Source organism: Stenotrophomonas sp. LMG 10879 (genome assembly GCF_002750935.1).
Taxonomy (GTDB): domain Bacteria; phylum Pseudomonadota; class Gammaproteobacteria; order Xanthomonadales; family Xanthomonadaceae; genus Stenotrophomonas; species Stenotrophomonas lactitubi_B.
In genome coordinates this window covers 57,672-173,014 of the sequence record NZ_PEJT01000003.1, presented here as the reverse complement: position 1 = coordinate 173,014, position 115,343 = coordinate 57,672, and the positions used below count along the sequence as shown (strand labels likewise).

General features: G+C 66.0%; 95 protein-coding genes, 12 tRNA genes, 1 other RNA gene and 1 pseudogene (2 of these 109 cut by a window edge). 36 read left to right on the top strand and 73 right to left on the bottom strand.

From position 1 onward, the window contains the following. The 3 genes from CR919_RS05785 to CR919_RS05775 form a co-directional block, all read right to left on the bottom strand. Nucleotides 1-332 carry the beginning of a beta-ketoacyl-ACP synthase III gene (locus tag CR919_RS05785; protein WP_099819200.1) on the bottom strand. The gene continues 646 nt to the left of window position 1, outside the view, so the window shows 332 of its 978 coding nt (coding positions 1-332); its start codon is at nucleotides 330-332; its stop codon lies beyond the left edge, outside the window. A gap of 91 nt (nucleotides 333-423) precedes the next feature. Further along, on the bottom strand, nucleotides 424-618 hold the full coding sequence (rpmF, locus tag CR919_RS05780; protein WP_025879386.1) for a 50S ribosomal protein L32: 195 nt from the start codon (nucleotides 616-618) through the stop codon (nucleotides 424-426). 107 nt (nucleotides 619-725) lie between these two features. Beyond that, nucleotides 726-1,235, bottom strand: coding sequence for a YceD family protein (locus CR919_RS05775; protein ID WP_099819199.1), 510 nt, complete (start codon nucleotides 1,233-1,235; stop codon nucleotides 726-728). A gap of 114 nt (nucleotides 1,236-1,349) precedes the next feature. Between CR919_RS05775 and CR919_RS05770 the strand changes: the two genes are divergently transcribed. Then, nucleotides 1,350-1,922, top strand: a complete 573-nt coding sequence (locus CR919_RS05770; RefSeq protein ID WP_099819386.1) for a Maf family nucleotide pyrophosphatase — start codon at nucleotides 1,350-1,352, stop codon at nucleotides 1,920-1,922. Nucleotides 1,923-1,951: 29 nt separating this feature from the next. Here CR919_RS05770 and CR919_RS05765 read toward each other — a convergent pair whose 3' ends face one another. Then, complete coding sequence (locus tag CR919_RS05765) at nucleotides 1,952-3,793, bottom strand: glycosyltransferase family 39 protein (RefSeq protein WP_099819198.1); 1,842 nt, start codon at nucleotides 3,791-3,793, stop codon at nucleotides 1,952-1,954. A 44-nt stretch (nucleotides 3,794-3,837) separates the two neighbouring features. Between CR919_RS05765 and CR919_RS05760 the strand changes: the two genes are divergently transcribed. The 4 genes from CR919_RS05760 to CR919_RS05745 are packed head-to-tail and all read left to right on the top strand — an operon-like array spanning nucleotide 3,838 to nucleotide 8,204. Beyond that, nucleotides 3,838-4,791: a MoxR family ATPase gene (locus tag CR919_RS05760; RefSeq protein ID WP_099819197.1), complete on the top strand. Its 954-nt coding sequence runs from the start codon at nucleotides 3,838-3,840 to the stop codon at nucleotides 4,789-4,791. A gap of 2 nt (nucleotides 4,792-4,793) precedes the next feature. Then, on the top strand, nucleotides 4,794-5,738 hold the full coding sequence (locus CR919_RS05755; protein ID WP_099819196.1) for a DUF58 domain-containing protein: 945 nt from the start codon (nucleotides 4,794-4,796) through the stop codon (nucleotides 5,736-5,738). Continuing rightward, on the top strand, nucleotides 5,731-7,680 hold the full coding sequence (locus tag CR919_RS05750; protein WP_099819195.1) for a DUF3488 and transglutaminase-like domain-containing protein: 1,950 nt from the start codon (nucleotides 5,731-5,733) through the stop codon (nucleotides 7,678-7,680). The genes CR919_RS05755 and CR919_RS05750 overlap by 8 nt, the downstream gene beginning before the upstream one ends. Next, nucleotides 7,677-8,204: a Slp family lipoprotein gene (locus tag CR919_RS05745; protein ID WP_089239146.1), complete on the top strand. Its 528-nt coding sequence runs from the start codon at nucleotides 7,677-7,679 to the stop codon at nucleotides 8,202-8,204. Before CR919_RS05750 ends, CR919_RS05745 begins: the two co-directional genes overlap by 4 nt. Nucleotides 8,205-8,363: 159 nt before the next feature. Here CR919_RS05745 and CR919_RS05740 read toward each other — a convergent pair whose 3' ends face one another. From CR919_RS05740 to dnaX, 4 genes are all read right to left on the bottom strand, one after another. Continuing rightward, nucleotides 8,364-8,723 (bottom strand): histidine triad nucleotide-binding protein, encoded by a 360-nt coding sequence (locus CR919_RS05740; RefSeq protein ID WP_089239144.1) that lies wholly within the window; start codon nucleotides 8,721-8,723, stop codon nucleotides 8,364-8,366. A 66-nt stretch (nucleotides 8,724-8,789) separates the two neighbouring features. Further along, the gene (gene recR / locus CR919_RS05735) at nucleotides 8,790-9,389 is read right to left on the bottom strand and encodes a recombination mediator RecR (protein ID WP_089239142.1); all 600 of its coding nucleotides are present in this window, start codon (nucleotides 9,387-9,389) and stop codon (nucleotides 8,790-8,792) included. 111 nt (nucleotides 9,390-9,500) lie between these two features. Beyond that, on the bottom strand, nucleotides 9,501-9,821 hold the full coding sequence (locus CR919_RS05730; protein WP_025879376.1) for a YbaB/EbfC family nucleoid-associated protein: 321 nt from the start codon (nucleotides 9,819-9,821) through the stop codon (nucleotides 9,501-9,503). Nucleotides 9,822-9,827: 6 nt separating this feature from the next. Continuing rightward, a complete protein-coding gene (gene dnaX / locus CR919_RS05725; protein WP_099819194.1) occupies nucleotides 9,828-11,921 on the bottom strand; it encodes a DNA polymerase III subunit gamma/tau in 2,094 nt (697 codons plus the stop codon). Between the two features lie 122 nt (nucleotides 11,922-12,043). Between dnaX and CR919_RS05720 the strand changes: the two genes are divergently transcribed. Next, nucleotides 12,044-12,136: transfer RNA gene (locus CR919_RS05720), tRNA-Ser, on the top strand. 277 nt (nucleotides 12,137-12,413) lie between these two features. On the opposite strand, the gene CR919_RS05710 is transcribed toward CR919_RS05720, so the two are convergent. Beyond that, nucleotides 12,414-13,268 (bottom strand): isocitrate lyase/phosphoenolpyruvate mutase family protein, encoded by an 855-nt coding sequence (locus CR919_RS05710; protein ID WP_099819192.1) that lies wholly within the window; start codon nucleotides 13,266-13,268, stop codon nucleotides 12,414-12,416. Between the two features lie 63 nt (nucleotides 13,269-13,331). Between CR919_RS05710 and CR919_RS05705 the strand changes: the two genes are divergently transcribed. Continuing rightward, on the top strand, nucleotides 13,332-13,775 hold the full coding sequence (locus CR919_RS05705) for a GNAT family N-acetyltransferase (protein WP_099819191.1): 444 nt from the start codon (nucleotides 13,332-13,334) through the stop codon (nucleotides 13,773-13,775). Between the two features lie 57 nt (nucleotides 13,776-13,832). On the opposite strand, the gene CR919_RS05700 is transcribed toward CR919_RS05705, so the two are convergent. Together CR919_RS05700 and sugE are read right to left on the bottom strand one after the other, a co-directional pair. Next, nucleotides 13,833-23,069 carry an autotransporter-associated beta strand repeat-containing protein gene (locus CR919_RS05700; protein WP_099819190.1) on the bottom strand — a complete coding sequence of 3,079 codons (9,237 nt, stop codon included), beginning with the start codon at nucleotides 23,067-23,069 and terminating at the stop codon, nucleotides 13,833-13,835. A 368-nt stretch (nucleotides 23,070-23,437) separates the two neighbouring features. Then, the gene (sugE, locus tag CR919_RS05695) at nucleotides 23,438-23,755 is read right to left on the bottom strand and encodes a quaternary ammonium compound efflux SMR transporter SugE (protein WP_099819189.1); all 318 of its coding nucleotides are present in this window, start codon (nucleotides 23,753-23,755) and stop codon (nucleotides 23,438-23,440) included. A gap of 299 nt (nucleotides 23,756-24,054) precedes the next feature. On the opposite strand from sugE, the gene ffs reads away from it, so the two are divergent. Next, an RNA gene (gene ffs / locus CR919_RS05690) (signal recognition particle sRNA small type) lies at nucleotides 24,055-24,151 on the top strand. Between the two features lie 76 nt (nucleotides 24,152-24,227). On the opposite strand, the gene CR919_RS05685 is transcribed toward ffs, so the two are convergent. The 3 genes from CR919_RS05685 to CR919_RS05675 are packed head-to-tail and all read right to left on the bottom strand — an operon-like array spanning nucleotide 24,228 to nucleotide 26,130. Continuing rightward, nucleotides 24,228-24,617, bottom strand: a complete 390-nt coding sequence (locus tag CR919_RS05685) for a DUF4440 domain-containing protein (protein WP_099819188.1) — start codon at nucleotides 24,615-24,617, stop codon at nucleotides 24,228-24,230. After that, nucleotides 24,614-25,381, bottom strand: a complete 768-nt coding sequence (locus CR919_RS05680) for an MBL fold metallo-hydrolase (RefSeq protein ID WP_099819187.1) — start codon at nucleotides 25,379-25,381, stop codon at nucleotides 24,614-24,616. The genes CR919_RS05685 and CR919_RS05680 overlap by 4 nt, the downstream gene beginning before the upstream one ends. After that, the gene (locus CR919_RS05675) at nucleotides 25,381-26,130 is read right to left on the bottom strand and encodes a 3-deoxy-D-manno-octulosonic acid kinase (RefSeq protein ID WP_099819186.1); all 750 of its coding nucleotides are present in this window, start codon (nucleotides 26,128-26,130) and stop codon (nucleotides 25,381-25,383) included. Before CR919_RS05675 ends, CR919_RS05680 begins: the two co-directional genes overlap by 1 nt. Before the next feature lie 20 nt (nucleotides 26,131-26,150). Between CR919_RS05675 and CR919_RS05670 the strand changes: the two genes are divergently transcribed. Continuing rightward, nucleotides 26,151-27,197 carry a glycosyltransferase family 9 protein gene (locus CR919_RS05670; protein WP_099819185.1) on the top strand — a complete coding sequence of 349 codons (1,047 nt, stop codon included), beginning with the start codon at nucleotides 26,151-26,153 and terminating at the stop codon, nucleotides 27,195-27,197. Between the two features lie 117 nt (nucleotides 27,198-27,314). Here CR919_RS05670 and CR919_RS05665 read toward each other — a convergent pair whose 3' ends face one another. Beyond that, complete coding sequence (locus CR919_RS05665; RefSeq protein WP_032977378.1) at nucleotides 27,315-27,719, bottom strand: DUF6165 family protein; 405 nt, start codon at nucleotides 27,717-27,719, stop codon at nucleotides 27,315-27,317. Nucleotides 27,720-28,113: 394 nt separating this feature from the next. After that, nucleotides 28,114-28,204, bottom strand: a tRNA-Ser gene (locus tag CR919_RS05660). A 168-nt stretch (nucleotides 28,205-28,372) separates the two neighbouring features. Here CR919_RS05660 and CR919_RS05655 point away from each other — a divergent pair. After that, nucleotides 28,373-29,077: a protein phosphatase 2C domain-containing protein gene (locus tag CR919_RS05655; RefSeq protein ID WP_099819184.1), complete on the top strand. Its 705-nt coding sequence runs from the start codon at nucleotides 28,373-28,375 to the stop codon at nucleotides 29,075-29,077. A gap of 270 nt (nucleotides 29,078-29,347) precedes the next feature. On the opposite strand, the gene dnaQ is transcribed toward CR919_RS05655, so the two are convergent. Genes dnaQ through CR919_RS05640 form a run of 3 tightly spaced genes read right to left on the bottom strand, consistent with a single transcriptional unit; the run spans nucleotide 29,348 to nucleotide 31,190 of the window. Continuing rightward, the gene (gene dnaQ / locus CR919_RS05650; protein WP_025878156.1) at nucleotides 29,348-30,076 is read right to left on the bottom strand and encodes a DNA polymerase III subunit epsilon; all 729 of its coding nucleotides are present in this window, start codon (nucleotides 30,074-30,076) and stop codon (nucleotides 29,348-29,350) included. A 4-nt stretch (nucleotides 30,077-30,080) separates the two neighbouring features. Next, entirely contained in the window at nucleotides 30,081-30,533 is a 453-nt protein-coding gene (gene rnhA / locus CR919_RS05645) for a ribonuclease HI (RefSeq protein ID WP_099819183.1), read from the bottom strand. A 12-nt stretch (nucleotides 30,534-30,545) separates the two neighbouring features. Further along, nucleotides 30,546-31,190 (bottom strand): methyltransferase domain-containing protein, encoded by a 645-nt coding sequence (locus tag CR919_RS05640; RefSeq protein ID WP_099819182.1) that lies wholly within the window; start codon nucleotides 31,188-31,190, stop codon nucleotides 30,546-30,548. A gap of 11 nt (nucleotides 31,191-31,201) precedes the next feature. Between CR919_RS05640 and gloB the strand changes: the two genes are divergently transcribed. Next, on the top strand, nucleotides 31,202-31,966 hold the full coding sequence (gene gloB, locus CR919_RS05635; protein ID WP_099819181.1) for a hydroxyacylglutathione hydrolase: 765 nt from the start codon (nucleotides 31,202-31,204) through the stop codon (nucleotides 31,964-31,966). Further along, complete coding sequence (locus CR919_RS05630; RefSeq protein ID WP_099819180.1) at nucleotides 31,963-33,165, top strand: lytic transglycosylase domain-containing protein; 1,203 nt, start codon at nucleotides 31,963-31,965, stop codon at nucleotides 33,163-33,165. Before gloB ends, CR919_RS05630 begins: the two co-directional genes overlap by 4 nt. A 183-nt stretch (nucleotides 33,166-33,348) precedes the next feature. Here the strand turns inward: CR919_RS05630 and CR919_RS05625 are convergent, their stop codons facing one another. From CR919_RS05625 to CR919_RS05545, 17 genes are all read right to left on the bottom strand, one after another. Then, entirely contained in the window at nucleotides 33,349-35,304 is a 1,956-nt protein-coding gene (locus tag CR919_RS05625) for a peptidyl-prolyl cis-trans isomerase (protein WP_099819179.1), read from the bottom strand. Between the two features lie 184 nt (nucleotides 35,305-35,488). Then, nucleotides 35,489-35,565: transfer RNA gene (locus CR919_RS05620), tRNA-Asp, on the bottom strand. A 107-nt stretch (nucleotides 35,566-35,672) separates the two neighbouring features. Further along, a tRNA-Asp gene (locus CR919_RS05615) sits at nucleotides 35,673-35,749 on the bottom strand. Between the two features lie 89 nt (nucleotides 35,750-35,838). Further along, nucleotides 35,839-35,915 (bottom strand) — tRNA-Asp (locus CR919_RS05610). 25 nt (nucleotides 35,916-35,940) lie between these two features. Next, nucleotides 35,941-36,015, bottom strand: a tRNA-Val gene (locus CR919_RS05605). Between the two features lie 11 nt (nucleotides 36,016-36,026). Beyond that, a complete protein-coding gene (locus CR919_RS05600) occupies nucleotides 36,027-36,299 on the bottom strand; it encodes an HU family DNA-binding protein (protein ID WP_004146343.1) in 273 nt (90 codons plus the stop codon). 218 nt (nucleotides 36,300-36,517) lie between these two features. Then, nucleotides 36,518-38,971 (bottom strand): endopeptidase La, encoded by a 2,454-nt coding sequence (gene lon / locus CR919_RS05595; RefSeq protein WP_099819178.1) that lies wholly within the window; start codon nucleotides 38,969-38,971, stop codon nucleotides 36,518-36,520. A 142-nt stretch (nucleotides 38,972-39,113) separates the two neighbouring features. Continuing rightward, entirely contained in the window at nucleotides 39,114-40,403 is a 1,290-nt protein-coding gene (gene clpX, locus CR919_RS05590) for an ATP-dependent Clp protease ATP-binding subunit ClpX (RefSeq protein WP_099819177.1), read from the bottom strand. Between the two features lie 126 nt (nucleotides 40,404-40,529). After that, the gene (clpP, locus tag CR919_RS05585) at nucleotides 40,530-41,156 is read right to left on the bottom strand and encodes an ATP-dependent Clp endopeptidase proteolytic subunit ClpP (RefSeq protein WP_025878142.1); all 627 of its coding nucleotides are present in this window, start codon (nucleotides 41,154-41,156) and stop codon (nucleotides 40,530-40,532) included. A 77-nt stretch (nucleotides 41,157-41,233) separates the two neighbouring features. Further along, the gene (tig, locus tag CR919_RS05580) at nucleotides 41,234-42,529 is read right to left on the bottom strand and encodes a trigger factor (RefSeq protein ID WP_099819176.1); all 1,296 of its coding nucleotides are present in this window, start codon (nucleotides 42,527-42,529) and stop codon (nucleotides 41,234-41,236) included. A 191-nt stretch (nucleotides 42,530-42,720) separates the two neighbouring features. After that, nucleotides 42,721-42,805, bottom strand: a tRNA-Leu gene (locus tag CR919_RS05575). Nucleotides 42,806-42,928: 123 nt separating this feature from the next. Continuing rightward, the gene (locus CR919_RS05570) at nucleotides 42,929-43,231 is read right to left on the bottom strand and encodes a hypothetical protein (RefSeq protein WP_133119589.1); all 303 of its coding nucleotides are present in this window, start codon (nucleotides 43,229-43,231) and stop codon (nucleotides 42,929-42,931) included. 500 nt (nucleotides 43,232-43,731) lie between these two features. Next, nucleotides 43,732-43,807 (bottom strand) — tRNA-Lys (locus CR919_RS05565). A gap of 149 nt (nucleotides 43,808-43,956) precedes the next feature. Then, a tRNA-Lys gene (locus CR919_RS05560) sits at nucleotides 43,957-44,032 on the bottom strand. Nucleotides 44,033-44,111: 79 nt separating this feature from the next. After that, nucleotides 44,112-44,188 (bottom strand) — tRNA-His (locus tag CR919_RS05555). A 177-nt stretch (nucleotides 44,189-44,365) separates the two neighbouring features. Next, nucleotides 44,366-44,442 (bottom strand) — tRNA-Arg (locus CR919_RS05550). Between the two features lie 38 nt (nucleotides 44,443-44,480). Beyond that, a tRNA-Pro gene (locus CR919_RS05545) sits at nucleotides 44,481-44,557 on the bottom strand. Between the two features lie 181 nt (nucleotides 44,558-44,738). Here CR919_RS05545 and CR919_RS05540 point away from each other — a divergent pair. Further along, on the top strand, nucleotides 44,739-45,497 hold the full coding sequence (locus CR919_RS05540; protein WP_099819174.1) for a Bax inhibitor-1/YccA family protein: 759 nt from the start codon (nucleotides 44,739-44,741) through the stop codon (nucleotides 45,495-45,497). A gap of 96 nt (nucleotides 45,498-45,593) precedes the next feature. Continuing rightward, the gene (locus CR919_RS05535) at nucleotides 45,594-46,226 is read left to right on the top strand and encodes a flavin reductase family protein (RefSeq protein ID WP_099819173.1); all 633 of its coding nucleotides are present in this window, start codon (nucleotides 45,594-45,596) and stop codon (nucleotides 46,224-46,226) included. A 4-nt stretch (nucleotides 46,227-46,230) separates the two neighbouring features. Here the strand turns inward: CR919_RS05535 and CR919_RS05530 are convergent. The 6 genes and pseudogenes from CR919_RS05530 to grxC all read right to left on the bottom strand — a co-directional run bounded on the left by CR919_RS05530 (nucleotide 46,231) and on the right by grxC (nucleotide 50,906). Next, nucleotides 46,231-46,991, bottom strand: a pseudogene (locus tag CR919_RS05530) (sulfite exporter TauE/SafE family protein). A gap of 26 nt (nucleotides 46,992-47,017) precedes the next feature. Further along, entirely contained in the window at nucleotides 47,018-47,926 is a 909-nt protein-coding gene (locus CR919_RS05525; RefSeq protein WP_099819172.1) for a LysR family transcriptional regulator, read from the bottom strand. A 53-nt stretch (nucleotides 47,927-47,979) separates the two neighbouring features. Further along, nucleotides 47,980-48,723 carry a cysteine hydrolase gene (locus CR919_RS05520; protein ID WP_099819171.1) on the bottom strand — a complete coding sequence of 248 codons (744 nt, stop codon included), beginning with the start codon at nucleotides 48,721-48,723 and terminating at the stop codon, nucleotides 47,980-47,982. A gap of 184 nt (nucleotides 48,724-48,907) precedes the next feature. Further along, nucleotides 48,908-49,912 carry an isocitrate dehydrogenase gene (locus CR919_RS05515; protein WP_099819170.1) on the bottom strand — a complete coding sequence of 335 codons (1,005 nt, stop codon included), beginning with the start codon at nucleotides 49,910-49,912 and terminating at the stop codon, nucleotides 48,908-48,910. A 314-nt stretch (nucleotides 49,913-50,226) separates the two neighbouring features. After that, a complete protein-coding gene (locus tag CR919_RS05510) occupies nucleotides 50,227-50,619 on the bottom strand; it encodes a carboxymuconolactone decarboxylase family protein (protein ID WP_005408260.1) in 393 nt (130 codons plus the stop codon). Continuing rightward, nucleotides 50,616-50,906, bottom strand: coding sequence for a glutaredoxin 3 (gene grxC, locus CR919_RS05505; protein WP_025878124.1), 291 nt, complete (start codon nucleotides 50,904-50,906; stop codon nucleotides 50,616-50,618). Before grxC ends, CR919_RS05510 begins: the two co-directional genes overlap by 4 nt. 92 nt (nucleotides 50,907-50,998) lie before the next feature. Between grxC and CR919_RS05500 the strand changes: the two genes are divergently transcribed. The 10 genes from CR919_RS05500 to lpxH all read left to right on the top strand — a co-directional run bounded on the left by CR919_RS05500 (nucleotide 50,999) and on the right by lpxH (nucleotide 68,216). Then, on the top strand, nucleotides 50,999-52,699 hold the full coding sequence (locus tag CR919_RS05500) for a M48 family metalloprotease (protein ID WP_207761013.1): 1,701 nt from the start codon (nucleotides 50,999-51,001) through the stop codon (nucleotides 52,697-52,699). Nucleotides 52,700-52,815: 116 nt separating this feature from the next. Then, nucleotides 52,816-53,505: a phosphate regulon transcriptional regulator PhoB gene (gene phoB / locus CR919_RS05495; protein WP_089239076.1), complete on the top strand. Its 690-nt coding sequence runs from the start codon at nucleotides 52,816-52,818 to the stop codon at nucleotides 53,503-53,505. Nucleotides 53,506-53,610: 105 nt separating this feature from the next. Continuing rightward, nucleotides 53,611-54,942: a phosphate regulon sensor histidine kinase PhoR gene (gene phoR / locus CR919_RS05490; protein ID WP_025878120.1), complete on the top strand. Its 1,332-nt coding sequence runs from the start codon at nucleotides 53,611-53,613 to the stop codon at nucleotides 54,940-54,942. 4 nt (nucleotides 54,943-54,946) lie between these two features. Then, nucleotides 54,947-57,034, top strand: a complete 2,088-nt coding sequence (gene ppk1 / locus CR919_RS05485) for a polyphosphate kinase 1 (protein ID WP_099819168.1) — start codon at nucleotides 54,947-54,949, stop codon at nucleotides 57,032-57,034. Nucleotides 57,035-57,513: 479 nt separating this feature from the next. Further along, nucleotides 57,514-59,040 carry an exopolyphosphatase gene (gene ppx, locus CR919_RS05480; protein WP_099819167.1) on the top strand — a complete coding sequence of 509 codons (1,527 nt, stop codon included), beginning with the start codon at nucleotides 57,514-57,516 and terminating at the stop codon, nucleotides 59,038-59,040. Nucleotides 59,041-59,354: 314 nt separating this feature from the next. Then, nucleotides 59,355-62,324: a TonB-dependent receptor gene (locus CR919_RS05475; protein ID WP_099819166.1), complete on the top strand. Its 2,970-nt coding sequence runs from the start codon at nucleotides 59,355-59,357 to the stop codon at nucleotides 62,322-62,324. A 330-nt stretch (nucleotides 62,325-62,654) separates the two neighbouring features. Beyond that, entirely contained in the window at nucleotides 62,655-65,579 is a 2,925-nt protein-coding gene (locus CR919_RS05470) for a TonB-dependent receptor (RefSeq protein WP_099819165.1), read from the top strand. A gap of 165 nt (nucleotides 65,580-65,744) precedes the next feature. Continuing rightward, entirely contained in the window at nucleotides 65,745-66,890 is a 1,146-nt protein-coding gene (locus tag CR919_RS05465; protein WP_099819164.1) for a glycosyltransferase family 1 protein, read from the top strand. Next, a complete protein-coding gene (locus CR919_RS05460; RefSeq protein WP_099819163.1) occupies nucleotides 66,871-67,410 on the top strand; it encodes a phosphatase PAP2 family protein in 540 nt (179 codons plus the stop codon). The genes CR919_RS05465 and CR919_RS05460 overlap by 20 nt, the downstream gene beginning before the upstream one ends. Nucleotides 67,411-67,469: 59 nt before the next feature. Next, entirely contained in the window at nucleotides 67,470-68,216 is a 747-nt protein-coding gene (lpxH, locus tag CR919_RS05455) for a UDP-2,3-diacylglucosamine diphosphatase (protein ID WP_099819162.1), read from the top strand. Between the two features lie 87 nt (nucleotides 68,217-68,303). Here the strand turns inward: lpxH and CR919_RS05450 are convergent, their stop codons facing one another. Next, nucleotides 68,304-69,557: a zinc-dependent metalloprotease gene (locus tag CR919_RS05450; RefSeq protein WP_099819161.1), complete on the bottom strand. Its 1,254-nt coding sequence runs from the start codon at nucleotides 69,555-69,557 to the stop codon at nucleotides 68,304-68,306. A gap of 220 nt (nucleotides 69,558-69,777) precedes the next feature. Here CR919_RS05450 and CR919_RS05445 point away from each other — a divergent pair, with 220 nt between their 5' ends. Then, the gene (locus CR919_RS05445) at nucleotides 69,778-71,250 is read left to right on the top strand and encodes a DUF2235 domain-containing protein (protein WP_099819160.1); all 1,473 of its coding nucleotides are present in this window, start codon (nucleotides 69,778-69,780) and stop codon (nucleotides 71,248-71,250) included. Between the two features lie 115 nt (nucleotides 71,251-71,365). On the opposite strand, the gene CR919_RS05440 is transcribed toward CR919_RS05445, so the two are convergent. The 7 genes from CR919_RS05440 to CR919_RS05410 all read right to left on the bottom strand — a co-directional run bounded on the left by CR919_RS05440 (nucleotide 71,366) and on the right by CR919_RS05410 (nucleotide 80,003). Continuing rightward, entirely contained in the window at nucleotides 71,366-72,190 is an 825-nt protein-coding gene (locus tag CR919_RS05440; RefSeq protein ID WP_099819159.1) for a ferritin-like domain-containing protein, read from the bottom strand. Nucleotides 72,191-72,200: 10 nt separating this feature from the next. Further along, nucleotides 72,201-73,667, bottom strand: a complete 1,467-nt coding sequence (gene purF / locus CR919_RS05435) for an amidophosphoribosyltransferase (RefSeq protein WP_025878104.1) — start codon at nucleotides 73,665-73,667, stop codon at nucleotides 72,201-72,203. Nucleotides 73,668-73,697: 30 nt separating this feature from the next. Then, nucleotides 73,698-74,477 carry a CvpA family protein gene (locus CR919_RS05430; RefSeq protein WP_099819158.1) on the bottom strand — a complete coding sequence of 260 codons (780 nt, stop codon included), beginning with the start codon at nucleotides 74,475-74,477 and terminating at the stop codon, nucleotides 73,698-73,700. A 46-nt stretch (nucleotides 74,478-74,523) separates the two neighbouring features. Further along, nucleotides 74,524-75,561, bottom strand: coding sequence for an SPOR domain-containing protein (locus tag CR919_RS05425; protein WP_099819157.1), 1,038 nt, complete (start codon nucleotides 75,559-75,561; stop codon nucleotides 74,524-74,526). An 81-nt stretch (nucleotides 75,562-75,642) separates the two neighbouring features. Next, complete coding sequence (gene folC / locus CR919_RS05420) at nucleotides 75,643-76,914, bottom strand: bifunctional tetrahydrofolate synthase/dihydrofolate synthase (protein ID WP_099819156.1); 1,272 nt, start codon at nucleotides 76,912-76,914, stop codon at nucleotides 75,643-75,645. Nucleotides 76,915-76,956: 42 nt separating this feature from the next. Beyond that, nucleotides 76,957-77,601 carry a histidine phosphatase family protein gene (locus tag CR919_RS05415; RefSeq protein ID WP_099819155.1) on the bottom strand — a complete coding sequence of 215 codons (645 nt, stop codon included), beginning with the start codon at nucleotides 77,599-77,601 and terminating at the stop codon, nucleotides 76,957-76,959. Nucleotides 77,602-77,840: 239 nt separating this feature from the next. Beyond that, on the bottom strand, nucleotides 77,841-80,003 hold the full coding sequence (locus tag CR919_RS05410; protein WP_099819154.1) for a S46 family peptidase: 2,163 nt from the start codon (nucleotides 80,001-80,003) through the stop codon (nucleotides 77,841-77,843). A gap of 242 nt (nucleotides 80,004-80,245) precedes the next feature. Between CR919_RS05410 and tdh the strand changes: the two genes are divergently transcribed. Then, nucleotides 80,246-81,268, top strand: a complete 1,023-nt coding sequence (gene tdh / locus CR919_RS05405; RefSeq protein WP_099819385.1) for an L-threonine 3-dehydrogenase — start codon at nucleotides 80,246-80,248, stop codon at nucleotides 81,266-81,268. Nucleotides 81,269-81,392: 124 nt separating this feature from the next. Here the strand turns inward: tdh and CR919_RS05400 are convergent, their stop codons facing one another. After that, complete coding sequence (locus CR919_RS05400; RefSeq protein ID WP_089239045.1) at nucleotides 81,393-82,085, bottom strand: TorF family putative porin; 693 nt, start codon at nucleotides 82,083-82,085, stop codon at nucleotides 81,393-81,395. A 210-nt stretch (nucleotides 82,086-82,295) separates the two neighbouring features. Between CR919_RS05400 and kbl the strand changes: the two genes are divergently transcribed. Further along, entirely contained in the window at nucleotides 82,296-83,501 is a 1,206-nt protein-coding gene (kbl, locus tag CR919_RS05395; protein WP_099819153.1) for a glycine C-acetyltransferase, read from the top strand. 89 nt (nucleotides 83,502-83,590) lie between these two features. Here the strand turns inward: kbl and CR919_RS05390 are convergent, their stop codons facing one another. From CR919_RS05390 to CR919_RS05375, 4 genes are all read right to left on the bottom strand, one after another. Next, nucleotides 83,591-83,929 carry a hypothetical protein gene (locus CR919_RS05390; protein WP_025878095.1) on the bottom strand — a complete coding sequence of 113 codons (339 nt, stop codon included), beginning with the start codon at nucleotides 83,927-83,929 and terminating at the stop codon, nucleotides 83,591-83,593. Between the two features lie 85 nt (nucleotides 83,930-84,014). After that, nucleotides 84,015-84,824: a pseudouridine synthase gene (locus CR919_RS05385; protein WP_181393101.1), complete on the bottom strand. Its 810-nt coding sequence runs from the start codon at nucleotides 84,822-84,824 to the stop codon at nucleotides 84,015-84,017. 20 nt (nucleotides 84,825-84,844) lie between these two features. Then, nucleotides 84,845-85,351: a hypothetical protein gene (locus CR919_RS05380; protein ID WP_049467667.1), complete on the bottom strand. Its 507-nt coding sequence runs from the start codon at nucleotides 85,349-85,351 to the stop codon at nucleotides 84,845-84,847. Between the two features lie 217 nt (nucleotides 85,352-85,568). Further along, entirely contained in the window at nucleotides 85,569-86,660 is a 1,092-nt protein-coding gene (locus tag CR919_RS05375; protein ID WP_099819151.1) for an OmpA family protein, read from the bottom strand. Nucleotides 86,661-87,019: 359 nt separating this feature from the next. Between CR919_RS05375 and CR919_RS05370 the strand changes: the two genes are divergently transcribed. The 5 genes from CR919_RS05370 (at nucleotide 87,020) to CR919_RS05350 (ending at nucleotide 92,372) form a co-directional block, all read left to right on the top strand. Next, nucleotides 87,020-88,039: a zinc-binding alcohol dehydrogenase family protein gene (locus CR919_RS05370; protein WP_099819150.1), complete on the top strand. Its 1,020-nt coding sequence runs from the start codon at nucleotides 87,020-87,022 to the stop codon at nucleotides 88,037-88,039. Nucleotides 88,040-88,144: 105 nt separating this feature from the next. Then, entirely contained in the window at nucleotides 88,145-88,786 is a 642-nt protein-coding gene (locus CR919_RS05365) for a hypothetical protein (RefSeq protein ID WP_089239033.1), read from the top strand. Nucleotides 88,787-88,886: 100 nt separating this feature from the next. Next, nucleotides 88,887-90,917, top strand: a complete 2,031-nt coding sequence (locus tag CR919_RS05360) for an NADPH-dependent 2,4-dienoyl-CoA reductase (protein WP_099819149.1) — start codon at nucleotides 88,887-88,889, stop codon at nucleotides 90,915-90,917. A gap of 298 nt (nucleotides 90,918-91,215) precedes the next feature. Then, the gene (locus CR919_RS05355) at nucleotides 91,216-91,674 is read left to right on the top strand and encodes a cell wall hydrolase (RefSeq protein WP_025878087.1); all 459 of its coding nucleotides are present in this window, start codon (nucleotides 91,216-91,218) and stop codon (nucleotides 91,672-91,674) included. An 86-nt stretch (nucleotides 91,675-91,760) separates the two neighbouring features. After that, a complete protein-coding gene (locus CR919_RS05350) occupies nucleotides 91,761-92,372 on the top strand; it encodes a glutathione S-transferase N-terminal domain-containing protein (protein WP_099819148.1) in 612 nt (203 codons plus the stop codon). Nucleotides 92,373-92,491: 119 nt separating this feature from the next. Here CR919_RS05350 and CR919_RS05345 read toward each other — a convergent pair whose 3' ends face one another. From CR919_RS05345 to CR919_RS05320, 6 genes are all read right to left on the bottom strand, one after another. Further along, nucleotides 92,492-93,535, bottom strand: coding sequence for a suppressor of fused domain protein (locus tag CR919_RS05345; protein ID WP_099819147.1), 1,044 nt, complete (start codon nucleotides 93,533-93,535; stop codon nucleotides 92,492-92,494). A 46-nt stretch (nucleotides 93,536-93,581) separates the two neighbouring features. Continuing rightward, nucleotides 93,582-94,085 carry a hypothetical protein gene (locus tag CR919_RS05340; RefSeq protein ID WP_099819146.1) on the bottom strand — a complete coding sequence of 168 codons (504 nt, stop codon included), beginning with the start codon at nucleotides 94,083-94,085 and terminating at the stop codon, nucleotides 93,582-93,584. A gap of 192 nt (nucleotides 94,086-94,277) precedes the next feature. Further along, nucleotides 94,278-96,158 carry a propionate--CoA ligase gene (gene prpE / locus CR919_RS05335; RefSeq protein ID WP_099819145.1) on the bottom strand — a complete coding sequence of 627 codons (1,881 nt, stop codon included), beginning with the start codon at nucleotides 96,156-96,158 and terminating at the stop codon, nucleotides 94,278-94,280. A gap of 632 nt (nucleotides 96,159-96,790) precedes the next feature. Beyond that, the gene (locus tag CR919_RS05330) at nucleotides 96,791-97,405 is read right to left on the bottom strand and encodes an RluA family pseudouridine synthase (protein ID WP_099819144.1); all 615 of its coding nucleotides are present in this window, start codon (nucleotides 97,403-97,405) and stop codon (nucleotides 96,791-96,793) included. Between the two features lie 159 nt (nucleotides 97,406-97,564). After that, nucleotides 97,565-98,551, bottom strand: a complete 987-nt coding sequence (locus CR919_RS05325; protein WP_025879435.1) for a malate dehydrogenase — start codon at nucleotides 98,549-98,551, stop codon at nucleotides 97,565-97,567. A gap of 123 nt (nucleotides 98,552-98,674) precedes the next feature. Then, nucleotides 98,675-99,166 carry a peptidylprolyl isomerase gene (locus tag CR919_RS05320; protein WP_025879436.1) on the bottom strand — a complete coding sequence of 164 codons (492 nt, stop codon included), beginning with the start codon at nucleotides 99,164-99,166 and terminating at the stop codon, nucleotides 98,675-98,677. Nucleotides 99,167-99,405: 239 nt separating this feature from the next. Between CR919_RS05320 and typA the strand changes: the two genes are divergently transcribed. Genes typA through CR919_RS05305 form a run of 3 tightly spaced genes read left to right on the top strand, consistent with a single transcriptional unit; the run spans nucleotide 99,406 to nucleotide 103,396 of the window. Continuing rightward, a complete protein-coding gene (gene typA / locus CR919_RS05315) occupies nucleotides 99,406-101,253 on the top strand; it encodes a translational GTPase TypA (RefSeq protein ID WP_025879437.1) in 1,848 nt (615 codons plus the stop codon). 11 nt (nucleotides 101,254-101,264) lie between these two features. After that, nucleotides 101,265-101,732, top strand: a complete 468-nt coding sequence (locus CR919_RS05310) for a DUF2127 domain-containing protein (RefSeq protein WP_025879438.1) — start codon at nucleotides 101,265-101,267, stop codon at nucleotides 101,730-101,732. A gap of 41 nt (nucleotides 101,733-101,773) precedes the next feature. Beyond that, entirely contained in the window at nucleotides 101,774-103,396 is a 1,623-nt protein-coding gene (locus CR919_RS05305; protein WP_099819143.1) for an amidase, read from the top strand. 72 nt (nucleotides 103,397-103,468) lie between these two features. Here the strand turns inward: CR919_RS05305 and CR919_RS05300 are convergent, their stop codons facing one another. Beyond that, nucleotides 103,469-104,611: a mechanosensitive ion channel family protein gene (locus tag CR919_RS05300; protein WP_099819384.1), complete on the bottom strand. Its 1,143-nt coding sequence runs from the start codon at nucleotides 104,609-104,611 to the stop codon at nucleotides 103,469-103,471. 587 nt (nucleotides 104,612-105,198) lie between these two features. After that, nucleotides 105,199-106,590 carry a 3-deoxy-7-phosphoheptulonate synthase class II gene (locus CR919_RS05295; RefSeq protein ID WP_025879324.1) on the bottom strand — a complete coding sequence of 464 codons (1,392 nt, stop codon included), beginning with the start codon at nucleotides 106,588-106,590 and terminating at the stop codon, nucleotides 105,199-105,201. 223 nt (nucleotides 106,591-106,813) lie between these two features. Between CR919_RS05295 and CR919_RS05290 the strand changes: the two genes are divergently transcribed. Next, a complete protein-coding gene (locus CR919_RS05290; protein ID WP_099819142.1) occupies nucleotides 106,814-108,940 on the top strand; it encodes a TonB-dependent receptor in 2,127 nt (708 codons plus the stop codon). A gap of 131 nt (nucleotides 108,941-109,071) precedes the next feature. Here CR919_RS05290 and CR919_RS05285 read toward each other — a convergent pair whose 3' ends face one another. The 10 genes from CR919_RS05285 to rpsE all read right to left on the bottom strand — a co-directional run. Then, the gene (locus tag CR919_RS05285) at nucleotides 109,072-109,578 is read right to left on the bottom strand and encodes a disulfide bond formation protein B (protein ID WP_089239011.1); all 507 of its coding nucleotides are present in this window, start codon (nucleotides 109,576-109,578) and stop codon (nucleotides 109,072-109,074) included. A 191-nt stretch (nucleotides 109,579-109,769) separates the two neighbouring features. Next, nucleotides 109,770-110,153, bottom strand: coding sequence for a 50S ribosomal protein L17 (rplQ, locus tag CR919_RS05280; protein ID WP_089239009.1), 384 nt, complete (start codon nucleotides 110,151-110,153; stop codon nucleotides 109,770-109,772). 197 nt (nucleotides 110,154-110,350) lie between these two features. Next, a complete protein-coding gene (gene rpoA, locus CR919_RS05275; RefSeq protein ID WP_025879320.1) occupies nucleotides 110,351-111,349 on the bottom strand; it encodes a DNA-directed RNA polymerase subunit alpha in 999 nt (332 codons plus the stop codon). A gap of 55 nt (nucleotides 111,350-111,404) precedes the next feature. Beyond that, entirely contained in the window at nucleotides 111,405-112,034 is a 630-nt protein-coding gene (rpsD, locus tag CR919_RS05270) for a 30S ribosomal protein S4 (protein WP_025879319.1), read from the bottom strand. A 15-nt stretch (nucleotides 112,035-112,049) separates the two neighbouring features. Continuing rightward, nucleotides 112,050-112,439 (bottom strand): 30S ribosomal protein S11, encoded by a 390-nt coding sequence (gene rpsK, locus CR919_RS05265; protein ID WP_004145443.1) that lies wholly within the window; start codon nucleotides 112,437-112,439, stop codon nucleotides 112,050-112,052. A gap of 11 nt (nucleotides 112,440-112,450) precedes the next feature. Then, entirely contained in the window at nucleotides 112,451-112,807 is a 357-nt protein-coding gene (gene rpsM, locus CR919_RS05260; protein WP_025879318.1) for a 30S ribosomal protein S13, read from the bottom strand. Nucleotides 112,808-113,153: 346 nt separating this feature from the next. Further along, nucleotides 113,154-114,521, bottom strand: coding sequence for a preprotein translocase subunit SecY (gene secY / locus CR919_RS05255; RefSeq protein ID WP_025879317.1), 1,368 nt, complete (start codon nucleotides 114,519-114,521; stop codon nucleotides 113,154-113,156). A gap of 7 nt (nucleotides 114,522-114,528) precedes the next feature. Continuing rightward, complete coding sequence (rplO, locus tag CR919_RS05250) at nucleotides 114,529-114,972, bottom strand: 50S ribosomal protein L15 (RefSeq protein ID WP_089239007.1); 444 nt, start codon at nucleotides 114,970-114,972, stop codon at nucleotides 114,529-114,531. 4 nt (nucleotides 114,973-114,976) lie between these two features. Further along, nucleotides 114,977-115,168 carry a 50S ribosomal protein L30 gene (gene rpmD, locus CR919_RS05245; RefSeq protein WP_038690275.1) on the bottom strand — a complete coding sequence of 64 codons (192 nt, stop codon included), beginning with the start codon at nucleotides 115,166-115,168 and terminating at the stop codon, nucleotides 114,977-114,979. Then, nucleotides 115,161-115,343 carry the end of a 30S ribosomal protein S5 gene (gene rpsE, locus CR919_RS05240; RefSeq protein WP_025879314.1) on the bottom strand. 360 nt of this gene lie beyond the right edge of the window, so only the last 183 of its 543 coding nucleotides appear in the window; its start codon lies off the right edge, out of view; it ends in the stop codon at nucleotides 115,161-115,163. The genes rpmD and rpsE overlap by 8 nt, the downstream gene beginning before the upstream one ends.

Genomic DNA, 115,343 nt, shown 5'->3' with positions numbered 1-115,343 from the left:
TCGAAAGCGGGGCAGCCGCTCACACCGAGCTTGGCCTGGATCAGGCACGCGGTGGAGGGGAAGATCAGATCAGGAGTGGTCGTGCCGACCACGATCATGTCGAGCTGCGACGCGTCGATACCGGCCGCTTCGATCGCACGCAGCGCGGCCTGGTAGCCGAGATCGCTGGTGGTTTCGCCTTCGGCAGCGATGTGCCGTTCACGGATACCGGTGCGCGTCTGGATCCACTCGTCCGAGGTCTCGACCATTTTTTCCAGGTCGGCGTTGGTCAGGACTTTTTCCGGCAAATAGCTACCGGTGCCCGCGATCCTCGAGTAGATCCGCTTGCTCATCATGTTTCCTGTTGCACGAGCCGCCGTTCACCGGCGTGCCCGGGAAAGAAGGCGAAGGCCGCTGCCCAGCGGGCAGCGACCTTCCGGCACATCAGTCTTCCTGGACAGCGGAAGACTTGGTCTGGATGACCTTCTTGCCGCGGTAGAAACCGTCAGCAGTGATGTGGTGACGCAGATGCACTTCGCCGGTGGTCGGGTCGGTCGACAGCTGCTTGGCGCTCAGGGCGTCATGCGAACGACGCTGGCCACGACGGGACGGGGTAACACGGGATTTCTGGACAGCCATGGGATTGCTCCAAACTCGGTTCGTTTTGCTTCGTCGTTTCGTCGCACAGGACGCCAGCGTCCAGCACACTTTTCACTTTCGCCGCAGCCGCCGACGACAACCGGCTGCTATTGTTTCTTCAATGCCGCCAACGCCGCAAACGGGTTGGCCTTTTCAATCTCTTCTTCGGTCGGTGCCCAGTCCTTGTCGACTGCCTCACCATCCGGCGACAGGGGTACCACCGGTACCGCCAGCACCAGCTCGTCCTCGACCAGGTCCAACGGACGCAGCTGGCCATCTTCCGGCACGAGCAACGCCTCGTATTCCTCCGGCAAGGACGATTCCTCGTCTTCGTCGCGGATCAGGCCAAGCCTCTGGGTCATCTTCACCGGCAGCAGGAAGCGCTGCATGCTGCGCTGACAGGTCAGCGGCAACGCGGTATCGATGCTGAGTTCCACATAGGATACCCGCAAGATCTCGTCGCGACCGAATTCGAGCGAGTAATTACACTCGCCTTCGGTATCTGCGACAAGCCCCTGCAGGCGAGTCAATTCAGCCAGGGAGACCTGACCGTCGAAGCGCCTTCGCGCCACGACCATCCGCCAGGCATCCAGCGTTTCGGGTACGTTCGCGGACATAAGCCGCCGAATATTAAGGATCGGCAGGTCGCGTGTCAAATGACTGCCATGAAAGGCTTGCTGTGGCTGGCTGTGCCGGGCCAGACTGCCGCGCCCCGCTCCCGGAATTCCCGCATGCCTGCCCTGGTCCTGGCCTCCACCTCCCGCTACCGCCGCGACCTGCTGGAACGGCTGGGGTTGCCCTTCGACTGCGCACGCCCGCAGGTGGATGAGACCCCGCAAGCCAATGAGGCCCCGCTGGCGCTGGCGGCACGCCTGGCCAGCGCCAAGGCGGCCGAGGTGGCCGTCCGCCATCCCGGCAGCTGGGTGATCGGCTCGGACCAGGTGGCGGACCTGAACGGTCAGCCGCTGGGCAAGCCGGGCAGGGTCGAGGCGGCGTGCGCGCAGCTGGCGGCCATGTCCGGGCAGACGGTGCGCTTCCACACGGCCATCAGTCTCACCCGCGACGGAGAATCCTTCACGGCAATGGACTTGACCCAGGTGCGCTTCCGCGCGCTGCAGGCGCCGGAGATCGCCCGCTACGTGGCCATCGAGCAGCCGCTGGACTGCGCCGGCAGCTTCAAGTGCGAAGGCCTGGGCATCAGCCTGTTCGAGGCCATCGACAACCGCGACCCGACGGCGCTGATCGGGCTGCCATTGATCGCATTGTGCGGATTGCTGCGCCAGGCCGGATTCTCGGTGCCGTAACCCCGGCCCGTGACACGGGGCACGCTGCCTCAGCGTTTTTCCACCACGAACGGCTGCTCCTGCCACGGCTCCACACTGCCGTCGCGACCATGCAGGCGCAGGCCCAGCCAGTGCTTTCCCGGCGCCAGCGTCGTGGTATCGAGCGTTGCATCGAAGCCGACAGCCGGATGTTGCGGATCGGTGCTGTGCGGCCAGGCATGGCGGATATCGAACACCCGCCCGTAGGTGGCATCGCCGATCGAGCGACCATCCACCAGCACTTCCACCCGCGACAGGCCGACACCTTCCTTGAACGCCCAGCCCTTGATCGCCAGCGTGCCGCTCACCACGTCGCCATTGGAAGGGGCGTCCAGCCAGGCCAGTGCGGGTGCCACGCATGGACCCTGCGCGCGCTGCACCGGCAGGCGGAACAACAGGAAACGCTGGAATCCGTGGTCGTTGCTGACCACGCGCGGTGGCGGCAGCGGCCCGACCTGTTCGCAGATCGCGTGATAGCGGGTGAGCAGATCGCGGAAACGCTGATCACTGGGCGACAGCACCAGCAGCATCGGCACGTCGCGCTCGCCCTCATGCACCAGGTTCCATTGCGCCAGCTGCGCGGTACGGCCGTGCTTGTCGTTGAGCGGATGCGGCAGCACGTCGATGTCACCGCGGCCCAGCTGGAAGCCCAGTTCGGCGCCCACCTTGAAGTTGCCGGCCAGCACGCGGCTGCCTTCAGGCATCTGCTGCAGTTCTTCGCGGACCGCAGCTGCCAGCGGCTGCCAGCCGGCGAAGTTGCGCGGGTAGTACTTGTCGCCGGCCAACTGCTCGCGCAGCGATGACGAGGACGCCATCAGGTAATAGCCGAAGGCCAGCACCATGCCCAGCCCGGCCAGCCACCAGCCGGTACGCCGCAACCAGCGCGGCCAGCCGTTGAGGATCACCGGCACCGCCACCAGCAGGGCCAGGTAGCCCGGCAGCGGCCAATGGAAGCTGATGCGCTCGACGTCGGTGAAGAAGCCCAGTGCGAAGATGCCCAGCGTCGACACACCACCGACCAGGCCGAAATAGCGCCACTGCACGCGCGCACCGCCGCCACTGCGGGTACCGGCCAGCGCCACCTTCCACATCGCGATGCACAGGATGGGCGTGACCAGCATCGGCTGGATCACCAGGAACCACAGGCCGCGCCACTCGAACGCCCACGGATGACGCTCGACCACCTGGAACTTCAGGCCGGCATCGTGATTGTCGGCATTCCAGGCCAGCAGCGGCAGCCATGCCAGTACGCCAACAGCCAGGGCCACCCAGACGCGCGGATCGGTCAGCATGCGCCGGCCCTGCGGCAGCGCCAGCAGGGCAATGAAGCCGACGCCGATCACACCGATGAAGCGATAGTGGCTGAGCGCGCCGATCAGCAGACCCAACGCCAGTTTCACCGCCGAAGACGCGTCGACGTTGCGCAGCAGGCGTGCGCCAGCATCCAGGCACAGCACGGCTGCCAGCGCCATCGGCACATCAGGTACGGCCAGCAGGCCCAGCGTTGCCGACAACGGCATCAGCAGCGTCAAGCTGCCGGCCTGCCACCCCGCAACATTGCCGAACCAGCGCGCCGCAATGCGCGATACCAGCAGCGGCAGCACTGCGCCAATGGCCAGGAACGGCAGGCGCAGCGCAAGCACATGCTGGCCGCCAAGCTCCACACCCAACCGGGTCAACCAGGCCGTCAGCCCCGGCAGATCCGAATAGGCTGCAGCCAGATGCTGGCCTTCCTGCCAGTAGAACGCCTCATCGACGAACAACGGCAGGCGTGCGGCCACGACCAGCTTGGCCGCTGTGACGAGCGTCCATAACCAGAGAAAAATCGTACGTGCGCGCTGTTCGCCCTGCATTGCTCTATGGATAGAATCGACCGGTTACCGAACTTGAGACGACCATGACAGCTTCGTCCCCCATGCCCAGCATGCTAACCGATCAACTGCGTCAGTCCCTGCGCAATGCGCAGGACCAGGTCAATGCACTGGTGCTGGGCAAGGTGCAGGAGGTTCGACTGGCGTTTGTGGCCCTGCTGTCTGGCGGTCACCTGCTGATCGAAGACCTGCCCGGCCTCGGCAAGACCACGCTGGCCCATGCCCTGGCCAGCAGCCTGGGGCTGAGCTTCCAGCGCGTGCAGTTCACCTCCGACCTGCTACCGGCCGACGTACTCGGCGTATCGGTGTATGACGCCGGCAGCCGCCAGTTCCAGTTCCATCCGGGGCCGGTCTTCACCCACGTGCTGCTGGCCGACGAGATCAACCGGGCGCCGCCGCGCACGCAGAGCGCGCTGCTGGAAGCGATGGCCGAGCAGCAGGTCACCCTCGACGGTCAAACTCATGTCCTGCCTGATCCGTTCTTCGTGATCGCCACGCAGAACCCGGTGGATCTGTCGGGCACGTTCCCACTGCCCGATTCGCAGCTGGATCGTTTCCTGCTGCGGCTGGCGATGGGCTATCCCAGCGCACAGGCGGAACGTGAGCTGCTGCGCGGCAGTGATCGCCGCGACCTGATCGCCCGCGCGCTGCCGCAGCTGGATGACACCCAGGTACGTGCACTGCGTGAGGCGGTCGGCCAGGTGCATGTCAGCGACGCGCTGGTGGACTACGTGCAGGCCCTGCTGACCCGCAGCCGCCAGCATGCCGGCGTACGCGTGGGATTGTCGCCGCGCGCCGGCCTGGCTCTGCTGCGCGCGGCCAAGGCACATGCGCTGCTGCTCGGCCGTGGCCACGTGGTACCCGAAGACGTGCAGACGCTGTTCGTAGCGGTGGCTGGCCATCGCCTGGTGGGTGAAGCCGAGTCGAGCTCGGGGCCGACGCTGGCACGCGCGATCCTGCAGACCGTCGCGGTCGATTGAAGATGGCATCGCATGTCCGGCGACTGTTGCAGCTGGCACGCCCGCGCATGCCGGAGTCGTTGCCGCAACGGCTGGACCGACGGCGCATCTACGTGCTGCCGACCCGCTTCGGCCTGTTTGTGGCCTGCCTGCTGGTGGCGATGCTGCTGGGCGCGCTGAACTACAACAACAACCCTGCGCTGTTGCTGGCGCTGCTGTTGGCAGCGGCCGCGATCGCCAGCGCCATCGCCGCGCACCTGCAGTTGTCGGGCGTGCAGATCGACGCGATCTCCGCCGAACCGCTGCCGGCCGGGCAACCGCTGCGCCTGCGCGTGGACCTGTCGCTGCGCGACCCGCGAGCGCGCCATGGGCTGCACCTGCAACTGGGCGACAGCGAGGCGTGGCTCGACCTGGCCGCACACGGCCGCGGTGAAGCCGAGCTGGAAGTGCCCAGCGAACGCCGTGGCTGGCTGGAACTGCCGCGCATCCGCCTGTCCACCACCCAACCGCTGGGCCTGGTCAGGGCGTGGTCATGGGTGTGGCCGGAAGAACCCCTGCTGGTCTACCCGCTGGCCGAAGCGAAGGCGCCGCCGTTGCCGCAGCAGGGCAGCGATCCCCTGCACACCCGCGCCCATGCCAATGGCGAGGAACTGCATCAGCTGCGTCCGTATCGCGCGGGAGATCCACCGCGCAGCATTGCCTGGAAACACTCCGCGCGCCGCGACACGCTGCTGGTACGCGAATACGAGAAGCCGATAGGCATCGAAGTGGTGCTGGACTGGCGCGCGCTGGCCCCCTTGGGCCAGGAGGCCCGCATCGCGCGGCTGGCACGCTGGGTGGACAGCGCCGAGCGCGAAGGCCGTCGCTACACGCTGCTGCTGCCGATGCAGCCGCCGATCGGCCCCGGCCAGGGCGCCAGCCACCACCATCTGTGCCTGCGCGCGCTGGCGTTGCTTCCCCATGACTGAGCCTGCCCTGCTGCTGGACCGCAACACCCGCACGTGGACGCTGGCCAGCGCCGCACTGGCCCTGTTGCCACTGCTGCTGCAGCTGCCCACCACATTGGCCGCGTTGATCGCCATGGCAGCGGTCGGCACTGCAGCACTGTCGCAGCGCGGCGTGCTGCCGATGCCGGTGCGCGTGCTGCTGGTGCTGGGCATGCTGGCCGCCATCGTCTGGCAGATGGGAGCGGTGCGCCCGGGCCGGGATACCGGCTGCGCGTTGTTGGCGGCGATGCTGGCGATCAAGTCCAGCGAGCTGCGCACCCTGCGCGATGCACGCAGCCTGCTCGGCTTTGCCCTGTTTTCACCGTTTGCGGCCTTCCTGCTCGACCAGGGGCCGCTGACCACCGTGCTCGCCATGCTCGCCGGCGTCAGCGCCCTGATTGCGCTGCAGCGGCTGGCGCAGGGTGAAGGCCGCAGTACGCCACCGCCGCTGTCCGCGCAGTTGCGTGGCGTCGGTCGCCTGCTGCTGATCGGCCTGCCGCTGGCGTTGGCCAGCTTCTGGCTGTTCCCACGATTGGCCACGCCGCTGTGGGGCATACCCGAACGCGCCGTCGGTACGCCGGGGCTGTCGGACACTATGCAGCCGGACCAGTGGCTGGATCTGATGGCCGACGACACCCCGGCTCTGCGGGCGCAGTTCTTCGGCGCGGTTCCAGCGCCGGCGCAGCGCTACTGGCGCGGGCCGGTACTGACGCAGTTCGACGGGCATGTCTGGCGACGCGACCGCCGTACCGACCGTTTGCCACCTGCCGTCGTGGAACACGGCACGGAGGGCTGGGACTACCAGATCGATTACGAGCCCACCGACCGTCGCCAGCTGGTCGCGCTGGATCTGCCCAGCGCCGCACCGGAAGGCAGCCGGCTTGATGCCGACCTGAGCCTGAGCAGCGACCGCCCGTTGTCCGCGTTGAGCCGCTGGCGCCTGCACTCGGCCCCACCGCAGCGCTTCGATGCCACGCTGTCGACGTACCAGCGCCGCGCTGCGCTGCAGCTGCCGGAAGGCTTCAACCCGCGCACGGCAACCCTGGCCCGCCAGTGGCGGCAGGACGCGGGAAGCGATGATGCAGCAGTGGTCCGTCGCGCCCTGGCGTGGATCACCGCGGATTTTTCGTACACGCTGGCGACACCGGCTCCCGGGCGTGATCCTGTCGATGCCTTCCTGTTCGACTACAAGGCCGGCTACTGCCAGCATTTCAGCTCTGCCTTCGTGGTGCTGATGCGCAATGCCGGCATTCCGGCGCGGGTGGTCACCGGGTTCGCCGGCGGCACGCGCAACCGGATCGGCGACTACTGGGTGCTGCGGCGGATGGACGCCCACGCCTGGGCCGAAGTGTGGCTGCCGCAACGCGGCTGGGTGCGCATCGACCCGACAGCGGCCGTGGCACCCGAGCGCATCCTGGACACGCTTGACGACCGCCTGCAGGCCGGCGCCGATACCGGGCTGCAGCAGCGCTGGCTGCAGCTGGGCCAGGTCGGCGACTGGATGCGCAGGGGCTGGAACGAACTGGTGCTGTCCTTCGACGCGCGCCGCCAGCAGCAGCTCCTGCAACCGTTCGGGCTGGACGACCTGCAGCCGGGACAGCTGCTGGCTGGCTTCGTGATGGCGGTGTCGCTGGCGCTGGGGTGGATGGCGTGGCTGCTGGCCCGTGGCGAACGCGAGCGCGACCCGCTGCTGCGCGCCTGGCACCGGCTGGGGCAGCGCTATGCGCGGCTGGGGCTGGGCCGCGAACCGCACGAGCCCGCCCTGCACTGGGCGCGGCGGGTCCACGCGCAGCGCCCCGACCCGGCCCTCATCACACTCAGCCAGCGTTTCGCTGATGCACGCTACGCTGGCACTTGTACCGAGCTCGCCCCATTATTGCGGGACCTGCGCAGGCATCGCCCGACTTCCGGAGCCTCCCCATGAATACCAAGTTCCTCCTCACCGCCGTGGCCGCCCTGGCCCTGTCGGCCTGCGCCACGGCCCCCAAGCCGCTGCAGGGACAATTCAGCCTGGTTTCCCCGCGCGACTCGGTTGCCACCCAGCAGGTCGGCACGCCGGTGCGCTGGGGTGGCCGGATCATCGAAACCAAGCCCGGCCAGGGCGAGACCTGCTTCCAGATCATCTCGCGCCCGCTCAACGGCAGTGGCCGCCCGAACACCACCTCCTCCGATGCCAGTGACGGCCGCTTCATCGCCTGCCGCGCCGGCTTCTACGACCCGGCCGTGTTCGAAGCCGGCCGCGACGTGACCTTCATCGGCAAGATCGACGGCTACGCCAACACCCGCATCGGTGATTACGACTACCGCCTGCCGAAGCTGGCGGCCGACGTGATCTACCTGTGGCCGGAACAGCGCCAGGTCGATGTGGTGCCCTACCCTTACGGACCGTGGGGCCCGGGTCCCTATGGCCCGTACTGGGGCGGTTACCGCGGCTGGGGCTGGTGGTAGTCCAGGCCCGCTACGCATGATGCAGAAGGCCGCCCCATGGGGCGGCCTTTTTTCATCCATGCATGGTGCGGGTCTGCTCGGGGCGATGTTGCATTGCGACGATTTTTATCCACGCATGGCGTGGATCTACTTTATCCACGCCATGCGTGGACGGCTGCGTCAACGCCCCGGTGTGCCGAAGTGACCCAGCGGCGCGCCCGCCAGCAGATGCATGTGGATATGGAACACGGTCTGCCCGGCATCTTCGCGGCAGTTCATCACGATGCGGTAGCCGTCCTGCGCGAAGCCTTCCTGCCGCGCGTACTCGGCGGCGGCCAGGGCCAGCTTGCCGATCAGGTGCGCCTGCGACGGCTGCAGGTCATCCAGGGTCGGGATGATCTCGTTCTTCGGAATGAACAGCACGTGCACCGGCGCCTGCGGCGCGATGTCCTTGAACGCCAGCACGTCCTCGTCTTCATAGACGATGGTGGCCGGGATCTCGCGACGGATGATCTTGCTGAAGAGGGTTTCGCTGCTCATGGTCGGCCTCGGCGGGGGTTTTCCCGCATTGTAGGCCGGTAACGCCGGGGCATGCCCGGCATCGACTCAATCGCGCACTTCGCTGCGGGTGCCGAACGCATGCGACAGCGTGCCGCGATCGACGTACTCCAGCTCACCGCCGAGGGGCAGGCCCTGGGCCAGTCGACTCGGCCGCACCTGGCGGGCGCGCGCCAGCTGCGCGAGGTAGTGCGCGGTGGCTTCGCCTTCGACGGTAGCGCTGGTGGCGATGATCAGCTCCTGCACTTCCGCTTCGGCCAGACGCTGTTCCAGCTGCTCCAGACCCAGCTCGCGCGGCCCGATGCCATCCAGCGGCGACAGCCGCCCCTGCAGCACGAAGTAGACGCCGCGATAGCCGGTGGCGTTCTCGATCGCCAGGCGGTCAGCCGGTGATTCCACCACGCACAACTGGCTGCGCTCGCGGCTGCCATTGGCGCAGGTCGGGCACAGCTCGGTTTCACTGAAGTCGCGGCACTGCGCACAGTGACCGATGCGTTCGACCGCCTCTGCCAGCGTCCCGGCAAGGCGTTTGCCACCTTCGCGCTCGCGTTCGAGCAGGTGGTAGGCCATGCGTTGTGCCGTCTTCTGGCCAACGCCAGGCAGCACCCGCAGTGCATCGATCAGTTGTTCAAGCAGCGGTGCGGACACGGCGGTGTGTTCTGTAGAGCCGAGCGCGCTCGACTGGAAATTGCGGACAGCCGAGCACGCTCGACGCTGCACGGTGGGTGGCACCCGGCGGTGCGGGTGCCACGCAGGACATCAGAACGGCATCTTCATGCCCGGCGGCAGCTGCATGCCGGCGGTGGCCGAACCCATCTTCGACTTCGACTCGGCGTCGATCTTGTTGGACGCATCGTTGAAGGCGGCGGCGATCAGGTCTTCCAGCATCTCCGGATCGCTGGCCAGCGACGGATCGATGCGCACCTTGCGGCACTCCTTCGCACCGGTCAGGGTGACACTGACCATGCCGCCACCGGCGCTGCCGGTCACTTCGATCTTGGCGATTTCTTCCTGGGCCTTCTGCAGGTTTTCCTGCATCTTCTGGGCCTGCTGCATCAGTTGGGCGATATTGCCGCGCATGTCGTCTTACTCGTCAAAAGAACGGATGGAATCGGAAACAACCCGGGCGCCGTGCTGCTGGATCAGCAGCTGGACTTCCGGATCGTCCATGAAAATGGCCTCGGCAGCCTGCTGCCGCTCGCCACGCTGGCGGTCGGCACGCTGGTGCAGGGTCTCGGCCGGGACCTGCTCGGTTTCCACGGTTTCGACCACGATCTTCAGCGCGTGACCGAGGGACTTTTCCAGCACCTCGCCCAGCGCTGCCAGCGCGCGCTCGGAACGCAGGTACTCAAATCCGGGCGAAAGGCCCAGTTTCAAGACCCCCTGCTGGCAACTGATGAAGGCCGCATTGGCTGCAAGCTGTCGCGATGGACCGCTCAGGCCACTGTTGGCAACCAGGTCGAGCCAGTCCTCGGCACAGGCAAGCTCGCTGATGCTGCCCGCCGCAGCGCGGTCGGAAGCGACAACCTCGACGGCCGGGGCGATCGGGATGCCTTCGGCACGGAACGGACGCTCCGGCACGGCAGCAGCCTCTGCAACCGGCTGCGGCGCCGGCACTGGCGGCTCGTGCCACGGGGCGACCATGGCCGCGTCGGGCGTCGCCATCTCGGCCGCCAGCGCTTCATCGCGCGCGCCAGCCTCGTCGGTCGCCCACGGCGGCAGGTCGTCCGCCTCGGCGGGTGCCTTGGGCGTGGCTGCCTCGGCAGCCAGCTGCGTCTTCATCGGCAGGGGTGACCCGGGTTCTTCGACCGGAACCGGTTCAGGTTCAGGGGTCGGATCCGGTTCCGGGGTCGGCTCGGGTTCCGGCTCGGGTTCGCGCTGTGGTGCCGGGGTCGGCGTCTGTGCGATGGCCTCTGCCAGCACCGGTGCCGAGGCCTGGGCGACGGCTGCGGCTTCTGGCGCCGCAGCAGCCGCCGTGGCAGCGCCTTCGTGGCTGCCAGCAACGCTGCCCCCGGTCTGGCCCGTACCGGTCGGTGCGCTGCCACCGGAGGATTCCGGAGTGCGCGGCACCGACGGCACCGCAGCCGCTGGGCGGAACGCCAGCATGCGCAGCACGGCCATTTCAAAGCCGGCGCGCGGGCTGGGCGCCAATGGCAGATCGCGACGACCGTTCAGGGCCATCTGATACCAGAGCTGGACCACTTCCGGGCGCAGGCGCTCGGCAAACACGCTGGCATCCAGTCCTTCGGCAGCGGCGGACGCGCCCGGCACCAGTTGCTGCACCTGGATGCGGTGCAGGCCCTCGGCCAGCGCATCAAGCACGCCGCTCCAGTCCGGCGAGAACTCGGCCAGCGCCGCTACCACCTGCAGCAGGCGCGGGCCATCGCCTTCGGCCAAGGCATCGAGCATGGCCGCCACCTGGGTACGGTCGACCGTGCCCAGCATGGTGCGCACCACGTCCTCGCGCAGCGCACCGCCGGCGTAGGCAATGGCCTGGTCGAGCAGCGACAGGCCGTCACGCAGGCTGCCGTCGGCGGCCTTGGCCAGCTGCACGATGGCGGTCGGGTCCGACTCGATCTCCTCGGCGGTGAGGATGCGGGTCATCTGCCCCTGGATCTGATCTTCATCCAGGCGCTTGAGGTTGAACTGCAGGCAGCGGCTGAGCACGGTGACCGGCAGCTTCTGCGGGTCGGTGGTGGCCAGCAGGAACTTCACATGCTCCGGCGGCTCTTCCAGCGTCTTCAGCAGCGCATTGAACGCGGCCTTGGACAGCATGTGCACTTCGTCGATCAGGTACACCTTGTACTTGCCACGCGAGGGCATGTACTGGGCGTTCTCGATCACCTCGCGCACATCGTCCACGCCGGTATTGGACGCGGCATCGATTTCCAGCAGGTCGATGTAGCGACCGGCGTCGATGTCCAGGCAGGCCGCACACTGGCCGCAGGGATCGGCACTGGTGCCCTGCTCGCAGTTCAGCGATTTGGCGAAGATGCGCGCGATCGTGGTCTTGCCCACGCCGCGGGTACCGGTAAACAGGAACGCATGGTGGACCCGGCCGCTGTCCAGCGCATTGCTGAGCGCACGGACCACGTGTTCCTGGCCCACCAGCTCGGCAAAACGCTTCGGACGCCACTTGCGGGCAAGGACGAGATAGGACATCAGGCCACCGTCTTCCATCGGATGTTCCATTGTGCCACGCCTGTCCAGCCCTCTCGCCCTGCAAACCAGTGCTTGTGTCCTGCCGCTGCGCCCGCTAGAATCTGCGCCCCTGCTGAGGCGTTTGCCGATGGCAGGGATCCGGAGAGGTGTCCGAGTGGTTGAAGGAGCACGCCTGGAAAGTGTGTAAGCGTCTAAACCGCGCTTCGGGGGTTCGAATCCCCCTCTCTCCGCCAGATAACTGAAAAAGGCTGCCCGAAAGGGCAGCCTTTTTCAGTTATCTGGCGCGGGACGCGAAGTGCGCTGCGCGCGCTTCGCCCCAGACGTTGCTGCGCAACGTCCGGGCCCCTCCCTTTGCCTGCCTCTCCCCGCCCCTGTCGGGGCAGCCCCTCAACAGAGGGGCTTGCTCCTCCAGATGCATCAGTAGATCCACGCCATGCGTGGATGCCTCGGCCCGGTCGAGGCGACTACCCGCCCATGCCCAGCCTCCCGCTGCCCCCGTCCCCAGCGCCCTCACCTTTCGCTGAACAGCTGGTTCAAGGCCGCATACCCCGGCGCCCCCTCCGGCATCGCCATCGCGTCGCCGAGAAAATCCGTGGTCGCCGCGGCCATCGCCGCCCATGCATGCATGAACAACGCCGGCCCTGCGCTCAGCCGCCGTACGCCGGCCTGCGACAGTGCAGCAAACGATGCCATCCCCGGCAGCCACATCAGGTTGAGAGGCAGCGGCACGGCGCCGGCAATCGCCGCCGCCTCGTCCAGCGCGCGCAGTCCCGGCACGAAGCCGCCGTCGGCACCGGCACGTGCATAGGCCTGCAGCCGATCGATGCTCATCCCGACGGCCTCCTCACCTTCGGCGAGGCCGCGCAGATAAACGTCAGTGCGCGCATTGATGAACAGTGGTCGCCCGCCCAGCGCAGAACGGATGGCGCTGATCTTGGCCACCAGCGCCGCAGGGCTGCCGGCGCCGTCTTCGATGTTGATCCCGACCACACCCGCATCGACCAGGCGCAGCACCCTCGCAGCGACCACGTCGGGCGCATCGCTGTAGCCATCCTCGATATCGACCGTGACCGGCAGCGAGGTCACACCCACAATTTCGGAAATCCGCTGCAGCAGCGCAGTATCAGGCAGCGCACCGCCATCGGCATGACCGCAGGACCACGCCATCGCAGCACTCGATGTTCCCACCGCGAGCGCCCCCTGCTGCTGGACCAGGCGGGCGCCACCGGCATCCCATACGTTGGGCAGCACGTAAAGATCGGCGCCTTGGTGGAGTTTTACGAAACTGGCATGAGCATTCGACATGGAACCTCCTGATGACGGGGACCTGCAGTCTGCGCCCGAACCGGTTTCCGGGCTCGCCATGTTCGGACATCAATGGCACGGACCTCGCGCACAATGTGCCCGCCACCACGATGACGTTTCTTCATGACACCCCGCCCCTACCACTGCAGCGACATCACCGCCTGCCTGTCGATCTTCGACAGCAACGTGCCCACCTACTTCGCCCCCCAGGAGCGAGGAGACTTCGAGCGCTTCCTGCACGAACATGCCGCACAGTGCGCATTCCAGGTGATCGAGGTCGATGGCCAGGTGGTGGCCTGTGGTGGTCTCTGGAACTGCGGCGAAGGCAGCACCAGCTTCTGCTGGGGCATGGTTGAACGAAGTCGCCACAGACAGGGGCTGGGACGCACGCTGGCAGTGGCCCGGCTGCATCAGGCTGACACAGACCCGTCGATCCAGCGCATCACGCTCAGTACCAGCCAGCACACGCAGGGCTTCTATGCCGGCCTCGGCTTCCAGGTGGTACGCGTGGTGGCCGACGGCCACGGCGCCGGGATCGACGCCGTGGAGATGGAGCGGGTGCTGTAGCTTCCCGCTCCCGACGGATCCACGCAGGGCGTGGATCTACCGTTGGCATGCGTCAGCTCAGAAGCCGACGCGCAGGTTCAACTGGCCACCAACATCGTTGCGACCGTCGCCATGCTGGCCCTGCACGAACAGCGACAACTGGCTGCTGCGTCCCAGGCCCACGGCTACGCCGACCTGGCTGACCAGCGCATTGCGCGCCATCACGGCACTGTAGGCGTCGAACGCATTGCCACCGACGGCGAAGCTCTGCCGGCTGGCTACGTCGGTGTCACCGGACGCGTGCTGCCAGCCCAGCCCGACCGTCAGCTGTGCCGGATAGCGATCGCCGCTGCCCACATCCCAGCGGCCGCGAACGCCGACGGTGCTGACATTGAGCGTGTCCTTGCCGCCCTCCAGTACCAGCGCCGCGCTACCGCCCTGCTCCACCGCCCGATCGCTGTCCACCCAGTGCTTGGTGAACTGCACGTACGGCTGCAGCTGCGTCCGGCCATGGGTCCAGGTCCAGCTGCCTTCGATCTGGGCGATGGTGACATCCGAGTCCTGGCGGCTGTGCAGGGTCTGTGCCAGCAGCGGCACTTCACGCGTGGTGCGCGTGCGGTAATCGCCGCGCGACACGCTGCCACCGACCGCAAACCCGTTGTTCCACTCGCCCTGCGCATACAGCCCATAGGTATTGCCGCGCAGGCGTGCACGCGACTGGCGATCGTACAGCCGCGTATCCAGCCGCTCGCTGCCCGCCGCCGCACCCAGCACCACATGCTCGCCGAGCTTCCAGTCGACGCCGGCCATCAGTGCATTGCGGTTGGCACGGATCTCGTCACCGTTGCCATCGCCGTCCTGCTTGAACACCTTGCCGCTACCGGCCAGCCATGCCGAAGCACGCTCGCCCCGCACCGTCGGCAGCTCGCTGCCCAGACGCTGGCGGATGCCCTCTTCCAGGTAGTTGTCGTACAGCAGCACTGCACGGCTGGCCGCATGCACTTCACCGGAGAGCTGGTTGAACGCGTTGCGCGCGGTGGCGGTGTCGTAGGCCAGCAGCGTGTTGTACAGGCCCAGCGCCGCGCCGGTCTGCGGCAGGCTGTCCAGCGCCGATGCCACGCCCAGCTGGTTGCGGGTCTGCGCCGCCGTGACGAAGGCCGCTGTCTGCTTCACATCGATCTTCAGCTGCGCGGCATTCGGTGTATACACCGGGCTCAGCGAGAGGAAGGCCGAGGTGGTGGTGGGCGGCACGAACTGCCCGCTGACACCGCCGCCTGCGTTGATGATCGTGTACTGCTGGCCTTGCTGGTAGCTGGTGTTCGGGTTGATGGCATTGACCACCACCGATGCACCGCCGATGTTCGCGCTGCCACCCACCTGCACCACGTCGCTGCCGGTAGCGCCCAGGTCGACCGACAGCGTGCTGCCCGGTGCCAGGGTCAGGTTGCCACCCACGGTGATCGTGCCCGCACCGTTGCCGCCACTGCTGCCATTGCCCGGGCCGTTGCCCGGCGACAGCACACCGCCGCTGCTTACGGTGACGCCGCCAGCGCTGCCGCCGATGGTGCCGGTACCCGACAACGTGGTGCCGCTGCCGATGGTCCATTGGCCACCGATGGTGCCGGTGACATTCAGGCCACCGCCGGTGACTTGGCCAGTACCGGTGAATCCGCCACTGTTGCCGCCCAGGTTGAGCGGGCCCGGGCCGGCCTGCACGATGCTGCCAGTGCCACTGATGCTGCCACCCAGTGTCGTGGTGCCGCCGGTGTTGACCACCAGGCCACCATTGTTGGTGATGTTGCCGGTGATCGCGCCGCTGGCGCCGCCGTTGCCGATCTGCACGGTACCGCCAGCGTTGATCGTGGTGCCGCCGGTATAGGTGTTGTTGCCGGTCAGGGTCAGCGTGCCGCTGCCGGCCTGGGTCAACCCGCCGCTGCCACTGACCACGCCGCCAAGCGTGGTGTTGCCGCCGACATTGAACACCAGGCTGCCGTTGTTGCTGACGTTGCCGGCGATCGCACCGCTGGCACCGCCATTGCCGACCTGCAGCGTAGCGCCGGTGTTGATGGTGGTACCGCCGGTGTAGGTGTTGTTGCCGGTCAAGGTCAGCGTGCCGGCACCGGCCTGGGTCAGTCCGCCGCTGCCACTGACCACACCACCCAGCGTGGTGTTGCCACCGACGTTGAACACCAGGCTGCCGTTGTTGCCGACGTCGCCGATGATCGCCCCCGTGGCGCCACCATTGCCCACCTGCAGGGTGCCACCGCTGTTGATGGTGGTGCCGCCGGTATAGGTGTTGTTGCCGGTCAGGGTCAGCGTGCCGCTGCCGGCCTGGGTCAGGCCACCGCTGCCGCTGACAGTCCCACCGAGTGTCGTGTTGGCCGACAGGTTGACCACCAGCGCGCCGTTGTTGGTCACGTCGCCGACGATTGCACCGGTCGCGCCGCCATTGCCGATCTGCAGCGTGCTGCCCCCGTTGATGGTGGTGCCACCGGTGTAGGTGTTGTTGCCGGTCAGGGTCAACGTGCCGCTGCCGGTCTGCACCAGCCCACCGCTTCCACCGATGGTGCCGCCGAAGGTCGTGTTGGCATTGCTGCCGCCGGTGGTCAGGGTGGAACCGCCCAGCACCACGTTGCCGCTGGCAACACCGGCCAGGCCACCGATGCTCTGGTTGCCGGCCGCACTGATGTCCAGCGTTCCGGCGCCGGCCAGATTCACCGTGCTGGCCGAGGACAGGCTGCCACCGGCCGCGACGGCCAGGGTGCCGCTGTTGATCGTCGTGGTACCGGTGTAGCTGCTGGCACCACCCAGGGTCACCGTCGCTGCGCCATCCTTCAGCAGGTTGCCGGCGCCGGCGATGTCGCCGTCCAGCGTCAGCGGCGTGCCGCCCAGCAGGGTCAGCGTGCCGCTTGCCAGCTGCACGTTGTTGCCCAGGGTCAGCGGCACAGTGCCGTCCAACGTGGCATCGCCGCCCACGGTCAGCGCGCCGGTACCCAAGGCACCATTGCTACCCAGCGACAGACCACCGGCATTGAGCGCCACTCCGCCACCGAAGGTGTTGCTGCCGGTCAGGCCGAGCACGCCCGCACCGTTCTTGACCAGTCCACCGCTGCCGCTGATGTCGCCGGCAAACGTGCTGTTGCCCGCTGCGTTGGTGGTCAGCGTGTTGCCGCCAAGGCTGATCGTGCTGCCGGCAACGCCGGACAGCGTACCGATGGCCTGGTTGCCACCGCTGGAGATGTCAAAACCGGTACCGGCGTTGGCCAGGTTCAACGCGCCGGTTGCGGCCAGGCTGCCACCGGCACCGATCGCCAGCGTGCCGGCGTTGATGGTGGTGCCGCCAGTGAAGGTGTTGGTGCCGGTCAATGTCTCGGTACCCGTGCCTGCCTTGATCAGGCCACCGGTGCCGCCGATCGAACCACTGAACACGCCGTTGGTGGAATCACCGATGGTCAACGTGTTCGCACCGAGGTTGACCGTACCGTTGCCGATCAGCGTGCCGAACACCTGCGTGCCACTGCCCGCTGAAAGATCGAAGGTGGCACCGGTGGCGAGATTGACGATGCCACCTGCACTGAGACTGGCACCGGCCCCCAGAGCGAGCGTGCCCGCATTGATGTTGGTCCCGCCAGTGTAGGTATTGGTGCCGTTCAAGGTGAGGGTAGCCACGCCGTCCTTGGTCAGGCTGCCGGTGCCCGACAGGTTGCCGTTGAGCGTGAGATCGTTGCTGCCCAGTACGGTCAGGCCAGCGTTGAGCACCATGTTGTTGGCCAAGGTCACCGCGCTGCTGGAATCAAGCGTGGAAGCGCCGCCGACCGTCAGCGTGCCCGTACCCAGCGCCGTGTTGTTGCCCACCACCAGGCCGCCGGCATTGAGGGTGACGCCGCCACCGAAGGTGCTGGCACCGTTGAGCGTCTGCACGCCGCTGCCATTCTTGACCAGCCCACCGCTGCCGGTCAGGGCGCCGTTGAACGTCGCGTCGGTGGTGCCTCCCAGAGTCAGGTTGTTGCCGCCCAGCGACACCGTGCTGCCGGCCACGCCCGCCAGCGAACCGATGCCCTGGTTGCCACCGGCGGAGATGTCGAACGTGCCAGTACCGGCCAGGTTCACCGCACCGGTCGGCGACAGGCTTCCGCCCGCGCCGATCGCCAGCGTGCCGCTGTTGATGACCGTACCGCCGGTGAAGGTGTTGCTGCCGGTCAGGGTCACCGTTGCCGCGCCGTTCTTGATCAGGCCACCGTCGCCGGTGACTGCCCCGCCCAACGTCAATGCATTGCTGCCGAGCAGATTGAGCGTCGCACCAGCCAGCAGGCCGATATCGTTGCCGAGAGTCGCGGCGATGCTGCTGTCCAACGACGCGTTGGCGCCCACGGTCAGCGCGCCGGTACCCAGCGCGGCATTGTTGCCGACCACCAGGCCGCCACCGTTGAGTGCAACCCCACCACCGAAGAGGTTGGCAGCGCCCAGCGTCTGGATGCCCGTGCCGTTCTTGACCAGCCCGCCGGTACCACCGATCACACCATCAAAGGTGCCGTTGTCGGTGCCGCCAAAGGTCAGCGTGTTGCTACCCAGCGCCACGGCGCTGCCGGCGACGCCGTTGAGCGCGCCGATCGCCTGGTTGCCCGCGGCCGAGATATCGAAGCCGGTGCCCGGTGCGGACAGCGTAACCGCGCCTGTTGCCGCCAGGCTGCCGCCGGCACCGATCGCCAGCGTGCCCGCATTGATCAGCGTGCCACCGGTGAAGGTGTTGGTACCGGTCAGCGTTTCAGTGCCGGTCCCCTCCTTGATCAGGCCACCGGTGCCGGCGATGGAGCCGCTGAAGACACCGTTGGTCGGTCCGCCGACGGTGATCGAGTTCGCCCCCAGGTTGACCGTGCCATTGCCGGTCAGGGTGCCGAAGGTCTGGGCACCACTGCCCGCAGAGAGATCCAGGATGGCGCCGGTGGCCAGGTTGACGATGCCGCTGGCGGCCAGGCTTGCACCTGCGCCCAGCGCGAGCGTGCCGGCATTGACGTTGGTGCCGCCGGTATAGGTGTTCACGCCGTTCAAGGTGAGCGTGGCAGCGCCGTTCTTGGTCAGGCCGCCGGTGCCGGAGATCACCCCGTTGAGCGTCAGCGCATTGCTGCCCAGCACCGTCAAGCCGGCGTTGAGCGTGATGTTGTTGACCAGCGTCGCTGCCAGGCTGGTGTCGAGCGTCGCCGCACCGCCCACGGTCAGCACACCGCTGCCCAGCGCCGCGTCATTGCCGAGCACCAGGCCACCGGCATTGAGGCTGACGCCGCCGCCGAAGGTGTTGGCAGCGGACAGGGTCTGCACGCCTGCGCCCACCTTGACCAGCCCCCCGCCTCCGCTGATCACGCCGTCGAACACCGCATTGGCTGCCGTACCGAAGGTCAGAGAATTTCCGCCCAGCGAAAGGCTGCTGCCGGTCACGCCCGCGAGCGCACCGATGGCCTGGTTGCCACCGGCACCGGAGATATCCAGACCTGCGCCGAGGCCGCCGAGCGTCACGTTGCCGCCCGCGGCAAGACTGCCCCCCGCCCCCAGTGCCAGCGTGCCCGCATTGACCAGAGTGCCGCCGGTATAGGTATTGGCACCGCTCAGAGTAAGCGTGGCCGTTCCGTTCTTGGTCAGCGCGCCGGCGCCGGACAGCAGCCCCGCCAGGGTCAGCGCGTTGCTGCCCTGTATCGCCAGCGTGGCGCCCGATGCCAACCCGATGTTGTTGCCGAGGGCGAGCGCGGCACCAGCGTCCAACGATGCATTGCCCCCCACACTCAGCGAGCCGGTACCCAGCGCCCCTGCATTGCCCAGCGTCAGGCTGCCCGCATTGAGCGCCAGTCCACCGCTGAAGGTATTGGCGCTGTTGAGCGTCAGTGTACCGGCGCCGTTCTTGACCAGACCGCCGGTACCGGACACCACGCCACCGAGCGTAAGTGCGTTGCTGCCGATCAGCGTCAGTGCCGAGCCTGCGCCCAGGTTGACCGCATTGGTCAGATCAAGCGCAACGCTGCCGTCCAGGCTGGCGTTCGCAGCAACGTTCAGCGCGCCGGTTCCCAGCGCTCCACTGTTGCCCAGCAGCAGGCCGCCGCCGGCCAGGCTCAGGCCGCCACCGAAGGTATTGGCACCATTGAGCGTCAACACCGTGGCGCCGTTCTTCACCAGGCCACCGTCGCCGGACACCACGCCGCCCAGGGTGACGTTCTGGCTGCCGGGGAGCGTAAGGATCGCACCGGTAGCCAATGCAACGTTGTTGGTCAGGTTCAGTGCGGTCGATCCGTCCAGCGACACGTTGCCACCGATGTTCAGCGCGCCGGTGCCGGCCGCTGCACTGTTGCCCAGCAGCACGCTGCCCGCATTGAGATTCAAGCCACCACTGAACCCGTTGGTACCGTTCAAGGTCAGCTGCGAGGCACCGTTCTTGGTCAGGCTGCCGACACCGGAGATGTCGCCGGTCAGGGTGATGTTGTTGCTGCCGCCCAGTGTCAGCGCGGCACCAAGATTGACCGCGTTGCCCAGATTTAGCGCGGTGGTTCCCTCCAGCGTCGCGGCACCGTTGATGCTCAGCGCACCGGTTCCCAGCGCGCCGCTGTTGCCCAGCAGCAGCCCGCCGGCATTGAGCGCGACGCCGCCGGTGAAGGTGTTTGCACCGGTCAATGTCTGTACGCCGCTGCCGTTCTTTACCAGGCCCCCGCCAACGCCACTGATCACACCGGCGAACGTCTGGTCGGTCGCACTACCAAAGCTGAGCGTGTTGGCGCCCAATGCCACGGTGGTACCTGCCACGCCGGACAGTGCGCCGATGGTCTGGTTGCCAGCCAGGGAAAGATCCAACGCCGCGCCAGCACCGGACAGGCTGACCGCGCCGGTCGCGGCCAGGCTGCCGCCACTGCCCAGCGCCACCGTGCCGGCGGCAACGTTCAAGCCGCCGGTGAAGGTATTGGCGCCGGTCAGCGTCAGCGTCGAAGTGCCGCTCTTTATCAGGCCGCCGTTGCCACCCAGCGCACCTCCCAGCGTCAGCGGCTGGCCACCCAGCACGTTGAGAGAGCCACCCGCGGCAAGATTGATGTTGTTGCCCACGTTCAACGCCGCGCTTGCATCCAGCGTGGCGGCATTGTTGATGTCCAGCAGGCCGGTACCCAGTGCCGTGTTGTTGCCCAGCAGCAGGTTGCCGCCATTGACGACGACACCGCCGCCGAATGTGTTGGCGCCATTCAACGTCAGCAGTGCGGCGCCGTTCTTGACCAGGCTGCCGTTGCCGGAAATCACACCGTTGAACACCAACGGCTGCCCGCCCTGCAGCGCCAGCGAACCCCCGGTGCCAAGCGAGACGTTGTTGCCCAGCGAAAGCGCGGTTGTGCCATCCAGAGTGACTTCAGCACCGACGCTCAACGTACCTGTACCCAGCGCGTTGCTGTTGCCCAACAGCAGCCCGCCGCCGTTGAGGGCCACGCCGCCGGTAAGCGCGTTGCTGCCCAACAGAGTCTGTATGCCGGTACCCACCTTGATCAAGCCGCCGGTGGTGCCGGTGAAGTTGCCGGCGAAGCTGGTATTACCGAGCCCGCCGAGGGTCAATGTGCGGGTGCCCAAGTTGACCGTGCCGCCGAGTCCGGCCAGCGATCCCACTGTCTGGTTGGCTGCAGCGGTGAGGTCCAGCGTCGTACCGGTGGCCAGCGTCAACGCACCGGTGGGCGACAGACTGCCACCCGCACCGAGCGCCAGCGCCCCCCCGGTGATCGAGAAACCGCCGGTCAGCAAATTCGCGCCGCCCAGGGTCAGCGTGCCCGCACCGCTTTTGATCAGGTTGCCCGCACCCGACAGTGAACCATTGAGGGTGACCGCATTGCTGCCGAGCAGATTGAGGTTGCCGCCGCTGTTGACGACGATGTTGTTGGCGAGGTTGAAGACCCCGCTGGTATCCAGCGATGCGCTGCCGCCTACCGTCAGGTTGCCGCTGCCCAGTGCACCTGCATTGCCCAGCAGCAGGCCACCGGCGTTGAGGTTGACGCCACCGGAGAACAGGTTCGCTCCGCCCAGCGTGACCACACCGGTGTTGTTGACGGTGAGGCCGTCGGCACCGGTAAGCACACCACTCAAACCAAAGGCGTTGGTGCCGCCCAGCGTCAGCCTGCCCGTGTTGAGCGCGAAGGGATTTGCAAGCGTGAGCCCGGCCGTCGATGCTGCGATGGCACCTCCATTCACGTTGAAGATGCCGGTACCGAATGACGCCGCGTTGTTGAAATTGACCAGGCCATCGTTGAGCGTGGCGCCGGTTCCGGCCCAGGCACCTTGCAGGTTCCAGGTGCCACTGTTGACGGTCAGCTTCTGGAAGTTGAGGTACTGGTTCCAGCCCAGCGTGGTCACTGCTCCCCCGGTACCGGATCCCGGGCCGGCGGCATCGTTCTGCAACACCAATGTGTTGCTGGCTGCCCCGGCGCCCACACCGGCGTTGACCGTACCGGCTGCCGCCAGCGAGACCGAGATGCCGCCCAGCACATCGATTCCCGCCGATGCCCCGACGCCGGTCGCCACACTGGACCCGGATACGGCCGTAAAAGTATTTCCCTGCGTCGAATCGCCGAGGTGAACGCTGCCGGTGATCGTGCCACTGTTGGTGACCGAATTGCCTGCCGCCGATCCAGCCAATCCGACACGCCCGGTGATTCCCCCGGTATTGCGCAGAACCGTCTGCGCGCCGCCGTAGCTTACAATGGCCGGCGCGTCGGCCGTACCAAGCCCGCCCAGCAGGAAGTTCATGTTGATGGTGCCGGCATTATTGATCGTGGTGATACCACTTGCGCCATTCTGTACGGACAGCGCGCGACCGCTTGCGCCCAGTAGTGAACCGATATCGATGAAGCCCTGCAGCGTGCCGGTGGCGGTGTTGTCGACGGTAATCGTCTGGCCACTCGCGTTGCCAAGCACCGCACCGGAGGCGGCAAAAATACCGACATTGGTACCGATCGTGCCGTTGTTGGTGAGCTGGATGCCGTTACCGCTCAACGTCATCGAGTTGCCCAGGCCAGCGGTGCTACCGACATTCGCTCCCGCTGCTACGGTCACCTGGACACCATTGGTGGCGTCCACGAAATTGTTGGTGGTCCCGGTGCAGGTAATTGCCGGGCCCGGCGTGGAGCACGCCGCGAACGCCGAACCACTGGCCAGCGTGGCAGCCAATGCAACGGCCAGCTGATGCATTCTCAATCGCGGCAACCGCACCGCGGTACCCGCATTTCCACATGGATTCTGGGCGACCTCCGAAGCCACCTGCATCACGCCAAGAGCACGATTGAAAACCAGACGGTAAATGCGGTTCATCGGTAAATCTCCATGAAATGACCGGTGGCACAGCAGGCAGGTTTTTTTGAGGTGATGTCGTCCCGCCCTGCTCCACACCGGGAACAAGACCTGCGGTATCAACCTTGGAAAACAATCACACGTTCACGTCAGAGCGCGGCAGGAACGGCGTGCCCCTGCACGTCCGTCATCGCGAAAACTCCCCGGTTTCGCTTGACGAATGGCCGCACTGTGCGACCGCCACCGCCAGCACCACGTGAATCCGGCACGTTATTTTCATGATGGCCGTCAAATAATCACGGCAGTCGTCACGACTTTGCCGAATATGCATATTCTCTTGTTTTGGCAAAACGGGAATATCCCTATTCCCGTCGTACCCGTTACCGGCCTCAGCTGCTGGAGAGTTTCATCAGCACCAGGCCGGCGACGATCAATACCGCTGCACCAATCCGCATCGGGCTGACCTGCTCGCCCAGGAATACGATGCCGACCACGAAGGCACCGACCGCGCCGATGCCGGTCCAGATCGTATAAGCGGTGCCCAGCGGCAGGCTGCGCATGGCAACGGCCAGCAGCCAGAAGCTGGCGATCATGCCGATGATGGTGATGATGCTGGGGGTGAGTTTGGTGAAGCCTTCAGACTGCTTCATCGACACGGCCCAGACGATTTCCAGCAGGCCGGCAAACAACAGATAGATCCAGGCCATGACAGCCCTCCGATGGTAGGGCCAGGCCGTCCTGGTCATTGAATCCCGATGTGGGGGAGGTCGTTCCTCCTGCGGCCGGATTCTAGCAACGGCGGCAGCCCCAGGCCGATGCCGCAGCCAACGGGTTACATCGGATTCAGCGCGTGAAGCTGGCGTCAGCACCCATGCCTGCGTTAGAATGCGCGTCTGCCATCGGTCAGCTGATGCGCAGTCCGGCTGTGGTCTCCGGCGCTCCATGCGCTGCTTCCCCTGATCCGTGAATCGGCCGCCTCCGGGCGGCCAACGTCTCTATGGTGGCCCCGTCGGCCCCTCGCGACGCTAGGTCGAAAACTCCGCCAGGGCCGGAAGGCAGCAACGGTATCGATCGACGCGGGCGCCGAGGTCAGCCGGCGGGGCCACCGCCTTTTCAGGCGATACCCCGCCCCTGATGGATGCCAACCCTGGTTGCCGCCCTTCGCGGCATGGCCCGGCGCTACCGTGCCTCGGGCGTGCCCTGATGGAACGCCACCCGCCAACCCGTTGCATGCAACCGCCACAGCGAGCTGCGCAGCACCCAGCGCTGTGGTTGGCCATCGACGTGATAGCGACTGCGGTAACGCACCTGGGCCAGGCCCGCTGCCAGCATCCACACGGCGTACTGGTCCGACTCGATCAGCACCTGCGCACGCTCCAGCGGGATCTCTTCCAGCGCGGCCTCACGGCCGTAGCACTGGCCGGAGCTGCCGATCTCGCTGAAATCCTCATCCAGCAATGCCGCCAGACGCTCATGATCTGCGCGCACCTGCGGGGAGTGCAGTGCGCGTTCCAGCCCCTCCAGCTCGGCAGCCAGCGCCGGCGTTGCGGCGCGGCCAGCACTGCTCACGGCGGATCCTGCGACAGAACGTGCGGGGCGGTCGGCGTGGCCAGCACAACGCACTGGCCCGGCTGTGCCACCCGGTGCCCACGCGCGGACAGGGCCTGGCCATCGGCCACGCTGGCGTAGTGGTACAGCATCATCCGTGCCTGCAGCTCGGCGCTGTACTCGCGCTCCAGGTCATCCACGCCGGTGTGCGAAGGATTGCCATGCAACCCGCAATCGTGGGCGATCAGCTCATTGTCATTGGCAAAGCGCGCCAGCATTTCCGGAATCGGCCGGGTATCGCCGCTCCAGGTCAGCGCGCCCTGCAGCCGCAGGCCATAGGCCGTCTCCGGCCAGTGGTGGCGCACCGGGAACACCTCCAGGCGCACGCCCTCATGCCAGAACGCATCGCCCACCACGATCAGCTGGAAGGCATCCCAGAAGTTGGCGCCGCCCTCGGCCAGCACGTTCGGGTAATCGCCGATGCGCTTGTGCAGCAGCGGCACCACCGTGGCCGGCACGTACAGGCGCACCTTGCCGCGCCGCTGCGCGCTGAAGAAGGTGTCCACGAACAGACGCTCGAAACCGGCCACGTGGTCCAGGTGTACATGGGTGACGAACAGCGCCTGCGGCATATGCCCGTAGTGCGCCTTGAAGGCAGTCAGGCCTTCACCACCACAGTCGATGGTCAGCCACGGCCGGCCATCACGCTCGATCACCGACATCGGCGAACCCAGCTCGACCGCCGACGCATTGCCGACGCCGAGGAAACGCAACGACCAGTCCATCAGGTGCCCCGGTTCCAGGCCATGTCATAGGCGCGACGCAGGCGCGCATAGTCTTTTTCCACGTCTTCCACGCTGCGCTCACCGCGCAGCTTGATCAGCGAGCGCAGCAGGCGCTTGAGATTGCGCTCGCGCCAGGCGGTGGCCGGGATGCGGATCACCCCGCGATCGAAGTCGATCAGCCAGCCATGGCCGTTGCCGTCGAACAGGATGTTGTGCGCATTGAGATCGGCATGGTCCAGCCCGGCACGGTGGAAGCGCGCGATCATCCGCCCGGTTTCCTCCCACGGCGCACCGCGCCCGGCCACCAGCGCGCGGTCGGCCAGCGAGCGCACCCCTTCAATCCGTTCCATCAGGATCGCGGCGCGGTAGCGCAGGCCTTCACGCATGTAGAAGGCGGCAATCGGCCTGGGCACCGGCAGTTTCTTCTCGCGCAGCGCGCGCATCAGCCGGAATTCGGAAAAACTGCGGGTCCGGTCCGCCCCCCGCCAGATGTACTGGTCGTGGCTGATCCGGGCCGCCAGCCCTCCGCGCAGGTAGTGCCGCAGCACGCTGGGACCGAACGGCGCATCCACGAACCAGGCACTGCCGCGGCCACCCTCACCCACCGGCCGGGCCTTGCCGGCCCAGTGCTGTGGCGAGAACAGACCGATGTCGGCTTGCCGCAGCCGCTCGCGGTCGAACAGAATGGCCCCGATGCCGCGACCCTCGCGGCATGGCGTCAGCGCTTCATTGGCGTCGAATGCGACCATTCCTTTGAGTCTAACAACACATGGCATCAGCGTCCTCCTCCTTGTGTCTTCTGCGCCTGTCCGCTCTGGGCGATGTGACCCACGTAGTGCCGCTGGTGCGCACCCTGCAGGCCGCGCGCCCGGATACGCCGATCCACTGGATCATCGACAAGGTCGGGCAGAAGCTGCTTGATGGCCTGCCGGGCGTCACCTTCCACGCCTACGACAAGAAGACCGGCATGGCCGGGGTGAAGGAACTGCGCAAGCAGCTGCCGCCCGGGCGTTTCGAGGCGCTGCTGCAGATGCAGGTGGCGTTCCGCGCCAACGTGCTGTCCGCCTTCATTCCCGCCGAGCGCCGCATCGGTTACGACCGCAGCCGCTCCAAGGACCTGCACGGCCTCTTCATCAACGAGCGCATCGCTGATCGCCCGGGCATCCATGTGCTCGATGCCATCGGCAGCTTCTGCGAGCCGCTGGGCCTGCGCCAGACCGATGTCAGCTGGGACCTGGCCGTGCCGCAGGCGGCCTATGACTGGGCCGCCGCGCAATGGCAGGACGATGGCCGCCCGGTGCTGATGATCTCGCCCTGCTCCAGCCACGTGCGCCGCAACTGGTACGCCGACCGCTATGCCGAGGTCGCCAACCATGCCGTCACGCGCGGCTGGCGGATCGTGCTGTGCGGTGGTCGCAGCGAACTGGAGCGCAGCATGGCCGACGCCATCCTGGCCCAGCTGGATGTTCCGGCGCTGGACCTGGTCGGCAAGGACACGCTCAAGCAGCTGCCGGCATTGCTGGCCCGCGCCAACCTGGTGATGACGCCGGACTCGGGCCCGATGCATATCGCCAATGCGATGGGCACCAAAGTGCTGGGCCTGCATGCGGCCAGCAACCCGAACCGCAGCGGCCCGTACTCGGACCGCCGCTACTGCGCGGACCGCTACGACGACGCAGCGCGCAAGTACCTGGGCAAGCAGGCCGCCGACCTCAAGTGGGGCACCAAGATCGAATTCGACGACGTGATGGAGCTGATCACCGTCGAGGACGGCATTGCCGCGTTCGAGCGCTACGTGGCCGACCACCTGGGGTGAGTGACGGGCCAAGCGGCTGAGCGGTGTCGGGTGGGTGCGGCCCCTGGTCCGCACCGTCCGGCAGCCCGCGGTTTCATCCACGCATGGCGTGGATCCACTGCATCGGGCTGCCCGGGATTACGCGCGCTGCGTGTAGTCCTGGTAGGACTTCTCTTCCACATAGGCCGAGCCCAGCGCCAGGTTGATCGCCTTCTTGATCCGCGCGCGCTCATCGTTGCGCAGGTACACGCTGCGCGCCAGGTCGATGAACCCCTGATCGAAGGCCTGCGCCTTGTCCTTCAGGCGGATGTCGTCCTCGATCTCCCACAGCTGCTCGTTGACCGCCTTCAGCTCGGCGCGCAGCTTGGCGATGTCCTTCACGGCCGCCGGGTGCGCCATCCACGTGGTTTCCAGCGCGGACAATTCCTTGCGCACGTTGGCCAGCTTGCCTTCGTCACTGATGCGCTCGGACTTGATCTGCAGGATCGAGATCTTGTCCAACAGCTCGCCGAATGAAACGGGGACGAGGATTTCAGCGGTCATCGAGAGAGCTCCAGCAGGTGATGGGATACATGGTAACCCGCCGCATGCGAGCGGCATCCACGCATGGCGTGGATCTACTGGAGCATCCGCGGGGAGAGGCCGGCAAAGGGAGGGGCCCGAACGTTGCATCGCAACGTTTGGGGCGACGCGCGCAGCATCGTCGCATCCCAGCGCCAGATGATCCCACTTGCCCACCGCATCCGTTGATGCAGATCCATCTGGAGGAACAAGCCCCTCTGTTGAGGGGCTGCCCCGACAGGGGCGGGGAGAGGCCGGCAAAGGGAGGGGCCCGAACGTTGCACCGCAACGTTTGGGGCGACGCGCGCAGCGTCGTCGCATCCCCAGCCAGATTAAAAAAGAAGGGCTGCCTTTCGGCAGCCCTTCTTTTTTAATCTGGCGGAGAGGGGGGGATTCGAACCCCCGAGGCGCTATAAACGCCTGCCTGATTTCGAGTCAGGTACATTCAACCGCTCTGCCACCTCTCCAGATGTTCCCCGGCGAACCGGGGACGCGCATCATACGAGGAAGCGCGGCTGACGACAAGTCATTGTGCCCAATGAAGTGAAATTTTCCTGACTGCATGGCTTGCCGGATGTCCGCTTGGCCGTGATGATGCCGTTCTCCCCGGCATTACCCCGCTCCCAGCACCCACCATGATCGAATTCGGACATCTCACCCACCCCGGCCTGCGCCGCGAGCTCAACGAGGACACCTATTACGGTGACGGCGAGCTGGCCCTGTGGCTGGTGGCCGACGGCATGGGCGGGCACGCCTGCGGCGAGGTGGCCAGCGCACTGGCGCGCGAGACCATCGTCCGCGAGATCCGCCGTGGCGCGCCGTTGGCGCAGGCGATCCGCACGGCCGACGAAGAGATCATCCGCGCCTCGCGCCGGCGCAACGACAGCCTGCCGATGGGCACCACCGTGGTCGCTGCACGGGTGCAGGGCAACCGCTACGAAGTGGCCTGGGTTGGTGACAGCCGCGCCTACCTGTGGCGCGACGGCCAGCTTGCCCAGCTCAGCCAGGATCACAGCGTTGTGCAGGAACTGGTCGCACAGGGCAACCTGACCGCCGAGCAGGCACGCGCCCATCCCCACCGCAACGTGGTCACCCAGGCACTGGGCGTCACCGACCCGGCACACCTGAACGTGGCGACCACCAGCGGCGAGCTGCGACCGGGCATGCAGTTGCTGCTGTGCAGTGATGGCCTGACCGAGGAAGTGGATGATCGCGGCATCGCCCGCACCCTCGCCTTCGACGATGCCAGCGCCCAGGAATGCGTGGACAGCCTGGTCGCCACCGCCCTCGACGGCGGCGGCTCGGACAACATCACCGTGATCCTTGTGCGCTGCCACTGAAGCCGGCCGGAGAGAAGCCCCCTGAGTCAGGGGGCGGCCGCGAAGCGGCGGGGGTATGGATGCTGGTGAGACGGGGCCCACGATCTGCAGCGCAAATTGTGGGGCGGCAGCGCGATTGCGCTGGCGCGTCATCGGACAACATCACCGTGATCCTGGTGCGCTGCCACTGAGCAACGGCATCCACGCATGGCGTGGATCTACCGTAGAGCCACGCCATGCGTGGCTGCATTTCACCCGTATCACCACGCCATGCGTGGCTGCCGCGGTCGCTTACGCGCTCGCGGCTTCTTCCACCTTCGGGCCGTCCCACAATGCGTGGCCGGCCTTCTTGCGCAGCCGCTCCAGGCGCGCCGCATGCGCTTCCTGTTCCGACGGCGTGGCCACCACGCGCGGGCGCGGCAGCAGCTTGGACGCATCGAACGCCTGCAACGCCGCAGCGCCACCGGCATCGTCATCGCCCAGCCCGAAACCGATCTCCTCCTGGCCCGAGGTGAGCGCGATGTACACATCGCCGAGGATCTGCGCATCCAGCAGACCGCCATGCAGGGCGCGGTGCGAGTTGTCCACGCCCAGCCGCTTGCACAGCGCATCGAGCGAGTTGCGTTGGCCCGGGAAACGCTCGCGCGCCAGCGCCAGGGTATCGATCACCGTGCAGCGATCGGTGATCTTGCCGTACTGCTCGCCGAGCAGGGACAGCTCGTTGTCGAGGAAGCCCAGATCGAACGCCGCGTTGTGGATGATCAGCTCGGCGCCATCGATGAAGGCCAGGAACTCCTCCACGACCTGCGCGAACTCCGGCTTGTCGGCCAGGAACTCCAGGGTCAGGCCGGTGACTTCCTGCGCGCCCTGTTCGAATTCGCAGTCGGGCTTCAGGTACTGGTGATAGGTGTTGCCGGTCGGGCGGCGCTTGAACAACTCGACGCAGCCGATTTCGACGACGCGGTTGCCCTTCTTCCATTCCAGGCCGGTGGTTTCGGTATCAAGGATGATCTGACGCATGGGCTCAGTTTACCGGGCTGCCGTCGCGGATCTGGATCGCGGCGTTGCGGGCCAGGGTATCCACGCGTTCATTGTCCGGGTCACCGGAGTGGCCTTTCACCCAGCGCCAGTCGATCCGGTGCCGCAGCGTGGCTGCCTGCAGGCGCTCCCACAGTTCACGGTTCTTCACCGGGTCACCGCCGGCGGTCTTCCAGTTCTTGCGGATCCATCCCGGCAGCCACTGGGTCAGGCCCTGCCGCACGTACTGCGAATCGGTGTAGAGAACGATCTCGCAGGGCTCGGTCAGCGACTCCAGGCCGGAAATGGCCGCCATCAGCTCCATCCGATTGTTGGTGGTATGCGCTTCACCACCGCTCAGTTCGCGCTCGTGCCCCTTGTAGCGCAGCAGCGCCGCCCAGCCGCCGGGGCCGGGATTGCCGAGGCAGGAACCGTCGGTGTGGATTTCGATGGTTTTCAATACAACTCCAGATCAGGTAGCAACGGTGCCGTGCCAGCGCACGGGCAACGGGGTCGGCCCGGGCAGGGCCAGCGTGCGTTTTTCGGCATGGAACAGGCAGGCCGCGCGCAGGGGGGCCCAGCCGCCGCGACGGCGGCTGCCGGCACCCTGCCACATCGGCCCCAGGTAACGCACGTCCTCGCATTCCAGCCCATGGCGCTCAAGCAGCTGGCGGATCCGCTGCGGCGTGCGCACCACCAGCCCGTGCTGGCGCCAGCGCGTGCGGAACGGGCTGAACGGATTGAGGCTGGTCAGCCACAGATGGCCGCCAGGCATCAACACGCGCTCGCATTCGTCCAGCAGATGGTCGGCATCACCGACGGTCACATGCTGCAGCACGATGGCGTTGACGCTCTCGTTGGGCAGCGGCAACGGCAGTGCGCATCGGGTATCGCCAGCGTAGCCAGTGCCCTGGCGATGCAGGCGCAGGCCACGCCCGCCCAGCTGCGCATCCGCCAGCCAGGCGGCGCTGGGGGCGATCCACAACCAGGGCCGGGTCGGCAGCAGCGACAGTTGTGGCAGCAGCAGTTGCCGTTCGAGCACGCGCAAGGCCTCCGCCGGTTCGCTGTCGAACCACGGGGCCTGGCTCGCTTGACGGGTGCTCTGCAGCGCGGGCATGGTCCAATTCTATGCGACTGACTGCCCTGCCCGCATTTGCGGACAATTACATCTGGATGCTGATCGCCGACGACGGTGCTGCCGTGGTCGTCGATCCCGGCGACGCTGCGCCGGTACTGGCGCTGGCCGACCAAGGCGTGCGCGTGGATACCATCCTGCTCACCCATCATCACGACGATCACATCGGTGGCGTGCCGGCGCTGCAGGCGCGTTTCCCCGGCGTGCGCGTGGTTGCACCGGTCGACGAGCGCATCCCGATGGCCACCGAGCGGGTCGGCGAAGGTGAACGTGTTCAGGCACTGGGCCGGATGTTCCACGTACTATCCGTCCCCGGGCACACCCGCAGCCACATCGCGTTTCACACCGCTGAACAGCTTTTCAGCGGCGATTCGTTGTTCAGCCTGGGCTGTGGACGCCTGTTCGAAGGTACGCCGTCCCAGCTGCTGGCATCGATGCGCAAGCTGGGTGCCCTGCCCGCGCAACTGCTGCTGTGTTGCGCTCACGAGTACACCGTGTCAAATGCCGTCTTCGCGCGGCATGTCGACCCCGCCAACGCTGCCTTGTTGCAGCGCCAAGAGGAGGCTTTGGCCATGCGCCGCGATGACCGTTCCACCCTGCCAGTATCCCTGGCCGATGAAATTGCCTGTAATCCGTTCCTGCGTACCCACACGGCGCCCATCCGCGCGGCCGTGTCGGCGCACCTGGGGCGCGAGGTCGTGGATGACGTCGACGTCATGGCCGGTCTCCGGCACTGGAAAGACGGCTTCCGCGCATGAGTCGCCGAAGTCTGCCGCTGGCCCTGGGTCTCGTCCTGGGGTTGGCCGGAACTGCCGGCGCACAATCGCTGGGCGCCGGCATCAGCCAGAACCTGACCGCCGCCTCGGCCCTGCCGCTGGATCCGTCGACGCTGCCGGCTGCATCGGTACGCAACGGCCAGGAGATCTTCTCCAGCTTCCGCGACGGCCTGGCCGAACCGACCTGCGACGCCGAGGCCACCAGCCCGCGCTGGCAGAGGCAGTTCGCCCACGCCCCCTCGCGGCTGGCCAACCAGGATGACGACGCGCTGGTGCTGTTCGGCTATGTGGTCGAAGAGCTGCGCAAAGCCAACCTGCCGACCGAATTCGCCCTGATTCCCTTCGTCGAGAGCGGCTACCGGCCCAATGCCCGCAACGGCAGCGGCCCGACCGGCCTGTGGCAGTTCATCGCCACCACCGCACGCAACCATCGCGTGCCGATGAGCAACAACTACGACGGCCGGCTGTCGGCAGTGGAGTCCACCCAGGCCGCCGTGCGCTACCTGAAGACCCTGCATGGCATGTTCGGTGGCGACTGGCGCCTGGCCACCATGGCCTACAACGCCGGCGAGTACCGCGTGCTGCAGTCCATGCGCAAGGCCGGCATGAATGCGCAGAACGCCAAGCCGGCCGGCCTGCCCGGGCTGTCGCCGGTCACCCATGCCTACGTCGAGAAGCTGCATGCCCTGGCCTGCGTGCTGGAAGACGTGGAAGACCAGCCGGGCGTAATGGCCTCGCTGGACCGCACCGTCCCGGTGCTGAAGGACCACACCCTGCCGGCAGGCACCAGCGTCCAGCAGTGGGCCGCACAGCGTGCCCTGGACCCGGCGAAGATCGCCCGCTTGAATCCGGCGCTGGCTGCCGGCAACCGCCCGTCGGGCACCGCACGCGTACTGGCCCCGGTTTCGGCGTCCAACGCGGACGTTGCCGACATCGCCAGCACGGCCGTGGCCACCGCACTGGCCAGCACCGCCAGCGCTGCGCCGAGCCCGCAGGTGGCAAAGGTGGTCGCGTCGGCTGCTGATCGCCCGCGCAACCGCCGCCACACCGTGCGCAACGGCGAATCGGCCTGGACCATCGCCCGCCGCTACGGCATGCCGGTCAAGGCGCTGTTGTCGCTGAATGGCTTGAGCGGCAGCAGCGTGCTGAAGCCAGGCGCGGTACTGCGCGTCGAAGACTGAGGGACAGGCCAAGCGCCTCCCCGTGTAGAGCCGAGCCTGTGCTCGGCTTTTTCTTGCCTGCGACCTGTCGGGGTTCATGACAAGCCGAGCATAGGCTCGGCTCTACAGTTCAATCTCCAGCAGCGCTCTCGCACAAAAAAGGCCCGGCAATGCCGGGCCTTTTCGTTCCTGCTCGTCAGAGGCTTACAGGTTCGCTTCGGTGGTCTGCACCAGGAAGCGCTTGCGCATGGCGTCGATGTACGCCTTGGCAGCAGCCATGCCGTCGATCTGGCTCAGCTGGTCCTTCAACTGCTTCTGCTGCTCGGCGGTCACTTCCTTGATGTCACCCGGGTTGACCTTGTTCACTGCGAAGACCAGTGCATGACCGTTGACGTCGACCTTGCCGTAGCTCGGCTTGCCTTCGGCAGGCAGCGGCGCACTGAAGATCGCGCGGTTGATCTCCGGGGTCGGCACCGGCTGGCTGCGCGGCAGGCCCGGCATCGGGCTCAGCTGCAGCTTCTCGCTGGCGGCCAGCGACTGCAGGGTCGCGCCCGCCTTCAGCTTGGCCAGCAGGGCATCCGCGGCCTTGTCACCGGCCTGGCGCTGGCGGTCGGCACGGATCGCGGCGATCACCTGCTCACGCGCCTTGTCCAGCGGCAGCGCCTGCTCCGGGGTATGCGCGGCAACGCGGATCACCACGCTGTGGTTGCTGCTGCCACCCAGGGCGATCGGATCGCTGGCGGTACCGTCCTGCACCAGGACGTCCGAGAAGGCGGCACGCAGCACGGCTGGATCAGCGGCAATGCCGGTGGCGGTCGTGCGCGTGATCGGGCCCAGCGTCTGCATCGACAGGCCGACCGCTTTGGCGGCTGCAGCCAGGTCGCTCGGACTCTTGTTGATGGCATCGACCAGGCGGCCGGCCAGATCGTTGAAGCCGCGCTCGCCATCAGCCTTCAGCTGCTCGGCAGCCAAGGTGTCACGCACGTCTTCGAACGACTTGCCCTCGCCGCCACGAACCGCAGCAACCTTGATGATGTGGAAGCCGAAGTCGGTCTTGACCGGGCCGATCACTTCACCGGCCTTGGCGCCAAACAGTGCGTCTTCAAACGGCTTGACCATCGCGCCACGTTCGACCCAACCCAGGTCACCGCCCTGCGCCTTGGAACCGGGATCTTCCGAGTTCGCCTTGGCCAGCGCGGCAAAGTCGGCACCGGCGGCCTTTGCTTCGACAGCCAGCTTGGCGGCCTTGGCTTCGGCACCGTCACCGGTGATCAGGATGTGCGCCGCCTGGCGCTGTTCCGGCGTGGTGAACTTGGCCTTCTCGTCTTCATAGCGCTTGCGCAGGGTCGCCTCGTCGGCGGCGGTCGGCGCCGGCAGGTTCGCACCATTGAGCTCGACATATTCCAGCGACACCGATTCGGCCTGGCGGAAATCCTTGCCATGGCTGTCGTACCACTGCTTGATCTGCGCATCGGTCACCGGCGCGGTATCAACCGGAACTTCCGGCAGCGCGGCCAGTTCCACATCGCGGGTCTCGCCCAGCAGCTTCAGCAGACGCTCGGTCTCGGCCTGGGTGACAAAGCCGGAGTTCTGCAGGCCCGACGGGATCACCGACTGCTGCAGGCTCTCGCGCACCAGTTCCTGGAACTGGGTCGGCGTGCGCGGCGGATTGCCACCGGCCAGGGCCAGACGGTAATTGCTCTCGCTGAACTTGCCATCGGCGCCCAGGAAGCCCGGAATGGCGGTGATGTATTCGCGCACAGCGCCGTCGCCAATCACGACACCTGCCTGCTCACCGACCAGACGCACGACCTGCTCGTCGATCAACTGGTCAAGCACGGCCAACTTGTTCTCGGTGCTTTCGAACGCGCGCGGGTCGAAGTTCTCGCCCTGCTGCTGGCGTTCGCGCATGCGTTCCTGCTCGAAACGGGTGCGGAAGTCCTGCGCACTGATCTCATGGTGCTGCCACATCATGCGCACCGGCCACCAGGACGGTGCCGAGCGCCACCAGGTCGGCGGTGCCGAAACCTTGGCGACGTTCTGTGCGCCGACGCCACCGAGGTAGCTGTTGTCGATGACGAACAGGAACGGAATCATCAGCAGCCCCAGGATCACGGTAACGATCCAGCCTGAGGTCTTGTCGCGGAGTTTCTGCAGCATGGTGAGGAATCACAAGGCTTGATTGGCGAGCCCGGCAGTGTAACCCGCTTCGCGGCGTGGACCAAAAGCAGTGCCGGCGGGGTCTGGCGCCCCCCTGCCCCGGCGATCGACACGATCGCGCCCATCAAAAGATGAAAACGACACAAAGAAAAAGCCCCCGACTTGCGTCGAGGGCTCTTAGAGTTGGCGGAGCGGACGGGACTCGAACCCGCGACCTCCGGCGTGACAGGCCAGCATTCTAACCAGCTGAACTACCGCTCCGCGCTTGAAACTTTGCAGGCGCTCAGTATATCCGAAGACTTCCTGAAAACCTACCCCGCTGAACACTTTTTTCAAAGTTTTTTCACGAGGATTTAAGAGTTTTGCAATGGCGGAGCGGACGGGACTCGAACCCGCGACCTCCGGCGTGACAGGCCAGCATTCTAACCAGCTGAACTACCGCTCCGTATTGCAGACCTCTTTGTTTTCTCTGCAACCGGGTGGTTGGAGAGAAAACAAGGCCCCCAGCTTTTCGGCCGGGGGCCTCGTTGAAAATGGCGGAGCGGACGGGACTCGAACCCGCGACCTCCGGCGTGACAGGCCAGCATTCTAACCAGCTGAACTACCGCTCCACATTTCAAACTTACCGCGGTGCTGTGGTGGGTGCTGAGGGTTTCGAACCCCCGACCCTCTCCGTGTAAAGGAGACGCTCTACCGCTGAGCTAAGCACCCCAGCGAGCCGCTTAGTTTACAGCATCCTTCAGGGCCTTACCAGCCTTGAACGACGGATTCTTCGAAGCAGCGATCTTGATGGTGTCGCCGGTCTTCGGGTTGCGGCCGGTGCGGGCAGCACGGTCGCGGACCTGGAAGGTACCGAAGCCAACCAGGGTGACCGCATCGCCGTCCTTCAGCGCCTTGGTGACGGCAGCAACGACGGCATCGACAGCGCGGCTGGACTCGGCCTTGGTCAGGTCGGCAGCTTCAGCAACGGCATCGATCAATTCGGTCTTGTTCATTCTTTACAACTCCTTTGGCGGTGGGTTCCGCGTATTCGACAGGGAAGCAACCGCACGACGTCTGCATGCGGTTGCCATGTGGAAACGGTTCGCCGAATTCAGTGAGCGCTGACTGCGATCACTCATTCGCGAGTGCTGCTTTTATACCAGCGGCCCTACCCCCACGCAAGCTGGAAAGCCAGCAACGACGCGGGTTTCAAGCATTTCGACAGGACGCATCAATGCTTGACGCGGGCGTTTCCACTCGGTTTGGCCTTGCTGCGCACCGTGACGCGCTGCGCACTCTTGCGCGTCTTCTTCGGCGCCAGCGGACGTTCCAGCGCCAGATCAAGCACTTCCTCGATGTACTTCACCGGCACGATCTCCAGATCGCGGGTGACGTTGGCCGGAATGTCGGCAAGATCCTTGCGGTTCTCATCGGGGATGATCACCGTGCGGATTCCGCCGCGCAGTGCCGCCAGCAACTTTTCCTTCAGGCCGCCGATCGCGGTGACGCGACCACGCAGGGTGATTTCGCCGGTCATCGCCACATCGGCGCGCACGGCCACCTTGGTCAGCATCGACACCAGCGAGGTGACCATTGCCGCACCGGCACTGGGGCCATCCTTCGGCGTCGCACCATCGGGTACGTGCAGATGCACGTCGTGCTTCTGCAGGAACTCCGGATCGATACCGAAGCCGACCGCACGCGAACGCACCACCGACAACGCCGCCGACGCCGATTCCTTCATCACGTTGCCGAGCTGGCCGGTCAGGATCAGCTGGCCCTTGCCCGGTACCAGCGTCGATTCGATCTGCAGCAGATCGCCACCGACTTCGGTCCACGCCAGGCCGGTGACCAGGCCGATCTCGTTCTCTTCTTCGGCACGGCCGAAGTCGAAGCGACGCACGCCCAGGTACTTGTCCAGGTTCTTGCTCGACACGCTCACCAGCGCCTTGGACTTGCGCGCGCCCTTCTTCGCCTTCGCCACCGGCTGCGGCCCACCCAGCGCGATCTCCTTCACCACCTTGCGGCAGATCTTGGCGATCTCGCGTTCCAGGTTGCGCACGCCGGATTCGCGCGTGTAGTAGCGCACGATGTCCTGGATCGCATCGCTGCCGATCTCCAGCTCTTCCGGCTTCAGGCCATTGGCCTTGATCTGCTTGGGAGCCAGGTAACGGGTGGCGATGTTGAGCTTCTCATCCTCGGTGTAACCGGGGATGCGGATGACTTCCATGCGGTCCAGCAGCGGGCCCGGGATGTTGAGCGAGTTGGAGGTCGCCACGAACATCACTTCGGACAGGTCCAGGTCCACTTCCAGGTAGTGGTCGTTGAACGCGTTGTTCTGCTCGGGGTCGAGCACTTCCAGCAGCGCCGAGGACGGATCGCCGCGGAAGTCCATCGACATCTTGTCGATCTCGTCCAGCACGAACAGCGGGTTCTTGCTGCCGACCTTGTTGAGGTTCTGCACGATGCGGCCCGGCATCGAACCGACATAGGTACGACGGTGGCCACGGATCTCGGCTTCGTCGCGCACGCCGCCCAGCGACATGCGCACGAACTTGCGGTTGGTGGCCTTGGCGATGGACTGGCCCAGCGAGGTCTTGCCCACGCCCGGCGGCCCGACCAGACACAGGATCGGGCCCTTCATCTGCTTCACCCGCGACTGCACCGCCAGGTATTCAAGGATGCGTTCCTTGACCTTCTCCAGGCCGTAGTGATCGGCATCGAGAGTGTCCTGCGCGGCCTTCAGGTCCTTGCGCACCTTGCTGCGCTTCTTCCACGGCACGCCCAGCAGCCACTCCAGGTAATTGCGCACGACCGCCGCTTCGGCGGACATCGGCGACATCTGCTTGAGCTTGTTGAGCTCGTTGCGTGCCTTGGTTTCCACCGGCTTGGGCATGCCCGCTTCGGCGATCTTGCGGGCCAGCTCTTCCAGTTCGCCCGGCGCGTCGTCGAGGTCACCCAGTTCCTTCTGGATGGCCTTCATCTGTTCGTTGAGGTAGTACTCGCGCTGGCTCTTCTCCATCTGCGACTTCACGCGGCCGCGGATGCGCTTTTCCATCTGCTGCACGTCGATCTCGCCATCAACCAGACCGACCAGCATCTCCAGGCGTTCACCCACGGCCAGCGTTTCCAGCAGCCGCTGCTTGTCCGACAAGCGCACGCTGATGTGCGCGGCGATGGTGTCGGCCAGGCGGGTCGGCTCATCGATGCCGGCCAGGGTCTGCAGCAGCTCCGGCGGCAGCTTTCGGTTGGTCTTGACGTACTGCTCGAACAGCGACATCAGCGAGCGGGCGATGGCCTCGATCTCGCGCGGCTCGCGTGCGTCGGTGGCCTCGATTTCGACGGCCTGCCCGTGCAGCGAGCCATCACGTTCGCTGACGCTGGTCACCTGCACGCGCGACAGGCCTTCAACCAGCACCTTGATGGTGCCGTCGGGCAGCTTCAGCAGCTGCAGCACCTGCGCCAGGGTGCCGACCTGGTAGAGGTCAGCGGCCTGCGGGTCATCGGTTTCGGCCGACTTCTGCGCCAGCAGCAGGATGCGCTTGTCCGCTTCCATTGCCTGTTCCAGCGCATGCATGGACTTGTCGCGGCCGACGAACAGCGGGATGACCATGTGCGGGAATACCACTACGTCGCGCAGCGGCAGGACCGGCAGGTCGAGGGTCTCACTTGGGGAACGGGCCATGGGGGCTCCAGGGAAGGGGAAAACCGTCTCCGGAAGGGCATCTTCCGGAGACAAAAAAAGCCGATGGCCCCGTTATGGGGCCATCGGCTTTCAGATGCAAGACGTTCCGAGAAAATTCTTTCTATTCAACAAGTTGAAAGAATCACTCGGCGCCAGCGGCCTTCTGTTCAGGGGCCGGTGGGGTCTGGTAGATCAGGTACGGCTCGGACTTGTGCTCGATCACCGATTCATCCACGACAACCTTGCTGACGTTTTCCTGCGACGGCAGGTCGTACATGGTGTCCAGCAGGACCGATTCGACGATGGTACGCAGGCCACGGGCGCCGGTCTTGCGCTTGAGCGCCTTCTTGGCGATGGCCGACAACGCGTCCGGACGGAACTCCAGCTCGACGTTCTCCATCTCGAACAGCTTCTTGAACTGCTTGGTGATGGCGTTCTTCGGCTCGGTCAGGATGCGGATCAGGGCCGGCTCGTCCAGCTCCTCCAGGGTCGCGACCACCGGCAGGCGGCCCACGAACTCGGGAATCAGGCCGAACTTGATCAGGTCTTCCGGCTCGACTTCGGCCAGCACCTTGCCCACTTCCTGCTTGCGCTCGCTGCTCTTCACCTTGGCGCCGAAACCAATGCCGCCGGCGTCGTTGGAACGCTGCTGGATCACCTTGTCCAGGCCGGCGAACGCGCCGCCGCAGATGAACAGGATGTTCTTGGTGTCCACCTGCAGGAATTCCTGCTGCGGATGCTTGCGGCCACCCTGCGGCGGAACGCTGGCCACGGTGCCTTCGATCAGCTTCAACAGGGCCTGCTGCACGCCTTCGCCGGACACATCGCGGGTGATCGACGGGTTCTCGCTCTTGCGCGAGATCTTGTCGATTTCATCGATGTAGACGATGCCCTGCTGTGCCTTCTCGACGTCGTAGTCGCACTTCTGCAGCAGCTTCTGGATGATGTTCTCCACGTCTTCGCCCACGTAACCGGCTTCGGTCAGCGTGGTGGCGTCGGCCATGGTGAACGGCACGTTGAGCAGGCGGGCCAGGGTCTCGGCCAGCAGGGTCTTGCCCGAACCGGTCGGACCGACCAGCAGGATGTTCGACTTCGCCAGCTCGACTTCGTCGTTCTTCTGGCGGCTCTCGATGCGCTTGTAGTGGTTGTACACGGCCACGGCCAACGTCCGCTTCGCGCGGTTCTGGCCGATCACGTACTGGTCGAGCACCTCGAGGATCTCGCGCGGCTTGGGCAGCGAACTGCGTGCCGACTGCGCTTTTTCCTCAAGCTCCTCACGGATGATGTCGTTGCACAGCTCCACGCACTCATCGCAGATGAACACGCTCGGACCGGCAATCAGCTTGCGCACTTCATGCTGGCTCTTGCCGCAGAAAGAGCAGTAGAGGATCTTGCCGGTGTCCGTGGAACGACCTTGGCGGTCTTCGCTCATGCTTCGCTTACCCAGTTACGCCACCCGCTGAACGGGGGTTCGATTCGAGAATAACACAGGGCCGGAAGGACATCAGTCCACCCGACCCTGCAGGAACGGGGCCTGCCATGGCCCCGTGAGTGCCGGTCAGCCGGCCTGGATCGACTCTTCCGGACGACGCTCCAGGACCTGGTCGACCAGGCCGTAGGCGACCGCATCGACCGCGCTCTTGAAGTTGTCGCGCTCGGTATCGCGCGCGATGGTCTCCAGCGACTGGCCGGTGTGCTTGGCCAGCACTTCGTTCAGGCGCGCACGCAGGGTCAGGATCTCGCGAGCGTGGATGTCGATGTCGGTGGCCTGGCCCTGGAAGCCACCCAGCGGCTGGTGGATCATCACCCGCGAGTTCGGCAGCGCATAGCGCTTGCCCGCTGCACCGGAAGCCAGCAGCAGCGCGCCCATCGAGGCGGCCTGGCCGACGCAGATGGTGCTCACGTCCGGCTTGATGTACTGCATGGTGTCGTAGATCGCCATGCCGGCGGTGACCACGCCACCCGGCGAGTTGATGTAGATGCTGATGTCCTTTTCCGGGTTTTCCGCTTCCAGGAACAACAGCTGCGCCACCACCACGTTGGCCATGTGATCGTCGATCGGGCCAACCAGGAAGATCAGGCGCTCCTTCAACAGGCGCGAATAGATGTCGTAGGCACGCTCGCCGCGGCTGGTCTGCTCGACCACCATGGGAACCATGTTCAGGGCTTTGGTTCGGTTGTCCATTTCGTGAGGTACCTATCTTGGGGGGGAAACAACCCCGCGCCAGGGCTGGCGCGGGGTATCCGGCAATCCGCCAGGGATTACTGGCGGATCGCGTCCTGGAACGACAGCTTTTCTTCAGTGTGCTGGGCGCGCTCGGCGATCCAGTCGATCACCTGCTCTTCCATCACGCGGTTCTGCAGGCCAGACATCAGCTGGGGGTCGTTGCGGTACATCTCAATGACCTGCTCCGGCTCTTCGTAGGTCGAAGCGATCAGACGCATCGTTTCATTCAGACGCTTCGGCTCCAGGCGCAGGTCGTTGCTGCGGGCCACTTCGCCGACCACCAGGCCGACCAGCACGCGCTTGGCAGCAGCGTCCTTGAAGCCTTCGTGGGCGTCGGCCGGGATCTCGCCCGGGTTGCGGCCGCTGCGGCGGATCTGCTCGACCTGCTGGGCCAGCATGGCGCGGGCTTCGTTCTCGACCAGGCGCGGCGGCATTTCCACCGATGCGTAGGCCGCGATCAGCTGCTCGCCGACTTCACGACGCAGGCGGTTCATCAGCGCGCCCTTCAGCTCGCGCTCGAGGTTGGCACGGATGTCGCTGCGGAACTGCTCGACGTCGCCGCCCTTCACGCCGAAGCTCTTGATGAAGGCTTCATCGACCGCCGGCACGACCGGTTCGGAGACGTCGGTGACCTTGACGGTGACCTGCACGGTCTTGCCCGCCAGCGCCGGCACGCGCCAGTCAGCCGGGAACTCGACGTCCAGGGTCTTCTCTTCGTCCTTGGCCAGGCCGACCAGGCCCTGCTCGATGGTCTCGAACATCATGCCCTGACCGAGCACGATGCTGCCCTTCTCGGTGCCTTCCGCCGGCAGGCGCTCGTCACCGGCCTGCGACCAGGTTTCCAGTGCGACCAGGTCGCCGTCCTGCGCGGCACGGGTAACCGGCGACCAGCTGCGACGCTGGGTCTGCAGGTTCTCGATCATCTGGTCGATGTCGGCATCGGTGATCTCGGCGGTGTGGCGCACGACGGTCAGCTTGCTGACGTCGATGTCACCGAAGTCCGGCACCACTTCGACGGTGGCCACGAAGGAGAACTCGCCCTCGTCACCCTTGTCGATGCGCGGGCTGCCGACGATGCGCAGGTCGTGCTCGCGCACGGCGGCATCGAAGGTCTCGCGCAGCAGGCCGTCCAGCGCCTCGCCACGGACCTGCGCGCCGAAGCGCTGCTCGATCACCTTGGCCGGCACCTTGCCCGGACGGAAACCCTTGATGCGGGTGGTGCGGGCGATTTCGCCCAGGCGGCCGTTGATGTGGCTCTGCAGACGGTCTTCCGGCAGCGAGAAGCTCAGGCGGCGTTCCAGGTTGCCGATGGTTTCGATCGAAGCTTGCATGTTGACTCCTGCCACCGGTGGCGCCCTGGCCCCCGGCTCGATGATGGATGAAACGGTTGTAAGGACACGACGTCGATGACGCGCCTGCTTGCCGCAGCCCTTTAGTTTCGCCCAATTCGGGCGGCGCCGCCAGCATGGCCGGGCGCAGGGGTTGACGCGGGATGCCCGACTGGGCGGGGGACGGGCCGGCCTGGTGCGAAAGGGGGGACTCGAACCCCCACGCCTTGCGGCACTGGAACCTAAATCCAGGGCGTCTACCAATTCCGCCACTTTCGCGTGGCCGGCTCAGGCGTTCATTGTTGCAGGCGGGGGCGGAAAGCGGAAGGCTTCCACAAAACTGAATACGCCATTTGATGGAGAAAGCGGCCCGGGCGGCGGGTGCAGGCCCGGGCCACCGGATCAATGCGCGGGCTGCACCTGCCCCGATGCCGCACCATCGCTGCCCATCGCCGCATCGCGCTTGCGGGCCTCGGGCGTCGCGCCGTCTTCAGAGCGCTTCATTTCAGCCGCATCCGCAGACACCCCCTCCCCCGCTGCTTGGGCCGGACGCATCGCCATTGCGGCGTCGGCCGGTTTCGCGGGAACATGCTCGACATCCGCAGCGCGCTCCACCGTCTGCGCGTGATCCGGTGCGGCCCCGGCAGTGGCGGCGTCGTCCGCCCTGCAGCCCGACAGGGCGATCACCGCCACGCTGGACAGCATCAGACCCACAGCTCTGTTAATGGCCATCAAAGCACTCCTCATGCATGCGCCTTCGGCGCGGAACACCTATTGGGAGCGATGCCGATGGCAACCGGTGAGAAGCAGCTCACAGCATTGAACATGCTGATGACGCATTTGACGCTGATTTCAGCCGTGCTTCAGTAGATCCACGCCCTGCGTGGATTGTGCGTTTCGTGCGACCTTCATCCGCGCAGGGCGCGGGCCTACCGACGCTGTCGCGGGCAAGAAAAAAGCCACTTGGCGGACCAAGTGGCTTTCGTCTGGTGGGCTGTCAAGGATTCGAACCTTGGGGACGCGGCTGTGCATTCGCGCTGCCGCCCCACGCGCTGCTGCGCACCGCGCGGGCCCCTCTCACCCACACCCACATCCCCCCCGGCTTCGCCGCGCCCCCTTGACTCAAGGGGGCTATCCTCCAGCCGGCTCCACGCCAGCGGAGACAGAAAGAAAAAAGCCACTTGGCGGACCAAGTGGCTTTCGTCTGGTGGGCTGTCAAGGATTCGAACCTTGGACCTATTGATTAAGAGTCAACTGCTCTACCAACTGAGCTAACAGCCCGAAATCGGGGGCGAATTATGACCCGATCCGCGAGGGCGTTGCAAGTACTTTCTTCAACGTCGTTGAAACAAGCACTGCAACCGGCGATCCATCGCGAAGGGTTACATCTGAAGAAAAAAGCCACCGGTTGGACCCGATGGCTTCTGTCTTGGTGGGCTGTCAAGGATTCGAACCTTGGACCTATTGATTAAGAGTCAACTGCTCTACCAACTGAGCTAACAGCCCTTGAAACTCAGACGCACATTGTAGCGTGCACTCTGTTTATTGCAATACCGTTTCGGCGTTGCCGATGCGGTTGAATCAGTGGGGTGGCTGAGGGGATTCGAACCCCCGACCACCGGAATCACAATCCGGTACTCTAACCAACTGAGCTACAGCCACCACTGAAACTTTCGCTTCACCGTCGATGCTGCCGACGTTGACGCTTGATACGTTGCCCGAGGACTGTCACCGAAGTTCAGGTCCGCCGAAGCGAGTCCGACATTCTGGTGGAGTCGACAGGCTTTTGCAAGCACTTCTTCACATCCGCCAGCTACGTTCCGGTGTCGCACCAACCAATGGCGCGCCCGACAGGAATCGAACCTGTAACCGCCGGCTTAGAAGGCCGGTGCTCTATCCAGTTGAGCTACGGGCGCCCGAACCGGAACGGCGTCCAATCCGACGTGATGTGGATTGGTCGGGGTAGAGGGATTCGAACCCCCGACATCCTGCTCCCAAAGCAGGCGCGCTACCAGACTGCGCTATACCCCGGTGTTGCAATCCCCTCGGGCCTGGACCCGGGGAGCTGACCATTGTGGCCAAGCGTCGTGCGAACTGTCAACGCGCAATCCCCGCCCTGCCCGGCCATGACCGCAGATTGCGCAGCCATCGGCTATGCTCGCAGCCATCGGCCGGATGGCCGAATCGCCCCCTTTTCGCACGGAGACCTCGCATGCGCAGCGGCAACCCGGCTCTTTCCGAGTCGACCTTCCTCGATCTGGCCAGTGGCTCGGTGGTAACCAGCCCCGGCCAGGTAATGACCCTCAATGGCACCGTCAACAAGACCGGCTTCCTGCTGCTGCTGACCGTGCTGACGGCAGCGTTCGCCTGGAACCAGACCGTGGACGACTACGGCCAGGTGATGGCCGGCGCCAAGCTGTACGCCATGGGCGGCGCGATCGGCGGCCTGGTGCTGGCCCTGATCACCGTCTTCAAGAAGGAATGGTCGCCGGTCACCGCGCCGATGTATGCGCTGGTGGAAGGCCTGTTCCTGGGCGCCATCTCGGCCGTGTTCAACATGAAGTTCCCGGGCATCGTGTTCCAGGCGGTGCTGCTGACCTTCGGCACCTTGTTCGCGCTGCTGTTCGCCTACCGCAGCGGCCTGATCAAGGCCACCGAAAACTTCAAGCTCGGCGTGGTCGCCGCCACCGGCGGCATCGCCCTGCTGTACCTGGCGTCGTTCGTGCTTGGCTTCTTCAACATCAACGTGCCGGTGATCCATGACGCCAGCTGGCTGGGCATCGCCTTCAGCCTGTTCGTAGTGGTCGTGGCCGCGCTGAACCTGGTGCTGGATTTCGACTTCATCGAAACCGGCGTGGCCCAGCGCGCGCCGAAGTACATGGAATGGTATGGCGCATTCGGCCTGATGGTGACCCTGGTCTGGCTGTATGTGGAGTTCCTGCGCCTGCTGTCGAAGATCCAGCAGCGCTGATCCAATCCGTGCCGTAAACGACAAGGCCGCGGTCCGTCGGGATCGCGGCCTTTTTTGTAGCGTCGAGCGCGCTCGACTTCCGCGGAACCATGCCCCATGGCAGATACCTCCCCTCCCCGCTTCCACAGCTATCGCCCGGCCGACGGCCATCGCCTGCCGCACGATCCGTTCAACGCCATCATCGGCCCGCGCCCCATCGGCTGGATCTCCAGTCGTGATGCCCACAGCAATGTGAACCTGGCGCCCTACAGCTTCTTCAACGCCTTCAACTACACGCCGCCGATCATTGGTTTCAGCAGCCAGGGGCGCAAGGACTCGCTGCGCAACATCGAAGCCACCGGCGAGTTCGTCTGGAACCTCGCCACATTCGATCTGGCCCAGGCAATGAACGAGAGCTGCCGCGCCGTCGCGCCCGAAGTGGACGAGTTCGCATTGGCGGGGCTGACACCCCTGGCCTCGGAGCAGGTTGCACCGCCGCGCGTGGCGCAGAGCCCGGTGAGCATGGAGTGCCGCTGCACGCAGATCGTACGCCTGCGCGACGCGGCCGGTGACGACACCAATGGCTGGCTGGTACTGGGAGAAGTGGTCGCCGTGCATATCGATACGCGGCTGCTCGTCGACGGCATCTACGACACTGCCGCGAGCGACACCATCCTGCGTGGCGGCGGACCGGCCGACTATTTCCGGATCACCGCCGACCAACGCTTCCGCATGCTGCGGCCCGCCTGAGCCCTCATCCCGCCGCCCCACGGGACAGCAGCAACGGCAACGACGAGGCCAGCATGGCAACGCCGGAGGCCGTCAACAGACCCAGCACGATCTGCCGGAAACGCGCTTCACTGATGCCGACATACAGCTTCGCCCCAGCAGCGTTGGCACCAGCATTGCCGGCGCGACGATGGCGAAGTACGGCAGCATCTGCCGGGTCACCATGCCGGTACCGACATAGGTGGCCATGGTCACCGCCAGCATCGCCAGGTTGAAGTTCTGGATGACCGCGCGCTGCTCGTCCTTGCCGAAGCCACGCAGGGTACTCCACAGCGTCGGCACCGGCCCGGCGAAGCCGCCGATGCCACTGAGCACACCGCCGGCCATGCCGGCCAGCGCGTCGCCAAACCTGCCGCCAACGGTGACCGGTGGCAACGAACGCGCCATCAGCATCACCGGGCACCACAGTGCCAGGAATCCTCCCAGCAGCGCCTTGAACCAGACCATGTCCAGCTGTGGCAGCACCAGCACGCCCAACGGAATGCCCGTCAACCCGCCGAGCACGAACGGCAGCAGCAAGCGCAGGTTGAAGCCACGGCGCACGGTGAACACCGCCAGCAACTGGCCGACCAGCGCGCCGAACACCGACAGCGTCGCCGCAAGCCGGGGATCCAGCCCCCACGCCCAGAACGACATCGCGACCATGCCGAACGCGAAACCCGACAGGCCCTGCACGAACCCCGCGACGATCGCACCCAGCGCGACCAGCAGATACACCGACTCCATCCCCACTCCTCACCGCTGCCGCGCGACTACCCTGCCGCACCCGACGCTGCAGCGTAATGCGCGGCCAGGTGATCGACCAGCGCACGCACCTTCGGCGCCAGCGCACGCGCATGCGGATACAGCGCGAAATAGCAGCGCGTGCCACCGTGCCAGCTGGGCAGCACGCGGATCAACCGACCGGCGCGCAGGTCTTCCTGCACCGTGAGCGCGGTGAACAGACTGATGCCCATGCCGGCCAGCACGGCCGCATGCAGTGCCGGCGTGGCGTCCACGCGCAGTCGTTGACCGGCTTCCACGCTGACGATGGCAGCGCGCGGCCCGTGCAGCTGCCACGGCGTCATCGCCGCAACCGGGTTGAATGCCAACAACGTGTGGTTCTGCAGATCGGCCACCTGTCGAGGCAGTCCGTGCCGGGCTAGGTAGGCCGGTGCCGCAACCAGGATGCGCGGGCATCGCGCCAGTTCACGGGCGACCAGTTGGCTGTCAGGCAAGGACGGTGCGATGCGCAGGGCCAGATCAAAGCCACCGCCGACCACATCGACCAGCTGATCGTCGGCCGACAGTTCCAGCGCCACCTGCGGATAGCGCGCCAGGAAGCCAGGCAACCAATGCGGCAACTCCTGGCTGGCGACCACCTGCGGCACGCTGACCCGCACGCGCCCGCTGGGCTGGGCCTGGCCGGCCCGCGCGCGGTCATCGGCGGCCTCCAGCCGGTCAAGCAGCGCCACCGCCTCGCGGTAGTAGTCGCGCCCGGCCTCGGTCAGCGACAACCGCCGGCTGTTGCGATCCAGCAGCCGCACCTGCAGGTGCTCTTCAAGTTGACGCAACTGCCGCGACATCGCCGAATGGGTGGTATCCAGCCGCTCGGCGGCGGCAGTGAAACTGCCTGCATCGACGATCGCGCGCAAGGCTCGCAGGGCGGCGAAATGATCCATCGGGAGGTGACTCCAGTCGGCGGGGCCCGCTGACTGCGGACCCCGCCAGCTTATCAAGCGTCGTCGCCTGCCTTGCGCACCGGCAGGGCCAGAATCGCCGAGGTGGTCATGACATCGCCAAAGGCATCCTCGATCTGTGCCAGCGACGCTTCATGCAATGCGCGATGGCCGATGCTCCCGCCGTTGGCCAGATCCAGATCGCGGCTGGCAGAGGCATCGGAGGCGACGATCACCCGATAGCCGCGCGGCGCTGCAGCGGCATCGCGTGCAGCACCGGCAACGCAGGCATGGGACTGCAGGCCGGTGACGATCAGGGTGTCGATACCGGCATCCTTCAGCGCCTTGTCCAATACCGCTGCCGAGGCACCGGCGAACACGCTGACGTTGTCCTTCTGCACCACGGTCTCGCCCTTGCGCGGCTGCATGTCACGGTGGAACGCGGCGTTGAGGCTGCCCTCTGCGAACAGCGGCGCGCCGGCCGGCAACACGTGCTGCACATGGATCACGCGGATGCCGTTGGCATCGGCGAAGTCGACCACGCGGCGCGTCTGCCGCAGGGCCGCCACGCCATCGGGAATGACCATGCGACCACCGGCGAAACCGGCGGCGGCGCTGGCATCGAAATACTCGTTCTGGAAGTCGATCACGAGAACGGCCGTCTTCGCTGCGTCGAGCGAGGTGGCAGCCGGGGCGCCGGCCATATGGCGGATGGTGGGATGGGACGACTCGGCGGCGGCCGCCGGGGTGGTGGCCGCCATGCCGATCAGGCTGGCCAGGCCGAAAGCAGCGAGGTTCATGGTCAAGCTCCTGTGCGAGGGAAAGTCGGCACAGGATGCGTAGCATTGAACGCACGAACCAGCCGCATCCGAGCACATGATCTGTGCGAAATATGCACAAATAGATTTCTGTGGAGGCGGTGAAACGCAACGGGGCGCCCGAAGGCGCCCCGCTGTGGGATCCAACCGGGGGTCGAGCCGCTGCTTACAGGCGGCTGGCGATCGCCTTGGCGAAGCCCATCGTGTTGCCGGTGCCGCCGAGGTCGCCGGTCAGCGAATCCTTGGCTTCCAGCGTGGCCACGATGGCCTTGCGCAGGCGCTCGGCATTTTCCGGCTGGCCGACATGATCCAGCATCTGTGCCGCTGCCAGCAGCAGCGCGCACGGATTGGCCTTGCCCTGGCCGGCGATGTCCGGCGCGGTGCCGTGCACGGCTTCGAAGATCGCCGCGTCCTTGCCGATGTTGGCGCCCGGAGCCAGGCCCAGGCCACCGACCAGACCCGCGCACAGGTCGGAAATGATGTCGCCGAACAGGTTGGTGGTGACGATGATGTCGAACTGTTCCGGACGCATCACCAGCTGCATGCAGGCGTTGTCGACGATCATTTCCTGGAACTCGATGTCCGGGTACTGCGCGGCGACTTCACGGGCCACGGCCAGGAACAGGCCCGAGGTCGACTTGATGATGTTGGCCTTGTGCACGGCGGTGACCTTCTTGCGGCCGGTGCTCTTGGCCAGCTCGAAGGCGTAACGCACGATGCGCTCGGAGCCCTTGCGGGTGATGCGGGTGCCGGAGAAGGCGGTCTCGCCGTCGGCCGACACTTCCTGGCCTTCGGCCAGGTACGCACCTTCGGTGTTCTCACGAACGGTGATCAGGTCGACGTTCTCGAAACGCGACTTGGTGTTCGGGAAGGTGTGGGCCGGACGCACGTTGGCGTACAGGTCGAAGTGGCGGCGCAGGCTGACGTTGATCGAGGTGAAGCCGCCACCGACCGGCGTGGTCAGCGGGCTCTTCAGCGCGACCTTGTTGCGCGCGATCGATTCCAGGGTCACCGCCGGCATCAGATCGCCGTGCTTTTCCAGGGCCACCAGGCCGGCGTCGGCGTCCTCGTACTCCAGGCCAGTCTTGAGCTGGTCGAGTACGAACAGGGTGGCGTCCATGATTTCCGGGCCAATGCCGTCGCCGCGGATGACCGTAATTTTCTGCGTCATTGATCGATGTTCCGAACAGGGGGAAAAACGCCGTCCGGACGTGCCCGGAAACGCCGGCGCAAAGGAAGTTTCACCCGCAATTATGCCTTACCCGGCTCGGAGACCCCAAATAGGCAATTAGTCCGAGCCGGGTAAGGCAGAATTGCCCGCGCATCCCACCTTATCCCCACGCCTTTGGCGCGCCCCCTTGAACAACAAGGGGGCTCCTGGGCTGTTGGATCGCGGGGAAGGCCCCGATGAACGTCATCGGTAGCGCCGGGCCATGCCCGGCGGCCTTTCGTTCAGGTGCCCGCCAGGCATGGCCCGGCGCTACCTCAGTGCTCGTGCGCGGCCGGGGCGGCGGCGCCACCTTCCAGCTGGTCGAGGAAGTCCACGGCGCGGCGCAGGTGCGGGATCACGATCGAGCCGCCGACCACCAGGCCGACCGAGAAGGTCTCGAAGAACTCTTCACGGGTGACGCCGGCGTCCTTGCACTGGGCCACGTGGTAGCTGATGCAGTCGTCGCAGCGCAGCACCATCGAGGCCACCAGGCCCAGCAGCTCCTTGGTCTTCACGTCCAGCGCGCCGGCCTGGTAGGTCTGCGTGTCCAGCGCGAAGAAGCGGCGCACCACCTGGTTCGGCTCACCCAGGATGCGTTCATTCATGCGCTTGCGGAAATCGGTGAACTCGGCGATCCGATCCTTGCTGCCGTCGTCGGCCGCGCTCATGCCTGGCCCTGCCCGGCCAGCAGCGGCTCGAGCTTGCCTTCACGATGCAGGGCCATCATGTCGTCGTAGCCGCCCACGTGGACGTCGCCCACGAAGATCTGCGGCACGCTGGTACGGCGGGTCTTGGCCATCATCTTCTCGCGCTCGACCGGGTCCAGGTCGATGCGGACCTCGGTCCATTGCTGGCCCTTGCTCTTGAGGAAATTCTTGGCGGCCACGCAGTACGGGCAGACGGCGGTGGAATAGATGGTGATGGCGGGGGTAGCGCCGGCGGACTGGGCTGTCACGGGAAACTCCACGATGGATCGACGGTCCATATATGGTACCGGTGCGCTGGAATTTCCACGCCACGCCCGCAACACTGTGGATTGATTAACGAATGGTTGCCCCCTGCCCTGCCACGCTGGGCAGACTCTGCCCGAGGACCGACCGCTTGCGACCCCTGCTGCTCACCGCTGCCCTGATCCTGGCCTTGGCCGCCCCGCTGGCGCAGGCCCAGGAGAAGCTGCCGGACATCGGCTCCTCGGCGGGCGAACTGCTGACCCCGGCCCGCCAGGCCGAGTACGGCGCGATGATGCTGCGCGAGCTGCGCAATTACGGCTACCTGCTGGACGATCCACTGGTCAACGACTGGCTGCAGACCATGGGCACCCGCCTCGGTTCCAACAGCGACCAGCCGCGCCAGCCCTACACGTTCTTCGTGATGAAGGACCGCCAGATCAATGCCTTCGCCACCCTCGGCGGCTACATCGGCGTCAATGCCGGCCTGGTGCTGACGGCCGAGCGCGAGGACGAGGTGGCGGCGGTGCTGTCGCACGAAATCGCCCACGTCACCCAGCAGCACGTGCTGCGCGGGGTCGAGCGCGCCCAGCGCGACCAGATCCCGATCCTGCTGGGCATGCTGGCGGCGGTGGTTGCCGCCCAGGCCAGCAACAGTTCGTCCTCGGGCAACGCCACCATGGCTGCGATCAGCTCGGGCATGGGCCTGATGCAGCAACGGCAGATCGACTACACCCGCTCCAATGAGTCGGAGGCCGACCGGCTGGGCATCCGCACGCTGTCGCGCAGCGGCTACGACGTGGACGCGATGGCCGGCTTCTTCGAGCGCATGTCCTCGGCGATGCGCGGCAACGACGGCGGTTACAGCGTTCCCGACTTCCTGCGCACGCACCCGGTCAACACCACCCGCATCAGCGAGGCCAAGGCCCGCGCCGAACAGATGAAGAAGGACACGGTGCTGCTGACCACGCGCACGCCCAGCGGCGAGCGCAGGGAACGGGTGGATCCGGCCGACCCGACCCTGGGCGATCCGCTGCTGCGCGGCATCAACCCGCTGTTGCCCGGCAGCGTGCTGCGGGTGCCGATCGGCCAGCTCAGCCGCGGCGCCAGTGGTGATTTCAACTGGGCCCGCGAACGCCTGCGCGTACTCAGCGCCGACAGCCCGGCCGAACTGCAGCGCGAATACGCCGATCTTGCGCGACGGCAGAAGGACGGCCTGGACGACGCCCAGCGTTACGGCCAGGCACTGGCCAGCATGCGCGGCGGCCGCAGCGGCGCCAGCGAGGCCCGGCAGACGTTGAGCGAGCTGCTGAAGACCCACCCGGACAGCCTCTGGGTCGCCCTGGCCCTGGCCGAGGCGGAATCACGCACCGGCCAATCCACCCAGGCCAATGCGCGCTTCGAGCAGTTGCTGCATGAGCACCCCAACAGCCGGCCGGTGGCCCTGACCTATGCCGAGATCCTGAACGAGCAGGGCGGCCAGGCCGCGGGTCAGCGCGCGCAGGCGATGTTGCGTCCGCTGCTGTCGCAAAGCGGTAACGATCCGGTCTTCCAGCAGCGCTACGCCCGCGCCAGTGAACTGGCCGGCGATAGTGTCCGTGCCAGCGAGGCCTATGCCGAGGCGGCGTTCCTGGGCGGTCGCCCGGAACAGGCCCTGATGCAGCTGCAGGCACTCAAGCGCAACCCCGCCCTGGACTACGTCGGTCGGGCCCGGGTGGATGCGCGGATCGAGTCGATCACCCCCACCGTACTCGAGCTGCGCCGGCAGGGTGTACAGGACCCGGACCTGGACCGCCGCTGAGCACGGCATGACCGGCAGATGGCAGCAATGCCAGATGCCGGCCAGGTAGTCACAAACATGTCATCAAACCGTAGTCTACTGGCACCACTCCAGTAACTGAGCCCTACGGTGCCCTCGTGCAGAAACGCATCCTGATCGTCGATGACGAGCCCGCGATCCGCGAAATGGTCGCCTTCGCCCTTCGCAAGGGCGATTACGAACCTGTCCACGCCGGTGACGCCCGCGAGGCCCAGACCGCCATCGCCGACCGCGTCCCCGACCTGATCCTGCTGGACTGGATGCTGCCCGGCACCAGCGGCCTGGACCTGGCCCGGCGCTGGCGCAAGGAAACGCTGACCCGCGAAGTGCCGATCATCATGCTGACCGCGCGCGGCGAAGAGAACGACCGCGTCGGCGGCCTCGAAGCCGGTGTGGACGACTACGTGGTCAAGCCGTTCTCGGCGCGCGAACTGCTGGCCCGTATCCGCGCGGTCATGCGCCGCGCCCGCGACGATGACGAGGACGGCAGCGTGGCCGTGGGCTCGATCCGCATCGACGGCGCCGCCCATCGCGTGTTCGCCAACGACCAGCCGGTGCCGATCGGCCCGACCGAATACCGCCTGCTGCACTTCTTCATGACCCACCCCGAGCGCGTGTATACCCGTGCGCAGCTGCTGGACCACGTGTGGGGCGGCAGCGTGTATGTGGAAGAACGCACCATCGACGTGCATATCCGCCGCCTGCGCAAGACGCTGGAACCGTTCAACGCCGAGAACATGGTGCAGACCGTGCGCGGCGCCGGTTACCGCTTCTCCACCGCCACCTGAGCCTCGTCGTGCCGGCGCCGTGCACCCCACGGTGCCGGCGTCGGCAACTCTGCTATAACCCTCGGTTCACCTGCGTGAACCGCCGCAACCCACGACGAGACCGCAATGCCCCGCCACATCCGCTCTGCCTGGTTGAAGACACTGGCCACCGTGGCCACCGTGTTGCTGTTGGCCGGTCTGGTCGGATGGTTCACTGGCCACCTGTGGCTGTGCATCGCGCTGGCGGCACTGGCGACGCTGGTCTGGCATTACTGGCGGCTGCGCCGCGTGCTGCGCCGGCTGACCGCGCGCCAGCGCTGGGATACCGCCGCCGAAGGCACCGGCGTCTGGAATGAGCTGGACCGCCTGCTGTACCGCAACCAGGTCGAGATGCGCGTGCGCAAGCGACGCCTGCTGGACATGCTGCGCAGCTATCGCGCCGCCGCCGCCGCGCTGCCCGACGCCGTGGTGGTGCTGGACCGCAACAGCCAGCGCGTGCAGTGGTTCAACGAAGCGGCCACGGCCCTGCTCGGCCTGCACCATCCCGGCGATCTGGGTGAGGCCCTGGTCGAACGCCTGCAGCCGATGCCGCTGGCCCACTGGCTGGCCGGTGGCCGCAATGCCGAACCGATCCTGGACGTGCCCTCGCCGGTCGATCCTGCGATCCGCCTGAACCTGCGCCTGATTCCCTATTCGTCCGACTACTGGCTGCTGATCGCCCGTGATGTCAGCAAGCTGCTGCGCCTGGAACAGGTGCGTCGTGACTTCGTGGCCAACGTTTCACACGAACTGCGCACCCCGCTCACCGTGGTCCACGGCTACCTGGACATGATGGACCCGGAGGATTTCCCGGGAACCGGACCGATGCTGGAAGAGATGCGCAAGCAGAGCCAGCGCATGGCCCAGCTGGTGGAGGACCTGCTGACCCTGTCGCGGCTGGAATCGCAGGAACACAGCGAAGCCGAGACGGTGGCGATGCAGCCCATGCTGGCCACCCTGCGCCGCGAAGCCGAAGCACACAGCCAAGGCCGCCACCAGATCAGCATCGACGACCTGGCCGGCGTGGACCTGCAGGGCTCGACCAAGGAACTGCACAGCGCCTTCTCCAACCTGGTCACCAACGCGGTGCGCTACACCCCGGCCGGTGGCCGCATCGCGGTGGAGTTCCGCCGCGAGGGCGATGGTGTGGTGCTGGCGGTGCGTGACACCGGCTACGGTATTCCCGCCACGCACCTGCCGCGCCTGACCGAACGGTTCTACCGTGTCTCCAGCAGCCGCTCGCGCGAAAGCGGCGGCACCGGCCTGGGCCTGTCGATCGTCAAGCACATCCTCGGTCTGCACCACGCACGCCTGGAAATCGACAGCGAGGTCGGCAAGGGCTCGGTGTTCGCCTGCCATTTCGATGCCGACCACGTGCGACCGCGTGAGTCCGCCCCCCTGACCTCCTTCGAAGAATGACGCCATGAGCAGCCTCGGATCCCTCCCCCTCCCCGTGAGCACGGACAGCGATCCGTTGCGCGACCCGGCGCTGTACATCAACCGCGAACTGTCGCAGCTGGATTTCAACTTCCGCGTGCTGGCGCAGGCGATGGACCCGCAGGTGCCGCTGCTGGAGCGCCTGCGCTTCATGTGCATCTCCTGCACCAACCTGGACGAATTCTTCGAGATCCGTGCCGCTGCGGTCCGTCATGCGCAGGAGTTCGGCCTGCCACCGGCTCCGGACGGCATGAGCCCGCAGGCCATTCTCAACGCCATCCACGAACGCGCCGCCGAGCTGGTGGACCAGCAGTACCGCTGCTGGAACCAGACGCTGCGCCCGGCGTTGATGGAGGCCGGCATCGGCGTGCTCGGCCGCAACTCCTGGACCCACCGCCAGAAGCGCTGGCTGCGTGCCTATTTCCGCAACGAGATCATGCCGGTGCTGTCGCCGCTGGGCCTGGATCCGGTGCATCCGTTCCCGAAGATCCTCAACAAGTCGCTGAACATCGTGGTGGTGCTGAAGGGCACCGATGCGTTCGGCCGCAGCGGCCACCTGGCCATCGTGCGCGCACCGCGTTCGCTGCCGCGGATCATCCAGCTGCCGGAAAAACTCGGCGGCCCGCAGAACTTCGTGTTCCTGTCCTCGGTGCTGTCCACCTTCGTGGACGAGTTGTTCCCGGGCCTGGAAGTGCTGGGCGCCTACCAGTTCCGTGTCACCCGCAACTCCGAGCTGGTGGTGGACGAGGAGGAAGTGGAAAACCTGGCGCTGGCACTGCGTGACGAGCTGGTGGACCGTGGCTACCGTCCTGCGGTGCGGCTGGAAATCGCCCACGACATGCCGCGCGACATCGTCCGCACCCTGCTGCAGAACTTCGGCCTGACCGAGAACGCGGTGTACCGCATCGATGGACCGGTCAACCTCAACCGCATCATCCAGCTGTACGACCTGATCGCGCAGCCGGACCTGAAGTATCCGCCGATGACCCCGCGCACCCTGCGCGACAGCGACGGCATCTTCGAGACCACCGCGCGCAAGGACCTGCTGCTGCACCACCCCTTCGACGCGTTCGCTGCAGTGCTGGACCTGATCCGCCAGGCCGCACTGGATCCGAACGTGCTGGCGATCAAGCAGACCCTGTACCGCACCGGCAAGGACTCCTTGATCGTCGATGCCCTGATCCAGGCGGCACGTGCCGGCAAGGACGTGACCGTGGTGGTCGAGCTGCGCGCGCGGTTCGATGAAGAAGCCAACCTCGGCCTGGCCGATCGGTTGCAGGAAGCCGGCGTGCAGGTGGTGTATGGCGTGGTCGGCTACAAGACCCACGCCAAGATGCTGCTGATCGTGCGCCGCGAAGGCCGCAAGCTGCGCCGCTACGTTCACCTGGGCACCGGCAACTACCACAGCGGCACCGCCCGCGCGTACACCGACCTGAGCCTGATCACCGCCGATGCCGACATCGGCAACGACGTGCACCTGCTGTTCCAGCAGTTGTCCGGGCTGGCCTCGAAGATGAAGCTCAAGCGCCTGCTGCAGTCGCCTTTCACCCTGCACACCGGGATCCTGGCGAGGATCGAGCGCGAGACGCGCATCGCCGCCGCCGGGCGGCCGGCGCGGATCATCGCCAAGATGAACGCCCTCAACGAAGCGCAGGTGATCCGTGCGCTGTACGCCGCCTCGCAGGCGGGGGTGCAGATCGACCTGATCATCCGCGGCGCCTGCACCCTGCGCCCGGGCGTACCCGGCGTGTCGGACAACATCCGCGTGCGCTCGATCGTCGGCCGCTTCCTGGAACACAGCCGGGTCTACTGGTTCGGCAACGACGGCGCACCGGAGCTGTACTGCGCCAGCGCCGACTGGCTGGAACGCAACCTGCTGCGCCGGGTGGAAACCTGCTTCCCGATCCTCGACCCGGAACTGGCCAAGCGGGTCTATCGCGAAGTGTTGCAGAACTACCTGGACGACAACCTCAACGCCTGGGAGCTGGATGCCGAGGGCATCTACCACAAGCGCGCGCCGGCCCACGACGAAGCCCCGCATTCGGCCCAGATGGCATTGATGCAGGGGCTCTGACCCGGTAGCTGCCGACCTTGGTCGGCACGTTTGGAATCATCCACGCATGGCGTGGATCTACCGTGTCGACCAAGGTCGACACCTACCAACAGCCGCAGCGACCTGTCGAAGGTCGACAGATGCAGGGTCTTTGATCCGGTAGATGCCGACCTTGGTCGGCACGTTTGGATGCATCCACGCATGGCGTGGATCTACCGTGTCGACCAAGGTCGACACCTACCGACAGCCACGCGAACCTGTCGAAGGCGGGGTGGGTCCGGTTGCGGGGGCGTGAGCGCCATGGATGGCGCGACCGAGCTTACAGGGACGTACTTGCAGCGTCCCCCGCAACCGGACCCACCCCGCCCTCCCACGGATAGCCCGCTTGTGACGTTGACGTTGATTCTGCGGGTGCAGGGCGCAGCCCTGCCGCACTCCCCCCACAAAATGTGAAGGCCACGCGGTGACGAGTTCACCGCCCCTTCGGCTAACATTCGCCCATGCCGCATACCACCACGACTCCGCCCGCATTGCAGGATGGCGACCTGCTGGCCGCCATCGACCTTGGCTCCAATAGTTTCCACATGGTCATCGCGCGTTACACGCTTGGCCAGCTGCGGGTGATCGACCGCCTGCGCGAAACCGTGCGCATGGCCGATGGCCTGGACGGCAAGGGCGGACTCTCCGCAGCAGCGCGGCAGCGCGCGCTGGAGTGCCTGGCCCGGTTCGGCCAGCGCATCCGCAACGTCCCGCCGCATCGCGTGCGTGCACTGGCCACCAACACGGTGCGCCAGCTGCGTTCGCCGCAGGCCTTCCTGATGCCGGCCGAAACCGCACTCGGGCATGCCATCGAAGTGGTCAGTGGCCGCGAAGAGGCGCGACTGATCTATCTGGGCGTGGCCCATGCACAACCGCCCAAGCCCGACCAGCATCGCCTGGTCATCGACATCGGCGGCGGCTCGACCGAGTTCATCATCGGCAAGGGCATGCAGACCCTGGAGCGCGAGAGCCTGCAGGCCGGCTGCATCGCCAGCACCCGCCGCTTCTTCCCGGGCGGCAAACTCAGCAAGAAGCGCTGGAAGGACGCACTGGCCGAGATCGGCCGGGAGTTCCAGCCCTTCGCCAGCAAGTACCGCGCGCTGGGCTGGCAGGAAGCCCTTGGCTCGTCCGGCACCCACAAGGCCATCAGCGAAATCTGCGCGACGATGAAGCTGAGCAAGGGTGCGATCACCGCCGAGGCGTTGCCGCAGCTCCGCGATGAGCTGCTGAAGGCCAAGAAGATCGACGACATCGTGCTGCCCGGCCTGTCCAGCGATCGCCGCCCGATCATCGCCGGCGGCATCCTGGTGCTGGAGGCCGCCTTCCAGGCACTGGGCCTGCAGAAGCTGCTGGTCAGCAAGGCCGCGATGCGCGAGGGCATCCTCTATGACATCCTCGGCCGTGCCGGTGACAACGACCCGCGCGATGAATCGGTGGCCGCCCTCACCCATCGCTATGGCATCGACACGGTGCAGGCCGGCCGCGTGCAGGACACCGCACTGTCGTTGCTGGAGCAGGTGCAGGAACGCTGGAAGCTGGATGCCGATGATGCACGCATGCTCGGCTGGGCCGCGCGCCTGCATGAACTGGGCTTGATGATCGCCCACAGCGGTTACCACGTGCATGGCAGCTACGTGCTGGAGAACTCGGACATCGCCGGCTTCTCGCGGCAGGAACAGCAGATGCTGGCGACGCTGGTGCGCAATCACCGCCGCAGCATCAGCAAGACCGCCTTCGATGCCATTCCCGAACGCCTGCTGCTGACGGCACGGCGCCTGGCTGCCCTGCTGCGCCTGGCGGTACTGCTCAACCGCGCGCATGAAGACGCACCACTGCCGGCGCTGGAACTGACCGCCGACGACAGCCGCCTGTCGCTGATCGTGCCGCAGGCCTTCATCGATGCGCGGCCGCTGCTGCGCGCCGACCTGATCGGCGAGACCGAAGGCATCGCCGGACTGGGCATCCAGTTCCGTCCGTTCGTGGTCTGAGCAGGGCGCCGGGCGCCCACGCATCGCCGTCGGCGCCCGATTACATTTCGTTACAGTCCGCGCAATCGACCGCCAATTCCTGCTGCAACGCAGCAGCAGGCTTCGGCGGCGTGCGACTCGTTCTGACGTAAACCCCTGCTTTTGTTCACGTTTGGTGAAAACGCATGATGTGTAACGACACAAACCGACACGCGCTCTTTACAGAGCATTAACCAACGAGACTACTATCGAGTCATCGGCTCGGTCCTGGACCTGCCGATTCCTTCGACGCCCGTTTTGGCGTCCTTTGCACGACCCGAGAGAGAGAGCTCGTCATGACTTCACGCACCACCGCACTGGGGCAGGCCATCCGCTACGCCCTGGCAACCACCGCGACGCTGGCTGCGCTGCCGGCGTTCGCCCAGAGCAGCAGCACCGCCTCGCCGACCAACCTGGACCGCATCGAAATCACCGGTTCGCGCATCCGCCAGGTGGACGTTGAAACGGCGCAGCCGGTGCTGGCACTGAGCCGTACCGATATCGAACGCCAGGGCTTCAGCTCCGTTGCCGACATCCTGCAGAACGTGACCGCGATGGGCAGCCCGGCAATCAGCCGCGCAAACGCGCTGAGCTCGGGCGAGAACACCGGCGGCACCTATATCGACATGCGCAACCTGGGCGCGCAGCGCACCCTGGTGCTGGTCAACGGCAAGCGTCTGGGCATCAGCACCTCGGGCCTGCAGGACGTGTCCTCGCTGCCGGTGTCGGCGGTGGAGCGTATCGAAGTGCTGAAGGATGGCGCCTCGGCCATCTACGGCTCCGATGCGATGGCCGGCGTGGTCAACATCATCACCCGTTCCAACGTCAACGGCGTGACCGCCAACGTCTACCACGGCCAGTACAGCGAAGGCGACGGCGCGCGCGACCGCTTCGACGTGGTGGGTGGCTGGAGCAACGACCGCGTGTCGCTGACGCTGGCGCTGGAGCACTCCGAAGAAAAGAGCGTGTGGGCACGTGACCGCTGGTTCAGCAAGTACGGTACCAGCGACCACAACCCCAATGACCCGTCCAACTGGACCACGCTGAGCCAGTACGGCCAGATCACTGGCCTGAAGGGCCGCCCGGGCTGCACCGATACCCGGCTGGGCTGCGGCTACTCGCTCAACCGCGGTGCCGATCCGACCAACCCGGCCAATTACCACCTGACCGATGCAACGCCGTTCACCGGTGACGTCAGCAATGCCAACGACCAGATGCACGTCATGTACCCGATCAAGCGTGATTCGGTGTACTTCGATGGCCGCTTCAAGCTGACCGATGACATCAACCTGCGCACCGAGTTCGGCTACAACAAGCGTTCTTCCGAGCGCCAGATCGCCGGCTACCCGACCCAGTCCAGCTCGGTGTCCATTCCCAATGACCCGAACGCCACGGGCCAGATGTCCAGGGACAGCTACTTCAATCCGTTCGGCAGCCAGCACGGCTATGCCAACCCGACCGCAGTGTCCTGGAACCGCCGCACCTGGGAAGTGCCGCGCGTGAGCACCAGCGAACTGAAGACCTATCGTGCGGTGGTGTCGCTGGATGGTGCCTTCGAGATCGGCGAGCGCTACTTCGACTGGGACGTGGGCTACCAGTACAACCGCAACGAGCTGACCGCCACCGCCACCGGCAACCTGCACAAGAAGCGCGTGCGTGATGCCGTGGGCCCGTCGTTCCTCGACCCGGCCACCGGCAAGGTGATGTGCGGCCGCCAGGGCGCGGTCATCGATGGCTGCAAGCCGTGGAACCCGCTGGTGCCGTTCGGCAAGAATGACCCGAACGGCCTGACCGGCAACGAAGAACTGCTGTCCTGGCTGTTCCCGGCCGAAAAAACCACCGGCCGCACCACCACCAAGAATGCGTTCGCCAATCTGTCGGGCAGCATCATGACCCTGCCGGCAGGCGACCTGGGCTTTGCCTTCGGCGTCGAAAGCCGCAAGGAAGATGGCAAGTACACGCCTGACGCGCTGGCCCAGACCGGTGCCACCACCAACCTGGCCGCTGGCCCGACCGGCGGCAGCTACACGGTGAAGGAAGCGTACCTGGAGCTCAACGTGCCGATCCTGGCCGACCTGCCGGGTGCCAGGGAACTGAGCATCAGCGCCGCAACGCGTTTCTCCGAGTACAACACCTTCGGCAACACCCTCAACAGCAAGTTCGGCTTCAAGTGGAAGCCGATCGACCAGCTGCTGGTCCGCGGCACCTGGGCCGAAGGCTTCCGCGCACCGACCATCAGTGACCTGTACGGCGGCGGTTCGGAAACCTTCGCGCAGTTCAGCGATCCCTGCGACACCGTGTTCGGCGCTTCCAAGAACAGTCCTGAAGTCCGCGCACGCTGCGCACGCGACATCGCCGATGCCGGCAACTTCCGTCAGCTGCGCCAGGGCAACACGCCGGTGACCACCGCGCAGGACGCAACGCCGACGCCGTTCGTTTCCGGTTCCAACCCGCAGCTGACCCCGGAAACCTCGACCAGCAAGACGCTGGGCCTGGTGTGGAGCCCGACCTTCGTCAGCAACCTCAACGTTGCGCTGGACTGGTGGAAGATCCGCATCGACAACACCATCGTCGATGACAGCCCGAACCAGATCCTCACCGACTGCTACGAGCAGGGTATCGCAGCACGTTGCAGCCGCTTCACCCGCGACGCGGCCACCGGCATCGTCACTGGCCTGAAGTTCGGCAACCGCAACGCCGGCTTCGCCGAGACCGAAGGCTACGACCTGGACGTCAGCTACCGCGTCGATACCAGCTACGGCAAGCTGAGCGCTGGCTGGACCAGCACCTACGTCAGCAAGAACGTGTACCGCTCGACCAACGATACCGGCGTGGTTCCCACCCCGATCAACGGCGTGGCCAACACCATCGGCACCAGCACCAGCCTGGCCTTCCGGGTGCGTTCGAACCTGGTGCTGGGTTGGGATATCGGCGACTTCGGCGTCAGCTGGACCGCGCGTTACTACTCCGGCGTGAAGGAGCGTTGCCTCAACGCTACCCGTTACGCGGATGAGTGCTCCGATCCGGGCTTCATGGCTCCGTGGATCAAGGGCACGCGCGATTACAACCAGCGTGGCGCGGTCACCTTCCACGACGTGCAGTTCCGTTACAACCTGCCGTGGGATGCCACCGTGTCGGTTGGCGCCAACAACGTGTTCGGCAAGGAAGGCCCGGTGATGTACAGCAAGCCGAATTCGTCGTTCTCCTACTACGGTGGCTACGACATCGGTCGTTTCATGTACATGAAGTATCAGCAGCGCTTCTGATCCACGCGTTGACGCAACACCATGACCACGGCCCTTCGGGGCCGTGGTTTTTTTTTGCCTGCGCAGGTTGTCGCCATCCACATCGGCCTTGACGCTTTCAATCCAGCACGCGAGCCCGGGCACACCTTCAGCCGGAACACCACATGACCGAGCAATCGATTGATTCGCTTCCGCTTTGTACAAAAGCGTCATCACCGATCCGGGCGCTTTCGTCGCTTTCCTCTACTTCTGCCTGCGGGCCTTCACTAGGTTTGAACGTCCACCGCCTGCGGTGGAACTGGCGCCGCCCTGCTTGGCCGCGCACCGATGAATTGGAAGAGAGAGAGACCCATGACCATCCGTATTCCCGAACTTGGGTTGGCGATCCGCCGAGTGCTTGCGATGACCGCCACCACTGCGTTGGCCGTTCCCGCATTCGCCCAGGATTCCGCTGAAGCCACCACCCTGGACCGCATCGAGATCACTGGCTCGCGCATCCGCCAGGTCGATCTGGAAACCGCACAGCCCGTGCTGACCATCAGCCGCGCTGACATCGAGCGGCAAGGCTTCAATTCCGTCGCCGACATCCTGCAGAACCTGACCGCAACCGGCAGCCCGGCAATCAGCCGTGCCAGCCCCCTAAGTGCTGGCGAAACCGCCGGTGGCAGTTACGTGGACATGCGCGGCCTGGGTGCACAGCGCACGCTGGTGCTGATCAATGGCAAACGCCTGGGCATGACGACCAGTGGTTACCAGGACATCTCCAGCATTCCTGCCGCTGCCGTGGAGCGCATGGAAGTTCTGAAGGATGGCGCATCGGCCATCTACGGTTCCGATGCCATGGCCGGCGTGGTCAACATCATCACCCGCCGCAACGTCGAGGGCGTGACCGCCAGCGTCTACCATGGCCAGTTCAGCGAAGGCGATGGCGCCCGCACCCAGTACGACGTGGTTGCAGGCTGGTCGAATGAACGCGCCTCGATCAGCCTCGCCGCCGAGCATGTCGAAGAAAAGGGCGTGTGGGCGAAGGACCGGGGCTTCAGTGCCTACACCTATACCGATCGTCATCCGGACGATGGTTGGACCACGGTCGGCCAGTGGGGCCGCATTACCGGCTTCAACGGTCCGGGCTGCAGCAACAGCCGCGGCTGCAGCTATTCGCTCGACCGTGGCGGCCAGCCGGGAGGTCCGGACAGCTTCCATCTCAGCGACAACACCCCGTTCACCGGTGATGTCAGCAACAGCAACGAACAGATGCACCTGCAGACACCGATCAAGCGCGACTCGATCTTCGTTGACGCGCGCGTGGATCTGAACGACCAGGTCCGCTTCAACACCCAGCTGGCCTACAACCAACGCACCACCAGGCGTCAGGTGGCCGGCTACCCGTTCCAGTCCGGCGCAGCCGGCATCACGCCGATGTCCGTCGACAGCTGGTTCAACCCGTTCGGCAGCCATCACGGCTACGAAACGCCCAGCGACGTGGACTGGAACCGCCGTACCTGGGAGATTCCGCGGGTCAGTACCAGCGAACTGACCTCCTGGCAGGGCGTGGCGGCGTTCGAGGGCAGCTTCGCCTTCGGCGGTCGCGATTTCGACTGGGAAGCCGGCTACCAGTACAACCGCAGCGAACTGATCCAACGCGCCACCGGCAACCTGCACAAGCAACGCGTCGCCGATGCCACCGGGCCGTCCTTCTACAATCCGGCAACCGGCAAGGTCGAGTGCGGTACACCGGATGCGCCGATCGCCGGTTGCAGGCCCAGGAACCCGCTGGTGCCCTATGGCCAGGATGATCCCTATGGCCTGACCGGCAACCCGGAACTGCAGGACTGGTTGTTCCCAGAAGAACTCACCCGCGGCCGTACCACTACCCGCAACCTGTTCGCCAGCCTCAGCGGCAGTCTCGCCACGCTGCCGGCCGGCGAACTGGGCTTCGCGGTGGGTGCGGAGAGCCGCCGCGAGGATGGCCGCTTCATCCCCGATGCGCTGGCACAGACCGGTGCCACCACCAACCTGGCCGCAGGCCCCACCGGCGGTGGCTACCGTGTAGACGAGGCCTACCTGGAGCTGAGCGTGCCGGTGCTTCGCGACCTGGCCGGTGCGCGTGAGCTGAGCCTGAGCGCCGCTAGCCGATACTCGGACTACACCACCTTCGGCGGCACCCTCAACAGCAAGTTCGGCTTCACCTGGAAGCCGATCGACCAGCTGCTGGTCCGCGGCACCTGGGCCCAGGGCTTCCGCGCACCGACCATCTCCAACCTGTATGGCGGTGGTTCTGAAACCTTCACCACCGGCTTCCGCGATCCCTGCGACACCGTCTACGGTGCAGCCGCCAGCAGCCCGGAGGTGCGTGCACGCTGCGCCGCCGACATCGCCAATGCGGACACCTACCGCCAGCTCGGCCAGGGCAACGAGCCGATCACCAGCAGCAGCGGGCAGACGCCGCGGCCCTTCACCAACGGCTCCAATCCGGACCTGGAGCCGGAGACCTCGACCAGCCGCACACTGGGCCTGGTCTGGAGCCCCACGTTCGCCGAAGGGCTGAACATCTCGCTGGACTGGTGGAAGATCCGCATCGAGAACACGATCGTTTCCGACCATCCCAATGACATCCTCCGCGACTGCTACGAGTTGGGCATCGCCGAACGTTGCGGCGGTTTCACCCGTGACCCGGAACTGGGCATCATCGACAAGCTCAGCTTCGGCAACCGCAACAGCGGTTTCCGCCAGGCCGAAGGCTATGACCTGGAGATCGGCCACAAGCTCGAAACCCGCTGGGGCACGCTGCGCGCCGATTGGAAGAGCACCTATGTGGTTGCCGCCGAAGAGCGGACCACCAACGAGGCGGATGTGCCGCCGATTCCCAGCAATGGCATCGCCACCAACGACGGTATCGGCTTCCGGGTCCGCTCCAACGCATCGCTGGGCTGGGAGCAGGGCAACCTGGGCCTCACCTGGAGCCTGCGTTACTTCTCCGCCGTCAAGGAACGCTGCCTGGACGCGAGCGACCATCCGGACGAATGTTCCGATCCGGACCAGCGCGCGCCCTGGTACAGCGGCAGCCGCGATTACAACCGACGCGGTTCGGTCACGTTCCATGATGTGCAGGCGCGTTACACCCTGCCGTGGAGCGCCACCGTTTCGATTGGCGCCAACAATGTGTTCGCTCGCCAGGGACCGATCCTGTACAGCCAGCCAAGCTCCAACTTCTCCTACTACGGCGGCTTTGACATCGGTCGTTTCATCTACATGAAGTACCAGCAGCGCTTCTGATCCACGCACTGGCGCAACACCATGACCACGGCCCTGCGGGGCCGTGGTTTTTTGTGCTCCTGAACTACGCGGGCGGCGCCCGGCGTGGCCGTCATCACGCTGTCGCAAAGCGGTCATGTCGGCTACATCGCCAGGCCTGAGCATGCGTAAAACCGGAGGCCCGCCATGCGCTATGCCATCGTCACCGAAACCTACCCGCCGGAGATCAACGGCGTCGCACTGACCGTGCAGGGCCTGGAGCAGGGATTGCGCGCCGCCGGCCACGAGGTCGACCTGATCCGCCCGCGACAGGCCAGCGAAGCGCTGGAGGCGGCACCGGGCACCCTGCTGGTTCCGGGTGCGGCGCTGCCGCGCTATCCGGGCCTGCGCTTCGGCCTGCCGGCACCGATCCGGCTGGGCCGGCACTGGCGCCAGCAGCGCCCGGACGCGATCTACGTGGCAACCGAAGGTCCGCTGGGCTGGTCGGCACTGCGCACCGCGCGCCGCCTGGGCATTCCGGTAGCCACCGGGTTCCACACCCGCTTCGACGAATACCTGCCCGACTATGGCGTGGCGTGGCTGCAGTCGGCGGCAATGCGCTGGATGCGCCGCTTCCACAACCAGGCCGATGCGACCCTGGTGCCCACCCGCGAACTGCAGGAATTCCTGACCGAGCAGGGCTTCGAGCGTGTGCGCCTGCTCGCGCGTGCGGTCGACAACCAGCAGTTCGATCCGTCGCGCCGCGACCCGGCGCTGCGCGAAGAATGGGGCATCGATGGTACGGGGCTGGCGGCGATCTACGTTGGCCGCATCGCCGCCGAAAAGAACCTCGGCCTGGCGGTGAAGGCCTTCCGCAAGCTGCAGCAGGTGCGCCCGAAAGCACGCTTCATCTGGGTCGGCGATGGCCCGGCGCGCGAGAAGCTGGCCCATGAGAATCCCGATTTCATCTTCTGTGGCATCCAGCGCGGCGATGCCCTGGCCCGACATTTCGCCAGTGGCGATCTGTTCCTGTTCCCCAGCCGCAGCGAGACATTCGGCAACGTGACACTGGAAAGCATGGCAAGCGGCCTGGCTACGGTCGCTTTCGACTACGGCGCGGCCCGCGAGTACCTGCGCAACGGCGAGAACGGTGCGGCAGTGGATGGCGACGAGCAGTTCGTGCAGGCAGCGGTTCAACTGGCTGCAGATGATGCCCTGCGCCGCGAACTTGGCGGCAACGCGGCACGGGCGATGAAACGGCTGCACCCACAGCAGGTGGTGGCGGAGTTTGAAAGCCTGCTGGCGGAACTGGCCAATGCACGGAGGAGCGGACATGCGCACCACGCCGCTTGAACTGCTGGCCGGCCGCGAAGCGCGCTTGTGCCGCCGCGCCAACCACTACTGCCGACGTCGCCGCGTGCGGCGCGTGTTCTCGATCATCAGCCGGCTCGGCGATGGCGTGTTCTGGTACATGTTGATGGGCGCGCTGGTGCTCATTGATGGCTTCGACGGCCTGCGTGCGTCGGTGCACATGGCCGCCACCGGGCTGGCTGCGCTGCTGCTGTACAAGGGGCTGAAACGCTGGACCCGGCGACCGCGGCCGTACGCGACCGACCTGCGTATCCGTGCCTGGGTGGCGCCGCTGGATGAGTTCAGTTTCCCGTCCGGGCATACCCTGCACGCGGTGTCGTTCACCATCGTTGCTCTGGCCTACTACCCCTGGCTGGCACCGCTGCTGGTGCCGTTCACCTTCGGCGTGGGCCTGTCGCGCGTCGTACTGGGCCTGCACTACCCGAGCGACGTTCTGGCGGCCACCGGCATCGCCGCGCTGCTGGCCTCGGCCAGCCTGGCCTGGCTGCCGTTGCCGGTGTGATGCCCTGCGGCTGGGCAGAGCCCTGCGCCAGCGGCGAAGTGATGCCCTAGAATGTCCGCATGACCACGCTGTTCATCTCCGATCTGCATCTGGACCCCAGCCGTCCGGCCATCACCGACCTGTTCCTGCGCTTCCTGCGCGAGGAGGCGCCCGGCGCCGACGCGCTGTACATCCTTGGCGATCTGTTCGAAGCCTGGATCGGCGATGACACCCCCTCGGCCGCAGCCGATGCGGTGGCCGATGCACTGAAGGTACTGTCCGACAGCGGCGTGCCGGTGTTCTTCATCCGCGGCAACCGTGACTTCCTGCTCGGCGAAGACTATGCCCGCCGCGCCGGCCTGCGCATCCTGCCGGACCCGTGCATGATCGAGCTGTACGGCCGCCCGGTGCTGCTGCAGCACGGCGACCTGCTGTGCACCGATGACATTCCCTACCAGCAGTTCCGCGCCCAGACCCGCGATCCTGTCTTCCAGGCGCAGTTCCTGTCGCAGCCGCTGGAAGCGCGCATCGCCTTCGCGCAGAAGGCGCGCGATGCCAGCCAGGCGCGCCAGTCGGAAATGAAACAGGGCGACCGCGCGCAGTTCGAGACCGTCACCGACGTGGCCCCGGCCGAAGTGGAAGCCACTTACGCGCGCCACGGCGTGGACACGATGATCCATGGCCATACCCATCGCCCGGCGATCCACACCCTGCAGGCCGGCGGACGCAGCTGCACCCGCATCGTGCTGGGCGACTGGTACGAACAGGGCTCGGTGCTGCGTGTGGATGCCAACGGCTGGACGCTGGATACGCTCAGCCGCGAATGATGGATCGCAGGGTGCCAACCAAGGTTGGCATCTACCAGAGCAGGTGGTCCCACCCTGATAGACGCCGCCCCTGGTCGGCGCCTGGCCTCAGCGGAAGGCCGCGATGGTGGCCTTGGTATTGACCAGCACGCGCTGGTTGTCGGCACTGCTGGCGATGCCCATCGGCACGCCGTTGTAGCTGATGTTCGGATTGGACCAGTAGTTCAGCCGTGGGCAGCCGGCCGAGCAGTCGTAGGCCATGATCGTGCGCCAGCGCGATCCGCTGGCCGGCTCATAACGATAGCCATGGCCATAGGCATACGGTGACGTGCTCGGATCACTGGCGATATCGTGCCGTGCGCTCTGCAGATGGCCGATTTCATGGGCGAACGAGTAGTAGCCGGTGGCGCAATCCCAGTACACCGCGGCAAACGCCGTCGACGCCGTGGAGCCGATGCCCGAGGCCAGCCCGCAGTAACTGGTGTTGTTGATCAGCAGAACGCCGACGTCGGCGGCCGTGTTGTTGCGGCTGGTGTGGATGCTGTCCATGTAGCCGTCGCTGGTGCCACGGAAGCGCGACAGGTCGGTGGTGAAATTGCCGGACTCGGTGTAGCTGGTGGTTTCATAACCGGCCAGCTGCAGGGTCAGGCCCACGTTGCTGTTGGTATACCCCTGGTTGGACTCGGCAACGGCCAGCTGCACCAGCGACTGCATGTTGCCGCCGTAGGCGGTCACTGCAGCGTTGGTCGCCACCACCAGCACGCGGATGGTCGCCGGGCTTCCCGACGAGGCCTGCGCGGTGCCAAGGCGATCATTGGCCGGCATGGCGATCTTCGGCAACTGGTTGTAGTCGGCCGGATGGTCGGCCGGCATCCGCGATTCATCCACCTCGACCAGCACATGGCGATTGCCCAGCGGACGCAGGCGATACAGCTTGCCGTCCTTGCGGATCGAGCCGGTGAGGGTGTTGCCCGAGCGCACCAGGATCAGCGAATTGCCCGGATCGTCCTGGCCATTGGACGTGGCCGCCTGCAGGCGATCGGACGGCGCGCGCAACTGGCCATACCAGACGCTGCCACCATCCGGCAGCGCCTCGACCTTGCTGCGAACGGCCTGCACTTTCTGCCCGAGCAGCTCGAATTCCAGCTGCGGCTGCGCGGTGGCGGCAGCATCGACACGCACTTCCTGTACGGCGGCGGTGGACGGGGTGGCCAGCAATCGCCCCAGTGCCGGCTCGCTGGTGGCCGATGCCCGGCTGAGCACGGTGACCGGCTCGAACAACGGCGCCGCACTCGCGGCCGCCGCTACCGACAATCCCAACAACAGACCACCTGTCGCTTTACCTATCGATCTGGACATCATCTTGTCGCTCCTTGGAGTGAAGTGGACAGCGTTGATGCAGCACGACCCGGGGTGCCGGGTTCGGCCATCAGGCCTGCGCAGGGCGTGTGAATTCAATAGATGAGGGGAATGGAAATCGCGATCTGTGATCGACCGCATCTGCGTTCAGTGAGGTCAAAAGTGTTACTACACATCGCCAATACACGGCTTTCGCGCTACCGTGACGCGGCCACGACAGGGGATGCACATGGCGCCAGGCCAGCACAGCAGTGACATGACGGCTGATCCGGGCCTGCTGCGGATCGGCCTGTTCTTCGACGGCACACGCAACAACGCGCACAACCTGGCCCAGGGTCACCGGCAGGTGCCGCGACCGCGCCCCGCCCTGCTCCGCGCCGATGACGATTCGACCTACCAGAGCCGGCTGACCAGCAGCTACGACAACGGCGCCACCAACATCGCGCGCCTGCACCAGTTGTATCCGGACAGCCGGCGCACACCGGGCAGCGCACCTTCGCTGGCGATCTATGTTGAAGGTGTCGGCACCCGCGACAATGCCGAGGACGACCTGATCGGTCTGGCTTTCGGGATTGGCGCCAGCGGCGTGCAGGCGAAGGTGCAGCGTTCATTGCAGGTGTTGCTGCCGGCGGCACTGTCGGCACTTGCCTCGCAGTGGCCCGCGCCGCTGCACGGCGTGCAGCTGGATCTGTTCGGCTATTCGCGGGGCGCGGCCGCCGCGCGCGATGTGGCCAACCACCTGCGCGGGTGGGATGCCGCGCGCTGGCGGCAGCTGCTGCAGCAGGCCGGGCTTTCGTGCAGTGCCGATTTCGCCCTGCCGCGGCCAACACTGCGCTTCATCGGCCTGTTCGACACGGTGGTCGCCGTCAACGGCGGACGCGCCGACGAGCATCCCCGCATCGCCCTGCCCGCGGGCATCGCCGAGGCGGTGTTGCAGCTCAGCGCGCGTGATGAGCATCGCCAGCACTATGCGCTGACCACTGTCGCACCTGCCTATCGCGAAATCGCACTGCCCGGCGTACACGCCAACATCGGTGGTGGCTACGACCAGGGGGAGGAAGGGCCCAAGCTGCTCAGCCGGCCGCGACGGCAGCTGCTGCGCCGGCCCGGCGTGGAGGACTACCAGACACCGCCACTGGCACTGCTGCAGGCGACGACCGCCTACGCTGAAGCACAGGCCGACGCCGAACGCTGGCGGCAGCAGCTGGGGCTGAGCCCGAAGGAAGTGTGGGTCGATGTCTGGCACCAGTGGCAGCAGCAACGACGCGCGGGCAGCCGCAGCGTGCTGCTGTCGCCGGTGCTGTACGCCACCGCTGCGGTGGTGCTGCACCGGCCCATCGACTGGCGCTATCAGCTGGTTGCGCTGCAGGTGATGCAGAAGCACGCCGTCGATGCCGGCGTGACCTGGACCGCCGACGCCGCCGAGGTGGCGGGTTGGGAACTGCCCAGCGCGCTGCAGCCGATCGCACGGCGCCTGATCGCCGGCCAGCCGCTGACCCCGACGCAGGAAGCGCTGTTGCGCCGCCGTTACCTGATGCAGTCCGCCCACTGGAATTTCGATGCGCTGGGCGATACCGCCCTGACCTACACCGCTGATGCTGGTGTCAGCGAGCTGCCGTATCGGCCCGGGCCGGGGCTGTTCTACATCAACCGGCCGACGGTGGATGGCAGGCGCGTGGTGTTGCCGAACGGGTGAACGGCATCCACGCATGGCGTGGATCTACTGGGGTAGCGGGTGGACCTCATTCACCGGGGCACCGGCCTTGCAGTAGATCCACGCCATGCGTGGATGATGGATCAACTGACGCCGGTCAACCCGCCTGCCCGATCAGATTGGCGAGCTCATCCGCATCGAACCCAGCCAGCAGGCGCGCTTCCATGTTGAACGGCCCGTGCAGGTAGCCACCGGCATACTCGACCAGCAGTTCCCTGAAACGCGCACGCGGTTCGACGCCGGCGCGCTCGCAGTACCAGCGGAACCAGCGCGATCCGGCAGCAACGTGTGCAACCTCCTCGCGCAGGATCACTTCCAGCACATCGGCGGTTTCACCGTCGCCGACATTGCGCAGCTTGTCGATCATGCCCGGGGTCACGTCCAGCCCACGCGCTTCCAGCACGCGCGGCACCAGCGCCATGCGCGCGAGGCCGTCGTGCGCGGTCTTCTCGCACATTTCCCACAGGCCGTTGTGCGCAGGAAAATCCGCGTACTCATGGCCGTGTGCCAGCAGGCGCTCGCGCAGCAGCATGAAGTGGCGCGATTCGTCGTCGGCGCAGCTCACCCAGTCGGCGTGGAACGCTGCCGGCAGACCACGGAAGCGGTACACCGCGTCCCAGGCCAGGTCGATCGCATTGAGCTCGATATGGGCGATGGCATGGATGAACGCCGCGCGTCCTTCCACTCCCCCCAGGCCGCGCCGGGGCACTTCACGCGGATGCACCATCAGCAGCTGCGGCGGTCGGCCCGGCATGCGGATCGGTTCGGCAGGCGGCGCATCGGCCGGTACGTGCAACCGGCCGGCGCGGAACGCCGCCGCGTAGGCCTGGGTCAGTGCGACCTTGTGCAGGGGATCGGCTTCGGCCAGGCACTGCTGCGCAGCGCGCAGCAGATTGCCGCCGACGTCAGGCACGTCGATCACCGCCTGGACCTCAGGCGCGGCGCTTGTGCTTGGCGTCGTCCGAACGCAGCTGCTGGATGCGCTCGAAGTAGCCCGGCTCGATGCCCGTCGGGTAATGCCCGTTGAAGCACGACGAATCGAAATTGCGCAGCGCCGGATTGCCTTCGCTCACCGCCGCTTCCATGTCTTCGATGTCCTGGTAGATCAGCCAGTCGCAGCCCAGGTGCGCTTCGATTTCCTCGATGCTGCGGTTGTGCGCGACCAGTTCTTCAGCGGCCGGCATGTCGATGCCGTAGATGTTGGGGTAACGCACCGGCGGCGCGGCGCTGGCCAGGTAGACCTTGCGTGCGCCGGCGTCACGCGCCATCTGCACGATCTGCTGGCTGGTGGTGCCGCGCACGATCGAGTCGTCCACCAGCAGCACCACGCGGTTGCGGAATTCCAGGTGGATCGGGTTGAGCTTGCGGCGCACCGACTTCACCCGCTCACCCTGCCCCGGCATGATGAACGTGCGGCCGATGTAACGGTTCTTGATGAAGCCTTCGCGGTACTTCACCCCGAGCACGTTGGAGATCTCCAGCGCGGCATCGCGCGAGGTATCCGGGATCGGGATGATGGTGTCGATGTCGTGGTCCGGGCGCAGGCGCAGGATCTTCTCGCCCAGCTTGATGCCCATGCGCATGCGCGCCTTGTGCACCGACACGTTGTCGATCATCGAATCCGGGCGTGCGAAGTACACGTACTCGAAGATGCACGGGGTGTGTTCGGCCGGCTCGGCGCAGATTTCCGAGAACAGTTCGCCGCGCGCGGTGATCACCAGTGCTTCGCCCGGCTGCACGTCACGCACGCGCTGGAAGCCCAGCACGTCCAGCGCAGCCGACTCGGAGGCCACGATGTACTCGTCACCCTCGGCGTGGCTGCGCTTGCCCAGCACCAGCGGGCGGATGCCATGCGGATCGCGGAAAGCGACCAGGCCCAGGCCCAGCACCACGCTGACCACCGCATAGCCGCCCTTGCAGCGACGGTGCACACCGGCCACCGCGCGGATGGCGGCTTCCGGGCTGAGCTGGCGCTGCTGTTCCAGTTCGTAGGCGAACACGTTCAACAGCACTTCGCTGTCCGAATCGGTGTTGACGTTGCGGCGGTCCTGCTCGAACACCTGCTGGCGCAGGTCCTCGGTGTTGATCAGGTTGCCGTTGTGGGCAAGCGCGATGCCGTACGGCGAATTGACGTAGAACGGCTGCGCCTCGTCCATGCCTTCCGAACCGGCGGTCGGGTAGCGCACATGCGCGATACCGACGCTGCCTTCCAGGGTGGACATGGTGCGTGCATCGAAGACATCGCGGACGAGGCCGGTGGCCTTCTGCACCCGCAGGCGGCTGCCGTTGACGGTGGCGATGCCCGCCGCGTCCTGGCCGCGATGCTGGAGGACGGTCAAGCCGTCATACAACTGCCCGGCGACGTTCTGGTTGCCGACGATTCCGACGATGCCACACATGATGCGAGGTCTCCGCTGGGCTGTGCCCAGTTACAAGGAAGGTGGCCGTACCTGGCCAGAGTTGTCGCCGCGTCTGCGGTCGACATTGGCCGGGTCGTCCGGCTCGATGCTGCCCGGTAGTGCTGGGGCGTCCGGGCGCACTTCGGCCGGATCGTATGCCTCGCCCTGTTCCGCCTTCGCAGGCCGCAGCCATCCGCTGCCCGCCACTATCTGACCGAGTACGCCATTATCGCCTGTCGCCCCCGGCTTGCCCACTCCGGCGCCGGCACTCTTGCCCAGCTCCATCAACGCAGATGGGGACAGTGCGTCCATCGGCAAGGCCTTGGGCAGCAGGTCGGCCCCCGGCACCTGCCAGTGCGGCAGCTTGCTGTTCATCCAGGCCACGGCCGGGTTCAGCACCGGCCGCAGCGCCGAGCCGCGCCAGGAGGGTTCGGCAGTGAGCGGAGTGAAGCCGGCCAGCAACACCAGCACGGCCGCGATGAGGCCCCCACGAACAGCGCCGAGGACGCCGCCCAGCAGGCGGTCCAGGCTGCCCAGCATGTTGCGGTGGACGATGGCCTTGATGACCATGCCGATCACCGCGACGACGATCATCACGCCGATGCCGACGCTGAGGTAGCCGCCGATGAAATGCTCGCCGCCGGGCGCGGCCGGTGCCGCCCACCAGCGCGCGGCGTCGTTGCCGAAGGCGAAGGCCGCCCAGGCCGCCACCAGCCACGATACGGTGCCGATGACGATGCCGACGAAGCCGCGCAGCAACCCGAGCAGGGTGGAGGCGGCGATCACGATCAGCAGCACCACGTCGATCATGGCGCCCCGCTCCTTCGGCGGCGCTGGCAACGGGGCTGCGTACAGGTCATGGGTGCGGTCGCACCATGCCGGCCACGCCGACCTTGGCGGCGACCTGCGCCTTCAACTGTTCTGCATCGGCGCGGTTGGCGACCGGCCCGACACGGACCCGGTGCAGGCTGCCCTTTTCGGTACGCACCTGCTCGACGAAGGCGCTGAAGCCTGCCGCGCGGACCTTGTCGCGCAGGGCGTTGGCATCGTTGGCCTGGCCGAATGCTCCGAGCTGCACGGCAAAACCTACTCCGCTGGCAGCCGGCGCGGCCGGCGTAGTCGGCGGGGTGGCCGGCTTGCTGGCAGTCGCTTCCGGCTTGGGCTCGGGCTTCGGTTCCGGCTTGACCACCGGCTTGGCCGGTTCCGGCTTGGCAGCCGGCGCGGTTGCTGCGGTCGGCGTGCTCGGCGGCAGGCTTTCACTGCGCACCGGGTTGCCGGTCGCCGACGGCGTAGCCGCCGCAACGGGCGTACTGGCGCTCGGCGCGGGTGCCGGCGTGCTGGCCACCGGTGCGCTGGTCGAGGGCTTGGCATCGAGGGTGATGACTTCTGCCTTCACGTCGGCGCGGACCTTCACCGCCTGCAGCCGGCCCGCTTCGGCCTGCGCACGGTCGGCATACGGTCCTACGCGCACGCGCCAGGCCGGGCGACCGTTGATCGATGCGGTCTCGATGAAGCCCGGAAGCTGCGAGCGCTTCAGGTAGGCGACCACCGCATCGGCATCGGCCTGGCTACCGTAGGCGCCGAAGGTCACCGCGTAGTTGCCGGCGGCGACTGCTGGCGAGGTGTCCACGGTCGGCGGCGCAGCCGGTGCAGCGGCCTCCTCGACAGGACGGGCCTGGCCGCTCTGCAATCCGGTGGCGCCACCGGCAGGCGCGACCAGCGGCAGTTCACGCGTTTCGAACTGGCCATCGGCCGGCGCATCGGGCGCGGCGATCGGCACATTGGCCACACCGCTGTCCGGGGCCGGGCCCTTGACGAGCATCGGCAGGAAGATGACGGCCAAGGCCACCAGGACGATGGCACCAATCAGACGCTGTTTCAGGGGCGTATCCACGTAGGGCAGGCGGCAGGCTGGACGTTGCGGTCGATTATACGGGTGCGCGACCGGACGGCGTCGGTAATGGCTGAACGGCGGTCAGGCGTGGGCCTGCAGCCATTGCAGTGCAGCGGCGGCGGTATGGAAGGAACCGAACACCAATACCCGGTCGCCGCGCTCGGCACGGGCCAGCACCTTCGCCAGCGCCTGTTCGACCGTGTCGGCCAATGCCGCAGCGGCCGCAGCGGTATCGGCCAGGCGCGCCTGCAGCTGCGCCGCGCTCTGCCCACGCGGGCCATCCAGGCCGGCCAGGGTCCAGTCGCCCACTACCTCCTGCAGGGCCTGCACCACGCCCACGGCGTCCTTGTCCTGCAGCGCGGCGTACACCGCCAGGGTGCGCCCGGGGGTCGCCTCGGCCTTCAGCGCGCGCGCCAGCTGGCCGGCCGCCTGCGGGTTGTGGCCGACATCGACGCGGACCTGCACGCCATCGCGCTCGAACGCCTGCAGGCGCCCGGCGATGCGCGCTGCGGCCACGCCTGCGGCCCATGCCGCGCGCGGCACCGGCTTGTCCAGCGCACGCAGCGCCGCGATCGCCGCGCCGGCGTTGGCCAGCTGGATCGGCCCGGCCAGCGCCGGGGTCGGCAGCTCCAGCCGGGTGCCGACATCGCGCCAGCGCCAACGCTGCGCGTCGATCGGTTCGTAGAAATAGTCGCTGCCACCGCGGATCGCATTGGCACCTACCAGATAGGCGCGCGCCAGCACGCTCGACGGCGGATCGGTCTCGCCCAGGATCACCGGCTTCCAGCCGCGGATGATGCCGGCCTTCTCGGCACCAATGGCCTCGCGGTCCTCGCCCAGCCATTCGGCGTGATCGATGTCCACGGTGGTGATCACCGACACATCGGCGTCGACGATGTTGACCGCATCCAGACGGCCGCCAAGGCCGACTTCCAGCACGGCCAGATCAAGATCGGCGTCGGCGAACAACTGCAGCGCGGCCAGCGTTCCGTACTCGAAATAGGTCAGCGTCACATCACCGCGCGCGGCCTCGACCGCGTTGAACGCAGCGACCAGTGCGGCGTCATCGGCATCCTGGCCATCGATGCGTACGCGCTCGTTGTAGCGCAGCAGGTGCGGCGAGGTGTACGCACCGACCTTCCAGCCGGCAGCGCGCGCGATGGCTTCGATGAAGGCAACGGTGGACCCCTTGCCGTTGGTACCACCGACCACGATGGTGTGCCTGGCCGGCGTGCCCAGGCCCATCGCGGTGGCCACGGTGCGCACGCGCTCCAGCCCCATGTCGATGCTGGCCGGGTGCTGGCGTTCAATGTAATCCAGCCATTCGGCCAGAGTGGTCGGGGTGTTCTTCACGGCAAGGCTTCCAACAGGTACAGGTGGTTCAGGACAGGAAATTCAGAGTGCGCGGTGCTTGGCTTCACCGAAGAACGGCGTGTGGTGGGCGCAGTCGTTCAGGCGCACCACTTCCAGGCTGTCCAGATCGGTACCTTCAAGCAGGTTGAGGGTGGTCGGTGCCTGACGGAAGGTCCAGAGGCGGGAAATCGGCAGGCCCAGCACCTTGCACAGGATCACCCGGTTGACCGCGTCGTGGGCGACCACCAGCAGCGTGTCGTGTTCGCCAAGGCCTTCCACGGCACGGGCCAGGCCGCGCCAGCTGCGCTCCAGCACCAGGCGCAGCGACTCACCGCCGGGCATCAGCACGGTGTCCGGCTCATTGCGCCAGGCCTGCAGGCGCGACGGATCTTTTTCGTTGATTTCGCTGGCCAGCAGACCTTCCCACTCGCCGTGGGCGATCTCCTGCAGTTCCGGCTCGGTCAGCAGCATGTCGGCGCGTGCGGCGCCAAGGGCCAGCTGCGCGGTGCGCTGGGCGCGCGACAGCGGCGAGGCCACCGCACGGGTGATGTCCACCGACGCCAGGCGGGCGCCAAGCGCCTGCGCCTGGGCCTCACCGATGGGCGAAAGCGGGATGTCGATCTGGCCTTGGTAGCGGCCTTCGGCGTTCCACGGCGTTTCGCCGTGACGGGCAAGCAGGATGCGCATGCGAACAAGGGGTCCTTGGGGGAGGAGTTCCGGCGTATTGTTCACATCCCGTGAAGTACGCCGAACAGGGATCATACCTGTTCGGCAGACCGGGCCGGACGGGGCATGAAAAAACCCCGCGACTGGCGTCGCGGGGTTTCAGGTTTCCTACGGATTCCGCCGGGCATGGCCCGGCGCTACCGGAGGCGGCCAGTAGATCCACGCCATGCGTGGATAGACCGCCAGCGACCGCAGACGGATCATTTGGCCAGATTCAGTTCCTTCAGCAGCTGCGGTGCCGGCGCCACTTCCTGCATGATCCACTGCATGTAGCGGCTGTCGACGGCGATCATGCGGGTCATCACCGGGTCGAACACCCAGTTGGAGCTGACCGATTCCCAGTTGCCGTCGAAGGCCAGGCCGACCAGCTTGCCGTTGGCATCGAGCACCGGCGAACCGGAGTTGCCGCCGGTGATGTCCAGGTTGGACAGGAAGTTCACCGGCACCGAACCAATGCGCTTGTCTTCCAGGCCGCCATAACGCTTGGCCTTGACCGCATCCAGCAGCGCCTTCGGCGAGTCGAACGGATCTTCACCGGTTTCCTTCGCCGCCACGCCTTCCAGGGTGGTGAACGGGGTGTACTTCACGCCGTCCTTGCCATAGCCCATGACGTTGCCGAAGGTGATGCGCAGCGACAGGTTGGCGTCCGGGTAGACGAACTCACCCTGGCTCTTCTTGTAGTCGGCCACGGCCTGCAGGTACAGCGGACGCGCGGTCAGCGATTCGCCTTCGCGGATCTTCTTCTGCTCTTCCTGCTTCAGCAGCGCCGGCATGACCGCCACCGCGTACTGGATGGCCGGATCGGTGCTGGCTTCAAACGCCGCGCGATCGGCCTTGAACCACTTCAGGCGGTTGTCCAGGCTGCCCAGCTCGGTGCCGCCGAGCTTGGTCACCAGCGACTTCACCGCAGTGGCATCGCTGCCGGCCAGCCACGTGTTCAGCACTTCGTTGTCGCGCTGCGCGGCCGGCAGGGCCACGTACTGGTCCAGCCAGTAGGTCTGCAGCTGCTGGTCCATCTTCGCCACGTAGCGGCGATCCATCTGCTTCAGGCTGCCTTCGATGGTGGTCAGGTCACGGTCCTGGTAACCCGCTTCGCGCTCGGCGTCGGGCTTGCTGCGCTCGATCGACAGGCGGTACAGGGTGATTGCCGCGCCAACGGCCGAGGTGTTGTTGAACTGGCCAACGAACAGGTCGCGCTCGCGCGTCGACTTGCTGGTATCCAGGTGCTGCAGCAGCTGCGCGTGCGCAGCCAGCGCCGGCTTGCCCGCAGCGCCCTGCTTCTTCAGCCACGCCAGCACCGCCGCTTCTTCAGCCTGCTTCTGGCCGGCGGCGTCGATGCGCTTGAAGCCTTCCAGCTGGCCCAGGTAGTTCTTGGCCACGTTGTTCATGCTGGCGGCGGTGGCGGCGTACTTCACCTTGACGTCGGCGTCGGCCTTGCCGGCGTCGGCGATCATCTTCAGCACCGCGTTGTAGTGCTTGGCGATGGTCGGGTAGGTGAAGCTGGCGGTTTCATTGAACTCGCCGGCCAGCGCATAGCGGTTGGTGCGGCCCGGGTAGCCGGCCACCATCACGAAGTCGTCGGCGCCCAGCGGCGTATCGGCGAACTTCAGGAAGTGCTTGGGCTGGTACGGCACGTTGTCGGCCGAGAACGCCGCTGGCTTGCCGTCCTTGCCGACGTAGGCACGGTAGAACGAGAAGTCACCGGTGTGGCGCGGCCACATCCAGTTGTCGACGTCGCCGCCGAACTTGCCGACGCTGCCCGGAGGTGCATAGACCAGACGCACGTCCTTGATTTCCAGGTTGCGGAACAGGCGGTAGGTGTTGCCGCCGGAGAACGAGTACAGGCGGCAGCGGAAGCCGGCATCGGCTTCACAGGCGGCGACCTGGGCCTTGTCGAAGGCATCCAGCGCGCGGCTGCGGGCCAGCGGGTCCTTGCCGGCGCCGGCGATGGCCGCCTTGGCCTGGGCGGTGACGTCGGTGATCTGGTCGAGCACGAACACGCGGGCGTTCGGGCCGGCACTCAGTTCATCGCTGAGCTTGGGCGCGTTGAAGCCATCCTTGATCAGGTTCTTCTGCGCGGTCGAATTCAGCTGGATCGCACCGTAGGCACAGTGGTGGTTGGTGACCACCAGGCCCTGCGGGGAGACGAAGCTGGCGGTGCAGCCGCCCAGCGCGACCACCGCGCCCATCGGGTCGCCGGTCAGGTTGGCCAGCTGTTCCGGGGACAGCTTCAAGCCGGCCTTCTGCAGCGGGCCGGCGATTTCCGGCAGCTGCTGCGGCACCCACATGCCTTCAGCGGCATGGGCGACCTGGACCAGCCCAAGGCTGGCGACGACGGAGAATGCAAGCAGGTTCGAGCGCATGGAGCGGCCCCTGGTAGTGGAACCCTCGATTGTAGCCCGCCACCCTGCCCCGCCCCGAACCCCGGAAGTCATGGGCCGGACGCCCCGATGCCCGGCGAGCGCAGCGGCAACGTTCGAAACGCCCGCCTGCGCGCAGCTTTCGTTCCACCAATGCACCCGCAGCGCAACATGGGAAATCCGCGTGGCGCCCTATAATCCGCGCTTTCCCCCTGATGAGTTCCACCCCGATGGCGCAGCAAACGATGAAGGCCCTGGTCAAGCGCGAAGCGGCCAAGGGCATCTGGATGGAAGAGGTTCCGGTGCCGACCCCGGGCCCCAACCAGGTCCTGATCAAGCTGGAAAAGACCGCGATCTGCGGCACCGACCTGCACATCTACCTGTGGGACGAGTGGAGCCAGCGCACGATCAAGCCGGGCCTGACCATCGGCCATGAGTTCGTCGGCCGCATCGCCGAGATCGGCCCGGGCGTGACCGGCTACGAGATCGGCCAGCGCGTGTCGGCCGAAGGCCACATCGTCTGCGGCCACTGCCGCAACTGCCGCGGCGGTCGTCAGCACCTGTGCCCGAACACCGTCGGCATCGGTGTCAACGTCAACGGCGCGTTCGCCGAATACATGGTGATGCCGGCCAGCAACCTGTGGCCGATCCCCGACCAGATCCCGTCCGAACTGGCCGCCTTCTTCGACCCGTACGGCAATGCCGCGCACTGCGCGCTGGAATTCAACGTCATCGGTGAAGACGTGCTGATCACCGGCGCCGGCCCGATCGGCATCATCGCGGCGGGCATCTGCAAGCACATCGGTGCGCGCAACGTGGTGGTGACCGACGTCAACGACTTCCGCCTCAAGCTGGCCGCCGACATGGGCGCCACGCGAGTGGTCAACGTTGCCAACACGTCGCTGAAGGACGTGATGAAGGAACTGCACATGGAGGGCTTCGACGTGGGCCTGGAAATGAGCGGCAATCCGCGCGCGTTCAACGACATGCTCGACTGCATGTACCACGGCGGCAAGATCGCCATGCTCGGCATCATGCCCAAGGGCGCCGGCTGCGACTGGGACAAGATCATCTTCAAGGGCCTGACCGTGCAGGGCATCTACGGCCGCAAGATGTACGAGACCTGGTACAAGATGACGCAGCTGGTGCTGTCCGGTTTCCCGCTCGGCAAGGTGATGACCCACCAGCTGCCGATCGACGACTTCCAGAAGGGCTTCGACCTGATGGAAGAAGGCAAGGCCGGCAAGGTGGTATTGAGCTGGAATTGACCCGGTCCACGGTGTAGCGCCGGGCCATGCCCGGCGTCGCTGGAATTGAAAAAGGCGCCCAATGGGCGCCTTTCTCGTTGGTGTTGCCAGCCAGCGGCCGGCACTATCGGTAACGCCTGCGGCGTTACTTTCCGACGGCGACGCTCAGCATCACCCGGCTGTGCGCCAGCTTGCCGGAGTTGTCGCGGCCGTTGCCGTCGGTGCCGTAGTAGCCCAGGCCAACGTTGAACAGGCCGAACTGGCGGGCAACGCCGACGTTCCAGTCGGTGTAGTCCTTGGCGATGCCGTCCTCGAAGGTGCTGCGGCCGACGTTGGCGTTGAGCGTGAACTCCTTCGGCAGGCCCCAGCTGCCACCCAGGCCGAAGTACCAGCCATCGGTGCTGCTGTTCCACACGTCGTTGCTGTAGGCCACCGTCAGCTTGTAGGTGTCGTCCAGCGTGGTGGTGGTGATCAGCTCGTTGTAGTTCTGGTGGCTGGACTTGAGGTAGGTATAACGGTTCAACAGCACGTCGAAGTTGACGCGCTCGGTCACGTCCACGCCGTAGCCGATCAGGTAGTCGACCTCGGTCTTCGGATCGCCTGCGCCGAAGTCGACGCCCGAGCCCCAGACGCCGGCATACAGGCCGACCGGGCTGGTGTAGGTGAAGCCGGCCTGCAGGGTCGGATCCTCATCGGTCTGCGACACACCACGGAACAGGTAGTCCGAGACGGCGGTGACGTTCCAGCTGTACGGAGATTCGTTGTCCTGGGCGCTGGCGGCGAACGGCGCGAGGGTCAGGGCGGCGGCAATGGCGAGGCAGGCACGGGCGTGCTTCATGGGCGTCTCCGGTGGGGTCGGTGGCGTGGAAGGCGGGATCTGCAGCGGGCGCAGCGACCGGAGCCAGACAGGCCCGGTTCACGAATTTTTAACCCGTTTGCTATTGCGATGCAACATGTGCCGGCCATGGCGGTGCCCCAACCGGCCCGGTCCGCAGCCGTCGATGCCCGGTAGAATCAGTGGTTTCCCGTGCTGAGCCGTGCCCACGCCATGACCGACTCCTCCGCCCTGACCCGCCACTATGCTGAGGAACTGGACGCCATCCGCGCCCAGGGCCTGTTCAAGTCCGAGCGCATCATCACCAGCCCGCAGTCCGCCGAGATCACCCTCGAAGACGGCCGCACGGTGCTGAATTTCTGCGCCAACAACTACCTTGGCCTGGCCGACCATCCGGAGCTGATCCAGGCCGCGAAGGACGCGCTGGACAGCCATGGTTTCGGCATGGCCTCGGTGCGCTTCATCTGCGGCACCCAGGACCTGCACAAGCAGCTGGAAGCACAGATCGCCGGCTTCTTCGGCAAGCAGGACACCATCCTGTACGCGGCGTGCTTCGACGCCAACGGCGGCCTGTTCGAGCCGCTGCTCGGCGAGAACGACGCGATCATCTCCGATGCGCTGAACCATGCTTCGATCATCGACGGTGTGCGCCTGTGCAAGGCCAAGCGCTTCCGCTACGCCAACTGCGACATGGCCGACCTGGAAGCGCAGCTGCAGGCCGCCGATGCGGCTGGCTGCAAGACCAAGCTGATCACCACCGACGGCGTGTTCTCGATGGACGGTTTCATCGCGCCGCTGGACGAGATCACCGCACTGGCGAAGAAGTACAACGCGCTGGTGCACATCGACGAATGCCATGCCACCGGCTTCCTCGGCGCGACGGGCCGCGGCTCGGCCGAGGTCAAGGGCGTGCTGGAGAAGATCGACATCATCACCGGCACCCTGGGCAAGGCCATGGGCGGCGCACTGGGTGGCTTCACCTGCGCCAGCGCGGAAGTGATCGAGCTGCTGCGCCAGCGCTCGCGCCCGTACCTGTTCTCCAACTCGCTGCCGCCGCACGTGGTTGCCGCCGGCATCAAGGCGTTCGAGATGCTGGCCGCAGCCGATGACCTGCGCAGCACCCTGGCCGAGAACACCACCTACTTCCGCGAGAAGATGACCGCTGCCGGCTTCGACGTGAAGCCCGGCGTGCACCCGATCAGCCCGGTGATGCTGTACGACGCACCGCTGGCGCAGAAGTTCGCCGAGCGCCTGCTCGAAGAAGGCATCTACGCGATCGGCTTCTTCTTCCCGGTGGTACCCAAGGGCCAGGCGCGCATCCGCACCCAGATCAGCGCCGCGCACAGCCGTGAGCATCTGGACCGCGCGATCGATGCGTTCACCCGCATCGGCGTCGAGCTGGGCGTGATCAAGGGCTGATCACCGGCGGGGTCGGATCCCTTTCCTGCGGAAAGGGCTCTGACCCTTCAGGCCAAAGCGTGCCGACCAAGGTCGGCATCTACCCGGCGCTATTTCTTCTTTTTCTTCTTGTCCTTGGGCTCGTCCTTGCTGGCAACCACCACCGGCTTGGCAGCAGCATCCTGCCCATTGCCCTTGGCCACGCGGATGCCATTGGCCTTCATCCAGGCATCGAACTGGTCGGCGGTCATCTTCTGGTCGCCGTTGCTCATCATGAAGCGATAGCTGCCGCGGCCATCCAGTTCCGGGGTCTTCACTTCAACCACCGGGGTCTCGGCCGGGCGATCGGCCTTGGCCGTCTTCTTGTGGCCGCCACACGCGGTCAACAGCACGATCGGCAACAACAGGCTGGCGCAGCGCAGGGTTTGCTTGAGGGTCGGGTGATACATGGGCAGGCTCCGTTCTGGACATTCGACTACCAGGCGCCCCCTACGCCTGGAACGGTGGCCGGCAACTGCCGGCCGTGGGCATCACTCAGCCCGGTGCAGCGGCCCCCAGCCGCTGCTGGTCGCTGACCTCCAGCGCCCGCCACTGGCCCTTGCCGAGATCGCCGAGCGTGAGCTCTCCGATCGCAACCCGGACCAGGCGCAGCACCTGCAGGTCGAAGGCCGCCAGCAGGCGACGGATATGGCGGTTGCGACCCTCGTCGAGGACCACCTCCAACCAGGCGGTCTTGTCGCCGCTGCGCAGCACGCGCACGGCCAGGGCGAGGAGGAATTCCCCCTCGTCTTCGACACCGGCGCGCAGCGCGGCCAGGGTGTCGTCATCGGGCAGGCGATCGACCTGCACGTGGTAGGTCTTCTGCGGGCCGGTCTCCGGATCGGTCAGACGCGCGGCCCACTGCGGATCGTTGCTGAACAGCAACAGGCCTTCACTGGCCTTGTCCAGGCGACCGACCGGCGCGATCCACGGCAGGCCGGCGCCATCGAAGCAGCGGTACACGGTGTCGCGGCCACGCTCGTCCTGCACGGTGGTGACCACCCCGCGCGGCTTGTTGAGCATCAGGTACAGGCGTTGTGGTGCGCCCATCGGCTGGCCGTCGACCTCGATCGGCGGCGCCGGGCTGGCAATCGGGAATTCCGGATCACGGACGATGCGCCCGGCGACACGAACGCGGCCATCGGCGATCCAGCGCGCGGCCTCGCTGCGCGAGCACACGCCGGCCTTGGACAGCACGCGCGCCAGGCCATGGCGCACACCAGCGGAAACCGCAGCAGGATTCGCACGCCCACGCGCAGCGTGGGAGCGGGCAGCGGGGGCAGCAGGTGGGCGGCGCGTGCGCAAGCCTCTGCTCCCCGCCGCGCTTACTTCTTGTCGACCGGCTTGGTCTCAGCCGGTACTTCGGCTGCGGCCGGGGTGGCTGCCGGAACCGGACGCGCCTTGACCACACGCACGCCGCGCGCCTTCATCCAGGCGTCGAACTCTTCGGCGGTCATGCGCTTGCCGTTCTGGCTCATGTCGAAGCGCCACGGCGTGTTGTCGAACTCGGTCTGCGGCTTGTACGCGGCCGGATCATTCGGCTTCACCGCCGGCGCACTCGGAATCGCCTTGGCGATGTTCTGGCAGCCATCGATGCGCAACCGCTGCAGCACCTGGTCCAGCGACTGGGACGGATCGTAGCTGCTGCCCAGCACGCCGCTGGCCATGCCCAGCTGGCTGCTGCGGATGTACAGCTCGTCGGCCACCGGGGCGACGGCCGTGGCCGGCAACGGCAGCGGCGAAGCGCTGGTGTTGACCGAGCAATCGACCGCAGCGTGAGCAGCAGGAACCAGGGCCAGCGCCAGAACGGCAGCCGATGCAGAGCGCAGCATGAGGGCATCCACGAAAGGAAGTGACGCGGCGAGTTTAGCAATGCCGCGTCATCTTTCAAGCGCCACTTTCAATGAATACGGCAACTCATTGGTTTCATGGGCAAATCGCCGACGAACGGTCGCCACTGAAACGCTGATTCATCATTCCGGGCCGCACAAACAACAAGACCCGGCCGAAGCCGGGTCCTGCTGTGTCTTACTGGCAGAGCGTCAGAACTTAGTTCTGGACGTTCAGCTCGGTACGACGGTTCTTGGCGCGACCTTCCGGATTGTCCGAACCATCCGGGTTGGTGTTCGGCGCAATCGGACGGCTCTCGCCGTAGCCGATCGGACCGGCCAGACGGCCAGCGTCGACGCCGTTCTTGGTCAGGTAGTTGTACACCGCGGTGGCGCGGCGCTCCGACAGCTTCTGGTTGTAAGCGTCGGTACCCTTCGAGTCGGTGTGACCGGCGACTTCAACGCGCAGATCCGGGTAACGCTTCAGGATCTCGGTGGCTTCGCTCAGGATGGCCACAGCGTCCGGACGCAGGTTCGACTTGTCGAAGTCGAAGTTCACGCCCTTCAGGTCGATCGAGACCGGCACCGGGCAACCGTCCGGACCGATGGTCTGACCCGGCTGCGAGTTCGGGCACTTGTCGTCGCAGTTGTTGACGCCGTCACCGTCGTCATCCAGGTCGGCGCAGCTCGGGGCAACCGGAGCCGGAGCCGGAGCAGCAGCCACCGGGGCCGGGCCCAGCGGGATCACGACGCCGACCGAAGCCAGCACGTCGCCGAACCAGCTTTCGTCGCGCGCGGCGATGCTCTGGTCGTCGAAGTCAGCGCGGTAGGCCACTTCGGCGCGGACAGCAACGCGCTTGTCGAAGGTGGTCTGCAGGCCGACGCCCAGCTTGGCAGCCAGGTTGCCGTCCTTGCGCTCACGCGGACCATTGTTGTTCAGAGCCGGATACTCTTCTTCCGACTTCTGGTAGCCCAGGCCGCCCACGATGTAGGGGTTCCAGCCGCGGCCTTCCTTGATGAAGTGGCGACGCAGATCGAACGACACGCCGTACTGCGACCAGTTCTGATCCTGGTTGGCGTCGAAGTTCGGGTTCTGATAGTTCAGCTCACCATCCAGCGACCAGTTCGGGCTGATGAACTTGCCCAGACCCAGGGTCACGAACGGAGCGTCGTTGGTCAGACGGTCGTTATCCTGGAAGTTGAAGCCGGCCGAACCGGTCAGGTACCAGCGGTCATCGAACTCCTGCGCCGACGCAGCCTGGGCGAAAGCCAGACCGCCCAGCAGCGCGGCAGTAAGGATCTTCTTGTTCATTGAGTACAGCTCCTATTTCGGGGGTATGAAACCGGTAGAGGCATGGGCCAGCACTACTGCGTCGATGTTCAGACAGCCGATTCAGCACGCCACCGCCGCGAACATTATGCTCAGGCGGGTGAAGGTCATGTTAACAGTCCCGTAACATGTGAAGCGTCGTGCACGACCGGCTACCGGCCCGACGTTGAAACCCTATACAGGATGATGAAAATCCGCAAGACCCACATACCACAAGGGTTTGGAAGGGTTTAAGGGCCAGATGCGACAGTTTTGGCTCTGCTTTATCGGAAAGCGGTTCAGCGCGCGCCCATCGAGGTGAGGAACCTTATGATGCAGACAGGAACCGAGCTGGAGCCGCAATGAAAGCCGTCGCCCTGTGCCGTGAATCCGCCCCTGCCCTGCGCGATCTGGTGCTGCCACCACCGCAGCCGCCGCGGGGCCGTGATCTTTTGATCCGAGTCGAAGCACTTTCCGTCAATCCCGTGGATGGCAAGCTGCGTGCAGGTACGTCAGCCGCGTCGCTGGACACTCCGCGCATTCTCGGCTGGGACGCCGCTGGCGTGGTCGAAGCCATGGGCGAGGAGGCCAGCCTGTTCGCCTCCGGTGACGAGGTCTACTACGCCGGAGATGTCACCCGCCCTGGCTGCAATGCGCAGTATCAGCTGGTGGATGAGCGACTGGTGGCGCGCAAACCGACCACCCTCGACTTCGCCGAAGCGGCCGCGCTGCCGCTGACCACCCTGACCGCCTGGGAACTGCTGTTCCAGCGCATGCCCCTGCAGCTTGATGACCGCCGCCACGCCGGCCAGCGCCTGTTGGTGATCGGTGGTGCCGGCGGCGTCGGCTCGATGGCGATCCAGCTGGCCCACCACGCAGGATTCGAGGTGATTGCCACCGCCTCGCGTGAAGCCTCGATCGACTGGTGCCGGCGGATGGGCGCCCAGCATGTCATCGACCATCGCCAGCCCCTGCTGCCGCAGCTGCAGGCGCTCGGCATCGACCACGTGCAGGTGGCACTGAACCTGGCCGATACCGATCACTACTGGGACGAACTGGGCGAGCTGCTGGCACCACAGGGACATGTCGGCCTGATCGTCGAACCGCGCGGCCCGCTGCGCATCGGCGATCCCTACAAAGCCAAGTGCATCGGCATCCATTGGGAATTCATGTTCGCCCGTGCGCGCTTTGCCACCGCCGACCGCATCGAGCAGCACCGCATCCTCAACCGCGCCGCCAGCATGATCGATGCAGGCCAGTTGCGCGGCACGCTGAGCGAAGTGCTGGGGCCGATCAATGCAGCCAACCTGGAAGCCGCCCACCAGCGCCTGGCCAGCGGCCGCACCATCGGCAAGCTGGCGCTGGCCGGCTGGGACGACTGATTCACGATCCCCAGCCTGTCGCGGTGGATTGGCCGACATCTGTATCTATTGAACAGCCCATTTCGGGGATAGGGTGGAAACAGATTCCCCTGCCCTGAGCCTGTCATGCCCACCGCCCTGCCCCTGCGCCTGCTGCAACTGATCATCGGCCTGTTCCTCTATGGCTTCGGCGCCTCGTTGATGATCCGCGCCGCGATCGGTGTCGCGCCGTGGGATGTGCTGTCGCAGGGCATTGCGGCACAGACCCCGTTGTCGTTCGGCCTGGCCACCAACGTGATCGGCGCGCTGGTACTGCTGCTGTGGTGGCCGCTGCGACAGAAGCCCGGCGTCGGCACCGTGCTCAACGTGATGCTGATCGGCCCCTCGGCCCAGTTCGGGCTGTGGCTGCTGCCCCCGGCCGTCGGCCTCGGCTGGCAGGTGGCGATGTTCTGCGCCGGCATGCTGCTGGTGGCGCTGGCCACCGGCCTGTACATCGGCGCGAAGCTGGGCCCCGGGCCGCGCGATGGCCTGATGACCGGCCTGCACGCGCGCACCGGCTGGCCGATCTGGAAGGTGCGGAGCCTGATTGAAGGCAGCGTGCTGCTGCTGGGCTGGTGGCTGGGTGGCAACGTCGGCGTCGGCACGCTCGCCTTCGCCCTGCTGATCGGGCCGCTGTGCGGGATCACCCTCGGCTGGTTCGGGATCGGCCGGCCGGCGGTCGGTAGCGCCGGGCCACGCCCGGCGAGCGCGCAGCGCGGCCACGGGTAGTCGCGTCGCCGGGCAGGGACCGGCGCTACCCATCTGCCAGCCCTTGCCCCCGGCGCCGTTTCGCGGCACCCTTCGCGCTTCCGTACGCAAGCGTATCGACATGTCGCCAGCCAACGAAAGCACCTACCCCCACCTGTTCGCCCCGCTGGACCTGGGCTTCACCCAGCTGCGCAACCGGGTGCTGATGGGCTCGATGCACACCGGCCTGGAAGACCGCGCACGCGACTTCCCGCGCCTGGCCGCCTACTTCGCCGAGCGTGCCGAAGGCGGTGTCGGCCTGATCGTCACCGGCGGCTTCGCACCGAACGTGGTGGGCTGGCTCAAGCCGTTCGGCGGCAAGCTGTCCTGGCCCTGGGAAGTGCGCCCGCATCGGCAGCTGACCGCCGCCGCGCACCAGCACGGCGCGAAGATCTGCCTGCAGCTGCTGCATGCCGGGCGCTATGCCTATCACCCGCTGTCGGTGGCGCCGTCGAAGCTGAAGGCGCCGATCAATCCGTTCACCCCGCGCGCCTTGTCGGCCAGTGGCGTCGAGCGGCACATCGCCGACTACGCACGCAGCGCGAAGCTGGCCCGCGAGGCCGGCTACGACGGCGTGGAAGTGATGGGCTCGGAGGGCTACCTCATCAACGAGTTCATCGCCCCGCGCACCAACAAGCGCAACGACCGCTGGGGCGGTGATGCCGCACAGCGCATGCGCTTCGCGGTGGAGATCGTGCGTCGCATCCGCGAAGCCTGCGGCCCGGATTTCATCATCATCTACCGCCTGTCGCTGGTCGACCTGGTTGAAGACGGCAGCAACTGGGAAGAGATCGTGCAGCAGGCCCAGGCCATCGAGGCCGCCGGTGCGACGATCCTCAATTCCGGCATCGGCTGGCATGAAGCGCGCATTCCGACCATTGCCACATCGGTACCGCGTGGCGCGTTCGCCGCAGTCACCGCCAAGCTCAAGCCACACGTGACGTTGCCGCTGGTGGCGACCAACCGCATCAACATGCCCGAGGTGGCCGAACGCATCCTCGCCGAGGGTGGGGCCGACATGGTGTCGCTGGCACGTCCGCTGCTGGCCGATCCGCAGTGGCCGAACAAGGCCCGCGCCGGCCGTGCCGAGGCCATCAATACGTGCATCGCCTGCAACCAGGCCTGCCTGGACCACGTGTTCGAGAACAAGCTGGCCAGTTGCCTGGTCAACCCGCGCGCCGCACACGAGACCGAGTTGGTCTATACCCCGACCACCGCACCGAAGCGGGTGGCCGTGGTCGGCGCAGGGCCGGCCGGTCTGGCCTGCGCCACGGTCGCTGCCGAACGCGGCCACCAGGTCACCCTGTTCGACGCCAGCGAGGAGATCGGTGGCCAGTTCAACGTGGCCAAGCGCATTCCCGGCAAGGAAGAATTCCACGAGACCCTGCGCTACTTCCGCCACAAGCTGGCCGAGACCGGCGTGCAGCTGCGCCTGGGCACCCGTGCCGACGCGGCCAGCCTGGCCGGTTTCGACGAGGTCGTGCTGGCCACCGGCATCGTGCCGCGCAAGGTCGACTTCCCCGGTGCCGACCACGCCAAGGTGGTCAACTACCTGGACGTGCTGCTGGGCCGGGTCGAGGTCGGTGCCAGCGCCGCCATCATCGGCGCCGGCGGCATCGGCTTCGATGTCGGCGAGTTCCTTGCCCACGACGGCCCTTCGCCGTCGCTGGACCCGCAGCGCTGGATGGCCGAATGGGGCGTGGATGCCAGCTTCGAGGCCCGCGGCGCACTGGCCCGACCCGCCGTGGAGGCATCGCCGCGCAGGCTGTGGCTGCTGCAGCGCAGCGCCGGCAAGCCCGGTGCGCGCTTGGGCAAGACCACCGGCTGGATCCACCGCGCCACGCTGAAGGCCAAGGGCGTGCGCATGCTGGGTGGTGTCGAGTACCTGGGAGTGGACGATGCAGGCCTGCGCATCCGCGTCGATGGCAGCGAACAACTGCTGCCGGTCGACCACGTGGTGATCTGTGCCGGGCAGGAACCGCAGCGCGCGCTGCAGGTCGAACTGCAGGCAGCCGGCATCGCCGCACAGCTGATCGGCGGCGCCGATGTGGCCGCCGAACTCGATGCAAAACGCGCCATCGATCAGGGCAGCCGGGTCGCCGCCGCGCTCTGATCAACACCTGAATGGGGGCCGGAATGTGATTTCCGTCACCGGCCCCAAGCTGAATGTCAAGCCGGACGATTCAGGATGCGTTCGGCAATGCCCCCCTACCTTGCGCCATCTTTCCGCTCACCAGCCAGTTTCCGGTGAGCCGGTGCGGACCCCGCCGATCGATCCACGATCGTGTTCTTGGGGCCGCCCACGGGGCAGCCCCGATGGCCGCCTCCCCATGACGCCAAGTCGTACCCCGCCTCCAGCAGCCTGCGCTGCCGGAACCGCCAGGTGCGTCCCACACGGAGCAAGGAGTTATATGAAACTGGCCTGGATTCTCTGGCTGTCGCAGTTGTTGCCGCAGCCGGCCGCTGATTCATTGTGTTTGAGCACCACCGTCTACCTGGAAGCCCGCGACCAGACCCTGCGTGGCCAGCAGGCCGTGGCCGAGGTCGCCCTGCGCCGCCTCGACAGCGGGCTCTGGGGCGACTCGATGTGCCAGGTGGTGACCGCGCGCAAGCAGTTCGCCCCCACCATCGTCTCCCCCGGCACCCAGCTGGGCAACGATGCCGCGTGGAGTGAAGCGATGGACGTCGCCTTCGACGCCGAGCGCAACTGGGCACTGCCGGCCGGCGAGCGCCGCGAGATCGTGCCCGGTGCCAGCCACTTCGCTGCGCTGGCCATTGCCAGCCCGAACTGGCGCAATGCCTACCAGGTGGCCACCATCGGCGATCACACCTTCTACAAGGTGCAGAACCTCAAGCCCCGGCAGTCGTAACGATCCGTTGCCGGCGGCGGCGTTGCCGCACGCCGGTGGGCTCTGGGATAGTGGTGGATTCCCGCCACACCCCGCCTGGAGTTCCCATGAAGCTGTACAGCAAGCCCGGTGCCTGTTCCACCGCCGACCACATCGCCCTGCAGTGGACCGGCCAGCCGTTCGAGGTCGAACTGCTGAACAAGGACACCCTGAAGGGTCCGGAATTCCTCAAGATCAATCCGGCCGGCGCCGTGCCGGCGCTCGTCGATGGCGACTTCGTGCTGCTGCAGAACGCGGCGATCATGGGCTACATCGCCGACAGCTACCCGCAGGCCGGTCTCGGCGGCGATGGCAGCCCGCGCCAGCGCGCTGAAGCCACCCGCTGGCTGGCCTTCGTCAACTCCGACGTGCACCCGGCGTTCTCGCCGCTGTTCTCGCCAGGCAAGTTCATCGCCGACGAAGGGCAGTACGACGCGATCCGCGCCGCTGCACACAAGCGCCTGCGCGCGCTGTTCGAGACCGCCGACAAGCAGCTGGCCGACAAGCCGTGGCTGGCAGGCTTCCGCAGCTTCGCCGATCCCTACTTCTACATCACCCTGCGCTGGGCGGCCGGCACCAAGGTCGACCTGTCGGGCCTGGACAACCTGGCCGCCTACAAGGCGCGCATGGACGCCGATGCGGGCGTGCAGGCAGCCCTGAAGGCCGAAGGCCTGGCCTGATGTAACCGGGGTCGGACCGGTTCGCATCGCGAACGGCTCCGACCCCAACGGTCCGGGAGGCGGGGTCGGATCCATCTGCGCAGCAGGCGGCTCTGACCCCATCGGCTCCATCGGCGCGATCAGCCGATTTCGCGGATCACTTCGCCCTTCGCATCGCGCAGGAACGTTGGCACCACCTCAACCTGCAACGTGCTCGACACCGTGTAGGTTCCGCGCTGCGGCCTCACCTGATGCCAGGCCTGCAACGCCGCGTCGTCCAGTGCCCAGCGCACGTTGTCGCCCTCGACCGTGGCGGCGCCATCGGTGGCAGGCATGAACTCCCATTGCCGTTCGCGGCTGACCAGCGTCAGTGCCTTGCCGTGGCGCAGGCGCAGTGGCAGCAGTTCACCCACGCTGCCGACCTGCCCTGCCCCCAGCACCAGCGTGGTGATGCCCGCCGTCTGCCGCCAGTCCAGCGTCTCGATGAACAACATGCCGGTACTGGATCCCTCACGCTCGCTGCCGGCCTGCACCCGCGCGGCCAGCGCCGGATCGTCCAGCAGGTTGCCGCGATGCAGGTCGGTGATCCACAGCGGCATCGCTTCCTCAAGCACCTGCAGCACGCCGCGCGTGGACCAGCGCTTGATCGCGTCCATTTCCCCGTCGGTCAGCCCGACCACCTGCAGGAACTGCAGCTGTCCATTGGCGGTCTCGCGCGCGGGCAGCTGCGGATCGGCGACGAACGCCAGATGGCAAAGACGGGTGTCGGTCTCCAGCGCGATCGGGCCGTTGGCGTTGAGGTGATGCCCATCCTCGAACACATTGCCGCTGCTGAACACATAGCGCGCCAGATTCTGCAGCAGGTTCATCGGCCACGCCGGCGGCGTGCTCTCCGCATGCTCGCCCTTGTCCGCAGCCAGGCGAAACGTCAGCTCAAAGCCGTAGCCACTGGTGGCCGCATCGCTGCTCTCTTTTGCATACAGTTCGGACAGACCGTAGGTGACGTAATGCCAATGCGGAACTGGTGCTTGCACCCAGTACACGCTGATGCCGTCGAGCGGATCCTGGCCACCCAGCGTGTACGGCAGCGCGGTACCGAAGTGACGCGGTTCCTGGCCGGCGTACAGCGGCGCCAGCGCGGCATTGATCGCATCCCAACCGGGGGTGTCGGTGTCCTCCTGCATGCGGGGCTCCTGGGCGGAAAAAGAGCGGACCACTTTACCCCGTGCGTCAGCCGGGCACGACCTCGGCGGTGACCGCTGCCAGCGACACCTGGACCTCCTGCCACCAGCGCTGGGCCAGCGCCGGGCTGCGCGCCTTGCCGATCGCGGTGATCATTTCCGGGCACAGCCGCTCCAGGGTGACTGCGTCGGTGCAGCGCTCGATCTTCAACTGCATGAAGTAGCCTTTCAGGCCGAGATGGCGGCGCACGGCATCGCTCATCGCGTCGTACAGGTGCTGGTACAGCGCCGGATCCTGCTCGCGGCCGCTGCAGAGTCCGCGCTGCGGGGCAGGCTCGGCCCTGCCGCCGACCACTTCGATCAGGCCGAGTGCGGCCAATTGCTCCAGCGCATCCTGCGGTGCGCGCAGTCCTTCGAACAACCCGCGCAGTTCGCTTTCATCGCGCTGACCGTCCACCATCAACAGGATCGAGCGCAGTGCCGCCGGCAGGCGCCGGGCACGGTCTTCGATCTCCTGGCGGCCAGCGGCCGTCTTGGCATGCAGCAGTGCCATAGCTCCCCCTTCCGTCGATGCGATACGCATGCGTGCCGTTGCGGGCACGCTCCCCGGGGCGAGCTTAGCGCACCGGTGGCGGCGAGGAAGCTGCGCTGCAGCACCACTGGATCTCTGTAGCGCCGAGCCCATGCCCGGCTGAGTGTGCCTGACCCGGGCAGCCGAGCATGGGCTCGGCGCTACAGGACCGGGTCAACGGCCCAGCGCGCGGCGAATCTCTTCCAGCGCACCCGGGTCGTCCAGCGTCGACAGATCGCCCGGATCGCGCTGCTCGGCCAATGCCTGCAGCGAACGCCGCAGCAGCTTGCCCGAACGGGTCTTGGGCAGGGCGTTGACCACGTGCACGTGCGCCGGCCGCGCCACCGCGCCCAGCGACGCGGTCACCGTGGCCATCATCTCGGCCACCACCGCCGCCGGGTCTTCGCCATCAAGGCCCTGCTTGAGCGTCACGAACACCAGCGGCACCTGCCCCTTCAGTTCGTCCTTCACTCCGATCACCGCGGCCTCGGCCACGCGCGGGTGACTGGAGATTGCCTCTTCGATCTCACGCGTGCCCAGGCGATGGCCAGCCACGTTGATCACATCGTCGGTGCGGCCCAGGATGAAGGTATAGCCATCGTCATCGCGGATGGCCCAGTCCAGCGAGCTGTACAGCAGTTCCTTGAAGTGGCTGAAGTAGCTCTGCAGGAAGCGGCTGTCGTCATTCCAGACCGTGCTCATGCAGCCCGGCGGCAACGGCGGCGTCATCACCAGCACACCCTTCTGCCCGGCCGCCACTTCTTCACCGGTGTTCTCGTCGATCACCTTCATCCGATAGCCGAGATTGGGGAAACCCGGCGAGCCGAAACGCACCGGTTTCATGTCCAGGCCTGGCAGCAGTGTCAGCGCCGGCCAGCCGGTTTCGGTCTGCCAGTAGTTGTCGATGATCGGCTTGCCCAGCGCGTCGCTGATCCAGTGCGCGGTCGGCTCGTCCAGCGGCTCGCCGGCCAGGAACAGATACTTCAACGCATCCAGGTCGTGCCGATGGATGAAATCGGCATCGTGCTTCTTCAGCACGCGGATCGCCGTCGGCGAAGAGAACATCGTGCGTACGTTGTACTGCTCGCACAGCGCCCACCAGATGCCCGGATCGGGGTTGGTCGGCAACCCTTCGTACAGCAGCGAGGTGCAGCCGCCGATCAGCGGGCCATATACGTTGTAGGAATGGCCCACGGCCCAGCCGACGTCGGAGGTGGAGAACATCACCTGCCCCGGCTTGCAGTCGAACACGGTCTGCATCGACTGCGCCATCGCCACCGCATAGCCACCGACATCGCGCTGCACGCCCTTCGGCTTGCCGGTGGTGCCGGAGGTGTACAGAAGGTAGCTGGGCTCGCTCGACTCCAGCCATTGCACCGGCACATCGGTCTGCCCGATCTGCGCACGCAGGCTGGCGTACTCGACATCACGCCCTTCGATGCGGGGCTCGGCCGGATCCAGCCCGCGCGACACGATCAGCACATGCGGCGGCGGATGGCTGGCTTCGGCGCAGGCAGCATCGACCATCGCCTTGTACGGAATGAGCTTGCCGCCACGCATGCCGGCATCGGCGGCGATCAGCAGCTTCGGCTTGGCATCGTCGATGCGCAGCGCGAGGTTGTGTGCGGCGAAGCCACCGAACACCACCGAGTGCACCGCACCGATACGTGCACAGGCAAGCATGGCGAACACGGCCTCGGCCATGTTCGGCATGTAGATCACCACGCGGTCGCCGTGGCCGACACCAAGGTGTTTCAGCACGGCGGCGAAGTCGTTCACTTCGCGATACAGCTGGCGATAGGTGACTTCGCGGGTGCTGTTGGTTTCGGTGGAGATGGCGACCAGTGCGAGCTGGTCCGGGCGGTCGGCCAGATGCCGGTCGACGGCGTTGTAGCAGAGATTGGTTTCGCCACCGACGAACCAGCGCCGGAACGGCGGGTTGCTGTAGTCGAGCACCTGTTGCGGCGGTTTGTGCCAATGGATGCGCTTGGCTTCCTCGCCCCAGAATGCCTCCGGCTCGTCGATCGAACGGCGGTAGGTTTCCTCGTAGTTCATGACGCAGCCCTCCCAGACAAAGTCATGGCTTCGAGCATAGTCCGGCGTTGGCGCGCGGGCCGCCCTACCTTGGTAGGGGGTGGGGTTTTCTGCAGGGCTTGCAGCCCTGCACCCGCAGAATCAACGTCAACGTCAACGTCAAAAGCTGGGCTACTGAGGGATGGCGGGGCGGGTCCGGTTGCGGGGGACGCCGTGAATACGTCCCTGTAGGCTCGGTCGCGCCATCCATGGCGCTCACGCCCCCGCAACCGGACCCACCCCGCCTCCGACAATTTCCCGCGGCTGTTGGGCTGCTGTTGGTAGCTGTCGACCTTGGTCGACACGTAGATCCACGCCATGCGTGGATGCTCCTCGTTCACTTATCGAAATATTCGATTTCGATGGATTTGATCCACGCAAAGCGTGGACAGACCATCCGTCACCGGAGATCTGTCGAAGGCGGGGCGGTGTGGGTTGGCAGGACCGTTGGCGCCATGGATGGCGCCAACGAGCCCCCATGGATGGGTTTACGGCGTGTCCTGCCAACCCACACCGGCCCGCCCAACAAGCAGAAAACCAGAGCTGCCTTGGCCTTTGACGTTGCTTCGGTTCGCAGCAGGTGCAGGGCGCAGCCCTGCCGATACACCTACTCTCTAGAACGGAGTCGCAGACTCGAACGCGAGCGCTTCGCCCGTCACCGGATGGGTGAACTGCAGCTTCCGCGCATGCAGGTGCACGCGCTGCGCCGCGTCCGCGCCGTACAGCACGTCGCCGACGATGGGATGACCGAGGCTGGCCATGTGCAGGCGCAACTGGTGGCTGCGGCCGGTGACCGGCTCCAGTTCAACACGCGTGCGTTGCGCCGCGACGTCACGCGCCAGCACGCGCCATCGGGTCAGTGCCGGCTTGCCGCGTTCGTGGTCGACCATCTGCCGCGGCCGGTTCGGCCAGTCGACGATCAGCGGCAGGTCCACTTCACCCGCATCACCTTCAAGCAGCCCCTGCACGATGGCTTCGTAGCGCTTGCCCACCTCGCGCTTCTCGAACTGCATCGACAGCGCCACCTGCATGTCCTTGCCGCGCGCGTGCAGCAGCAGGCCGGAGGTGACCTGGTCCAGGCGATGCACGGTCAGCGCATCGGCATACACGGCCTGCAACCGCGCGACCACGCAGTCCTGGTTCTCCGCCGAGCGGCCGGGCACGGACAGCAGGCCGGCAGGCTTCTCAGCCACCAGCAGCGCCTCGTCGATGTAATGCAGATGGATCATCGGTTTCCTTGCCCCTCAAACGAAAACGGGGAAGCCGAAGCTTCCCCGTTTTCTGCGTACCGACCAACGGTCGGTACCTACCTCGCTGGAAAAGCACCAACAACGGTTGGTACCTACCGTGATGGAAGACGTGCCGGCAAGCTGCCGGCACCGACCGCATCAGCCCAGCAGGTGGGCGACGCCGGCGCGCTCTTCTTCCAGTTCGGCCAGGGTCTTGTCGATGTACTTCTGGCTGAAGTCGTCGACCGGCAGATCCTTGACCAGGGTGTACTCGCCGTTCTCGGTGGTGACCGCAAAGCCGAAGATCACGCCTTCCGGGATGCCGTAGGAACCGTCGGACGGCACGCCCATGGTGACCCACTTGCCGTTGCTGCCCAGCACCCAGTCGCGCACGTGGTCGATCGCTGCGTTGGCGGCCGAAGCAGCCGAGGACGAGCCACGGGCTTCGATGATCGCCGCGCCGCGCTTGCCGACGGTCGGGATGAAGGTGTTGGCGTTCCACTCCTGGTCGTTGATCGCATCGGCGATCGACGCACCATCGGCGGTGGCGAAACGGTAGTCCGGGTACATGGTCGGGCTGTGGTTGCCCCACACCACCAGCTTCTCCATGCCGGCGACCGGCTTGCCGAGCTTGGTCGACAGCTGGCTCAGCGCACGGTTGTGGTCCAGGCGCAGCATGGCGGTGAAGTTGCGCGGGTTCAGGTCCGGCGCCGACTTCATGGCGATGTAGGCGTTGGTGTTGGCCGGGTTGCCGACCACCAGCACCTTCACGTCACGCTTGGCGACCTTGTTCAGCGCCGCGCCCTGGGCGGTGAAGATCTTTGCGTTTTCCAGCAGCAGATCCTTGCGCTCCATGCCCGGGCCGCGCGGACGCGCGCCGACCAGCAGGGCGATGTCGGCGTCCTTGAAGGCGACTTCAGCGTCGTCGGTGCCGACCATGCCGGCCAGCAGCGGGAACGCGCAGTCTTCCAGTTCCATCATCACGCCCTTCAGGGCGGCCTGGGCCTTGTCGACCGGCAGCTCCAGCAGCTGCAGGATGACCGGCTGGTCCTTGCCCAGCATTTCACCGGAGGCGATACGGAACAGCAGGGCGTAGCCGATCTGGCCGGCGGCGCCGGTCACGGCAACACGAACAGGTGCTTTCATGGGGATTTCCTCTGCTAAGAAGCTAAGTAGCGTTGTAGAAGATGGCCGCGCGGGCGGGGATGGCCTGGCGGGGCGGCCGCAACATGGAAACGGCCCCCTCTGCAGGGGGCCGTCGGGGGCGGATCAGGCGGCGAGGATCTTGTTCCACTCACCCACGCGCTCAGCCTGGGCGGCGAGCACGGCGTCGGTGTCGCCTTCCAGCGTGATCGAATGGATCACGTCGCCCTGCTTGACCGAATCAACGATCGCCTGGCCTTCCAGGACCTGGCCGAACACGGTGTGCTTGCCGTCCAGCCAGTCGGTCTTGATGTGGGTGATGAAGAACTGGCTGCCATTGGTGTTCGGGCCGGCGTTGGCCATCGACAGCGAGCCGATCTGGTGCTTCACACCATTCTTCTCGTCTTCGAACTTGTAGCCCGGGCCGCCGGTGCCACGACCCTGCGGGCAGCCGCCCTGGATCATGAAATCGGGGATCACGCGGTGGAAGATCAGGCCGTCATAGAAGCCGCGCTTGACCAGGTTCACGAAGTTGGCGACCGTCAGCGGCGCCTTGTCGGCGAACAGCTCGACCTTGATCGGGCCCTGGGTGGTGTCGAAAGTGGCGATGAGGGACATGCAGATCCTTGGGATGCGGGGTGTGTAATCAGCCCCATAAGGATACACCTCCCCCGTGGCATGGGCGGCTTCGACCATCGGCGCAGGCAGGGTCTTCAGCCCGCGGACGGGCAGCGCCGGGACCCAGGCTGAATGGGGGCCTCGACTGGTCTGAAATCCAGGTTTTCGCCAATCGTCAAGTTCGACGTATAATGTTGGACTTCTTTTTCCAAATCCGGCGCCGACTGGCCCCCTTTCGTATGTCCATCGAAAATCTTCGCAACATCGCCATCGTCGCCCACGTCGACCATGGCAAGACCACCCTGGTCGACCAGCTGCTGAAGCAGTCCGGCACCCTGTCCGAGCGTACCGTCCTCGCTGAGCGCGTGATGGACAGCAACGACCAGGAAAAGGAACGCGGCATCACCATCCTGGCCAAGAACACGGCCATCACCTGGGAAGACAAGAAGACCGGTATCAAGAACCGGATCAACATCGTCGACACCCCCGGACACGCCGACTTCGGCGGCGAGGTCGAGCGCGTGCTGTCGATGGTCGACACCGTGCTGATCCTGGTCGACGCGATGGACGGCCCGATGCCGCAGACCCGCTTCGTCACCCAGAAGGCCTTCGCGATGGGCTTCAAGCCGATCGTCGTGGTCAACAAGGTCGACCGTCCGGGCTCGCGTCCGGAGTGGGTGATCGACCAGGTCTTCGACCTGTTCGACAAGCTCGGCGCCACCAATGAGCAGCTCGACTTCCCGATCGTCTACGCCTCGGCCCTGAACGGTTACGCCGGCCTGGAAGACACCGTGCGCGACGGCGACATGACCCCGCTGTACGAAGCGATCATGCAGCACGCACCGAAGCCGGAAGTGGACCCGGAAGGTCCGTTCCAGATGCGCATCAGCCAGCTGGACTACAACAACTTCGTGGGCGTGATCGGCATCGGCCGCATCCAGCGCGGCACCCTGAAGAAGAACATGCAGGTCGCGGTGATCGACCGTGAAGGCAAGAAGCGCAACGGCAAGGTCGCGCAGGTGCTGGGCTTCCTGGGCCTGGAGCGCATCGAGCAGGACACCGCCGAAGCCGGTGACATCGTGGCCATCTCCGGTATTCCGGAACTGACCATCTCCGACACCCTGTGCCATCCGGAAACCCCGGAAGCGCTGCCGGCACTGACCGTCGACGAGCCGACCATCTCGATGACCTTCCAGGTCAACAACTCGCCGTTCGCCGGCAACAAGGACCTGTCCGGTGGCAAGTTCCTGACCAGCCGCCAGATCAAGGACCGTCTGGACCGCGAGCAGGTCCACAACGTGGCCCTGAAGGTCGAACAGCTGGAAGACGCCGACAAGTTCCTGGTTTCCGGCCGTGGCGAACTGCACCTGTCGGTGCTGATCGAGAACATGCGTCGCGAAGGCTACGAGCTGGCCGTGTCGCGCCCGGAAGTGATCATCAAGCAGATCGACGGCCAGGCCATGGAGCCGATCGAGCAGCTGGTGGTGGACATCGAAGAAGTCCACCAGGGCGGCGTGATGGAAAAGCTGGGCACCCGCAAGGGCCAGCTGAAGAACATGGAATCGGACGGCAAGGGCCGTGTGCGCCTGGAATACCAGATCCCGGCCCGTGGCCTGATCGGCTTCCAGAACGAGTTCAAGACCCTCACCCAGGGTTCGGGCCTGCTGTTCCACGTGTTCGACCATTACGGCCCGAAGGAACAGGGCGCCATCGCCAAGCGCATCAACGGTGTGATGATCGCCAATGCCCCGGGTACCACCCCGGCGTACTCGCTGGGCCCGCTGCAGGAACGCGGCAAGCTGTTCGCTGCTGAAGGCGACAACGTGTATGAAGGTCAGCTGGTCGGCATCCACTCCAAGGACAACGACCTGACCGTCAACGCGATCAAGACCAAGCCGCTGACCAACATGCGCGCTTCGGGCAAGGACGATGCGATCCAGCTGACCCCGGCGATCAAGTACTCGCTGGAACAGGCCCTGGACTTCATCGAAGACGACGAGCTGGTCGAGATCACCCCGAAGGAGATCCGTCTGCGCAAGAAGTTCCTGACCGAAAGCGACCGCAAGAAGAACTCGCGCGGCGGCTGATACAGCGAACCGTGAGCCAGAACGGCTACAACCCGGATCCGCATCGGCATCCGGGCCTCCATGTCATCGCCTTGCTCGAAGCGAGCAAGGCGATGCTGGCGTTGTTGGCGGCTACCGGACTGGAAATCCTCGGTCCGCAGCCGCTTCGCGACGGCGTCAATGCCCTGATCCGGCGTTTCAGCCTGGACCCGGATCACGGCACCCTGCCTTCGCTGTTGAACGCGATCAGTCCCGACGCGGTGCATCTGGCCGCGGCGGCGATGATCGGCTACGGCCTGCTGCACCTGGTCGAAGCCTGGGGTCTGTGGAAAGCCAAGGCATGGGCCTCCTGGCTGGGCTGCCTGACCGCCTCCATCTACCTGCCCTTCGATATCTACGCGATCGTCCGCCATCCCGGCTGGGCCTCGTGGACGGTGCTGGCGATCAACCTGATCGTTGTCTACGTACTGGCGCGCGACCTGCGCAAGCGCCGCCGCTGAGCAGCCGCTACACTGGGGATCGGAGCCGTCGAAGCTGCCCCATGCGCCTGTCCTTGCCGCCCCTCCTGTCCTTCCTGATCGCCGCGTTGCCTGCGGGGCTCGCTGCTGGCTGCAGCCCGGCCGCGTCCACCGCGCATGCCGGTGAACCCGGCAACAGCACCATGCCCTTCCCCTACGCCGAGACCGAAGTTTCCGACCTGCAGGCGCGGATGGTCGCCGGTGAGCTCGACAGCGTCACCCTGACCGGCGCCTACCTCAAGCGCATCGCCGCCCTGGACCGCACCGGGCCACGCCTACGCGCGGTGATCGAACTCAACCCCGATGCCTTGAAGGAAGCCGCCGAGCGTGATCGCGAGCGCCGTAACGGCCGCCTGCGCGGACCGCTGCATGGCATCCCGATCCTGCTGAAGGACAACATCAACGCCGCGCCAATGGCCACCAGTGCCGGCTCGCTCGCCCTGCAGGGCTTCCGCCCCGACGATGCCTACCTGGTCCGGCGCCTGCGCGAAGCGGGCGCGGTGGTGCTGGGCAAGACCAACCTCAGCGAGTGGGCCAACTTCCGCGGCAACGACTCCATCTCCGGCTGGAGCGCGCGCGGCGGCCAGACCCGCAATCCCTACCGCCTCAGTCATTCGCCCTGCGGTTCCAGCAGCGGCAGCGCGGTGGCCGTGGCCGCCAACCTGGCCAGCGTGGCGATCGGCACCGAGACCGATGGCAGCATCGTCTGCCCGGCGGCGATCAACGGCGTGGTCGGTCTGAAGCCGACCGTCGGCCTGGTCAGCCGCGAAGGCATCATCCCGATCTCCTTCAGCCAGGACACCGCCGGCCCGATGACCCGCAGCGTCGCCGACGCCGCCGCCGTGCTGACCGCCATCGCCGGCCGTGATGACGCCGATCCCGCCACCGCGACCATGCCTGGCCGCGCGGTCTACGACTACACCGCACGACTGGATCCGCAGGGCCTGCGCGGCAAGCGCATCGGCCTGCTGCAGACACCATTGCTGAAATATCGAGGGATGCCACCGCTGATTGAGCAGGCGGTCGCCGAGCTGCGCCGCGCCGGCGCCGTGGTGGTGCCGGTGGAACTGCCCAACCAGGGCGCCTGGGCCGATGCCGAGCGCATCGTCCTGCTGTACGAATTCAAGGCGGGCCTGGAGCGTTACCTCAACACCTACCACGCGCCACTGCGCAGCCTGGCCGGGCTGATCGCCTTCAACGAGGCACACAAGGGCCAGGAGCTGGGCCTGTTCGGCCAGGAGCTGCTGCAGGAGGCCCAGGCGACCCCTGGCCTGGCCGATCCCGTCTACATCCGCGCGCGCAGCGATGCGCGGCGACTGGCGGGCCCGGAAGGCATCGACGCCGTGCTGGCATCGCAGAAGCTCGATGCGCTGGTCGCACCGACGACCGGCGTGGCCTGGCCCCTGCGCAGCACCGGCGATGATTTCCCCGGCGAGAGCTACAGTGTCGCCGCCGTCGCCGGCTACCCCAGCCTGAGCGTGCCGATGGGCCAGATCGATGGCCTGCCGGCGGGGCTGTTGTTCATGGGCACGGCCTGGAGCGAACCGAAGTTGATCGAGATGGCCTACGCCTATGAGCAGCGCACGCGCGCCCGGCGTCCGCCGCACTTCGATACCGACACCCTGATCGAATCCGGCGATCCCTGACCGTGTTTCTGTAGAGCCGAGCCCACGCTCGGCTTCACCGGAAAATCGAAAGCAGCCGAGCATGGCCCGGCTCTACAGAGGCTGGTCGGGCTCCACCGGCGCGATCGCTGCCTCACCGTCCTCCGCACCGGGTGAACGCACATCGGCGCTGCCTGCACGACGCATCCGCGGCATGTCCAGCTCATCGTCCCGCTGCAGCCGCGCGCGGACCTGCGGCAGCGATTGCGGATGCTCGCGCGCGAGGAAATCGAGCATGCGTTCGCGCACCAGGCAGCGCAGGTCGAACGCATCACCGGAACTGCGCGCACTGACCAGCAGACGCACCTGGATCGCGCGCTCGCTGGTCTCGGTCACCTGGGTCACGCACACCCGGCCGTCCCACAGCGGCTGGCCCTGGCAGATGCGTTCCAGCTCGGCGCGTATTGCCGCGATCGGCGCGCGGTAGTCCAGCCACAGGAAGGCCGTACCCAGCAGGTCGGCACTGCGTCGCGTCCAGTTCTGGAAGGGATGCTCGATGAACCATGTCAGTGGCACCACCATCCGCCGCTCATCCCAGATCCGCACCACCACATAGCTGCTGCCGATTTCCTCGACACGCCCCCACTCGCCCTCGACGATCACCACGTCATCGAGCCGGATCGGCTGGGTCACCGCGATCTGCAGGCCGGCGATCAGGTTGCCGAACACCGGTTTGGCGGCGATACCCGCCACCAGGCCAATCAAGCCCGCCGACGCCAACAGTGCGGTGCCGATCTTCTGCACCATCGGGAAGGTCAGCAGTACCAACGAAGCACCGAGCACGATGATGCCGCCCATCAGCACGCGGCTGAGCACCCGCGTCTGGGTCTGGATGCGGCGCGCTTCGAGGTTGTCCGAGACATCAATGGGATGACTGCGCAGGATTGCGCGTTCGCCCGCAGCAACGCCGCGTACCAGCAGCCAGATGAAGCACGCGGTCAAGCCGATGTGCAGCACGCGCAGCAGTTGATCGAGCGCGTGTTCCGGCAGTGGCGTGGATTGCAACGCGGGAATCAGCAGCAGCAACGGCCATGCGGTGGCCATCGGCAGCCCGAGCACACGACCGATGCGCGCGCGGCGACGATCACGTCCTTTCAGCCGATGATAGATCCACAGGATCAACCACGCGCCGATGCCACCCACCAACACTGCCAATCCCAACGGCCATGCATAGGCCTGTGCGCTTTCCCAGTGCACCGTTGCCACCTCCACTCGAACACCAAGCGGACAGCCTCGCGCATAGCGCATGAGCGTCACGTCAGTCGTTCGTAAGGAGGGTGTTGGTCGGCAGGGCTTGCAGCCCTGCACCTGCTGCAAGCTGGAGCAACAACAACAGCCGAAGCAGAAGCGGATTTCCTGCGGGATGGCGGGGTGGGACCGGTTGCGGGAGACGCCGTAAACCCATCCCTGGGGGCTTGGCCGCGGCATCCATGCCGCGGACACTCCCGCAACCGGACCCACCCCGCCTTCGACAGATTTCCGCGATCTGCCGGCATTTCTGTAGAGCCGAGCAATGCTCGGCTCAATTCGTTCCGATATCGAAATATTCGATTTCGATGGAGTCATCCACGCATGGCGTGGATCTACCAGACATCAGGAAACTGTCGAAGGTGGGGCGGTGTCGGAGTGCGGGGTGCCAGCCGCATGGATGCGGCTGCCAAGCCTACAGGGACGTACTTGCGGCGTCCCCGCACTCCGACACCGCCCCGCCAACCACGGAATCCTGCTGTTGCTGTTGCTGTTGATTCGGCAGGTGCAGGGCGCAGCCCTGCAGAAGCCAACCCTCAGCGCACCTGCTCCTGCTTGCGCACGATCGCCATCGCAATCTCCAGCGACTGCTCGTAGTTCAATCGCGGATCGACGGTCGAACGATACGCACGCTCCAGGTCACGCTCGGTCAACTCGCGCGCACCGCCGGTGCATTCGGTCACATCCTCACCGGTCAGCTCCAGATGCACGCCACCCAGACGCGTACCCGCAGCCGCGTGCAGGTCGAACGACATCTCGACCTCACCACGTACATTGTCGAAGCGCCGCGTCTTGAAGCCGTTGGCGGTGCTTTCGGTGTTGCCGTGCATCGCATCGCACACCCACAGCACCCGACGACCGTCGCGCTTGACCGCATCCAGCAACGGCGGCAGCTTCTGCGCGATCTGCGCCGCACCCATGCGGTGGATGAAGCTCAGGCGGCCCGGCTCGTCATCCGGATTGAGCACATCGATCAGGCGCAGCAGCTGGTCCGGCGTCACCGACGGGCCCACCTTGATCGCGATCGGATTGCGCACGCCACGCAGGTACTCCACGTGTGCGCCATCCAGCGCGGCGGTACGCATGCCGATCCACGGGTAGTGCGTGCTCAGGTTCAACCAGCCCTGCTGGCGCGGCACCTGCCGGGTCAGCGCCTGTTCGTAGGGCAACAGCAGCGCTTCATGCGAGGTGTAGAAATCGATGCGGTTGAGGTTGTGCACGCGGGCCCCGGCCAGGGTCTCCATGAAGTGCACGGCATCGCCGATCGAGGCGACCATCTTCTGGTACTCGGCGGCCAACGGCGAGTGGCTTACCCATTCCAGGTTCCAGTATTCGGGATGGTGCAGGTCGGCGAAGCCGCCATCGATCAGCGCACGCACGAAGTTCATCGTCATCGCCGAATGCGCGTGGGCCTGCAGCATCCGCTTCGGATCGGGCAGCCGCGCCGCCTCGGTGAAGGCCGGCGCATTGATGACATCGCCGCGGTAGCTGGGGAGGGTCACGCCGTCGCGGGTCTCGGTATCGGCCGAACGCGGCTTGGCGTACTGCCCCGCAAATCGGCCGACGCGGATCACCGGCTGACGCAGGCCGTGCACCAGCACCAGGCTCATCTGCAGCAGCACCTTCAAGCGGTTGGAAATCGTGCCCGATTCGCAGTCGCTGAAATTCTCCGCACAGTCGCCACCCTGCAACAGGAAACGCTTGCCCTCCTGGGCGTCGGCCAACTGCTGCTTCAGCGCCAGGATCTCCCATGAGGTCACCAGCGGCGGCAGCCGCTTCAACTCGTGCAGCGCCGCATCCAGTGCCACCGGATCGGGATAGGTCGGCATCTGCAGCGCGGTCTTGCCCCGCCAGCTCTCCGGTGACCAGGCAGCGCCAGCAGCGATGGCGGCAGGATCGGGGGCGGGCGGAACGGCGGACAGGCTCATCACGGACATCCGGGGGTGGGGGGCGGTCATGGTCGCAGAGCCAGCCGCTGGCGCAAAGGGCCAGGCACGGCCGCGACTGCCTGAACGGTGCGGAAAGGGGCCGCCTGATCGGCCAGAAACGGCATGGTCGCCGTCGCTGGACAGGCGCATGATCGGCACGCAGTTGTTACGGAATAACACTCTCTCATGGACCGGCCCCTTCCCTCTTCCCTGCCCATTTCCCATGAAGCCCTCCCTGCTCACCACCGCCATCACCTTCGCCCTGGTCCTGGCCAGCCAACCCGCGCTTGCCGCCGACACTGATGCCAGTGCGGCTGCGGTCAAGAATCTCGACGTGGTCACCGTCAGTGCCCAGCTCGACCAGGCCCGCAATGCCCTGTCCCCGGACATCGGCAGCAGCCAGTACCAGATCACCGCCGAGGACATCCAGAAGCAGCCGCTGGGCGCCTCCGCCCCGCTCAGCCAGGTGCTGCTGCAGGCCCCGGGCGTGGTCCAGGACTCCTACGGCGGCGTGCACGTGCGCGGCGACCACGCCAACCTGCAGTACCGCATCAACGGTGTCCTGCTGCCCGAATCGATCTCCGGCTTCGGCCAGACCCTGGATGCCCGCACCATCAAGAGCATCCGCCTGATGGACGGCGCCCTCCCGGCCCAGTTCGGTGAACGCACCGCTGCGGTGGTCGATATCACGACCCGCAGCGGTGCCGAGCTGGGCAACGGCGGCAGCGCCGGCATCACCGCCGGCTCGTTCGGCAAGGTCAACCCGAATGCCTCCTGGTGGGGCAACCAGGGCCGCTGGAGCTGGTTCCTGACCGGCAACTACGATCAGAACGAGATCGGGCTGGAGAACCCCACCAGCGCCCGCAAGCCGCAGCATGACGATACCCACCAAGGGAAGGCCTTTGCCGACCTGACCTATCTGGTCAACGACAGCACCCGCCTGAGCGTGTTCGCCGGCTTTGCCAACAACCGCTTCCAGATCCCGGTCAACCCGGGGCAGACCCCGCAGTTCGGTTACCTGGACACCACCACCTTCGATTCCAGCCAGCTGGACGAAACCCAACGCGAGACCACCCGCTTCGGCATGCTGGTGCTGCAGGGCACTCTGGGCCAGACCGCGTACCAGCTGTCGGCCGGCCAGCGCTACAGCGACGTGGCCTTCAACCCGGACATCGTCGGCGACCTGGTGTTCAGTGGCGTCGCCTCGCAGGTCCAGCGCAGCAACCGCGCCAACACCCTGCAGGCCGATTTCTCCACGCCGCTGGGCGACAACCACACCCTGCGTTATGGCCTGTATGGCAATTACGAACACGCCGCGGCCAACAACAGCAGTTGGGTCTTCCCGGTCGATGCCGATGGCCGGCAGACAAGCACCACGCCGCAGCTGATCCCGGACCGCAACGCCTTCCACGCCAGCACAGCCGCACTGTACGTGCAGGATGAGTGGCGGATAGGCGATGACTGGACCGTCAACTACGGCCTGCGCGGCGACCGCTTCAAGGCGTTCGGCCACACCGAGGGCCAGCTCAGCCCACGCCTGGGCGTGGTCTGGAATGCCAGCGACAGCACCACGGTGCATGCCGGCTACTCGCGCTACTTCACCCCGCCCGCCAGCGAACTGGTTGCCGGCAGCGATCTTGCCCTGTTCGACGGCACCAGCAACCAGCAACCCGCCGGTGGCAGCAACACGCCGTTGTCCGAGCGCAGTGACTACTACGACATCGGCGTGTCACAGCAGATCGGCGACCACCTCACCCTCGGCCTGGATGCCTACGACCGCCGCGTCTCGCGCTTGCAGGACGAAGGCCAGTTCGGCGCCGCCTACATCTATTCCACCTTCAATTATCGTCGCGGCCACATCCATGGCCTGGAGTTCAGCGCCGACTACAGCAACGGGCCGATCAGTGCGTACTTCAACGCCGCCTACAACAAGGCGATGGGCACCCAGGTCATCACCAGCCAGTACAACCTCGATCCGGATGCACTTGCCTACGTGCAGCAGAACTGGATCCATCTGGACCACGACCAGAAGCTGACCTCTTCCGGCGGTGTCAGCTACGCGTTCGCTGGCCATAACCGGGTGGGTGCGAACTACGTGTACGGCAGCGGCCTGCGTTCGGACATCGAGGGTGTGCCCAATGGCGGTGAGCTGCCGTCGTACCTGCAGGTCAATCTCAGCGCCGCGCATGACTTCAACGCCGACAGCGGTCATCCCCTGCATGTGCAGCTGGCCGTGCTCAACACGCTGGACCGCAGCTACCAGCTGCGCGATGGCGGCGGCATCGGCGTGTTCGCGCCGCAATGGGGGCCGCGTCGCGGCGCCTATCTGAGCCTGCAGCAGGATTTCTGAGCGAAGGGGGCGGATCCCTTTCCGTAGGAAAGGGCTCTGACCCCGGAGCTCGCAGTAGAGCCACGCCATGCGTGGCTGCAAGCGGGGTCGTAGCCCTTTGCTCCGCAAGGGGATACGACCCCGTTTCGCTTTCAGCGCTTGACCTTGCGCAGCGACACAACCAGCGCCCACAGCGCCAGCAGCACGAACCACACACCCGACCACATCGGCATGGTCAGGCCGAGGAAGGTCCAGTCGATGTTGCCGCAGTTGCCGGTGCCGGTCAGCACGGTACGGAACACTTCCAGCGGCCCCATGGTCTCGCGCAGGAAGGCCAGCGGCGGGCCACAGGTCGCCCCCATCTCCGGCGGCAGCATCTGCACGTAGACGTGGCGAGCGGCGATGCCCACGCCCACGGCAGCGGCGATGAACGCGAGGATGCCGTAGGTCGCCCGTCCCGGACGGTTGGATGGCCCATGCAGGGCACCGATCAGGAACAGCAGGCCCAGGGCGACAAATGCCAGGCGCTGGAAGATGCACAGCGGACACGGCTCCAGCCCCATCTTCAACTGCAGGAAGATGGCGTAGCCCAGCAGGCCCGCGCAGATCAGGAAGCCCAGCAGGAACTGGGCACGGAAAGGCCAGCGCAGAGGATTCATCGGCAACGCTCGTGTAGTACGGACCGCAAGCGTAACCGAGACTGCGCGCCGTTCGAACCGCCACAACGTCGCGCCCGTCGGAACAGTGCGGGGTCGGATCCCTTTGCGATGCAAAGGGCTCTGCCCCCCAGAAACGGAAAAACCCGGCACGAGGCCGGGTTCTTCACCGAATGACGGGTGTCGCGCGTCGATTACTCTTCGACGGCTTCAGCCACGACCGGACGGTCAACCAGTTCGACGTAGGCCATCGGCGCATTGTCGCCGGCGCGGAAGCCGCACTTCAGCAGGCGCAGGTAGCCGCCCGGACGGGTCGCGTAGCGCGGGCCCAGGATGGTGAACAGGTTGCCGACGGCTTCGTTGTCGCGCAGGCGGGCGAAGGCCAGACGACGGTTGGCGACGGAGTCGACCTTGGCCAGGGTGATCAGCGGCTCGGCGACGCGGCGCAGTTCCTTGGCCTTCGGCAGGGTGGTCTTGATCAGCTCGTGCTTGAACAGCGAGGCGGCCATGTTCTTGAACATCGCTTCGCGGTGGGCGCTGGTACGGCTGAACTTACGGCCGGATTTCTGGTGACGCATGGTGATATTCCTTGGTTAATGATGTGGCTTTGCGGATCGTTGTCGCCTTCCTGGCGCTGCTGCTCGGACTGCGGTTGGTCCTGGCCATCCGTCCTGGACGACCTGCCCGCGAACCTTCGTTCGTCGTGGCGGTATTGCCTTGGTGCAATGGCCCCGTCGTTGCCGACGGGGCCATGCAGTCTTGCAGAAAGGCTGTATCAGCCCAGCATGCCGTGGCTGGCGACGCCGGCCGGCGGCCAGTTCTCCAGCTTCATGCCGAGCGACAGGCCACGCTGGGCCAGCACTTCCTTGATCTCGGTGAGCGACTTCTTACCCAGGTTCGGGGTCTTCAGCAGCTCGACTTCGGTCTTCTGGATCAGATCGCCGATGTAGTAGATGCTCTCGGCCTTCAGGCAGTTGGCCGAACGCACGGTCAGCTCCAGATCGTCGATCGGGCGCAGCAGCACCGGATCCACGCCGTTGTTGGCCGGCTTCGCCGCACCGCGGTCGCGGTGGGTGAAGTCACCGAACACCGACAGCTGATCGCTGAGGATGTCGGCAGCGGTACGCACTGCTTCTTCGGCGTCGATGGTGCCGTTGGTCTCGATATCGATGACCAGCTTGTCCAGGTCGGTGCGCTGTTCGACACGAGCCGCTTCCACGGCATAGGCGACACGGCGGACCGGCGAGAACGAGGCATCCAGGACCAGGCGGCCGATGGCACGGGTTTCTTCGTCCGGACGACGACGCGCAGCAGCCGGCTGATAGCCGAAACCGCGCTCGATCTTCAGACGCATGTTCACTGCCGTATCCTTGGTCAGGTGGCAGATCACGTGGTCGCCGTTCAAGATCTCCACATTGTGGTCGACCTTGATGTCGGCAGCGGTGACAACGCCCGGACCCTGCTTGGACAGGGACAGAGTCGCGTTGTCGCCGGAGTGCATACGGATGGCCACGTCCTTCAGGTTCAGCAGGACTTCCAGCACGTCCTCCTGCAGACCTTCGACCGTGGTGTACTCATGCAACACGCCGTCGATTTCGACTTCCGTGATGGCGAAGCCCGGGATGGACGACAGCAGCACGCGACGCAGGGCATTACCCAGCGTATGCCCGTAACCCCGCTCCAAAGGTTCGATAACGACCTTTGCACGGGTGTCGGTAATGCGTTCGATCTGCGGACCGCGAGGACGCAGAACCTGGTTGGCGGTAACCGTCATGTTGCGGGTTCTCCTAGTGAACCCCCGGCCGTCGCCGGGGGCTCTCCAATGTGAATTACTTCGAATACAGCTCGACGATCAGCGCTTCGTTGATGTCTGCAGGCAGATCCGAACGATCCGGAACAGCCTTGAAGATGCCGGAGAACTTGCCGGAATCCACTTCAACCCACGACGGGCTCAGGTCATGCTGGGCGGCGACGGTCAGGGCTTCCTGGACGCGCAGCTGCTTGGCAGCCTTTTCAGACAGAGCGATGGCGTCGCCAGCCTTGACCTGGTACGAGGCCAGGTTGACCGACTTGCCATTCACGGTGACGCCGCGGTGCGACACCAGCTGACGGGCAGCCGGACGGGTCACGGCGAAGCCCATGCGGTAGACAACGTTGTCCAGGCGGGTTTCCAGCAGCTGCAGGAGGTTCTCGCCGGTGTTGCCCTTCTTGGTCGAGGCCTTCTTGTAGTAGTTGCGGAACTGACGCTCCAGCAGACCGTAGATACGCTTGACCTTCTGCTTTTCACGCAGCTGGGTAGCGTAGTCGGACAGCTTGCCCTTACGGGCAGTGGCGCCATGCTGGCCGGGCTTCTGCTCCAACTTGCACTTGGAGTCCAGCGCACGCGCCGGGCTCTTCAGGGACAGGTCGGCGCCTTCGCGACGGGCGAGCTTACAGGTAGGACCGATATAACGAGCCATTTCTTATCGCTCCCTTTAGACGCGACGCTTCTTCGGCGGACGGCACCCGTTGTGCGGGATAGGCGTCACGTCGATGATGTTGGTGATCTTGTAGCCGACGTTGTTCAACGAACGCACGGCCGACTCACGGCCCGGACCCGGACCCTTGATGCGGACTTCCAGCGACTTCACGCCGTAGTCCAGCGCAGCACGACCGGCCTTTTCGGCAGCCACCTGGGCTGCGAACGGGGTCGACTTGCGCGAACCGCGGAAGCCAGCGCCACCGGAGGTCGCCCACGACAGAGCGTTGCCCTGACGGTCGGTGATGGTCACGATGGTGTTGTTGAACGAAGCGTGGACGTGGGCAACGCCGTCGGTGACGACGCGCTTGATCTTCTTCTTGGTCTTAGCAGCAGGCTTAGCCATTTATATGTCCCTTACTTCCTGATCGCCTTGCGCGGGCCCTTGCGGGTGCGGGCGTTGGTACGGGTGCGCTGGCCACGCAGCGGCAGACCGCGACGGTGACGCAGGCCGCGGTAGCAGCCCAGGTCCATCAGGCGCTTGATCGCGATACCGATTTCACGGCGCAGATCGCCTTCCACGATGTACTTGCCGACTTCGGCGCGCAGGCGCTCGATTTCCGGCTCCGACAGATCGCGGATCTTGGTGGTCGAAGTGACGCCTGCGACTTCGCAGACCTTCTTCGAACGGGTACGGCCGATGCCGTAAATGCTTTGCAACCCGACCCAGACATGCTTCTGGGCTGGCAGGTTGACGCCTGCAATACGCGCCATGACGCGGTTCTCCAGCTGAGTGATGGCCGACAGCGCGCTCAAGGCACGCCGATCCGGCAGGATGGATCAAAAAAGTGAACCAGTGATACTAACAAGGTTCCGGTTTACTTGGAAGCCCGTGAAACCAAAGGTTTCATGAACCCGGCCCGGGGAGTGTGCCCAGGCTCCGGCGCCGGATGGGGTTGGACCTGGAGTTGCCTCCCGGGCCGCCCGCGCTACTCCAGCGCGGGACCACCTCATCACACCCCCACCCGGAACCGCTGCGGGGGCCGCCCTTCGTTTGTGTGGCCAGAGTCCGCGAAGCGGAGGACCATCACGTCAGGAAGACGAAAGTATAACAGGCTAATCAGCCGCGAGCAAAACCACCGCGGTTGCCGCCCTTCAGGTTGGCCTTCTTCAGCAGGCTCTCGTACTGATGGGACATCAGGTGCGCCTGCACCTGGGCGATGAAGTCCATCACCACCACCACCACGATCAGCAGCGAAGTACCGCCGAAGTAGAACGAGGCATTCAACTGCGTGCGCATCAGTTCCGGCAGCAGGCAGACGATCACCAGGTAGGCCGAACCGGCAGCAGTCAGTCGGGTCAGCACGCCGTCGATGTAGTCGGCGGTGGCCTTGCCCGGACGGATGCCCGGAATCAGCGCGCCCGACTTCTTCAGGTTGTCGGCGGTTTCCTGCGAGTTGAACACCAGCGCGGTATAGAAGAACGCGAAACCGGTGATCAGCGCAGCGAACACGATCATGTGCAGCGGCTCGCCCGGGCCCAGGGCATTGGCGACCTTCTGCAGGGTCTGGCCAAAGGTGCTCTGGTTGGCAGCCTGGCCGGACCACATGGCCAGGGTGGCCGGGAAGGCCAGCAGGCTCGAGGCGAAGATCGCCGGGATGACGCCGGCCATGTTCAGCTTCAGCGGCAGGAACGAGGTCTGGTTCATGTACGCGTTGCGACCGCCCTGGCGGCGCGCGTAGTTCACCGTGATCCGGCGCTGGCCGCGTTCGACGAACACCACGAAGAAGGTGAAGGCGAGCACGACGATGGCGATCAGCAGCAGCTGGATGAACTGGATGTTGCCGTCGCGGTAGGCGTCGAAGGTGTGGATGACCGCACCCGGCAGGCCCGCCACGATACCGGCGAAGATGATCAGCGAGACGCCGTTGCCGATGCCGCGCTCGGTGACCTGCTCACCGACCCACATCAGGAACATGGTGCCGGCGGTCAGTGCGACCACGGCAGTGAGCACGAAGCCCATGCCCGGCATGTACACGACCGGTGCGCCGGTCGGCGACACCTGGCCCTGCAGCGCCAGCGCGATCGAACCGCCCTGCACTACTGCGAGCAGCACGGCACCGATGCGCGAATACTGGGTGATCTTGCGGCGGCCGGACTCACCTTCCTTCTGCATCGCCTTCAAGGCGGGGAAGATGTGCACGGCCAGCTGCATCACGATCGATGCCGAGATGTACGGCATCACGTTCAGCGCGAAAATGCTGAAACGGTGCAGGGCGCCGCCCGAGAACATGTTGAACATGTCCACGATGCCGCCGCCCTGCTGTTGCATCATGGCAAGCATGGCATCGGGATTGACGCCCGGCACCGGCACGTAGCAGCCGATGCGATAGACGATCAAAGCCCCGACGACGAACAGCAAACGTTGGCGAAGTTCAGTGAACTTGCCCATTCCGCCCGCGAGGTTACCGATGCCAGCTTGCGCCATGATTCTCTTACTCCGTTACGCTGCCGCCGGCAGCTTCGATCGCAGCCTTGGCACCAGCCGTGGCAGCAACACCCTTCAGGGTGAACGCCTTGGTCACTTCGCCCTTGACGACGACCTTGGCCTTCTTGGCAGTGCTCGGGACCAGCTTGGCAGCACGCAGGGCAGCGAAGTCGATCTCGCCGGCCGGCAGCTTGTCCAGCTGGTACAGCAGCACTTCAGCGGTGTCCTTGGCGATCGGCGAACGGAAGCCGATCTTCGGCAGACGACGCTGCATGGGGGTCTGGCCGCCTTCGAAGCCAGCCTTGATCTTGCCGCCACCCTTACGGGCGAACGAACCCTTGTGGCCGCGGCCGCAGGTCTTGCCCAGGCCGGAACCGATACCGCGACCGACGCGGGTACGTTCCTTGCGGGCGCCCGGTGCCGGGCTCAATTCATTCAGATGCATGGTCATTGGATTATTCCTCAACCTTGACGAGGTAGTGGACCTTGTTGATCAGGCCGCGAACCTGCGGGCTGTCCTTCAGTTCACGCACATCGTTCAGCTTGCCCAGACCCAGCGCACGCACCGACAGGCGATGACGCGCCTGGGCACCACGCAGGCCGCGAACCAGACGGACCTTGACGGTCTTGGTGGTGTCATTAGCCATGGTTGAGATCCTCCACCTTCTTGCCGCGCTTGGCCGCGATACGAGCCGGCGACTGCGCTGCAGTCAGGCCCTTCACGGTGGCACGCACCAGGTTGATCGGGTTGCGCGAACCGGTGGCCTTGGCCAGCACGTTCTTCACGCCAACTGCTTCCAGGACGGCGCGCATGGCACCACC

Coding starts and splice junctions, on each gene's coding strand:
- rpmF (WP_025879386.1), bottom strand. CDS start 618: ATGGCTGTCCAGAAATCCCGTGTTACCCCGTCCCGTCGTGGCCAGCGT.
- CR919_RS05775 (WP_099819199.1), bottom strand. CDS start 1,235: ATGTCCGCGAACGTACCCGAAACGCTGGATGCCTGGCGGATGGTCGTG.
- CR919_RS05770 (WP_099819386.1), top strand. CDS start 1,350: ATGCCTGCCCTGGTCCTGGCCTCCACCTCCCGCTACCGCCGCGACCTG.
- CR919_RS05765 (WP_099819198.1), bottom strand. CDS start 3,793: ATGCAGGGCGAACAGCGCGCACGTACGATTTTTCTCTGGTTATGGACG.
- CR919_RS05760 (WP_099819197.1), top strand. CDS start 3,838: ATGACAGCTTCGTCCCCCATGCCCAGCATGCTAACCGATCAACTGCGT.
- CR919_RS05755 (WP_099819196.1), top strand. CDS start 4,794: ATGGCATCGCATGTCCGGCGACTGTTGCAGCTGGCACGCCCGCGCATG.
- CR919_RS05750 (WP_099819195.1), top strand. CDS start 5,731: ATGACTGAGCCTGCCCTGCTGCTGGACCGCAACACCCGCACGTGGACG.
- CR919_RS05745 (WP_089239146.1), top strand. CDS start 7,677: ATGAATACCAAGTTCCTCCTCACCGCCGTGGCCGCCCTGGCCCTGTCG.
- CR919_RS05740 (WP_089239144.1), bottom strand. CDS start 8,723: ATGAGCAGCGAAACCCTCTTCAGCAAGATCATCCGTCGCGAGATCCCG.
- CR919_RS05730 (WP_025879376.1), bottom strand. CDS start 9,821: ATGCGCGGCAATATCGCCCAACTGATGCAGCAGGCCCAGAAGATGCAG.
- dnaX (WP_099819194.1), bottom strand. CDS start 11,921: ATGGAAGACGGTGGCCTGATGTCCTATCTCGTCCTTGCCCGCAAGTGG.
- CR919_RS05710 (WP_099819192.1), bottom strand. CDS start 13,268: ATGGCGAGCCCGGAAACCGGTTCGGGCGCAGACTGCAGGTCCCCGTCA.
- CR919_RS05705 (WP_099819191.1), top strand. CDS start 13,332: ATGACACCCCGCCCCTACCACTGCAGCGACATCACCGCCTGCCTGTCG.
- CR919_RS05700 (WP_099819190.1), bottom strand. CDS start 23,069: ATGAACCGCATTTACCGTCTGGTTTTCAATCGTGCTCTTGGCGTGATG.
- sugE (WP_099819189.1), bottom strand. CDS start 23,755: ATGGCCTGGATCTATCTGTTGTTTGCCGGCCTGCTGGAAATCGTCTGG.
- CR919_RS05680 (WP_099819187.1), bottom strand. CDS start 25,381: ATGGACTGGTCGTTGCGTTTCCTCGGCGTCGGCAATGCGTCGGCGGTC.
- CR919_RS05675 (WP_099819186.1), bottom strand. CDS start 26,130: ATGGTCGCATTCGACGCCAATGAAGCGCTGACGCCATGCCGCGAGGGT.
- CR919_RS05670 (WP_099819185.1), top strand. CDS start 26,151: ATGGCATCAGCGTCCTCCTCCTTGTGTCTTCTGCGCCTGTCCGCTCTG.
- CR919_RS05665 (WP_032977378.1), bottom strand. CDS start 27,719: ATGACCGCTGAAATCCTCGTCCCCGTTTCATTCGGCGAGCTGTTGGAC.
- CR919_RS05655 (WP_099819184.1), top strand. CDS start 28,373: ATGATCGAATTCGGACATCTCACCCACCCCGGCCTGCGCCGCGAGCTC.
- dnaQ (WP_025878156.1), bottom strand. CDS start 30,076: ATGCGTCAGATCATCCTTGATACCGAAACCACCGGCCTGGAATGGAAG.
- CR919_RS05640 (WP_099819182.1), bottom strand. CDS start 31,190: ATGCCCGCGCTGCAGAGCACCCGTCAAGCGAGCCAGGCCCCGTGGTTC.
- gloB (WP_099819181.1), top strand. CDS start 31,202: ATGCGACTGACTGCCCTGCCCGCATTTGCGGACAATTACATCTGGATG.
- CR919_RS05630 (WP_099819180.1), top strand. CDS start 31,963: ATGAGTCGCCGAAGTCTGCCGCTGGCCCTGGGTCTCGTCCTGGGGTTG.
- CR919_RS05625 (WP_099819179.1), bottom strand. CDS start 35,304: ATGCTGCAGAAACTCCGCGACAAGACCTCAGGCTGGATCGTTACCGTG.
- CR919_RS05600 (WP_004146343.1), bottom strand. CDS start 36,299: ATGAACAAGACCGAATTGATCGATGCCGTTGCTGAAGCTGCCGACCTG.
- lon (WP_099819178.1), bottom strand. CDS start 38,971: ATGGCCCGTTCCCCAAGTGAGACCCTCGACCTGCCGGTCCTGCCGCTG.
- clpX (WP_099819177.1), bottom strand. CDS start 40,403: ATGAGCGAAGACCGCCAAGGTCGTTCCACGGACACCGGCAAGATCCTC.
- clpP (WP_025878142.1), bottom strand. CDS start 41,156: ATGGACAACCGAACCAAAGCCCTGAACATGGTTCCCATGGTGGTCGAG.
- tig (WP_099819176.1), bottom strand. CDS start 42,529: ATGCAAGCTTCGATCGAAACCATCGGCAACCTGGAACGCCGCCTGAGC.
- CR919_RS05570 (WP_133119589.1), bottom strand. CDS start 43,231: ATGCTGTCCAGCGTGGCGGTGATCGCCCTGTCGGGCTGCAGGGCGGAC.
- CR919_RS05540 (WP_099819174.1), top strand. CDS start 44,739: ATGCGCAGCGGCAACCCGGCTCTTTCCGAGTCGACCTTCCTCGATCTG.
- CR919_RS05535 (WP_099819173.1), top strand. CDS start 45,594: ATGGCAGATACCTCCCCTCCCCGCTTCCACAGCTATCGCCCGGCCGAC.
- CR919_RS05525 (WP_099819172.1), bottom strand. CDS start 47,926: ATGGATCATTTCGCCGCCCTGCGAGCCTTGCGCGCGATCGTCGATGCA.
- CR919_RS05520 (WP_099819171.1), bottom strand. CDS start 48,723: ATGAACCTCGCTGCTTTCGGCCTGGCCAGCCTGATCGGCATGGCGGCC.
- CR919_RS05515 (WP_099819170.1), bottom strand. CDS start 49,912: ATGACGCAGAAAATTACGGTCATCCGCGGCGACGGCATTGGCCCGGAA.
- CR919_RS05510 (WP_005408260.1), bottom strand. CDS start 50,619: ATGAGCGCGGCCGACGACGGCAGCAAGGATCGGATCGCCGAGTTCACC.
- CR919_RS05500 (WP_207761013.1), top strand. CDS start 50,999: ATGGTTGCCCCCTGCCCTGCCACGCTGGGCAGACTCTGCCCGAGGACC.
- phoR (WP_025878120.1), top strand. CDS start 53,611: ATGCCCCGCCACATCCGCTCTGCCTGGTTGAAGACACTGGCCACCGTG.
- ppk1 (WP_099819168.1), top strand. CDS start 54,947: ATGAGCAGCCTCGGATCCCTCCCCCTCCCCGTGAGCACGGACAGCGAT.
- ppx (WP_099819167.1), top strand. CDS start 57,514: ATGCCGCATACCACCACGACTCCGCCCGCATTGCAGGATGGCGACCTG.
- CR919_RS05475 (WP_099819166.1), top strand. CDS start 59,355: ATGACTTCACGCACCACCGCACTGGGGCAGGCCATCCGCTACGCCCTG.
- CR919_RS05470 (WP_099819165.1), top strand. CDS start 62,655: ATGACCATCCGTATTCCCGAACTTGGGTTGGCGATCCGCCGAGTGCTT.
- CR919_RS05465 (WP_099819164.1), top strand. CDS start 65,745: ATGCGCTATGCCATCGTCACCGAAACCTACCCGCCGGAGATCAACGGC.
- CR919_RS05460 (WP_099819163.1), top strand. CDS start 66,871: ATGCGCACCACGCCGCTTGAACTGCTGGCCGGCCGCGAAGCGCGCTTG.
- lpxH (WP_099819162.1), top strand. CDS start 67,470: ATGACCACGCTGTTCATCTCCGATCTGCATCTGGACCCCAGCCGTCCG.
- CR919_RS05450 (WP_099819161.1), bottom strand. CDS start 69,557: ATGATGTCCAGATCGATAGGTAAAGCGACAGGTGGTCTGTTGTTGGGA.
- CR919_RS05445 (WP_099819160.1), top strand. CDS start 69,778: ATGCACATGGCGCCAGGCCAGCACAGCAGTGACATGACGGCTGATCCG.
- purF (WP_025878104.1), bottom strand. CDS start 73,667: ATGTGTGGCATCGTCGGAATCGTCGGCAACCAGAACGTCGCCGGGCAG.
- CR919_RS05430 (WP_099819158.1), bottom strand. CDS start 74,477: ATGATCGACGTGGTGCTGCTGATCGTGATCGCCGCCTCCACCCTGCTC.
- CR919_RS05415 (WP_099819155.1), bottom strand. CDS start 77,601: ATGCGCATCCTGCTTGCCCGTCACGGCGAAACGCCGTGGAACGCCGAA.
- CR919_RS05410 (WP_099819154.1), bottom strand. CDS start 80,003: ATGCGCTCGAACCTGCTTGCATTCTCCGTCGTCGCCAGCCTTGGGCTG.
- tdh (WP_099819385.1), top strand. CDS start 80,246: ATGAAGGCCCTGGTCAAGCGCGAAGCGGCCAAGGGCATCTGGATGGAA.
- CR919_RS05400 (WP_089239045.1), bottom strand. CDS start 82,085: ATGAAGCACGCCCGTGCCTGCCTCGCCATTGCCGCCGCCCTGACCCTC.
- kbl (WP_099819153.1), top strand. CDS start 82,296: ATGACCGACTCCTCCGCCCTGACCCGCCACTATGCTGAGGAACTGGAC.
- CR919_RS05390 (WP_025878095.1), bottom strand. CDS start 83,929: ATGTATCACCCGACCCTCAAGCAAACCCTGCGCTGCGCCAGCCTGTTG.
- CR919_RS05380 (WP_049467667.1), bottom strand. CDS start 85,351: ATGCTGCGCTCTGCATCGGCTGCCGTTCTGGCGCTGGCCCTGGTTCCT.
- CR919_RS05375 (WP_099819151.1), bottom strand. CDS start 86,660: ATGAACAAGAAGATCCTTACTGCCGCGCTGCTGGGCGGTCTGGCTTTC.
- CR919_RS05370 (WP_099819150.1), top strand. CDS start 87,020: ATGAAAGCCGTCGCCCTGTGCCGTGAATCCGCCCCTGCCCTGCGCGAT.
- CR919_RS05365 (WP_089239033.1), top strand. CDS start 88,145: ATGCCCACCGCCCTGCCCCTGCGCCTGCTGCAACTGATCATCGGCCTG.
- CR919_RS05360 (WP_099819149.1), top strand. CDS start 88,887: ATGTCGCCAGCCAACGAAAGCACCTACCCCCACCTGTTCGCCCCGCTG.
- CR919_RS05355 (WP_025878087.1), top strand. CDS start 91,216: ATGAAACTGGCCTGGATTCTCTGGCTGTCGCAGTTGTTGCCGCAGCCG.
- CR919_RS05350 (WP_099819148.1), top strand. CDS start 91,761: ATGAAGCTGTACAGCAAGCCCGGTGCCTGTTCCACCGCCGACCACATC.
- CR919_RS05345 (WP_099819147.1), bottom strand. CDS start 93,535: ATGCAGGAGGACACCGACACCCCCGGTTGGGATGCGATCAATGCCGCG.
- CR919_RS05340 (WP_099819146.1), bottom strand. CDS start 94,085: ATGGCACTGCTGCATGCCAAGACGGCCGCTGGCCGCCAGGAGATCGAA.
- prpE (WP_099819145.1), bottom strand. CDS start 96,158: ATGAACTACGAGGAAACCTACCGCCGTTCGATCGACGAGCCGGAGGCA.
- CR919_RS05330 (WP_099819144.1), bottom strand. CDS start 97,405: ATGATCCATCTGCATTACATCGACGAGGCGCTGCTGGTGGCTGAGAAG.
- CR919_RS05325 (WP_025879435.1), bottom strand. CDS start 98,551: ATGAAAGCACCTGTTCGTGTTGCCGTGACCGGCGCCGCCGGCCAGATC.
- CR919_RS05320 (WP_025879436.1), bottom strand. CDS start 99,166: ATGTCCCTCATCGCCACTTTCGACACCACCCAGGGCCCGATCAAGGTC.
- typA (WP_025879437.1), top strand. CDS start 99,406: ATGTCCATCGAAAATCTTCGCAACATCGCCATCGTCGCCCACGTCGAC.
- CR919_RS05305 (WP_099819143.1), top strand. CDS start 101,774: ATGCGCCTGTCCTTGCCGCCCCTCCTGTCCTTCCTGATCGCCGCGTTG.
- CR919_RS05295 (WP_025879324.1), bottom strand. CDS start 106,590: ATGAGCCTGTCCGCCGTTCCGCCCGCCCCCGATCCTGCCGCCATCGCT.
- CR919_RS05290 (WP_099819142.1), top strand. CDS start 106,814: ATGAAGCCCTCCCTGCTCACCACCGCCATCACCTTCGCCCTGGTCCTG.
- CR919_RS05285 (WP_089239011.1), bottom strand. CDS start 109,578: ATGAATCCTCTGCGCTGGCCTTTCCGTGCCCAGTTCCTGCTGGGCTTC.
- rplQ (WP_089239009.1), bottom strand. CDS start 110,153: ATGCGTCACCAGAAATCCGGCCGTAAGTTCAGCCGTACCAGCGCCCAC.
- rpoA (WP_025879320.1), bottom strand. CDS start 111,349: ATGACGGTTACCGCCAACCAGGTTCTGCGTCCTCGCGGTCCGCAGATC.
- rpsD (WP_025879319.1), bottom strand. CDS start 112,034: ATGGCTCGTTATATCGGTCCTACCTGTAAGCTCGCCCGTCGCGAAGGC.
- rpsK (WP_004145443.1), bottom strand. CDS start 112,439: ATGGCTAAGCCTGCTGCTAAGACCAAGAAGAAGATCAAGCGCGTCGTC.
- rpsM (WP_025879318.1), bottom strand. CDS start 112,807: ATGGCGCGTATTGCAGGCGTCAACCTGCCAGCCCAGAAGCATGTCTGG.
- secY (WP_025879317.1), bottom strand. CDS start 114,521: ATGGCGCAAGCTGGCATCGGTAACCTCGCGGGCGGAATGGGCAAGTTC.
- rplO (WP_089239007.1), bottom strand. CDS start 114,972: ATGACCATGCATCTGAATGAATTGAGCCCGGCACCGGGCGCCCGCAAG.
- rpmD (WP_038690275.1), bottom strand. CDS start 115,168: ATGGCTAATGACACCACCAAGACCGTCAAGGTCCGTCTGGTTCGCGGC.